Source organism: Roseibium litorale, assembly GCF_014842915.1.
GTDB lineage: Bacteria > Pseudomonadota > Alphaproteobacteria > Rhizobiales > Stappiaceae > Roseibium > Roseibium litorale.
Genome location: NZ_JACYXI010000009.1, coordinates 1 through 114662, shown reverse-complemented (window position 1 = coordinate 114662; position 114662 = coordinate 1). Strand labels below are relative to the sequence as shown.

Below are 114662 nucleotides of genomic sequence, written 5' to 3'. Positions count from 1 at the left end.
CCCAACCCTGATGCTCAAGCAGCCCTATGCCCACCGGCTGGAGTTGTCCATCGCTCCTGCTCAACTGGCGGAAATCACCCAGATTTCCAATGCTTTCGACGAGATCTTGAATCGATCTCCGAACCGCCACGCGCCCTATGTCGGTGCCAGTGCCTTCGCGACAAAGGCCGGGATCCATGCCTCCGCGATTCTGAAAGAGCCGCAGACCTATGAACATGTGCCGCCGGAGAGCGTCGGCAACCGGCGCCGGGTGCTGGTGTCCGATCAGGCGGGCAAGAGCAACCTTCTCGGCGAACTCGCCCGCCTCGGCATCTCCGTTGATAAGAGCGACCCGCGTCTCGACCGGCTGCTGGCGGAGGTGAAGCAGAAGGAAGCGGAAGGCTATGCCTATGAAGCGGCGGATGCTTCCTTCGAGTTGCTGGCCCGCCGGACGCTGGGCGAAGTGCCGCGCTTCTTCGACGTTTCGTCCTTCCGGGTGATGGTCGAGCGGCGGTTCAATGCCGTCGGTGATCTGATCACCATCTCCGAAGCGGTGGTGAAGATCGAGATCGATGGTGAGACCCGCATGTCCGTGGCAGAGGGCAATGGTCCGGTCAACGCGCTGGACATGGCCCTGCGCAAGGATCTGGGAAAATACCAGACTGCGATTGAGGGACTTGAGCTGATCGACTACAAGGTGCGTATCCTCAATGGTGGCACAGGGGCTGTGACACGGGTCCTGATCGAAAGCCACGACACCCAAACCCACCGGCGCTGGTTCACGATCGGCGTATCGAGCAACATCGTCGACGCTTCGTTCCAGGCCCTGGTGGATTCCATCAATTACGCTTTGCTTAAGGCCAATGCTGCCTGAGGCATCTGCCTTGAAAGACGGTTCAGATGGCTGACAAGAGCCAACCGGGTGCTGACGGATCCGAATTCCGCACAGGCCTTCTGTGCGCCCTTGGCGCCTATGGCATGTGGGGCTTTCTGCCTGCCTACTACAAGCTGACAGAGAGTGTTCCGGCGGATCTGGTAGTGGCACACCGGATCATCTGGTCCGTTCTGTTGCTGACGATCATTCTCGTGGTGCGCAGACGCTTTGACGAGTTCATCGCGATCCTCAAGGAACCGAAGCTGGTCGGTCTGCTGGCGGTGTCCGCCTGCCTCATTGCATCCAACTGGTTGATCTTCATCTGGGCGATCGAGCAGGAAAACGTGCTGGATGTGGCCCTCGGCTATTTCTGCAATCCGCTTGTGAATGTCATGGTCGGGCTGGTGGTGTTGCGGGAGAAGCTGACCCGCGCCCAGAGTGTTGCCGTAGGGCTCGCTGTCCTCGGCGTTGGCGTTCAGGCGGTGTTGGCCGGCGGGCTGCCCTGGATCTCCCTGGCGCTTGCGTTCTCATTTGCAGGATACGGCTATGTGCGCAAGGTGACACCTGTGCGACCGACACCGGGGCTCCTGGTGGAAACGGTGATCTTGCTGCCCCTGTCGATTGGCTACGTCCTGCTCAATCTGTCCTGGGGCGCGGATGCTCTGTCCCTTCAGCAGCCTGCCGTGCTGGCCGCGTTGGTTGGAACGGGCGTAGTCACCTCTGTGCCGCTGATCCTGTTTTCCGCCGGAGCCCGCCGCCTGCCCATGGTGATGCTCGGCCTGATGCAGTATATCGCGCCGTCGCTTCATTTCATCATGGCGGTGTTCGTCTGGAATGAGCCGTTGATGCCTGCGACGCTGATGACCTTCCTCATCGTCTGGATCGCCCTCGGCATTTTCACCGCTGACAGCTTCATCCGCTGGAAACGCGCGCCGAAGCGGGTGGTAGCCTGAGGCCGGCCGGGGCTGCGTGCAGAGATACGCGTCACATGAATGTTCGGAAAAACGTTCTTTTCCAAAGCCTTATACCGGTCTCCGGAATCGAAGACTGATCGGCTTAATCTGAATTGAAAACCGGAAGGCTTCCGTCTTCCGCGATTGCCCGCTTCCGATGCTGGTTCAGAACCGGTTGACGGTCTCAAGGATGTCTTCGGAGCAGGGAGCGTCCCCGCAGCCGAGTGTCTTCTGGAGCAGGGGAATCACGTCGTCGATTCGCTTGGCCACCAGATAGGGCACTTCCGTTTCCGGACGGATGAAGCCCTGGCTGCGCATGTGGTCGAGCAGCTCCAGCAAGGGGGACCAGAAGCCGTTCACGTCCGCCAGCACCACCGGCTTGCGATGCTGCCCGAGCTGCGCCCAGGTCATCATCTCGACGGCCTCTTCCAGCGTGCCGATACCGCCGGGCAGGGCGATGAAAGCATCGGCCTTCTGGAACATCAGCTGCTTGCGTTCATGCATGTCGCGGGTGACGATCAGTTCGTCGATGCCTTCAAGCATCTTTTCCCGCTCTTCCAGAAAATGCGGAATGATTCCTGTAACTTCGCCACCGGCTTCCTTTGCCGAACCGGCAACGGTGCCCATCAGCCCGACCGCGCCGCCGCCATAGACGAGGCGCAAGCCTTCACCGGCGATCAGCTGACCTAGACGGGTTGCCGCGGCTTCATAGGCCGCATCGGTTCCGAAGCTGGAGCCGCAATAAACACAGACGCTTTCAAGTTTTGCCATGCCAAATCTGTGGCAGCTCAGGCGGCTGCGGTCAAGCAGGCGGCGAGCGCTTTGAACGGCGGTTCCACATCCGCTTCCACCACACCGGCCCGTTTCCTTGCGGCAGCCTAAAAAGGCGTATATTCATCGTCTTAGGCAATGCGTACCCGAGGGGCGCAGGGATAAAGCCCTGAAGCGCTCACGGTTCAGATGGGATGGCCGGGCAGAGGTCTGCAGCTCGCGCAAGAAACGGGCGCCTCACCCTTGGCGGATGGGAAGACGGATGACGAAGCTTGCACTTACCCGGACTTTGGTTGTGGCCGCCCTTGTTGGCGTGGCGGCCTTGGTGACGGCCTATTTGTACCGGGACAAGGGTAATGCTCCCACCGCGCCACAGGTGGCTTCCGTTCCTGATCCGGCGAAGCCCGCTGGGGCAGGGGATGCAGCTTCTTCCTCCGGTGAAACCGCGATAGCCCGTTCCGGCACCAAGTCCGACAAGGACTCAGGCGTGACCGAGGTTCCGGCTGCGGCAAAGAAGGGGGACCTGAGCTTCGACGTGGTCAGCGTCGAGCCGACGGGCGAAACGGTTGTCGCAGGCCGCTCCGATCCGGGCGCGATCGTTGGCTTGATGGCCAATGGCAAGCTTGTCGGCAAGGCCATCGCCAATCAGGATGGCGAGTGGTCCATCATTCTGGACAAGCCGCTGAGCCCAGGCGACTACGACGTCAATCTTCAGGCTCTGGACGAAAGCGGCAACGCAGTTGGTGAAGCCTCTGGCCAGCGGCTTGCGGTTTCGGTGCCTGAAGACGGCAAGCAGCAGCCTCTCGTCGTTCTGAATTCGCCGGATGCGCCGTCGAGCGTTCTTCAGGTGCCTGCAGCGGCCAAGGAAACGGAAACCGCTGCCACTGACAAGCCCGCCACCCCTGAGGCGCCGGCTGCAGACACCAAGACAGAGACCCCCGCTGAAACCCAGGTGGCATCGGCACCTGAAGCAACCCCGCCTGCAACGGAACCCAAGCCCGAGGCGTCTGCAACGGCTGCCGGTACAGCTGATCAGACCTCTGAAACCGCGACCGCACCCGCGGCCCCAGCGGCAGAGGCAGCTACCGGCCAGACAGCTGATGCGTCCTCTCAAGCCACCGCTGAAACATCCTCTTCCGGCGCTGCTGCCACGGCTCCGGCCGAGACAGCTTTTGCCGGGGCACCGGCGCTGCCGCAAGATCAGGCCCCAGCCCAGCCCCAGAGCACAGCCCCGGCAGCAACAGCGCCTGCGGCACCGGTTTCTCCGCCCGCTGAAACAGCCTCTGCTCCCGCAACTGAGGAAGAGCTGACTGTCACCGTCGACGCGGTCGAAGCGGAAAGCGGCAAGGTCTACACGGCTGGAACGGGAGACGCTGGTTACGATGTGCGCATCTATGTCGGCGATGCCCTGCTTGGCTCCACCAGGATTGGGGACAATGGCCGCTGGCTGGTGGAGGGCGGCATGGATCTCGCCAAGGGGCCGGTTGAAGTCCGGGCGGACATGATTGGCGCTGACGGCAACACGGTGGTCGCCCGTGCCGCGGTCACCTTTGAGCGGACAGAGGAACAGGCCATTGTTCTTACCCGTGTGGAGGCGGCCGGTGAGGGTGGAACGGAAGGCGCAAATAGCTCAAGCGCCGGCAAGGCTCTGCCCAATGTGATCATCCGCAAGGGCGACAATCTCTGGAACATCTCACGCCGCCTCTATGGTGATGGCTTCCGCTACACCACGATCTATCAGGCCAACAAGGGACAGATCCGCAATCCGGATCTGATCTATCCCGGCCAGGTGTTTCTGACCCCGGAAGGGCATCTGAACTGGAAACCCGCTCAGTAATAAGCTCAAGGTCCGGTGGGACCTTGGTCTGGCTGGAATGGGTTAGGACCGGAAAAAGCGGTTGGCGCTTGAGGTTCAGAGCCAGGTCTCAGGGTTCCGGCCGCCGTGGACAATGGCAACGATAAGGATGCCATAGTCCATGGGCTCATAGATGAGTAGATAGTTTCCTTCGACCAGAAGGCGGGCTGTCGGACTGAGCTCGGGTCTCGCGGCGCCCATGTGGGGCTGTGTGGCGGCAAGGTCTGCCCGTTCCAGAAATCGTCTCAGCAGGTTATCAGCCGCGGGTTCATTCTCTAGGGCGATCTCGTTCCAGATCGCTCGAATATCCTGCTCTGCGCGCCGGCTCAGAACGTATCTAGCCACGCGATCGCGCTTCCGCCTTCAGTTCTGCCAGCAGAGTGTCTGCGTCGACAGACCGGCCCTCACCGCTCGCCAGTCCCTCTTCATAGGCGCGTTTCAGCCGCGCGAGCTCCAGCTTCCGGAGCTCCTGGCGCTGTTCCCAAAGACGCAGGGCGTCGCGGACGACTTCGCTGTTGGAGGCATAGAGGCCGGATTGGACCGCGCCCTGCAATTGCTCTACCTGATGCTCCGAAAGGGACACGGTCAGGGTCTTCATAGACGTTGTCTTCATGCGAGCGGATCCAGCAGCTAATAGAAACTAACAAGAATTATTAGGAGTTGGAGGTGAATTGGCAAGCGTGATCTCGATATCTGTGTTTGATAGAACAGTTGTCATCCTCTCCCTTGAGATTTTATAAATTCATCGTATATCTACGATGAATGAGCCGGTGAGCGCGGAATGCGTGTGATCCGGGAGGGAGACCAAAACGCCATGGGTGATGACGCTGCACAGGGCTGCCGCGTGGACAGGGCTGCTGTCTGCGATGAAACACAGGCACCTCAGCTTCAGGACAAGCTTGCCGGTCTCTACCGGGCCCTTGGTCATCCGGCCCGTCTGGCCATTCTCCGCTCCCTTTCCGAAAATCCGGGTGCCTGTTGCGGTGACATCGTCGGGCGCCTGCCTCTGGCTCAATCCACCGTGTCTCAGCATCTTCAGGTGCTGAAGGAAGCACGGCTCGTCACCTGTCAAATTCGTGGCCGCAGCTGCCACTACCAGATCGACAAGACCATCCTCGACAAGACCATTGCCGCCTCTGCCGCATTTTTGCAGGCGGTTCAGGCGGGCGTGGAGGCGCAGGACGCCTCCTCCTGCGGGGATGTGCCGTCACAAGATTGCAGCTGCAGGCCGGAAACCTCCATGGAGACCTCTTTTGACTGATCATTCCGCGCCGAGGGGCGCTGCCAAGACAACCAGTGCGGCTTCCGGACGCAAAGGCGTCAGTGCCGAAGAGGGCAAGACCCTCAAGACGCTGCTCAATCTATGGCCCTATATCTGGCCCGCGGACCGTCCCGACCTGAAGAACCGCGTGCTGCTGGCTATCGCCGCGCTGATCGTTGCCAAGGTGGTCACGGTCTTCTCGCCCTATTTCTTCGCCTGGGCGTCTGACGCCCTGACAGGCGAAGGCAGCAATCTGCCCGCCTTCCTGGTGGCACCGGTCATGCTGGTGCTGGCCTACAATGCGGCCAGGGTTCTGGCGGTGGCCTTCAACCAGCTGCGCGACGCCCTGTTTGCGCAGGTCGGGCAGCATGCGGTCCGGCAGCTGGCGAACATCACCTTCCATCACTTGCACCAGCTCTCCCTGCGCTTTCATCTGGCGCGGCGGACGGGTGGCCTCAGTCGGGTGATCGAACGAGGGGTGAAGGGCATTGAAGCCATCGTCCGCTTCACGATCCTGAACGGCATTCCGACCATTCTGGAATTCGGCATCATGGCCATTGTGATCTGGTACCAGTTCGGCCTGAGCTATCTGGCGATCATTGCGGTGATGATTGTTGCCTATGTCTGGTACACCATCAAGGCGTCCAACTGGCGTATCGCCATCCGCCGCGAGATGAATGACAGCGATACGGATGCCAATTCCAAGGCCATCGACAGCCTGCTGAACTTCGAGACCGTGAAGTATTTCGGCAATGAAAAGATGGAAGCGGCCCGGTTTGACGTCTCCATGGCCCGTTACGAGAAGGCTGCCACCAAGACCTGGACCTCTCTGGCCTGGCTCAACTTCGGCCAGACTTTCATTCTCGGGGCCGGCACAGCCGCTTGCATGATCCTGTCGGCGCTGGCGGTTCAGCGCGGCGAGCAGACCATCGGCGACTTCGTCCTGATCAACGCGCTGCTGATGCAGATCGCCATTCCGCTCAACTTCATCGGCTTCATCTACCGCGAAATCCGGCAGGGGCTGGCAGACATCGAATCCATGTTTGCGCTGCTGGACGTTCCGGCGGAGATCCAGGACGCGCCGGATGCGCAGGACCTCAAGGCCGTGGAAGGCACGATCCGCTTCGACGACGTGAAGTTCCACTATGACGTGGCCCGCCCGATCCTGAAGGGGATCAGCTTCGAGGTGCCTGCCGGGAAGACGATTGCGATTGTCGGTCCCTCCGGGGCGGGCAAGTCAACCATTTCCCGGCTGCTGTTCCGCTTCTACGACGTGACGGGCGGATCTGTGTCCATCGACGGGCAGGATCTGCGCTCAGTGACGCAGGAAAGCGTGCGCGGCGCCATCGGCATGGTTCCCCAGGACACGGTGCTCTTCAACGATACCATCGCCTACAACATCCGCTATGGCCGCCCGGATGCCACGGAAGAGGAGGTGAGGGAAGCTGCCCGCATGGCGCAGATCCACGACTTCATCGAACGGCTGCCGGAAGGCTATGCCGCGGAAGTGGGGGAACGCGGGTTGAAGCTCTCCGGCGGCGAGAAGCAGCGTGTGGCCATTGCCCGCACCATCCTCAAGGCTCCGCCGATACTGATCCTGGACGAGGCGACTTCGGCGCTGGACACCCACACGGAGCGGGAAATCCAGACGGCGCTTGATCAGGTCTCCCGCAACAGGACTACGCTCGTCATCGCGCACCGTCTGTCGACGGTCGTCAATGCGGACCAGATCATCGTGCTTCAGGCGGGTGAGATCGCCGAACGTGGCACCCACACGGAGCTGCTGGCGATGAAGGGCCTCTATGCGTCCATGTGGGACCGCCAGCGCGAAGCCGACGAGGCTGAAGAGCGCCTGCGGGCAGCCAAGGAAGCCGATAGCCTGGGCTTTGTGACCCGGGGGCCCACAGCGGACTATATTCCGGGCTGAAGTCTTTCGATCTGAAGCGCGGTGGGAGCCAACTTGCTCTCCTCCGCGCCTCCCGGACATAGCTTATTTTGAAAGGAAGCGGGAACGTTTCCCTCACGCGCAACAGCCGGACTGCCGTGGCGCAGCGATGGCAGTACCGTGAACAAGGCGGCTGCAGCGTTCTGTCTTTGACATCGGCTTTTCTCCGCCAGGGCGGAACAGAAACCGCGACAAGGCGCGTATCAGGGCGCTCAGTTCTTCGGCGCGGAGCTGACGGGCGCGGGCTTCATAGGCATCTCCAGTGTGCAACATGGCAAGTCTCCTGTGTTTGTGAGGAGACTGTCGCACTTTATTCTTTCCTGTATAATCAGGCTTGAATTGGAATGACTATGCGAAGGATTGGGATAATGCGTCTGGATGATCTTCGCTTCTTTGCCCGTGTGGCTGCCCTTGGAAACGTCTCGGCGGCAGGCCGTGAGGTTGGCCTGTCTCCTTCTGCCGCAAGCGCCAGACTGACCGGGCTGGAGCGGGAGGTAAACGCCCAGCTTTTCAACCGCACCACCCGCCGGATCGTTCTGACCGAGGCAGGGCAGGTGCTGCTGGACCATTCCTCTGCCGCGCTTCGCGAAATGGACGCAGCCTTCCAGGAGCTTGAGGAGGTGACGGATGCGCCGAAGGGCCTCTTGCGCATCTCCTCCAATGTGTTCTTCGGGCGCCATCACGTGTTGCCCTATTTGCTGGAGTTTCGCGACCTTTATCCCGATATCCGGATTTCCATGGATTTCTCGGACCGCATTGTCGATCTGATGAGCGAGGGCTTCGACCTTGCGATCCGGGCAGCTCCCTTGCCAGACTCCACTTTGAAAGCCCGCAGGCTCGGCGGCAACCAGCGGGTGCTTTGCGCGTCCCCGGACTATATCGCCCGCAAGGGCAAGCCCTGTTCCCCCGCGGATCTCGTCAATCACGATTGCATCGGCATGGAAGCCATGCCCGTGTGGTACTTCAACGGGCCCCACGGCGAGCTGACGCATCAGGTCAAGCCCTTCATCACCGGAGACAATGGCGACTATGCCTATGATGCGGCAATGTGCGGGCTGGGACTGATCGTGAAGTCGGTTGCCCATGTCTGGAAAGATCTGAGAGAGGGGCGGCTTGTCGAGCTGCTGCCGGACTATCCGATATCGCGCACGGGAGCGATCTGGGCAGTTTATCCTCCTGGACGGCATACGCCGCCGAAAATCTCGGTTTTCATTGATTTTCTGGCCGGGAAATACGGGCGTCCAGCCTATTGGGAAGCAGACTATCCGCCGGAAAAGGCCGGTTGATCCGGGAAAAAGTGCTGCCGGGCAATGTTCAAGGTTCAAACCGGCAGAAAATCCCACTAGAAACAGCATTGAACTGACGGGAGCGTAAGCTTAAACGCTCCCAACACCCACGCGTGGCGCCCCCGCCTGTCAGGATCCCGGTATCCTTTCGGCCAAGTGGATGGCAGCCCGCCAAAAGGATCTGTCATGTCCCTCGTCGATTCCGTCACCAAGGCGTTTGTTCCCATTCACCGCGAGGGCTGGCCCTTCATCGCCATTGCGCTTGCCGCCACGCTGATCATCGGCTGGTTCGTGGATCCGCTGTTCTGGATTGGCCTGATCCTGACGGCATGGGTCTGCTACTTCTTCCGCGATCCCAAACGCGTGACGCCGATTGGCGACAGCCTGGTGATCTCGCCCGCCGATGGCGTCGTCAGCCACGTCGGTCCCGTCCGTCCGCCTGCGGAACTGGAACTTGGCGACGAGCCCATGCTGCGGGTCTCCATCTTCATGAACGTCTTCAACTGCCATGTGAACCGCGCACCCTTTGGCGGACGGATCGTGCGCATTGCCTACCGGGCCGGCCGCTTTCTCAATGCGGAACTGGACAAGGCCAGCGAAGAAAACGAGCGCAATGGCCTGGTGATCGAAAAGGGCGATACCCGCATCGGTGTGGTTCAGATCGCCGGTCTCGTTGCCCGCCGCATCGTCTGCTTTGTGCGGGAGGGGGAGACCCTGAGCACGGGCGAGCGCTTCGGCCTGATCCGCTTCGGCTCGCGCCTCGACGTTTATTTCCCGCTCGGCACTCCCATCCGCGTTGCTTATGGCCAGACCATGATTGCCGGTGAAACCGTCCTTGCGGATCTCGCCGACGCGCCGGGCAAGTCCCAGCTCGTCACCCGGGTGGGCTGAGGAAACACCATGCAGGACGAAACCCGGCACGCTTCAGAAACGTCTCCGGCACAGGATGAAAAAACCGGGCGCCGGACGCCCCGGTTCCGCCAGGTGCCGATGCGTCTCATCCTGCCGAACATGGTCACCCTGCTGGCCTTGTGCTCGGGGCTGACGGCGATCCGCATGGCCTTTGAAGGCCGGTGGGAGTTTGCGATCGGGGCCGTGCTGGTGGCCGCCGTGCTGGATGCGCTGGATGGCCGGGTGGCCCGATTGCTCAAGGGCACGTCCCGCTTTGGCGCGGAGCTGGATTCGCTTGCCGATTTCGTCAATTTCGGCGTGACCCCGGCCCTGATGCTCTACATCTGGATTCTCAACGATGCAGGATCTTTCGGCTGGATTGCTGCGCTGATCTTCGCGATTTCCGGAGCCCTGCGTCTGGCCCGTTTCAATGTGGCGCTGGATGATCCGGACAAGCCTGAATGGGCGGCGCATTTCTTCACCGGTGTTCCGGCTCCTGCGGGCGCCTTGACCGTGCTGATGCCGATCTATTGGGAGTTCCTGGGCTTCCTGCCGCACTGGCCGGAGTTCGCGCCAGGCGTTGCGATCTACACGACCGTTATAGCTTTCTTGATGATCAGCCGCCTGCCGACTTATTCCGGCAAGAAGTTCGGCACGCGCATCCGCCGCGATCTGGTTCTGCCGCTGTTTCTGGTGGCCGTGCTTCTGGTGGCTCTCATTGTCAGCTATCCGTTCCAGATGCTGGCGGTTGGCTCAGCGCTCTATCTCGTGTCGATTCCCTTCGCCTGGCGCAGCCACCGCCAGTTCTTGCGCACCGACGCAACGGTCACCATGGATGACGACGGCGATTGCGCCGATACGGACCTTGACCACCTCAGCGACCGGGACAAGCACGACAGCGTTTGAGGGGAAGGGACGGACAAGCGGCTAAGATCTCCAAATGGCTCCCCATTCCACCGCGCCGTCCCGGCCTTGAGCCGGGGATCTATCCAAGTCAATGGCTTGCAGATGGGCGGGACAATCTCAAACCGGATGATATACGCAAGCGGCGCGGCGTATGCCCGTCTCCCCCCTTGCGGGGGAGATGTCAGCAGCAGCTGACAGAGGGGGGTAAGGTTTCGGCATACTCCGCAAAAGCCGCAATGTTCCGAGGGGCTTATACCCCCCTCTGCCCCCGTTCGGGGGCATCTCCCCCGCAAGGGGGGAGACGGGAGCAAGGTCAACCGCCTCGAAATCCAATGACGGCCCAAGGAAGGGTCGGTTTCCCGGCGGCTTTTTCGTGTCCGGTCCGCCCGCTATTCCGCGGCGTGGGGGAGACCGTCAAGGTCTGAGCGGCCACGAGGTGTTTCTGCCTTTGAGACAAGCTTCAGCGGAGCCGCCGCGGCGGGAGCTGGAGCTGCCGGCAAGTTGGTGTTGCTACCCTCAGCTTGCTCTTGTGTCCGCCGGCCAGTCCACAAGCGCCGGAACAACTTCGCCCACACGCTGGGGACCGCCACCATGACCGGGATCATGATCAGGGTCAAAAGGGTGGAGAAGGCCAGACCGGCAATCACCGCCGTCGACAATTGCACCCACCAGACGGCTGTGATCGAGCCGATGGAGGTAACCCGGTTGACGAAATCCAGGTTCATCTGGGTCGCCATAGGCACCAGGCCCGCAATCGTCGTGATGGTGGTCAGCATGATCGGGCGTATACGCTGTGCGGAGGTCTTCAGGATCGCGTCCACCGCCGGCATGCCGTCTTCCCGGAACCGGTTATAGGTGTCCAGCAGCACAATGGCGTTGTTCACCACGATCCCGGCGAGGGCAACCACACCCGTGCCGCTCATGATGACCGAGAACTTCTGCCCGGTGATCATCATGCCCAGCAGCACGCCCATGACCGACATGACCACCGTCGAGAGGGTCAGGAAGGTCTGGTAAAACGAGTTGAACTGGGTCAGCAGAATGATGAACATCAGGAGCAGGGACCCGACCATGGCCTTGACCAGGAACGCAAAGGATTCCTGTTGGTCCTCGTCCGAACCTCGGAACTTGAGGAAGACATTGGCAGGCCAGGTCTCACTCTTGATCCACCCATCCAGCTCCTTCACCTTTTCGTCCACCGTCAGGCCGCTGGTCTTGTCGACCGTTGCCTTGACCATCATGGAATAGAGGCCGTCGCGGCGGACGATCTCCGATACTTTCGGTGCCGGTGTGCGGGTGATGAAATTTGCCAGCGGCACGAGCCCGAGCGGTGTCTGCAGGCGCAACTGGTCGAAACGATCCAGGGTCCGTTCGCTGGCCGGAAGACGGACGCGGATGTCTACCTCGTCTTCGCTGTCACCTGGACGGTAGGTGCCGATCAGAACGCCGTTGGTGACCAGCTGGACCATGGAGCCGACAGCAGCAATGTCGGCCTTGTAGCGGCCAGCCTGTTCACGGTTGATATCGATTTGCCACTCGATACCGGGCAGGGGACGGCTGTCCTCCTGATCGAGCAGGCCCTCGGTGCCGTTCAAATGCTCACGCACGCGGGCAACGGCGGCGACCATGCTGTCATAGTCGGAAGACTTGACCTCGAGCTGAATGTCCTTGCCGGTCGGCGGGCCGCCCTCGATCTTCCGGGTCTCCACCTTGATGCCGGGCAGCTGGGCTGTCCGTTGGCGGATCTCGGCAAAGATCTGGGCTGCCTTTGGGCGGCAGCAATAGTCGGAGAGTTCGAGCATCATCTCGCCGATGACGTCGTCCGGCTTGTCCTGAACGCCGCCGACCCCGCCACCACCGGTGCTGCCGCCTGGAGCGACTGCCGTGGTAACAACGTTCTTGATGCCATGGATAGACAGGATCTGGTCCTCGACCCCTTTGACTAAGGCAAGAGATTCTGCCGTCGACATGTTTCCACGTGCCGAGACGAGCACGACAGCCTGATCCGGCTCTTCGTCGATGAAGAATTCGACCCCGGTCGGGTTGGAGGCAAAGGCAAGGAAGATCATCACGCAGCCGCCAACAACCGCGACGAAGGCCACCAGGTTTCCGACCGGGTTGCCGACCAGAAGGTTCAGGAAGCGGACATAGATGCCGGTCACGCCTCTGACTCTGGAAATGTCGAAAGTGTCAGTGGCCGAGAGCGCGGCAGCCTCGGCCCGTTCCCTTTCGGCATTGCGCTCCGCCCGTGCCTTGGACCAGGCCACGAAGGGGCGCAGGAGGAAGAACGACACCACGCCCACCGACAAGGCGGCAACAACTGCAAGCGGTGCTGCAAAGGGCGCGAGACCCGCGGACAACATCGGTCCGTTGACGATGATGCCAGCCCCTGCGACGCCGCCCAGAAGCAGAGCCAGAAGCAGGGTCGCATGCCGGCCTGCCCAGTACGAGATCCGGGCAAAGATGCCGCCCGTCACCGGAATGAAGACCATGGCCGTCAGCAGCGAGGCGCTGAGGACGATGATCACCATGATCGGCAGATAGCTCATGAACTCGCCTGCCACGCCCGGCCACAGCAGCATGGGCAGGAAGGCGGCGAGCGTCGTCGCGGTAGACGAGACGATCGGCCAGAACATCAGCTTGGCCGCGCGGATATAGGCCTCCGTATCCTCCATGCCTTCGGAGATTTTCCGGTCAGCATATTCGGTCATGACGATGGCGCCATCCACCAGCATGCCGACAGTCAGCACAAGGCCGAACATCACCATGTTGGAAACGGTGTAGCCAAGCCCCCCCAGAATGAGGAAGCCGATCATGAAGGAGGCGGGAATGGCGAGGCCGACCAGAAGCGCCGACCGCAAGCCAAGGGAGGCAACGACCAGGATCATCACGAGGAAGATCGCGGTCATGATTGAGGATTCGAGCGACCCCAGAACCTCGAAGGTCTTGGCGGACTGATCCAGAAGAATGTCGACTTTGATGGTCTCGGGCCAGTCCTTGGAGGCTTCAGCAACAACCGCCCGGACGGCCGCATTGTTCTCGATCAGGTTGGTGCCGATCCGCTTGGTGACCTGCAGGGCAATGGCAGGGCGGCCATTGACCAGCGTGTAGCTGCTGGCGTCCTTGAAGGTGCGGCGGACTTCTGCCAGATCGCCGAGGGTGACGAGACCTTCGCCGCTCTGCTTGACCGGCAGGGAGTAGACATCCTCCGCGTTCTGGACGAGGCCCGGCACCTTGACGTTGAAGCGTCCCTTGCCGCTGTCGATGAAGCCGGCCGGCACAAGCCGGTTGTTGAGTGTCAGGGTGTTCAGCAGTTCCTGCTGGCTGATCGAATAGGTTTCCAGCTTCTGCGTGTCGATCAGGACCTCAAGCAGTTCCTCCCGGTGGCCGGAGAGATCCGCGGAGCGCACCGTGTCGATGGCCTCGATCTGATCCTTCAGCCGGCGGGCGTGAGCGTAAAGCGTGCGTTCGGGCACATCACCGGAAAGCGCGATGGTGATGGTCGGGACCAGGGCGAAGTTGGTTTCGGTGATCGTCGGCTCGTCGGCCTCTGACGGAAGCTTTGACTTGGCAAGATCGACCTTGTCCCGCACGTCCGCCATCGCCTCGTCCTTGTTGAACGAGACGTCGAACTCCAGAACGAAACCGGCATGGCCTTCGGAGGCAATGGCAGTCAGCTCTTTCAAGCCGTCCAGACCGCGCAGTTCCGTTTCCATGGGCCGGACCAGAAGCCGCTCGGCGTCTTCCGGCGAAATGCCCTGCTGGGAAACGGAGACATAGAACACCGGCACGTCGATGTCCGGCGCGTCTTCCTTCGGGATCGACAGATAGGTCGCGGTGCCCGCGATGATCAGGGCGATCATCAGCACGAAGACGGTCTTGGGCCGTCTCAGGATGTCCTCAAGCATGCCGATCATTGAAAGGCCTCCGCGGTTTTCATAACCGGTTCGACCTTCTGGCCGTCAGCGACATAGTCCTGTCCAACGATAATTGCGGTAACGGTTTCGGGCAGGCCGGAGACCCATACGCCATCCTCGGCACCACCCAGAACCTTGACCGGGTGGAACTCGGTCACATTATCCGCGTTGACCGTGCGCAGGCCCACCTGCCCCTCGTCATTCAGGGTCAGAATGGCCGGGGAAATCTTGTGTGCCCGGGTGGTTCGCAAAGGAATACGGGTGAGGGCGGTGATGCCATCGCGTGCTGCGCCATCCGCGTTTGGAATTTCCACTTCAATGCGGAAGGTGCGGGTGTCACTGTCGGCTGCCGGAGCCACATAGCGCACGGTGCCGTCAAAACTCTGGCCCGTTACCAAGTCCACCTTGGCAGGCATGCCGGGCGTGATATCCCCCACATTCAGCTCGGAAACCTGGCCGATTGCCTTCATCGGATCCGTATTCACGACGGTTGCGCAAACATCGCCAGTATTCAGACGGGCCCCAACCTCCGCCATGGGGCTTTCGATGATCCCATCAATAGGAGCCCGGACCAGGGTGTGGTCAAGTTCCAGTTCGGCTTCTTCCAGCCGGGCCTTGGCCGCATCGAGGGCAGCCTGGGAGGCTGCCAGCTGGTTCTGGGCCGTGAAGCCCTTGCTGGACAGTTTCTGGGCGGCGTTGAAGTCCAGCTGGGCCTGATCGAGATTGGCCTTGGCTTCCAGCAGGCCGGCGCGGCGGGTCCCCTTGTCCAGCTCGCACAGCGCATCGCCCTTGGAGATCTTCGCCCCTTCTTGTGCCGGGCGGCTGATCACGCGGGCGGCTGTCTCTGAGCGCACTTGAACCCGTGCATTCGCCTGGGTCCGCCCGCGCACTTCAAGCACGGCTTCCCGGTCCTGAGCCTTCAGGTTTACAACCTGCACCCGGAAAAGATTGGCGTTGGCAGCGCTCGTCCGTTCGGACGGGGGAGGCGTCGCGCCAGCAGTGTCGCCCTGGCCGCCTTTGACGATGGTGCCGGTATACATCCACATGCCAATTCCTGCGGCAAGTCCGAAGGACAGCAGATAGGAGAACTTCAAAGCCATTGGTAACTCCGGAAACCGGTTTCCGCGCCTATTCGGCTGCGTTCGAAAAAAGGGCGTCCCGCCGCTGGCGGGGGCTGAGAGCGTGTTTTCTGCCGGCCAGTTCGATCAGTTCGGCTGCGTTGGCATCCAGATAGCCAAGCGCGAAGGTCTTGCATTGGATACCGTAGTCCCGGACCCAGTTGCTGGCTCCGGGTTCGGCGTCCTGCGGTATTGAGCGCAGCAGGTCGAGCTCGTCTTGAAGATGCTTGCGCCGCGTCTCGATGGCCTTTTCCAGCACCCTGGGGCCGACCAGTTCCGCATGCAGGGCCAGAAGCAGGAAAGGGGACTTGAATGTGTCGTGCGCCGGAGGCTCCAGAAGGGCCTCGACCAGTTCAAGCCGGCCCGCTTCCGTGATCGAGTAGACTTTGCGGGTGGGTTTGCCGTGCTGGCTTTCCTCCCGGACTGTTACCCGGCCCTCCGCTTCCAGCCGGGAAAGTGCCGGGTAGATGGCGCCAAAACTGGCGTCTCCGAAGTAGCTGAAACTGCCACTGGTTGTCTCCTTGCGGATCTCGTAGCCCGTTGCATCGCTAAAATTCAGGATTGCCAAACATAGGCTGCGGACACTCATCAAATGGCTCCCATCACAGCAGAATCCTGTTCCACCATCAAAAACGACCGGTTTTCCGAAGGCCCGCTTGGGAAGGGCCTATGGAAAACCGGGTGCACTATATCTGAATGGCATATATCGGCTCAATATATATTTCTGATTGTTACCGGCGCGCTGTACTGCCCTGAAAACCTTTCACAAAGTGGTGATTCAAATGCCGCATTTCAACATATTGCGGAGCAGAAGTTTTGAGCCTTAAATGAGAGAAAGAGTGCTGTCCGGTTCAGATGAGATTTCGAACGCTGCGCCGGGCAGAATATAAAGGAGTGCACGTCATGTCCCGTTCAAACCGCTCCAGCCTGGCCTGCAGATTTCTGCCGCGCAATCCGTTTTTCCGGCTTCTCGTGACCAATGGCGTGATCGGCGCCGGGGTTTCCATTCTGCTCGTCGGAGGCATCTTTGCGGCGGATATCGGACATCTGCGTATACTGGTCGCAAATGCCCAGAACCCGGTTCTGCCGGTCGTGCTCCTGGCCTGCGGTATGATGATCACGCTGACGTCTGCGGTCATAGGAACTGCGATCATGATGCTCGGGCCGGAGACTGACGGGCGCGGCGGGCGCCGGCAGCCCTCTGGTGAGCTGATCCCGGTCCGCGTTGCGGCAAGGGCCTATCCGCGCCGGTAAGGCGGGCGTCCCGGAATTACCTCTGAGCGGATTGCGCGAAAGCACCATGATTCGAAGCGTGGGGGCCTCTGTCGCCGGCATCCATGAACATCGTCATGGCTGCCGCCGTAAGCATGCAGATCAGCCCTGCTGACGACAGTTTCATCATGAACTCCTGTGTTGTTTCGTCCTTGGTTATACGGGGGCACACCTAAGGTCGCGGTAACTCTGCCTCTAAAATTTGATGCAATCAGCATTTCTACCAAGGCTGGTTTCCAGTGCCTGGATTGTAGCCTTGCAACTGCGGCAGGCATCGGCTTTTCTCATCTGAATCGATTTTCACAAGGATCTGAGTGAGATGACCGCTTCCTACCCCCGCGACATGATCGGCTATGGCCGCAACGCTCCCGACCCGCAATGGCCGGGTGGAGCGAATGTCGCCGTGCAATTCGTGATCAATTATGAAGAAGGCGGCGAAAACAACATCCTTCACGGTGATGCTGCCTCCGAAGCGTTCCTGTCCGAGATCGTCGGCGCCCAGCCCTGGCCGGGAAAGCGGCACTGGAACATGGAATCGATTTACGAATACGGCTCGCGTGCCGGGTTCTGGCGTCTGTGGCGCATGTTTACCGGCCGCAACATTCCGGTGTCCGTCTATGGTGTCGCCTCGGCCCTTGCCCGCAATCCGGACGTGGTCGCCGCGATGAAGGAAGCTGACTGGGAAATCGCTTCACATGGCCTCAAGTGGGTCGAGCATGCGGATATGCCTGAGGACGAGGAGCGCGCGCAGATCCGCGAGGCGATCCGCCTTCATGAGGAAGTGACCGGTTCCCGCCCGCTTGGCTGGTACACGGGGCGCTGCTCCATGAACACCCAGAAGCTGGTGATGGAGGAGGGGGATTTTCTCTATTCTTCGGACAGCTATGCGGATGACCTGCCTTACTGGATCGACGGCCCGCGGGGCGATCATCTTGTCATTCCCTATACGCTCGACAGCAACGACATGCGCTTTGCGGCAGCCCAGGGCTTCAACTCCGGAGACCAGTTCTTCGCCTATCTGAAGGATGCCTTCGACGTTCTTTATGCCGAAGGCGAGGCCGGAAGCCCCAAGATGCTGAATGTCGGGCTGCATTGCCGCCTGGTCGGCCGTCCGGGCCGCGCCGCCTCGCTCGCCCGGTTCCTGGACTATGTGGCTTCCCATGAAAAGGTCTGGATGCCCCGCCGGATCGACATTGCCTGGCACTGGCATGCCCATCACGCACGGGGATAAACTGGCGGTCCGATGAGTATGGGAAAGCGGTCATGACCGGCAGCACGCCTATCCCGCGGTACCATCTTTATGGCGATGGGGGAGACGTCGAGGATTTCGACTTCTTCCACATCGAGACCATCCGCGCCCGTTCCAAGCCGCTGGGCTGGTCACTGGAGCCCCATTCTCACGCGCATCTTCACCAGGTGCTGATGATCACCAAGGGGATGGGCCGTCTGATCGACGACGCGGGCGAGCGGGAAGTTCCTCCGGGAACGGCTGTCTTCAATCCGGCTGGCAGTGTGCATGGCTGGACCTTCACGCCGGATACGGAAGGCCATGTCCTGTCTTTTACCGGGGACTATCTCGGCGGGGATGACAGCAAGCGCAGTCTGGCCGAGCGGCGGGCCATGCAGGCAGGGGCAACCAGCCTCTTTGCTGCCGGGCCGGAGGACCGCCGCAGGCTCGATTTCTATCTTGCCGAGATGGCCACGGAATTCGACGGCGGTGAGCGCCGCAGGGATGTTTTCAGGCCTCTGCTTGCTCTCGTGCTGATGGTGCTCTTTTCCCAAAGCGGAGACGGGGGCAAGACCGACCGGACGCCGGGCTTTTCCCTCTTCAAGTTTCGCGCTTTGGTAGAGGAACACTTCCGGAGCGAGCGCAGCCCTGAGTTTTACGCCGGGGAAATGGGGCTCACCGTTGCGCGGCTCAACCGCTATTGCCGGTTGTTTACCGACCGCACGGCAGCCCAGTCCATCCGCGACCGGGTGGTCATTGAGGCCAAGAGGCTGCTGGCCTTCTCAGGCCTGGGTATCAGCCAGATTGCCTATGATCTCGGCTATGAGGATCCGGCATATTTTTCAAGGCTCTTCAGGAAAGAGACGGGCGAATCTCCAGCTGATTTCCGCGCCCGCCAAGGCTGACGCCAGGCATCTGAGAATTGCGGATGGAGAAGGCGTCAAAGGCCAATCTCCCGGTCCGGATCGATCTCTGGAAATTAACTAAAATTGTAATCGATTTGCAACTTCAGGGGTGCAGGTCTTGTGTCCTGTTGTTTCTGCGGCTACCACTTCTGATAGGTTAAGGATTTGTTAACGAAGTCAGGTTTGGCCAGTGAGACTCAGTTCCAGATATTTCAGCGTTTATGTGTTTGCCGCATTTGCTCTCGGCTTTTCCCTCATGGTGGGCTTGCACACGGAAGCTGCCACCAAAGGCGTCGCGCGGCTTGCCCATGACGGCCAGCTGATCGTTGCAGATGCGCAGCGCATTTCCAGGAAAGTCAGCCGCGAGTTTCATTACTCGCCGAAGGCTGTTGTGCGGCTGTTCGTCAACACGGTGGCGATGCCGAAGATGATGTTCGAGAAAATCAGCCAGGAACTCGACAAGGTTTCCCGGAGGGCTTGACCCGCTCCGGGAGATCTTTTCACAGAGTGCGTTCCGGTCAGAACGGCAGGCCGACGTAGTTCTCGGCAAGACTGATCTGTGCGGCCTTGGAATGAGCCAGATAGTCCATATCCGCCAGCTGCATGCGGGCGTTGAACGCGCCGAGCTCCGGGAATTGATGCAGCAGGGACGTCATCCACCAGGAGAACCGCTCCGCCTTCCAGATCCGGGCGAGGGCCTTTTGGGAATAATTGTCGATCCCGGCGTTTGATTTTTCACCGTAATACTCGACCAGGGCCTCTGACAGATAGTGGATGTCCGAGGCGGCCAGATTAAGACCCTTCGCGCCAGTTGGGGGAACGATGTGCCCGGCATCGCCGGCAAGCATCAAACGCCCGAAACGCAGCGGCTCAGCCACGAAGCTGCGCAGCGGGGCGATGGATTTTTCGATCGACGGACCGGTTTCCATATTCGCGGCGGCTTCCTCGCCAAGACGGATCTTAAGCTCGTCCCAGATCGCTTCATCCGACCAGTTTTCCGCCTTGTCGCTCAACGGCACCTGAATGTAGTAGCGGCTGAGCGTGTTGGAGCGCATGGAGGCCAGCGCAAAGCCCCGGGCGTGGTTGGAATAGATCAGCTCGTGATCGCAGGGCTTCACATAGGACAGGATACCCAGCCAGCCGAAGGGATAGATTTTTTCAAATTCCGTAATGGCGCTCTTAGGGACGGATGCGCGGGAGACACCGTGATAGCCATCGCAGCCGCAAATGAAGTCGCAGGCGATCTCGTGGGTGACGCCATCTTTTTGATAGGTCACGCGCGGCGAGGCGGTGTCAAAGTCATGGGGCTGAACATCGGCTGCCTCATAGATGACCTGAGCGCCGCGCGCCGTATGGGCATCCATCAGATCGCGGGTCACTTCCGTCTGGCCATAGACCATAACGTTGCTGCCGCCGGTCAGGCCCTTCAGGTCGATGCGCAGCCGGGTATCGCCGACGCTGATCGCAAAGCCGTCGTGGGGCAGGCCTTCCTTGTGCATGCGTTCGGCAACACCAGCCTGTTCCAGCATGTTGACCATGCCTTGTTCCAGAACCCCGGCCCGGATGCGCGACAGCACGTACTCGGGAGACCGTTGCTCCAGCACGAAACAGTCGATGCCCTTGAGATGCAAAAGCTGGGACAGCAGCAGCCCGGACGGGCCCGCGCCAATGATGGCGACTTGAGTACGCATGGATAGCTCCTCCAAAATCCAATGGTTGACTGGATTTTAGAAGAGCCACAGTCCGGCCTGAATGGATGAACTGCTTGTTCTGTTGGACTTTTTGGATACTGGAGGAGGAAGCCGCATGCATCCAATTTCTGAGCCTCACCCGAAGCAAGGCCTGAGGGTAAAGACAGACCTCTCCACCGCGCCTTCCCGGACGAAGCGAAGCGGAGATCCGGGATCTCTCATCCGAACATTATGTTGAAAATAATTGGCTTTTGATGTGGTCCCGGCTCAAGGCCGGGACAGCGCGGAGGAAACTCCCGCAGCCTTGGGTTCGTTAGCGGCCTGAGGCTAGATGCCTGTCTCGAAGGATGAATTGAGTGCCGCCCCCCATTGCGTCTGCCGCCCATGGTTCGAGACAGCGCTGGAGCGCCTCCTCACCATGAGGGGGAGAGGGGAAGGCTTATTGAATCAAACTGGAAAGAGATTGAATCAGAGCCTCAAGCACCTGACTCAACCTCTCAACCCGAAGACTCACTCTCTCAACATCAGCCCTTAAAATGCTGATAGGATTCAAGAACCCGGTCGATCATGGCGTCGCTTGCGCCCATGTGACGGGCGGGATCTTTTAGAGCTTCCCAGTCGACACTCGTGCCGGTTGTCTCCGATAGAACATCAAACAGGTGCCGCTTTTCCGAGACAGCGGTCTTGCAGGCCTCCTTCACCAGGGCCTGGGCCTCGGGCCGGGGCATCTGTTCGGCAAGGGCGAAGCTGGCAGCTTCCGCCAGCAGCAACCCGTTGGAGGCATCGATATTTGCGCGCATCTGGTCCGCGTTGACAGTGAGCTCGGAGATCATGGCAGCGCCATGAGCGAGGGCGGCTCCGGTTCCGATGACCATTTGCGGAAGGGTCAACCATTCCAGCGTCCAGGCCGCGCCGCTGCGCTCATGATCCTGAAGGGACGCCTGATGCATGCTGGAAATAAGCGTCGCATTCTGGCGGGCAAGGGCAACCAGCAGCTCGGCAGCCACCGGGTTGACCTTGTTGGGCATGGTGGAGGAGCCGCCACCGCTGCCGGGACGGACTTCTGCCACCTCGTTCTGGGCGAGCAGGATGATATCGGTGCCGATCTTGCCGAGGGTTCCGGTCACCAGCGCCAGCCAGTTGGCGTAATCAATCAGGCTGTCTCGCACCGTGTGCCAGGGCGCGGTTGCGCTTGCCAGCTTCAAGCGGCGGGCGAGGGCGGCTTCCACATCCATGGCCTTGCCTCCAAGGGCTGCCAGATTGCCGGAAGCCCCGCCGAATGACAGCACCAGCAGCCGCTCGCGGATCGCGGGCAGCCGGTCGAGATGGCGCAGCACGGCGCAGAGCCAGACGGCGGCCTTCAGGCCGAAGCTGGTCGGGGTTGCCTGCTGCATGCGGGTGCGGGCGGCGAGCGGTGTCTGGCGGTGGGCTTCCGCCAGTCCGGCAAGGCTGCTCGCCAACTTTCTAAGGCCCGCTTCATGAAGATCCAGCGCTTTGCGCAGGCGTAGCACCAGGCCGGTGTCGGCAATGTCCTGGCTGGTCGCGCCCCAATGGACAAACTGGCCATGAGGGTCGCCAACCGCCTTGCGCAGGGCGGCCACGAGCGCTGGCACGGGAACGCCGTCCTTCGTGGTTCCTGCGGCCAGAGCTGCTGGTTCAATCGTGGTCTTGGCCGAGGCCGCCCAGATCGCGGTACCGGCCTCTTCCGGAATGAGACCGCAATCGGCCTCCGCCAAGGCCAGTGCCCCTTCCACTTCCAGCATGGAATGGATCACCGCAGCATCCTGAAACAGGGCTGCGGTTGCCGGATCTGTCAGAAGCGGTGCGGTGATCTGGCTGTCGATAGCGGTCAGGCTCATTTGGGACCTCTTTGGTTTTGCGCAGGCAAGTGAGGGGCAGTTCCGAATGGAAGTTCTTTTAGCACGAAGGAGGCAATCAGGGTTTGCTCTGACGCAAGAACAAAGGGGACCGTGCCGTGTGTTTGTTTCCTGTTTGGGAACCCGGCGCGGCAGACGCAGGTCTTCCGCGCAAATGAGAAGGCGTCCACCCACCCACGGTCGTCATCCTCGGGTTTGAACCGGGGATCCATGCCGTTCCGTCTCTTCATGCCGAAGTGGTGCATTTCCGGGAAGGGGCACGGTATGAATGCCATGGTCGAGCCATGGCATGACGGAGGAGAGGTGGTGCCAGACTCCGGTGTTTCCTTTCTTCCAGGCCCCGCACCGCGTCAGTGAGGTTGCTTTGAAAGGGCACTTTGCCCCACCCACGGTCGTCATCCTCGGGCTTGACCCGAGGATCCATGCCGTTCCGTCTCCTCATGCCGGAGTGGTGCATTTCCGGAAGGGTCACGGCATGGATGCCATGGTCGAGCCATGGCATGACGGAGGAGAGGTGGTGCCAAACACCGGTGTTTCCTTGCGCTCCGAAGTTCAAGACCCGCACCGAAGGCGCGGGTCTCAGACTGCTGACAAAGGTAAAAACTCTGAGATAGTCATCCCATATGCAGCGGAGCGCGAGCCGGGACCGGTGAGCCAAAAGACTATCGGTTTCAGAGAGTTGCATACCGAAATACCTCGACTCACCGGTCCCGGATCTCCACTTCGCTGCGTCCGGGATGACGAGTTGAGAGGTTTGTCATCAACCTCAGACCCGCACCAATGGCACGGGTCTGAAGGAAGGGCTTTCCTCACAACGGAAGAATGCCCTCACACGTCGAAGAAGACCGTTTCCTGTTCGCCCTGGAGGTAGATGTCGAAAGTGTAGATCACTTCGCCGTTTTCCTCGGAGCGCTGTGCGATCAGGGTTTGGCGGCGCTCTTCCTGCTCCACAAAATTCAGAACCGGGTCTTTCGCGTTGGCGGCGACTTCATCGGAGAAGTAAACGCGGGTCTGAAGGCCGATGTTGATGCCGCGAGCAACGATCCAGAGGCTGATGTGGGGAGCTTGGATGGCGCCGTTGCGGCCCGGCACGGGACCCGGCTTGATGGTGTCGATGGTGTAGACGCCAGTGTCGAAGTCCGAGCAGATCCGGCCCCAGCCGAGGAAGTCTTCTTCTACGGCCTTGTCCTGGCTGTCTTCCGGGTGGTTGTACTTGCCTTCCGAATTGGCTTGCCAGCTTTCCAGCATGACATCGCGGACTGGGGTGCCTGTGCCGTCAATCACACGGCCTTTCACCTTGATGCGCTCGCCCTTGGTGTTCGGACCTGCAACGACGTTGGAGAAATTGTTCTCGAAAATGTCGAAGCCGGCATAGGCCGGGGCAAGGCCGATGTGCACATAGGGGCCTGCGGTCTGGCTGGGCGTTTCCTTGAAATAGGTCAGCGGCTGCACCATGGCTCAGTTTCCTTCCAGGCGGTTTTCAAACAGGGTCGAGCGGCGGCCGCGCAGGACGATGTCGAATTTGTAGGCGCGGCAGTCGAGAGGCACGCTGGCATTGAGATCCATCGGCGCGATCAGGCGCTTGATGGCTTCCTCATCCGGAATGGTCTTCACGATCGGGCAGATATCGATCAAGGGATCGCCCTCGAAATACATCTGGGTGATCAGGCGCTGGCTGAAGGACGGGCCGAAGATCGACAGGTGAATATGGGCCGGGCGCCAGCTGTTGATGTAGTTGCGCCAGGGATAGGGGCCCGGCTTGATGGTCCGGAAGTAATAATAGCCTTCCTCGTCCGTCAGGCAGCGGCCGCAGCCGCCGAAGTTGGGATCGATCGGCGCCAGATACGTGTCCTTCTTGTGCCGGTAGCGGCCACCGGCGTTCGCCTGCCAGGCTTCTACCAGCGTGTTTGGAATGCCCTTGCCGCTCTCGTCCATGACGCGCCCATGCACGATGATGCGCTGGCCGATCGGCTCACCGTCCTTGGCATAGTTGAGGATCATGTCGTGATCCAACTCACCAATGGCGTTGTGGTTAAAGACCGGGCCGGTCATTTCTGACAAGGACTGCTCCAGAGAGAGCAGCGCCTTCTGCGGCGAGCGTGTCACAGAGGTCTTGTAGCCCGGAGTAAATGCGGGCGGATGAATGTCCCGGTCGCGCTGGAAATATTCACCCGGCTTGCGGACCATGGCGGGCCGGTTGGGTCGTTCGATCGTCATTTGGGTTCTCTCCCGGTATCTGGATGCCGTTCACCGTCTCCGGCATCCTTTCCATGCCCCTCCAAGAGCAGTTTTGCGTTCAGATAACGCTTATTTTTCCATTCCCGCCAGGGTTTCCTTGGCGATCTTGAATGCCGTGTTGGCGGCCGGAACGCCGCCATAAATGGCGACGTGCATCAGGACTTCCTTAATGTCTTCTGCGCTGGCACCCGTATTGGCCGTGGCGCGAATATGCATCGCCAGTTCCTCATGATGGCCGAGGGCCGCAAGAAGCGCGATGGTGACCATGGAACGTTCCCGGCGGGTGAGGGCGTCGTCGGCCCAGACTGTGCCCCAGGCGCTTTCCACGATCATGGTCTGGAAGTCGGTGTCGAACGGGGTCATGTTGGCATTGGCCCGGTCCACGTGGGCATTGCCCAGAACCTGGCGGCGGGTTGCCATGCCGTCCTCGTAACGGGACCCCGGGGCGCGTTTAGACAAGAGCATTCTCCTTAAGGAAGTCGGTCAGGGCCTGGACAAGCGCGTCCGGGGCCTCAATGCAGGGAAGGTGGCCCGCGCCTTGGATTGGCACATAGCGGGCGCCCTTGATGAGTTTGGCCGTTGCTTCCACCAGTTCCGGCGGCGTTGCGCCATCTTCCGTACCGCAAAGGGCCAAAACGGGGAGGGTGAGCTTGGCGGTCTCTTCCGTGAAATCGGTGTCGCGGATGGCCGCGCAAGTGCCCAGATACCCCTGAACAGGGGTGCGGGTCAGCATCGCGCGCCAGCCTGCAAGCTCTGCAGGACGGCTGGAGCGGAACTCCGCCGAGAACCAGCGCTCCAGAATGGGCTCTGCCAGCGCGGCGATGCCGCCGGTCTCGATGGTATTCATGCGGGTCTGCCACATCTCAGCGGTGCCGATTTTGGCGGCCGTGTCGCACAGGACAAGGGCGCGCACGAGGTCGGGGCGGGAAATGGCAAGGCCCTGCGCAATCTGGCCGCCGACGGACAGGCCAACAACGATCGCCGGGCCGGTGTTCAGCTGGTCCAGCAGCGCAGCAAGATCATTTACATGATCCGCCATCTTGTAAGGTGCATCCGGTGCAGAGCTGAGGCCGTGGCCGCGCTTGTCATAGCGGATCATCCGAAAGCGACCAGCGAGGCGCTCTGCCACCCGGTCCCAGGAGCGGAAATCCGTGCCGAGCGAATTGGCAAAGACGATCACCGGCAAACCGGTTTCGCCCGTGTCCGCAGTGTGCAGCGTGACGCCATTCGCCTCGATCATATGCATCTGCAACTTCCTCCCTCATTGATTGCGGTTGAGTGTTGCCTGTTTGTAAGGTTATGTAAAATGAGAAAATGAGCCTGTAATATAACTGGATGGAATGCATATGATCGATGCCCGGGTGAAATACCGCCACATCCAGTGCTTTCTGGAAGTCGCGCGGCGGCGCAGTCTGGTCAAGGCCGCCGATGCTTTGGCGATCACCCAGCCCGCCGTCTCCAAGACGCTAAGGGAGCTGGAGGACATTCTGGAAGTGCGGCTCTTTGACCGCAGCCGCAAGGGCGTGGCGCTGACCCAGTATGGGGACGTCTTTCTTCATTACGCGGGCGCCAGCCTTGCGGCTCTCAAGCAGGGGCTCGACAGTGTCGCCCAGGCCCGCATGTCCGGCGATTCCTATTTGAATGTCGGTGTTCTGCCGTCGGTTGCCGCCCGGATCGTCCCGGACGCTGTGCAGCGCTTTCAGGCCCAGGAGATGGAAACCACGCTGGTTCTGGAAACCGGTCCGAACACCTTTCTGCTGTCACGCCTGCGCCAGGGTGATCTGGATCTGGTAGTTGGCCGCCTTGCCGATCCCGAACAGATGGCGGGGCTGTCTTTCGCGCATCTTTATTCCGAAAGCGTGTCGCTGGTGGTGCGCAAGGGCCATCCGCTTCTGACCGAACAAAGCCACGACCTCAGCCGTATCGTGGAATATCCGGTGCTCTATCCCACGCGCGAAGCCATCATCCGGCCCTATGTGGAGCGGTTGTTGATTGCTCATGGGGTGACGCGGGTTCCCAACCGGGTCGAAACCATCTCCAACACCTTTGGCCGCAGCTACACGCTGGATACGGACGCGGTCTGGATCATCTCCAGCGGCGTTGTGGCGCGCGATGTGGCCGAGGGGGCTCTGGTGGAGCTGCCACTGGAAACCGCCGGAACCACCGGTCCTGTGGGTCTCACTACCCGTGCCGATACAGCCCCGACACCCGCCCTCCTGATGCTGCAAAACGCCCTTCGCGCGGCAGCAGAGGCCCAGGCGCTGAGGCCTTGAGCTGCTGCGTTGGGTAATTGGTTTGTGCAATCAAAGATTGAAAAGGCGCTATTGAAATTGATGATCACGCTTTAATGGATAAAAGCTGATCATATTTGCGATTGAGACATTGCCGCGGTGAGGAAAAACTGACCTTGGTTTCGCCCCGATACGAAATTTGTTCTGATGGAAGTCTAATAGGGGCAGACGGCGTCCCGGTTCTGTTCAAGCTTATTGAGGATCATGTCATCCACGTTCCTCATTTATCTCCGCATGTGATCAGTTTTAAGTTGCCACGCGGGGATGTAATCGGAATCAAGGTAGTTTACTGGTCCCACTGTTGGAGCGAGAGTCATAATCCAGAAATTCATTCCAATGAAGTGATGCTGATTATGGATGGCGCTAGACCGCGCGTATTCGACCCGGTCCGGTTTCGTGAATCAATGTGCCTTCCTTCATTCCTGGCTCATCTGCCAGATCATCGGCTTTACTGGACGCCTTCTGATCGGAATTATGGCGTCTACAATGCAACGGCTCTGGTCGGCGGCGTTGCCTATACAGCGTTTTTCACGTTGCAAAAGGACCGCGGCAAGATAGGCGGAAACAGGCATAGCTTGGTCATGAGAGTGGAGAGCGCATACCACGCGTATCAGCCAAGCAAGGGTATGAAAGTCAGAGTCGCGGCGGCAATTGATGCTGCCTTAAAAGGCGGAAAACTGAGGTTTCGCTAGGGATAAAACAACCAAAGGGGCCAACTCTTTCGAGTGGCCCCTTGGCAATCTCGACACTCTCTTCAGCTTTCGCTTTATCCACCATCCCGGTTGGACTGCCTAAGCAGCGGAAGGACCCTCACAGTCGATCTGGTATCCTTATGAGGAAATAGATAGCTGATTGTAGCGAAATTTACAAGTGAAGGTGAGCCTTGGAAGCCCCCCCTCCGAACGCCGCTTTCGCCTCATTGCCAAAAAAGAGACAAAAAAACCCGTCTTTCCCGCTGCAGGAAAAAGCCGTTTGTTTCAGGCCTGTCTTAATCAGGGTAGGGTGCGCGGCAAGATCAGAATTGCCTTGCGCTGGCAGTTGGTTCCCTGAGAGGGCGGGCCCATGCCAGTCGCAGGAATGCCGGTATCTGCCGGTTCAGGGAAGACGTGAGGTTTAGCCCTATGGATATGAGTGTGCCGGGTCTTTCGGCGGAGCGATTGAGCAATTTGCGTCGTCTTGAGGCGGAGAGCATCCATATAATCAGGGAAGTTGCGGCGGAGTTCCGCAGTCCGGTGATGCTCTATTCGATCGGCAAGGATTCCAGCGTGATGCTGCATCTGGCGATGAAGGCCTTTGCGCCGTCGAAGCCGCCGTTTCCCTTGCTTCATGTGGACACGACCTGGAAGTTCCGGGAGATGATCGAGTTCCGGGATGCGACCGCCAAGCGGCTCGGTCTGGACCTTCTCGTCTATACCAATCCGGACGGGATCGAACAGGGTATCGGCCCGTTCTCCCATGGCTCTTCCGTGCACACGCACATCATGAAGACCGAAGCGCTGAAGCAGGCGCTGAACAAGTATGGCTTCGATGCGGCCTTCGGCGGTGCGCGCCGCGATGAGGAGAAGTCGCGCGCCAAGGAGCGTGTCTTCTCCTTCCGCAATTCCAGCCACGGCTGGGACCCGAAGAACCAGCGTCCGGAACTGTGGAACCTCTACAACGCCCGGGTGGCCAAGGGCGAAAGCATCCGCGCCTTCCCGCTGTCCAACTGGACCGAGCTGGACATCTGGCAGTACATCCTGACGGAGAATATCCCGATGGTGCCGCTGTATTTTGCCGCGAGGCGTCCGGTCGTCGACCGGGACGGCATGCTGATCATGGTGGATGACGAGCGCATGCCGGTCCAGCCGGGTGAACAGATCGAAGAGAAGATGGTGCGGTTCCGCACCCTTGGCTGCTACCCGCTGACGGGGGCGATCGAGTCGGATGCGGACACGCTGCCGGCCATCGTCAAGGAGATGCTGATTGCCCGCACCTCCGAGCGCTCAGGCCGCCTGATTGACCACGATGACAGCGCCTCCATGGAAAAGAAGAAGCGCGAGGGGTATTTCTGATGTCTTCCCTGGAAACCAACGCCCTTGCCACGGCCTCCGAAGAGGCCGTGACCGAGTACATCCTGGCCCAGGAAGAAAAGGACCAGCTCCGCTTCCTGACTTGCGGCTCCGTGGATGACGGCAAGTCGACCCTGATTGGCCGTCTGCTCTATGACACCAAACTGATCTTTGAGGACCAGCTGGCCGCTCTGGAGAAAGATTCGCGCCGCCACGGCACCGTAGGCGAGGACATTGACCTGGCCTTGCTGGTGGATGGTCTTGAGGCCGAGCGCGAGCAGGGCATCACCATCGATGTGGCCTACCGCTTCTTTGCCACCGACAAGCGCAAGTTCATCGTTGCCGACACGCCGGGCCACGAGCAGTACACCCGCAACATGGCCACCGGCGCTTCCACGGCGGATCTTGCCGTGCTGCTGGTCGATGCCCGTCATGGCCTGATGGTGCAGACGCGCCGCCATGCCTTCATCGCCTCGCTGCTCGGCATCCGCCACGTGGTTCTGGCGGTGAACAAGATCGACCTGGCGGACTTCTCCGAAGCGCGCTTCAACGAGATCCGCGAAACCTTCCAGCAGTTCGCCTCCGGCTTCGACTTCGAGACCCTGGTCGCGATCCCCATGTCCGCCCGCTATGGCGACAATGTCACGGGCCGCAGCGAGAACATGGGCTGGTATCAGGGCCCGACCTTGCTGGAGCATCTGGAAACGGTGCAGATCGGTGAGCATGAGCTGAACCAGCCGTTCCGTTTTCCGGTGCAGTGGGTGAACCGCCCGAACCTCGACTTCCGCGGCTATTCCGGCACGATTGCCGGCGGTGTGGTGAAGAAGGGCGACGAGCTGGTTGTCTCAGCCTCCGGCAAGACCTCAAAGGTCGCCTCGATCCTGACCCCGGTGGGTGAGGCGGACGCCGCGCGCGCGGGCGAAGCGGTGACCCTCACGCTGGAAGACGAGATCGACATCTCCCGCGGCGATCTTCTGGCCGATGCCACGGCCCGTCCGGATGTGGCGGACCAGATGGCGGCTCACCTGATCTGGATGGCGGAAGACGCCCTGCTGCCGGGCCGGTCCTATCTGATGAAGATCGGCACCCGGTCCGTGACGGCGGCGGTCACGGAGATCAAGCACAAGATCAACGTCAACACCTTCGAGCATGTGGCCGGCAAGCAGCTGGAGCTGAACGAGATCGCCTTCTGCAATCTTGCCATGTCTGCGCCGGTTGCCTTCGACCCTTATGAGGCGAACCGCTCGACCGGCTCCTTCATCCTGATCGACAGGGTGACCAATGCCACTGTGGGCGCCGGCATGGTCTGGTTTGCCCTGCGCCGGGCAACCAACATCCATTGGCAGGCTCTCGATGTGGACAAGGCCGCCCGTGCGGAAAGCCTCGGCCAGCGCCCGGCGGTTCTGTGGTTCACGGGTCTTTCCGGCTCGGGCAAGTCGACCATTGCCTCGATCGTGGAAAAGAAGCTGCATCTGGAGGGCCGCCGCACCTACACGCTGGATGGCGACAATGTGCGCCATGGCCTCAACAAGGACCTCGGCTTCACCGATGCGGACCGGGTGGAAAACATCCGCCGGGTGGGCGAAGTCTCCCGCCTCTTCGTGGACAGCGGCCTGATCACGCTGGTCTCGTTCATCTCGCCGTTCCGTGCCGAGCGTCAGATGGCCCGCGATCTGCTGAAGGATGGCGAGTTCATCGAGATCTTCGTCGATACGCCGATCGAGGAGTGCAAGAAACGCGACCCGAAAGGCCTCTACGCCAAGGCGGAAGCGGGCGAGATCAAGCACTTCACCGGCATCGACAGCCCCTATGAGATCCCTGAAAACCCGGAATTGGTGCTGAAGAACGTTGGCCGTGATCCGGAAGACGTCGCCGAGGACGTCATCCGGTACCTCCGCGATAACAACTACCTCCTGTCGCCCTCCATCGTCTCTGGCGGCGGCGGCATTTGATCAGGGCAGGTTAGAGAACGTGAAAAGGCCGGGCGATTGCCCGGTCTTTTTGGTTTCACTGGCGCTTGCGGTCTGTACGAGAACCTCTGCTTTGTCGTCCTGCTATGGCTTGACCATAGCACCCATGCCGGAAGCTCACCTCATGGAAAGGCCGTGATTTGACGAGGGGAAACTGCGTGGATTCCGGCGCAAGACCGGGGCGGCGTGGAATTGGGAAAGCTGCTGTGAAAACTCCGCAGCAATTCACCCGTGCCGCTGGATGTCGTCTTCGTCCAGATAGGTGCCGGACTGGACCTCGATCATCCGCACGGGGATCTTGCCCGGGTTGAACAGCTTGTGCCGGGCGCCCAGAGGCACATAGGCGGACTGGTTTTCCGTCAGATACTCCGCCTTGCCGTCAATCGTGACTTCCACCGTGCCGGAAACCACCACCCAATGTTCGGCCCGGTGCAGGTGGCTTTGCAGGGTCAGCCCCTTGCCGGGCTTGATCATCATGGATTGAACGGAGAAGCGGTCACCTGCATTGATCCGTTCGGTCCAGCCCCAGGGGCGGTAGCTGCGCGGGTGGGCATCGGCCTCGCGGCGGCCTTCCTTTTCAAGGGCTTCAACGATCTTCTTGACGTCCTGCGCCTTGTCCTTGTGCGCGACCAGAACACTGTCGCGGGTCGAGATCACCAGCACGTCGGAAAGGCCGATAACGGAAACGAGACCCTCGTCCGCATAGGCAAGGCAGTTTTCCGAATTGAGGAAACGGGTGTCGCCAAGGCCGCTGTTGCCGTTTTCATCTTTCGCCAGGACGCCCCAGATCGCGGACCAGGAACCAAGGTCATCCCAGCCCGGCGCCATGGGCACGCAGGCTATGCCGGTGGCCCGTTCCATGATCGCATAGTCGATTGAGATGCTGCCGATGCGGGCAAATGCCTCGGGATCCATGCGGATGAAGTCGAGATCGGCTGAGCGGGTTTCAAGGGCCGCGCGGATGTCGGCCATCAAATCCGGCTGATGGGCCTCAAAGGCCGCGATCATCGTCTTGGCGGCATAGAGGAAGATGCCTGCGTTCCAGACATAATTGCCGTCGGCCAGGAAGGCTTTCGCCCGCTCCGCGTCCGGCTTCTCGACGAAGGCGGCCACATCACGGACCGGGCCGGTGCCTTGGTCCAGGCGGATATAGCCGTAGCCGGTATTCGGCTCTTGCGGGGTGATGCCGAAGGTGACGATCCGGCCTGCTTCAGCTGCCGGAACGGCATTGGACACCGCGTCAAGGAACTGGTCTTCCCGCTCGATCATGTGATCGGAGGGCAGCAGAAGCACCAGCGCATCCGGGTTCTGTTCGGCCGCCAGCAGGGCCGCCATGGCGGCAGGGGCCGCGGTGTTGCGGCCCATGGGCTCCAGCAGGATGGCGCTGGCGCTGCGGCCAGCTTCCGCGAGCTGTTCTCCGATGAGGAAGCGGTGATCGTGATTGCCGATGACGATGGGGTCGGCAAAGGCATCTCCAGCCACCCGGTTCAGTGTTTTCTGAAACAGGCTTTCCCCGTCAAAGATCGGCAGGAACTGTTTCGGCCGGTCCTTGCGCGAAAGCGGCCAGAGCCTAGAGCCGATACCGCCGGAGAGAATGCAGGGAAAGATCATGAGACAGGCGGTCCTTGAGATTGACCAGGGGGTTGAACCAGGATCTTGCATAGGTAGCGAAAGAGCGCCGGTCTGGCCATAGGCAGAAATCCGCCGGGAGGCCAACGGTGGACAAAAGCTTCGCCGGTTTTCAAATGAAATGTTATGCTATAACGTGTCCGCAACGGGCCGTCCGGCCTGCTGCTGGAGTGCCACGGCGCGGCAGGCTTATTGGGCGGGGAACAGGTTGCTGTTATGAATGCGATGGAGAAGCCCGCATTGAGCGGGCAGGACCGGCAAGCGCCCTTGGTGCGGCTGGAACGGGCCGGGGTTTCCAGCGGCGGGCGCTGGCTGGTGCGCGGTGTGGATCTGTCCGTGTCGCCCGGCGAGATTGTCACGCTGATCGGACCCAATGGCTCGGGCAAGTCGACCTCTGCCAAGATGGCGCTGGGAATTCTGAAGCCGAGTGAAGGCAAGGCCGAGCGCAAGCCAGGGCTCAAGGTCGGATATGTGCCGCAAAAGCTTCTGGTGGACTGGACGCTGCCTTTGACCGTGCGCCGCTTCATGGCGCTGACGGTGAAGCTGCCGGATGCCCGGATCCTTGCCGCGCTGGAGCGCACGGGAGCAGCTCATCTGATGCGGGCAGAGGTGCGGCATCTTTCTGGCGGAGAGTTGCAGCGGGTTCTGCTTGCGCGTGCAATCGCTGTCTCGCCCGACCTGCTGGTTTTGGATGAGCCTGTTCAGGGCGTGGACTATTCCGGTGAAATCGCAATTTACGAGCTGATTTCCCGTCTGCGGACGGAGATTGGCTGTGGTGTCCTGATGATCTCACATGACCTGCATTTGGTTATGGCAGCCACCGATCAGGTGATCTGCCTGAATGGCCATGTCTGTTGCCGCGGCACGCCTTTGGTTGTGTCACAAAGCCCTGCATTTCTGGAGCTTTTCGGGCACAGGGCCGGTGCGGGTATCGCGGTCTATCAACACAATCATGATCATGTTCATCTGCCGGATGGCCGGGTGCGGCATGCCGATGGGACAGTGAGCGAAGACTGCGCCGGCGAACATTGCGACGCGCCTCATGATCATGCCGATCAAGCGCATGACCATTGCGCTCACCTCGATCAAGGCCATTCCCACGCTCATGGGGAGAGCTGCGGCCAAGGCCATTCCCACGATCACTCACATCATGGTCACTCACGTGATCAGTCAGGCGCACCCGTGAAGGAGACAGCGGATGCTCGATGATTTCTTCACCCGCGCCATTCTCGCTGGGCTTGGCGTTGCCATTGTGGCCGGGCCGCTCGGCTGTTTCATTGTCTGGCGGCGGATGGCCTATTTCGGCGACACCTTGTCCCACGGCGCTCTGCTGGGCGTGGCGCTATCCCTGCTGATGCAGGTAAACACGACCCTGACCGTCTTCGTCGTCAGCTCCGCCCTGGCGGTCCTGCTGCTGCTTTTGCGCCGCCAAGGCACGCTGTCATCCGACGCGCTGCTGGGTCTTTTGTCCCACTCGGCGCTTGCCATCGGTCTGGTCTGCCTGGCCTTCATGACCTGGGTGCGGATAGATCTTCTGGGGCTGCTCTTTGGCGATATCCTTGCGGTCAACCGGCAGGATCTGCTGTTGATCTATGGTGGCGGGGTTCTTGTTCTGGCCCTGCTGGCCTGGATCTGGCGGCCCTTGTTTGCAGCAACGGTCAATCCGGATCTGGCGGCTGCCGAAGGCATCAAGCCGGAGCGGGTCAATCTGGTGTTCACACTGCTTCTGGCCGGTGTCATTGCCATCGCCATGAAGGTGGTCGGGGTGCTTCTGATCACCGCGCTCCTGATCATTCCGGCAGCCAGTGCCCGGCGCTTGTCCTCGGGACCGGAAATGATGGCGGTCATTGCGTCGCTACTGGGCTGTGTTGCCGTTGTTGCCGGCTTGTTCGGATCGCTTAAGTGGGATTCGCCCTCCGGCCCGTCGATTGTCGTCGCGGCCATGGGCATTTTCATCGTCAGCCTTGCGCCCTGGGAGCGGCTTCTGGCAAAACGGGACTTCAAGCGGAGCACCAATCCATGACGGCCCACGAGCATACCCACCACGATCATGATCAGCCGACGCTGACCAAGAACCAGGCTCTGGTTTTTGGTGCGCTGGACGGGGCAGAAGGGCCGTTGACGGCCTATGCGATCCTGGATCAGCTGCGCGAAGACGGTTTCCGTGCGCCTCTGCAGGTCTACCGGGCTCTCGACAAGCTGGTCGAGTTCGGCATGGTTCACCGGCTGGAAAGCCTGAATGCTTTCGTCGCCTGCCGCCATCCTGGCTGCGTGTCCCATGAAAGTGCGGCTTTCGCCATCTGCGAAGAATGCGGAAGTGTGCAGGAGTTTTCGCCGGAAGAAGCCATGCGCGTGCTGAAAGCCTGGGCCGATGCCAAGGGCTTCACCGCCAGCAAGACCACCGTGGAACTGCGCGGCCGCTGCAAGGATTGCGCGGCAGCGGCCTGAGCCGTCTGAAGAGCGTTACTGCGTGACCGCAAGCGTCGCGAGCGCTGCCTCGATTTCAGAGGTCACTGTGCTGGAGGTCGGCTTGGTTGGCGTCGCGAACCAGGCGATGATCTGGCCGTTGGGGCCAACCAGGTACTTGTGGAAGTTCCAGTAGGGGCGGGCGGCAATGCCCATCTGACTGGCGGCCCATTGGTAGAACGGATGGGCCTCGTCCCCCTTGACGTGAACCTTCGCGGTCATCGGGAATTTCGCGCCGAACCGCACCTCGCAAAAGCCTGCCAGCTCTTCGTTGGAGCGTGGCTCCTGGCCGCCGAAGTCGTTGGAGGGAACACCAAGCACCACAAGACCCTTGTCCTTGTATTGCTCCCAGAGGGTCTGCAGATCACCGATCTGCTCTTTGAAGCCGCATTCCGTTGCCGTGTTCACCACGAGAAGCAGTTTGCCCTTGTAGGTGGACAGGGGCATGGCCTCGCCATGGGCGGTCTCAAAGGAAAAGTCATAAGCGGACTTATCCGGGCCTTCCGCTGCCGTGGCCGGAAGAAGCGGCACGATCAGCCAGGAGAGGCAGGCGACGAGATAAGAGAGATTCAGGCGCATGGTGTCAGTCCTGTCTTGCCGGATTGTTGGGGGAAGTCCCCAATCTCCGGCCGGTGCGCACTGGATACGCAGAAGCGGGCACTCCGGTTCAGTCCGGTCTGAAAACAGCTTACTGCACCTTCCGCCCGCAGGACAGAAGGTGCAGCGCGTCTTTGCCCGGAGCAGGCATTAGCGGACCCGCGTCCAGGCCCCGCCTTCATTGGACGAGCGGATGCAGGCTGCGATAAAACGCATGCCGGAGAGGCCGTCTTCGATGCCGGGATAGGTCACACCATCCGGAGCGGACCTGCCGCTGCGGGCCGCGCGGATGGCATCAGCCGCCTCCCGGTAGATGGTCGCAAAGCCTTCCAGATAGCCTTCCGGGTGCCCGGCCGGCACGCGGGTCACCCGCTCGGCGGCAAGCGTGCTGCCTGCACCGCCCCGTGTCAGCAGGCGCTTCGGCTCACCAAAGGGCGTGTACCAGAGCTGGTTCGGATTTTCCTGGTGCCATTCCAGCCCGCCCTTGTCGCCATAGACGCGCAAGGTGAGGGTGTTTTCATTGCCCGGCGCCACCTGAGAGGCCCAGAGCATGCCCTTTGCCCCGCCGTCGAAACGCAGAAGGACAGAGACATTGTCATCCACCCGGCGGCCCGGAACGAAGCTTGTCAGATCCGCCAGAACCGTGTCCGCCGTCAGACCTGAGACGAAACAGCCGAGCTGATAGGCATGGGTGCCGATGTCGCCGATACAGCCGCCAGCGCCGGATTTGGAAGGATCTGTGCGCCAGGCTGCCTGCTTGTTGCCGGTGTCTTCCAGATCTTCCGTCAGCCAGTCCTGGGCATATTCCATCTGCACCAGGCGCAGGGTGCCGAGCGTTCCCGCCGCCACCATTTCCCGGGCTTGCCGGATCATGGGATAGCCGGAGTAGTTGTGAGTCAGAACGAAAAGCTTGCCGGAGTTTTCGACAGCCTTCGCCAGCTCTTCCGCCGCTTCCAGAGTAGAGGTCAGCGGCTTGTCGCAGATCACGTGAATGCCAGCCGCCAGAAAGGCTTTGGCGACAGGGGCGTGCATGTGATTGGGCGTGACGATGGCGACCGCTTCAATGCCGTCCGCACGGGCAGCTTCCGCCGCCGCCATCTCCTGGAAGCTGGCATAACAGCGCTCCGGATCCAGCCCAAGCTCTGCGCCAGACGCCTTGGCCCGGTCTGGATCGGAGGAGAGGGCGCCGGCCACAAGCTGATAGGCCCCGTCGATCCGGGCAGCGATACGGTGAACCGCACCGATGAAAGCGCCCTGGCCACCGCCCACCATGCCGAGACGGACGGGGCCGTTCAGGTCATTGCTCATCTGAAAGCTCCTTCAGCTCAGGCCCAGCATGCGGCGGTTCTTGGCGTCGTCTGCCGCAGCCCCTGCAAAATCGTCAAAGGCATGCTCTGTGACGCGGATGATGTGATCGTTGATGAAGGGAACCGCTTCCGCTGCCCCGTCTTCCGGATGTTTCAGCGCGCATTCCCATTCCAGCACCGCCCAGCTGTCATAGTCATAGGCGGCAAGTTTGGAGAAGATCCCGGCAAAGTCGACCTGACCGTCGCCAAGCGAGCGGAACCGTCCGGCGCGGTTGACCCAGGGCTGGTAGCCTGAATAGACGCCCTGGCGGCCATCCGGATTGAACTCCGCGTCCTTGACGTGGAAGGCCTTGATCCGTTCGTGATAGATATCGATGAAGGCGAGATAATCCAGCTGCTGCAGAACGAAATGCGACGGATCATAGTTGATGCAGCAGCGGGCATGGCCACCGAGGGCATCCAGGAACATCTCGAAGGTGGCGCCATCGAAGACGTCCTCCCCCGGATGGATCTCATAGGCAACGTCGACGCCTTGCTCGTCATAGACGTCGAGGATCGGCTTCCAGCGCTTCGCCAGTTCACTGAAGGCCGTGTCGACCAGTCCTGCCGGGCGCTGGGGCCATGGGTAGACATAGGGCCACGCAAGAGCGCCGGGGAAGCTGACGCTGACATCCAGCCCGAGATGGCGGCTGGCGGTGGCGGCCTTCTTCATCTGGTCGATGGCCCATTCCGTCCGTGCCGCCGGATTGCCGTGCACGGCTTCGGGGGCAAAGGCGTCAAAGGCGTCGTTGAAGGCCGGGTGAACGGCGACAAGCTGTCCCTGAAGGTGGGTGGAAAGCTCGGTCACCTCCAGCCCTCTGTCGGCTAGAATCCCCTTCAGGTCGTCGCAGTAAGTTTTTGAGCTTGAGGCTTTTTCCAGGTCGAAAAGGCGCGCGTCAAAGGTCGGGATCTGCAAGCCCTTGTAGCCGAGATCCGCCGCCCATCCGGCAATGGCCTCAAGGGAATTGAACGGCGCGGTGTCGCCAGCGAATTGAGCCAGAAACAGACCTGGCCCTTTCATGGTTTTCATATGGTTTCGCTCCCATTTTCGTGCGCCAGGTTCTGCTGGCGGGGTCTATGGTATTTGAGATGGCTGCGCCGGCTGGGGCAGATGATCCGATTGGGTTCTGGCGATGGCCCGCCCTGAATAGACGACCGTCTGCAGGTCCTTGGCAGGCGTGCCTTCGATCAGCGCGAGGACTTTGGCGGCCAGGTCTTTGCCCGCCTCGCGGAAGTTTTCGGTGATGACATTCAGTCCAGGCCGGAACCAGGTCAGCAGATCGAAAGAGGACTGCTTTGAGACAATGTCCAGCTCGCGGCCAAGACAGAGGCCTGCCTGTTCCGCCCCAAAACACGCGCCGATGCCAGCCCCCGCGCTGCCCGCGACAATGCCATCCGGCGGGTTGGGCCCGGACATGAGCTTGCGGATCGCTTCCGCGATTTCCTGAATGCTGTTTTGAAGACTGACCGAGGTCAGCGGCACCGCGTGAAGGCTGTGATCGTTCAACCCGTTCAGGAACCCGTCCTGCATATGGCGGGTGTAGGTGAGACCGGCAGGCGGGGCGATCAGGGCTAGGCGCTTGCGTCCAAGTCCGGCAAGAAGCGACACAGCATCGCCTGCAAACGCCTCGTTGTCATAGTCGTGAAAGGCGTGGGTGATGCCCATCTGCGTCCGCCCGTGAGTGGCGAAGGGCATGCCATGCTCATCGAGATAGCGGACCCGCGGGTCGTCCGCCCTCGTCGTTGACAGGATGACCCCATCCGCAGAGCCGGTTTCCACCACATAGCGCACCGGATCCATGGGATCCTGACGTCTGGTATAGGGCGTCAGGACAAGGTGGTAGGGCGTGCCAGCCAGAGTTTCCGAAATGCCCTGAATCATCTGGCTGGTGAGGCCGATGATTTCCTCTTCCGTATCCAGGATCAGACTGATGACGTTGGTCCGTCCGGTCCGCAGACGCACGCCGGCCCGGTTAGGGCGGTAGCCGACCTGTTTGGCCACCAGCTTAACCCGCTGCTTCGTGGCCTCGCCGATGTCCGGCGCGTCCTTCAGTGCCTTGGAAACCGTGGTGATGCCGAGACCGGTCATGAAGGCAATTGTCTTCAAGGTCGGGCGCTGGTCACCTGCTCCGGCAATCTTGCGCTGAGCCTGCGGCTTGCCGGTTTCCGGCGCGGCGTCCGGAGCGCCCGGGCCTTCTGCTTGTATGTCTTTCACGGGCCTGTCCTCGCCGGAATGCTTCATGGTGTCTTTGCAGCTTTCTAAAGCGGCCCGGTGCCGCGGAAAAGGTGCCGGACGAGAATGCGGCGGTTTCAGGGTAAGAGGCAGCGCCACGCGAAAGCGGCAAGCGATCATTGCCTAAATACTAAAACGTTACAGTTATTTGGCAAGTCCCTGCGGGTAAATCAGCCGGAAATGATGCCTGACGCCTCTTTATTTTGCACGTGCTAAGGCGACCATTGCTCGCAATGGTATATATTCGAGAGGGTGAAATGAGTATGTGAAACAAGCCTTTACTCTTTATAGATAAAGGGTTTTGGAGGATGTCTCTCTGGAAGGATATGGGCTGTGAGGAGTGGTTTTCGCAGGTGCACAGTCAGATTTATTTTGAGCATTGAAATTTTGAAATTACGTCGCTAGGCTCAAACTATAACGTTGCAGTACTGGGAGGAAGTGCAATGGCACGGAAGAGCATTCTGACTGTCCTTATGACCGCGGCAGCCATGCCGTTTTGCGTAAGCGCGCAGGCGACCGATCTTGAAGTTACCCATTGGTGGACGTCGGGCGGTGAGGCTGCTGCTGTGGCTGAATTGGCCAAGGCGTTCGATGCAACCGGCAACCACTGGGTGGATGGTGCCATTGCGGGATCCGGCGGCGTTGCCCGTCCGATCATGATTTCCCGCATTACGGGCGGCGACCCGATGGGGGCGACGCAGTTCAATCATGGCCGTCAGGCTGAAGAGCTGGTGGAAGCCGGCTTGATGCGTGATCTGACCGACATTGCCGAGGCCGGAAAATGGAAAGAAGTGGTCAACCCGCCGAGCCTGCTCGACAGCTGTACGCTTGATGGCAAGATCTATTGCGTGCCGATCAATATTCACTCGCAGCAGTGGCTGTGGCTGAACAATGACGTGTTCAAGAAGGCCGGTCTCGAAGTTCCGAAGAACTGGAACGAGTTTGCCGCCGCAGCTCCCAAGCTGGAAGAGGCTGGGATCGTGCCGCTCGCCATGGGGCAGCAGCCCTGGCAGACTTCACTGGCCTTCCAGGTTCTGCTGGTCGCGGTTGCCGGTCCGGACACCTACAACAAGGTCTATGGCGACAAGGACGCTGAACTGGCCGCAAGTGACGCACTGGCGCCGGTTTTCGAAGCGGCAGTTCAGGCCCGCGACATGTCCAAGAAGTCCAATGTCCAGAACTGGAACGATGCGACCAGCATGGTCATCACCGGCAAGGCTGCCGGTCAGATCATGGGGGACTGGGCACAAGGGGAATTCCAGATCGCCGGCCAGACCGCAGGCAAGGAATACACCTGTCTTCCGGGTCTTGGCATGAACGAGGTGATACAGACCGGTGGCGACGCCTTCTACTTCCCCAAGGTCGATGACGCAGCTATCAATGAGGCACAGGGTGTTCTGGCCAATGTGATGATGTCTCCAGAGACCCAGGTGGCCTTCAACCTGAAGAAAGGGTCGCTGCCGGTGCGCGGTGACGTCGATCTGACGGCTGCCAACGACTGCATGCGCAAGGGGCTCGATATCCTCGCAAAGGGCAACATCATCCAGGCGCCCGATCAGATGATGTCCGCGGACAGCGTTCAGCAGATCAACGATCTCTTCGTTGAGTTCTTCAACGACCCTTCAATCTCGGCAAAGGACGTTCAGACCCGCTTCGCGGCCATCGTGGCTGACGCGGAATAAGACCGTTCAAAGACGCATCTGGGCCCCGTTCCCGCCGCCCTCAGTGTTTCCGGGCGCGGCGGGAAGTTCCCCTTCCGGCGAAGGTGTTTCCGCTTTTTCCGGAAGGGGGCTTGCGGACCCTTGTTTGTGAAACCGGGTTAAGAAGGCTCATCAAAGTATGGCGGTAACGGCGCGCCCCGCGAGGTGGCATAGAAATCTCAGTGCCAAGATTGCGGCAATCCCAATGATTGCAACAGCCTTGGTGGTCTTTGTCGGCGGAACGGCGTGGACGGTGGTCTACTCGTTCACCAACTCCAAGCTTCTGCCCAGGGAAAAGTTTGTCGGCCTGGACCAGTACGAGCGTCTGTGGGGAAGTGCCAAGTGGCTCATCTCCATTCAGAACCTCGCCATATATGGTGCTTTCTCACTTGTTTTTGCGCTGGTTGTGGGTTTTTTGCTGGCGGCGCTGCTGGATCAGAAGATCCGCTTTGAAGATACGTTCCGGACGATCTTTCTCTATCCTTTTGCTCTCAGTTTCATCGTGACCGGTCTTGCCTGGCAGTGGATCCTCAATCCGGATTTCGGCATTCAGGCGGTCGTGCGCGGCATGGGCTTTGAGAGCTTCACCTTCGACCCGCTCTATAATCCCGACATCGTCATCTACGGAGTTCTGATCGCCGGCCTGTGGCACGAGACGGGCTTGATCATGTGCCTCATGCTCGCGGGCTTGCGCGGTATCGATGAGGACATCTGGAAAGCTGCCCGCGTTGACGGCATCCCGATGTGGAAGACCTACCTCTACATTGTCATTCCGATGATGCGGGGCATCTTCGTGACGGCCGTCGTGCTGATCGCTTCCGGCATCATCAAGGTCTATGACCTGATTGTCGCGCAGACCGGCGGCGGGCCGGGCATCTCCTCGGAGGTTCCCGCAAAATATGTCTATGACGCGATGTTCCTGTCGCAGAACCTCGGTCAGGGCTTTGCTGCCTCAACCATGATGCTGCTGTCGGTCATCATTGTCGTCGTGCCTTGGGCCTATCTCGAATTCGGAGGCAAGGCGCGCCGTGTCTGACACTGTCACCATGAAGGGCAAGCCCCTGACGTATTCCGCTGCTGAAACAGATCCAGCAGTTCCCCGGCATGCCGGATCAGCTGTTGCCGTTGGCCCGAGTGGCAGCAAGCCGCAGAAGAAACTCTCCAGGCGCAACATCGTTCTTTATGGGGTTCTGATCCTCGCAGCGCTCTATTACCTCCTGCCGCTCTACGTGATGGTCATCACGTCCGTGAAAGGCATGCCGGAGATCCGGCTGGGAAATATCTTTTCACCGCCGGTGGAGGTTACCTTCGCGCCCTGGGTGAAGGCCTGGAGCGAGGCCTGTACGGGCCTCAACTGCGACGGTCTCTCCCGGGGCTTCTTGAATTCGGTTCAGATCCTGGTGCCATCGGTGATCCTGTCGATCATCATCGCTTCGGTGAACGGCTACGCGCTGGCCAATTGGAAATTCAAGGGCGGCGAGGTGTTCTTCACGATCCTGATCGTCGGCGCCTTCATCCCCTATCAGGTGATGATCTATCCGATCGTCATCCTTCTGCGGGAGGTCGGTCTCTATGGCAGCCTGACCGGTCTGATCATCGTTCATACGATCTTCGGCATGCCGATCCTGACGCTTCTGTTCCGCAACTACTTCGCCTCGATGCCCGAGGAACTGTTTAAGGCGGCCCGCGTGGATGGGGCAGGGTTCTGGCAGATCTACTTCCGGATCATGCTGCCCATGAGCCTGCCGATCTTTGTCGTTGCCATCATTCTGCAGGTGACCGGCATCTGGAACGACTTCCTTTTCGGCGTGATCTTCACCAAGCCGGACCTCTACCCGATGACCGTCCAGCTCAACAACATCGTCAACTCGACCCAGGGCGTGATCGAATACAACGTCAATATGGCGGCCACGATCCTGACCGGCCTGGTTCCCCTCTGTGTCTATTTCGTCTCCGGAAAACTGTTCGTGCGCGGCATCGCGGCCGGCGCTGTGAAGGGATAAAGCCATGACAAGCGTATCTGTCCGTGATCTCTCCCTGAAGTTCGGCTCCCTCGAGGTTCTGCGCACGCTGAACCTTGATATTGACCAGGGCGAATTCCTCGTGCTGCTCGGGCCGTCCGGCTGCGGCAAGTCCACGCTGCTGAATTGCATCGCGGGTCTGCTGGACATTTCCGATGGCCAGATCTTCATCTCTGGCAAGAATGTCACCTGGGAAGAACCGAAAGACCGCGGCATCGGCATGGTGTTCCAGTCCTATGCGCTCTATCCGCAGATGACAGTCGAGAAAAACCTCTCCTTCGGTCTGCAGATTGCAGGCATGCCCAAGGACGAAATCAGCCGCCGTATCGAAAGAGCTGCTGAAATCCTCCAGATCCAGCCGCTGCTCAAGCGCAAGCCGGCCCAGCTGTCCGGTGGCCAGCGCCAGCGCGTTGCCATCGGCCGTGCCCTGGTGCGGGATGTGGATGTGTTTCTGTTCGACGAGCCCTTGTCGAACCTGGATGCCAAGCTGCGGGCCGAGCTTCGGGTGGAGCTGAAGCGCCTGCACCAGAACCTCAAGAACACCATGATCTACGTCACCCATGACCAGATCGAGGCCTTAACCCTGGCGGACCGCATTGCGGTGATGAAGGGGGGCATCATCCAGCAGCTCGACGCGCCGCTGACGATTTACAACCGGCCGGTCAATCTGTTCGTGGCAGGGTTCATCGGGTCTCCGTCGATGAACTTCCTGCCGGGGCGCATCGAGGGAAGAGGTGATCAGGTCCGTGTCGTGCTCGGAAGCGGGTTGAGTGTTCCCCTGGACGGGTATGAGGCCGGTGAGCCTCTCCGGGACTCTCTTGAGGTGGTCTTCGGCGTCCGGCCTGAGCATTTGACGGTCAGCAGGGAGCCGACTTCCGGCCCCTCGCTTCCTGCGGAAGTGGAATTGGTCGAGCCGATGGGCGCTGACAGCCTGGTCTGGCTCCGGCTTGGAACAAACTCCATGTCGGTGCGTACGGAAAGCACGGCGGGCTTCCTGCCGGAGGACGCCGTCCACGTGACCTTCGATCTTGCGCATGCCTCTCTCTTCGATGCATCCACCGAAGAGCGGATCTGAGGCCATCATGACCACCACTGCCATGCAAACCCTGCAGCCTCAGTTGCGGGATCAGGGTCTTGATCTGGCCGGAACATGGGACCTGTGCGATAGCACCGGCTCCTTTGCAGCGCGCATGAAACTGCCGGGAGACGTGATCACTGGTCTGGAGCAGGCTGGTCTGATTCCTGATCCTTATACCGGCCGGGCAGAATATGACCTGCGCTGGATCGCGGAGCGGGATTGGACCGTGTCGCGCAGCTTTGATCTTGCCGATCCGGCAGCGTCTCCCCATGGCTGGGTGCTGGAACTGGAGGAGCTCGACACGGTTGCGGAGGTTTTCGTCAACGGCGCGAGCGTGCTCAAGGCGGCCAATGCTTTCCGCCGCCATCGGGCTGACGTAACTGAGCATCTGAGACCGGGACACAACGGGATCGAGATCCGCTTTGTCTCCAATATTGATGCTGCCGCCAGGCTTCAGCAGGCGCAGCCGTTCTTTGTGCCCTATCATGATGGCAATTGCCCGATCCCCAACGGCAATATGCTGCGCAAGGCCCAGTGCCACTTCGGCTGGGACTGGAACATCGCGCTGGCGCCTTTCGGACTTTACGGCGCTATCCGCCTGGAACCGAAACCAGTGCACAGGATCGGCCGCCTGTCGGTCAGCCAGATCCACCGGGGCAGCACGGTTGATCTGATCCTGCGCATGAATGTCGAGGCTGTAGCGGCTGGTCCCGTTTATCTTCAGGCCTCGGTTGCGGGGGCGTCTTTCAAGGAGGAGGTCGTTCTTTCCGCCGGGACAACACGGCTCGAGTGCCGTTTGAGCGTCGAAAACCCGGACCTGTGGTGGCCTGCCGGACATGGACCGCAAACGCTTCATGAGCTCGAAGTCATGGCTGGAGACGCCGTGGTCCGCAAGGCCATTGGATTCCGCGACCTTCAACTCGACACATCGAAGGACGGCAAGGGCAACCGCTTTTGTCTGACGGTCAATGGGCGGGAGATCTTCTGCCGGGGTGCCAACTGGATTCCCGCCGACGCGCTTCCAGGCCGGGTTACCCGTGAAAAAACGGAAGCGCTGCTGGCATCCGCGCTGGCCGCGAACATGAACATGATCAGGGTCTGGGGTGGCGGTCAGTATGAACCGGATTGGTTCTATGACTACTGTGACGCCAAAGGCTTGCTCGTGTGGCAGGACTTCATGTTCTCCTGCAATCTCTATCCCTCGACGCCAGAGTTTCTCGGGGAGGTGACAGAAGAGGTGCGCGAACAGGCCGCCCATCTCTCGGCGCACCCTTCCATCGCGCTTTGGTGCGGGGACAATGAGCTGATCGGCGCACTGACCTGGTTTGATGCGTCTATCAGGAACCGGGACCGCTATCTGGTCTCCTATGACCGGCTTAACCGGACGATTGAGGCCGGTTTGAAGGCAGAGCTGCCGGAGGCGGTCTGGTGGCCGTCCAGTCCGTCCCCAGGCCCCATGTCCTTCGGCGATGCGTGGCATGACGACAGTTCCGGCGACATGCACTTCTGGTCGGTCTGGCACGAAGGCAAGGACTTTGCCCACTACCGGGACATTGCACCCCGGTTCTGCTCCGAATTCGGTTTCCAGTCCTTTCCGTCGATGCATGTGATCCGGGAGTTCGCGGGAGAGGACGATCTGAACATTGCCTCACCGGTTATGGAAGCGCACCAGAAGAATGCCGGTGGCAACGCCCGGATCGCGGAGACGATGTTCCGCTATTTCCGCTTTCCCAGGGACTTTGAGAACTTTGTCTATCTGTCCCAGGTCCAGCAGGGACTGGCGATCCGCACTGCCGTGGAATACTGGCGCTCGCTGAAGCCCCATTGCATGGGCGCGCTCTACTGGCAGCTCAACGACACCTGGCCGGTCGCCTCCTGGTCCAGCCTCGATTATGGCGGCGGCTGGAAGGCCTTGCATTTTATGGCCAAACGCTTCTTCGAGCCGGTTCAGGTCTTTGCGCTGCCGGATGAGGACGGAACCTTAAGCCTTTGTGCCGTGAACGATATGCTGGAGCCGGTGCAGCTCACCTGTGCCGTGGAGCGCTGGAACCTGCAAGGAGGCTGTGAGACCCTGTTCGAGGTTCAAGCCGATGTTCCGGCCGATAAGGCCGTTCGGCCCGGCCACCCGGTTCTTCGCGAGGCCGGAGCCGGCGAGCTGCTGGTACTGCGCTGGCGCTCGGCCTGCGGGCGTTCCGGCTGCGATCATGTCATGCCGAAAGCCTATAAGGGACTGGCACTGGCTCGTCCGGCGATCGCGATGTCCCTTGAACCTGTTGATCCGGATGGGGCTGGGAACGTTGTGGCCGCGGTTACCCTGACCACGGATAAGCCGGCCCTGTTCGTGGCACTGGAGGCTGACCGGCAACTGGTTCTCTCCGATAACTTCTTCACCCTTCTGCCCGGTGTGCCGGTGACGGTCACCGTAACCGGCACACCCGGTGCCTTGCAGACCGGACAAGACGGCCTTTCGGGCCTCCGCGTCCGCACTCTCTATTCCAGTTCAAGGGACTGACACGGTTCAGCACCCTGATGACGATCCAAGAGGAGCAACTTGAAATGACTGCTTTTTCCTTTCAGCTGTACAGTGCCCGGGAATTTCCGCCGCTCGAAGGCACCTTGAAGACGGTGGCTGATGCCGGTTATGCCCAGGTTGAGGGCTACGGGCCTGTTTATGACGATGCTGCGGCCACCCGGGCCGCGATTGACGCCGTGGGCCTGACGATGCCCACCGGCCATTTCTCGCTCGATCTTCTGGAAAACAACGAAGAGAAGGTGCTCGACATCGCGCGGACGCTGGGCATGAAGGCGATCTATTGCCCCTATATCATGCCGGATGACCGCCCGTCGGACAGCGCGGGCTGGGCGGCCTTTGCCAAGCGTCTGGAAGCGCTCTACGTGCGCTATTCGGCACGTGGCTATGATTTCGGCTGGCATAACCATGACTTCGAATTTGCAGCTCTACCGGATGGCAAGGTGCCGATGGAGATCATCCTCGACAATGCGCCCTCGATCAGCTGGGAAGCGGACATTGCGTGGATCGTGCGCGGCGGGGCCGATCCGCTCGACTGGATCAAGCGCTATGGTTCGCGGATCACGGCGGTTCACGTCAAGGACATCGCTCCTGAGGGCGAGAACAAGGATGAGGATGGCTGGGCAGACGTCGGCCACGGCACCATGGACTGGAAGGGCATTATGGCGGCTCTGAAAGGCACCAAGGCGTCCGTCTTCGTGATGGAACACGACAAGCCCAATGACTGCGGCCGCTTCGCGGCCCGATCCATCTCCACCACCAAGGCCTGGTAAGGTTCAGCATCATGAGTAAGACACTTGGCGTCGGCATTATCGGATGCGGCAATATCTCGACGACCTATTTCAAATACGCGCCCTTGTTCAAGGGTGTCGAGATTCGCGGCTGCGCGGATCTCAACCGGGGCGCCGCTCAGACCAGGGGCGAAGAGTTCGGCGTCCGGGCGATGACGGTCCATGATCTTCTAAAGGCCGATGACATTGATGTGGTGGTCAACCTGACCATTCCGGATGCCCACTGGCCGGTTTCCAGGGAAATCCTGTCAGCAGGCAAGCATGTCTATTCGGAAAAGCCGCTGGTCCTCAATCTGGAAGAGGGCAGGGCCATGCAGGCTTTGGCAGCCGAAAAGGGCTTGAAGGTCGGGTCTGCCCCGGACACGTTCCTGGGCGGTGCGCATCAGCGTGCCCGCAAGGCCATCGATGAGGGACGGGTTGGCAGGATCACGGCCGGCACCTGCCACGTCATGAGCCACGGCATGGAGCATTGGCATCCGAACCCGGATTTCTTCTTCCTCCCGGGCGGCGGTCCGATCCTGGACCTCGGGCCTTACTACATCGCCAATCTGGTCAATCTGGTCGGGCCGGTGAAGCGCGTGGCGGCTCTGACCTCCATGGCAACCCCGACACGGACGATTTCCAGCCAGCCGAGGGCCGGGGAGAAGATTCCGGTCAAGACGCCGACCAACATTCATGCGCTGCTGGAGTTCGTGAACGGTGCCACAATCACGCTTTCCGCCAGCTGGGACGTGTGGGCGCACAAGCACCAGAATATGGAGCTCTATGGCACGGAAGGCTCGCTCTATGTGCCCGATCCGAACTTCTTCGGCGGGGATGTGGTCCTAACCGGACGGGACGGCAAAGAAGAAACGCTGGCGGACGACGGCCATCCCTTCGGCATCGCCAACCAGGAGCACAACGGCCGCCACTTTGCCAACTACCGGGCCGCAGGTCTGGCGGACATGGTGCAGTCTATCGCGACCGGCAGCGACTACCGCTGCTCTCTCGACCGGGCTCTTCATGCGGTGGATGTAATGTGCTCGATCCTGAGGTCCGGAGAAACCGGCTCCTTCATTGACATCGAGACGCCATGCGAGCGTCCTGCGGCTCTGCCGAAAGAACAAGCTGAAGCGATGCTCCGCTGAGCTTGAGGCGCGTAGGCTCACCCGGATCTTCAGGTCCGGGTGAGGGCAGCCCTCTTGTTCTCAGACATTGCGGCGCAGGGTGCTTTCGGCGGGGCCGGTGTAGCGGATGCCAAGCTTGTCTTCCGTTCGCCAGACAACTTCGACTGGCCGCCGCGTGCTTTCATTGTCGATGTAGAGCAGGAAGGCGCTGGGTACGCCCATTGTGCTGGGGAGAGTTAGAAGCGCGCCGCCATCGCTCGTGTTCCGGATGGTGCAGTTGAAGACCTGCGACAGGCCGCCAAAAACGATCCGTCCGGATTTCAGCGTTCTGCGCCGTTCACTGCCTCTGCGTTCGTCTTCCATCGTAACCACTATTCCTTTGCCCACATGCATTTGCGCGGAGTGACCGGGTCAGAACGCGCCCAACGTTCCCCGGAAAACCCGTGCCTTGATCTCTGCCAAGCCGTTCTCTGATTTGGAAGTATCAGACAATACAAGTGCTTGGTTTGGCACTCTTGCCTCTTCTCCTGCCTGGTGCCTCAGGATCGAACCGGCTCATTCATAAGCCGATTTTATTTCAGATCCAAGGCGGAATGGAACTGCATAAAGCAAAAGCTGCAAAGCCGAACATTGCTACCGCTTGAGAGGTGGCGGCTGGAACTGTGGAAGCTCGGCTGGCTGGTTGAGGTGCCAGAAGCCCGTTCGTCTGTGTGATTCTTGCCTGACTTGCGGGAAAAATGGGCTTCCGGGGCCGCTTTGGAGAGCTTGTCTTCCCTGTAGCCTTGCCGTAAGCAACACTCGGCTGGCCTGAAGGCTCAGGGAAACCGCGCTGCTGCCTCACTTGTGCCATTAAACCATTGAAGAGAGGCTTACCTGGGCGTTTGCCACCCGCCGGGTGAGACGGTATTGTGGCGCCCGCCTAAAAGGTGTGGCCCAGAGCAAAAGCGCAGAAGCAGGAACAAGACACGCATGTCCGATATTTTTCGTGAAGTCGATGAAGACATCCGCCAGGAGAAGTACCGTCGGCTTTGGGATCGTCTTGGCCCCTGGGTTATCGCGCTCGCCGTTTTGATCGTTGTCGGCACCGGTGGTTACCGCGGCTGGATCTACTGGCAGAAGGGCAAGTCCGAGGCTGCGGGTGACGTCTTCTTCGAAGCGGTCCGTCTTTCCGAAACCGGGGACAGTGCCGCCGCTCAGGCCAAGCTCAACGAGCTGTCGCAAAGCACTGGCGGCTATCCGGTTCTTGCCCGCATGCGTGAGGCCAGCGAATTGGCCCTCAACGGCAAGAAAGCCGAGGCAATTGAAGCGTTTGATGCGATCTCCAAGGACGGTTCGGTTGAAAACGCCTTGCAGGACATTGCAAGGTTGCGGGCTGGTTTCCTGGCCGTGGATACAGAAGACTATGCCGCCGTTTCTGCCCGTCTTGAGCCGATGAGCGGAACCGGCGAGCCGTTCCGTGCTGGCGCGCGCGAGATCCTGGCGCTTGCTGCCTGGAAGGCGGGTGACACTGAGGCTGCCCGCAGGTGGATCGGCATGATCGAAGAAGACACGGGCACCCCATCCGATATTTCCCGCCGGGTCACCATCTTGAGCGACGTCATCACCGCAGATAACGGCAGTGCCGGTGAAACAGCAGATTCATCTGAAGGAACAAAGCAGTGAGCAACATCCATAAAGAACGCAGCTGGTCGTCCATCTGTGGTGTGCTCACCCTGTCTTTGATGGTGAGCGCCTGTGGAGGCGTGTCCGAGTTTACCGACTCCATCAACCCCTTCTCAAAGGAAAAGATCCTACAGGGCGAACGCCAGCCGGTCTTTGACGGCGCGGACCCGGCAGCTGTCGCTCAGGCCCGCCCGGCCAAGATCGGCGCGGCCTCCGGCGGCCAATCCTGGCCGACCGCTGGTGGCGGTCTCACCAACGACCCGGGCAACGTCGCAGTCAGCATCTCTGGCGGCCGCGTCTGGCGGGCCTCTATTGGCGCTTCCGGCGGCAGCTTCACTTCGAGCGCGCTGCGTACCTCCGCCCGTCCTGTTAGCGACGGCAGCCGGATCTATGTCTATAAGCCGAATGGAGACGTCATCGCCCTAAGCACCGGTGGTGCCCGCCTCTGGACCCGGTCCCTGCGCCCTGAAGGTGAGAAGGATGTGGCACCCGGGGGCGGCGTGACCGTTTCCGGCAATCGTGTCTATGTTTCCACCGGTTACAGCCAGGTGGTCGCTCTCGATGCGTCTTCCGGTCAGGTTGTGTGGACTGGCGCGCTTGGAACGCCCGCACGTGGCGCTCCTGTTGCCAGCAACGGGCTGGTCTTTGCTGTGACCGATTCCAACGAGGTCTATGCCCTGAACGAATCCGACGGCACCGAAGCCTGGAATTATGCTGGTATCAGCGAGACGGCTGGCGTACTCAGCGCGGCCAGCCCCGCCGTGTCCGGTGGCCGGGTGATCGTCCCGACTTCCGCTGGCGAAGTCATGGCGCTTGACGTCAAGAAGGGTGAGCCGGTTTGGATCGACGCGGTCGCCCGCGGCTTCCGCACCTTTGCCGTCTCTGGTCTCTCCGATGTATCAGCAAGCCCGGTTGTGGCGGACGGCACGGTCTATGCGACCGGTGTTGCCGGCCGCACGATCGCGACCTCCCTCAAGACCGGACAGCGGATTTGGGAGAAGGATCTGGGCGCGGTGCACACGCCGGTCGTCTCCGGCTCGTCCCTGTTCCTGGTCGATCTTGACGACCGGATGGTCGCTCTGGACCGTAAAACTGGCGATACTTTGTGGTCTACACAGCTGCCAAAACCGGAAAAAAAGAAGAAGCGGCGTAATTGGGCCGGTCCGGTCCTTGCGAACGGAGTGCTTATCGCTGTATCCAGCGACGGACGGCTTGCGAAGATCGATGCTGCTTCCGGCCAGATCATGAACACCAGCGACGTGAAGACCGATGTCTACGTGACGCCGATTATCGCCGGCGGCCGTATGATTGTGTTGGACGGATCGGACGCCGTCGCCGCCTTCAACTGACCGGACAGCCGGTCAGCGCGGCCTGTCAGGAGTACTCACCGTGGGCGCAACCGTCGCCATTATCGGACGGCCGAATGTCGGCAAGTCCACTCTTTTCAATCGTCTCGTCGGCAAGCGCCTCGCGCTGGTCGACGATACGCCGGGCGTGACCCGCGACCGCCGGCCTGGCGAGGCGCGTCTTGGCGACCTGCGCTTCACCATCATCGACACCGCTGGTCTTGAAGATGCGGACTCCGCATCGCTCGAAGGCCGCATGCGCAAGCAGACGGAAGAAGCGATCAGCGAGGCGGACGCCGTTCTCTTCGTGATCGATGCCCGTGCAGGCGTGACGCCGCTCGACTCTCATTTTGCCGCTGTTGCCCGCAAGACGACGACGCCGGTCATCCTTCTGGCCAACAAGGCCGAGGGCAAGGCTGGCATGTCCGGGCTTTACGAGGCCTTTTCCCTGGGCCTTGGCGAACCGATTGCCATTTCCGCCGAGCATGGCGAAGGTCTGGCCGACCTTTATGACGCTCTGCTGCCTCATGTGGAGCGGGTGGAAGAGGAAGAGCAGGCGGCAACCGAAGAAGCCAAGACCGATCTGGATGTGGACGAGGACGGCGAACTGCTGGACGAAGACGAGCCGGTGGGCACGCTGAAGCGTCCGCTCCGGGTTGCCATCGTTGGCCGCCCGAATGCTGGCAAGTCGACCCTGATCAACACGCTGCTCGGCGAAGACCGCATGCTGACCGGCCCGGAGGCCGGGATCACGCGCGACTCCATTTCCGTCGACTGGGAGTGGCGCGAGCATCACATCAAGCTGTTTGATACCGCCGGGATCCGCCGCAAGGCGCGCGTGCAGGAGAAGCTGGAAAAGCTGTCTGTTGCAGATGCCCTGCGGGCGATCAAGTTTGCAGAAGTCGTGGTCGTCACGCTCGATGCGACCAATGCGTTCGAGAAGCAGGATCTGCAGATCATCGATCTGGTGGCCCGCGAAGGCCGCGCTCTGGTCATTGCGATTAACAAGTGGGACCTGATCGAAGACCGGGAAGCTGCCTGGAAGCTGATCAAGGACGCAAACGAGCGCTACCTGAACCAGATTCGCGGCGTACAGATCGTGACCCTGTCGGGTATTCAGGGGCAGGGTGTGGACCGGATGCTGGAAAGCGTGTTCACCGCCTATGAGGCCTGGAACAGCCGCGTTTCCACCGCCAAGCTGAACCGCTGGCTGGAAAAGGTCACCGTCAACCATGCGCCGCCAGCCGTTGCAGGCCGCCGCGTGCGTCTTCGTTACATGACCCAGGCCAAGACCCGTCCGCCGCATTTCGTGGCCTTTGCCTCGCGTCCGGAACAGCTGCCTGAGAGCTACACCCGCTATCTGGTCAACTCGCTGCGCCAGACCTTCAACATTCATGGCACGCCCATCCGCTTCTCCTACCGCAAGGGTGACAACCCTTACGCGGTGAAGAAAAAGCGGAAGATCCAGTAGGGGCGGGCGTTGCCCGTTTAAATGAGGAGCTGCCGGATCCCGGTCAGCTCCTCAACTTTGTAAAGCCGCTGATTGCCTGACAGGAGCACCAAATGTCTACAGACCGGTACGAGTTCGCCATTGCCCTTGCCAAGAAGGCCGGTGAACTTGGCGTGAGCTATTTCCGCCGCCTCGAGACGCTGACGGTGACCTCCAAGGGTCATCAGGACATGGTGTCCGAGGCCGACCGGGACGTTGAAGCCCTGGTGCGCGACGAGCTGGCGAAGGTCTATCCGGACGACGGCATTCTCGGCGAAGAGCATGGCCGCATCGCAGGCACGAGCGGCTACACCTGGGTCATTGATCCCATCGACGGCACAGCCAATTTTGTTGCCAGTATCCCGCAATGGTGCGTGATCATCGCCTGCATCTATGAAGGCGAAACGGTCATCGGTGTTATCCATGATCCGGTGGCGGGCGAAACTTTCCATGCCATGCGCGGCAAGGGCGCGTTCCTGGGCGACCGTCCGATCAGTGTGTCCGATAGCGACAGCCTCTCCCGCGGATCGCTGGGCGTCGGCTTCAACGGCCGCACCAAGCCGGCGGATGTGGTCGAATGCGTTTCCCAGCTTCTGGCGGCCGGTGGTGTTTTCTTCCGCAATGCCTCTGGCGGGCTGATGCTCGCCTACACAGCAGCCGGACGCCTGATCGGCTATATCGAGCCCCACATGAACGCCTGGGACTGCCTGGCAGGCCTCCTGATGATCGAGGAGGCCGGCGGCAAGGTCGAGCCCTTCGATGTGGACAAGTCCCTCGACGCGGGTACCCGCATCGTCTGCGGCGGCCCTGGCATCTATGACGCTGCCAAGGCGATTGCCGACGCGTCGTTTTCGTGAGGGTTAAGATCCGGCTACGGGAACCCGTCCACCGCGCCGTCCCGGACGGAGCGTAGCGCTGATCCGGGACCTATTCGCTGTTCATGCTGTTGAAAATGGCAGGTCCCGGCTCAAGGCCGGGACGGCGCGGAGAAAGTTCGTGGCGTCGTGGGTCTGCAAAACAAAAAAACGCCCACGAGCAACGCGGGCGCCTGAGGTTGATGAAAAAGCCTCCCCACCCTTAAGACCTCTATGATCTTGGGAGTAAACGGCTGTCTTCCCCGCGAAGGCGGGGATCCAGTAGCCAATTGAGATAGCTATTTTTTCCTGAAAACGTGAGCCACGGGCTGGATCCCGGTCTTGGCGCTCACACGCCAAACCGGGATGACATCGAAAGGTTTTTACCTTTGTCAGCAGTCTGAGGCGATCCTCTCTCAGAACGCCCTGAACGCGCCGGTTTCCCGCTCATAGAGCATGCCTGTCTCCGTCAGAGCGGGAGAGAGCAGCTTCAGGATGTCCGCAACCACCTCGGAGGGGTGGGGCAGCTTGGAGGCGTCTTCGCCCGGCATGGCCTTGGCGCGGAAGCCGGTGCGGACCGGGCCCGGGTCGAACAGGTTCACCCTCAGGGGACTGTTCTGCATCTCATGGGCATAGGTTCGCGCCAGAGCCTCTAGACCGGCCTTGGAGACCGACTGAAGCCCCCAGAACGGGGTGCAGTCGCGCACATGCGAGGTGGTCATGAACACCACGCGCGGCGCATCAGACTGGCGCAGCAAGGGATCGAGCGAGCGGATCAGGCGCCAGTTGGCCGTGACTGCCGTCGACAGAACCTTGTCGAAGTCCTTGATGCCGATATGGCCGAGCGGCGACAACGTGCCGAACTGGGCGGCATTGCCGACCAGTATGTCCAGCTTCTTCCAGCGCTCGAAAATAGCGGCGCCAAGCCGGTCCAGGGCGTCGTAGTCGGTGATGTCCAGCGGAACCAGGGTGGCCTGACCGCCTGCAGCCTGGATCTCGTCGTCAAGCTCTTCAAGCGCGCCGACGGTGCGGCCAACGGCGATCACGTGGGCGCCGCGCGCCGCCAGTTCCTTGGCCAGCTGATAACCGATGCCACGGGGCGCACCTGTGACCAGAGCGACCCGTCCTTCCAGTTCCTTGTTCATGCTGCTTGGCCCTTACCGTACTTCCACCAGACGCGGGATCCGGGCCAGTTCCTGATCTTCGGACAGGTCCGTCAGCGGCGTCGGATAATCGCCGGTGAAGCAATGGTCGGTGAACTGCGGATTGGCGTTGTCACGGCCGTCATAGCCCATGGCCTTGTAGATGCCATCGACGGAGACGAAGGCGAGGCTGTCGGCGCCGATATAGGTGCGCATTTCCTCAAGGCTGTACTTGGCAGCCAGCAGCTTCTCGCGCACCGGCGTGTCGATGCCGTAATAGTCGGAGAAACGGATCGGCGGGGAGGCGAGGCGGAAGTGGACTTCCGTGGCGCCCGCATCGCGGATCATCTGCACGATCTTCACCGAGGTGGTGCCGCGCACGAGGCTGTCGTCGATCAGGGTAACGCGCTTGCCCTGGATGATCGCCTTGTTCGCGGAGTGCTTCAGCTTCACGCCGAGGGTCCGGATCTGCTGGGTCGGCTCGATGAAGGTCCGGCCCACATAGTGGTTGCGGATGATGCCCAGCTCGAAGGGAACGCCGCTTTCCTGGCTGTAGCCGATGGCAGCCGGCACGCCGCTGTCCGGAACCGGAACGATCACGTCACTGTCCGCATGGGATTCGCGGGCCAGCTGGCGGCCCATCTCGCGGCGCACGTCATAGACGCTGCGGCCGCCGACGATGGAGTCCGGACGGGCGAAGTAGATATACTCGAAAATGCACGGACGGGCCGGTTTGCGGCCGAACGGGAAGAAGGATTCAATCCCGCTCGGGGTGCAGACGATGACTTCGCCGTTCTCGATCTCGCGGATGAAGGTTGCGCCGATAATGTCGAGGGCACAGGTTTCGGAAGCGAGGATCGGAGCGCCGTTCAGGTCACCCAGGACCAGCGGGCGGATGCCGAGCGGATCGCGGGCACCAATCAGCTTCTTGTTGGTCAGCGCGACCAGTGCATAAGCGCCTTCCATCTGGCGGATGGCGTCGATGAAGCGGTCGACGATCTTCTTCTCGCGCGAGCGGGCAACCAGCTGCAGAACCACTTCGGAGTCCGACGTGGACTGGCAGATCGCACCGTCTTCGATCAGCTGCTTGCGCAGGGTCAGCGCGTTGGTGAAGTTGCCGTTGTGGCAGATCGCAAAACCGCCGCCGGAGAGCTCCGCAAACAGCGGCTGAACGTTGCGCAGCGCCGGTTCGCCGGTGGTGGAGTAACGCACGTGGCCGACAGCGGCCATGCCCGGCAGACGGGAGATCGTGTCCGCGTTGGAGAAGTGGTCGCCGACCAGACCAAGGTGCCGTTCAGCCCGGAACTGATCCTTGTCCAGCGTCACGATGCCGGCGGCTTCCTGTCCGCGGTGCTGCAGGGCATGAAGGCCAAGAGCCGTCAGCGCGCTTGCATCCTCGTGGCCGAGAACGCCGAAAACACCGCATTCTTCACGGAGCCGGTCCGCATAGGGATCAAATGGCTCGAACATGTCGGTCTCGCCGGTCATGGCGAAGCTCCTTAGTTTTGAGAGACCCGCCAGTTTGGCGGGCAAATATCTCAGTTGCCGCCTGAGTTCGTGAGCTGATCGATGCCGCTGCGCTCGGAAGCGCTGTAGCCGGTATCGTCGGCTTCACCTGCCTGGTTGCCGCTGGCGGCCTTCTTGGCGCGCAGCCGGTCGAGGATTTCCTTTTCCGGATCCTCGGGAAGTACAGATACGATCTTTTCGCCAACAGAAATCAGCAGATCACGCGATTTTGCTTGCAGGATCCAGTTCGGCTGCTGTTCCGGCGTCACGAACCAGTTGAAGAACATCATGGCGACGACGACCAGCAGCATGCCGCGGGCCGCGCCGAAGACAAAGCCGAGCGTGCGGTCGAGGGCACCGATGCGGCTGTCCAGGATGAAATCCGAAAAGCGCATGGTGATGTAGCTGACGATCAGCAGCGTGATCAGGAAGACACCGGCAACAGACACGCCGAGAGCGACCAGCGGATGGTCAATGTACATCTTCGCGTAAGGCAGAACCTTGCCATACAGGAAGAAAGCGGCAGCGGCGGCGGCGATCCAGGAGGCGATGGACAGCACTTCGCGGACGAAGCCGCGGATCATGGCAAGACCCGCCGAAATGAGCATGATGACGAGCAGGATTCCGTCGAGCAGCGTGATCGGCATCTTAACCTTTGGTCCTTCGTCCTGGCAGGGTGCCCGTGCAATCAATGGCCGGGCCGTGTCCTGTCATCAGTCCGGTCCGCCTCTGGCCCTGTCCCGGGTGGCGGTTCCGGCAGTAATTTTGGCGATCAGCTCTCCCAGCTCGGACAGACCCGTCGCCGCGAATTCCGGTTTGCTTCCATCCTTCAGGTTGCCCTGGGGACAGAATGCCTTGTCGAAGCCCAGTTTCTGCGCTTCTTTCAGCCTGGATTGCGCCTGCGCAACCGGCCGGACCGCCCCTGACAGGCTGACCTCGCCGAAATAGACGCAATTGGCCGGAAGGGCAAGCCCGCTGAGTGATGAGACGAGGGCCGCCGCGACGGCAAGATCGGCGCCCGGCTCGTTGATCTTCAGCCCGCCCGCCACATTCAGATAGACATCGTGCTGGGAAAAGCGCACACCGCAGCGCGCTTCCAGCACGGCAAGGATCATCGACAGACGCGCCGAATCCCAGCCGATCACGGCCCGGCGGGGCGTGCCGAGCGTGGAGGGAGCCACCAGCGCCTGGATCTCGATCAGCAGAGGGCGCGAGCCTTCAAGTCCCGCAAAGACGGCAGCGCCTGGAGAATTGGCGGCCCGCTCGCCCAGGAACAGCGCTGACGGGTTGGCGACTTCCGCAAGCCCAAGACCGGTCATCTCGAAGACGCCGATCTCATCCGTCGCACCAAAGCGGTTCTTGACCGAGCGCAGGATCCGGTACTGATGCGCGCCGTCGCCTTCGAAATAGAGCACAGCGTCGACCATATGCTCGACGACGCGGGGACCGGCAATCTGGCCGTCCTTCGTGACGTGGCCGACCAGCACCAGCGTGGTGCCGTATTTCTTGGCATAGCGGACCATGGCCTGCGCCGAAGCGCGGACCTGTGTCACTGTGCCAGGGGGGCTCTCTACCTGATCGGTCCAGAGCGTCTGGATCGAATCGAGAATGAGCAGAGCAGGGGGTTGGCCCGCTTCCAGCGTAGCCAGGATATCCTCGACGCTGGTTTCCGCCGCCAGCGCCACAGGCGCCTGGGAAAGACCGAGGCGCTCGGCCCGCAGACGCACCTGGCCGATGGCTTCTTCGCCCGAGATATAGACGGCGGAGTGACCAAGCCTTGCCAGTGCCGCAGAGGCCTGAATGAGCAGGGTAGACTTGCCGATGCCCGGATCGCCGCCAACCAGCAGCGCGGAGCCGCGCACGAAACCGCCGCCGGTCACCCGGTCGAGTTCGGCAACGCCGCTCTGGATGCGCTGGGGCTCCTTGGCATCGCCCTCAAGGCCGACAAGCTGGATCACACGGCCGCGGCTGGGTTTGGCCTTGCCCGGTCCGCCGCCGACACCGCCGCCGGATTGCTCTTCAACGATGGAGTTCCACTCGCCGCAGGATTCGCAGCGTCCCGCCCACTTGGCATAGACCGCCCCGCAGGACTGGCAGACGAAACTGGTGGATCTGCGTGCCATGTCGGCGGGCTCCGGTCGTGTCAGACGTAAGTGAGGTCAGGCAAGGACTGCGGCATGTGCCGCAGGGTCTGCATCCGGCAAGGCCTGGTAGCGTCGGTGATAGCGCCGCCCGAGCCCTGTCAGATACTCGTAATCGATGGTCTCGGCATAGGCTGCCAGGTCCGAGGCCGCAACATTGGGACCGAGCATTTCCACAAACGAGCCACGCTCAATCAGGCCTTCGGGGGTGTTTGTGATGTCGAGGGCGAGCATGTCCATGGAAATCCGCCCGATCAGCGGCAGGCGGTGGCCAGACGCCCAGGCAAAGCCGCCGGGACGCTCGTCAGATGAGCTGGCGCGCCGGTGCAGGCCGTCCGCATAGCCCGCAGCCACCATCGCGACACGGCGGGGGCGCTCCTTGGCGGTTTCCGTGCAGCCGTAGCCGACGGTTTCGCCGGAAGGAACCGTACGCACCTGCATCACCCGCGCTTCGATCATCGCGACCGGGCGCATCGGGTTCGGCTGCGTGTCTATGGCCTTGCCGCCATAGAGCGAAATGCCGGGGCGGGCGAGGTCGAAGTGATACTCCGGCCCGAGGAACACGCCGGCGGAATTGGCCATGGAGCGCGGTATGTGTTTGAACGGATCGGTCGCGCCCCGGAAGATCTCCAGCTGCCGCCGGTTGGCCGGGTGATCCGGATCGGAGCCGCAGGCAAGGTGGGTGATGAGGAGGGAGGCAGTGATGGGACCGGTCAGGTCCCGGTCGCGCAGGAGGCTTGAGAACTCATCCGGGCGGAACCCGAGCCGGTTCATGCCCGTATCCACATGAAGGCCTGTCTCGAGCGCCTGCCCATGGGCTTTGCAGAACGCTGACCATTCCGCCAGCTCCGGTGCCGATCCGATCATGGGACGCAGGTTTGCGCTCGCATAAGTCTCTGCGCAGCCCGGAAACAATCCGCCGAGAATATAGATCACCGCATCAGGAAGAACCTTGCGGACCTCGACACCCTCCGCGGGTAGGGCAACGAAGAAGGTCTTGCAGCCCGCCTCCGCCAGACGTTTTGCCGTGCCTGCCGCACCCGTGCCGTAGGCATCCGCCTTGATGGTAGCCGCGCATTCCGTGCCAGCCGTCAGCCGTCCGCCCAGATAGGCCCAGTTGGCTGCAATCGCATCCCGGTCAATGGTCAGCCTGCCGCCGCACAGGTCTTCCGGAGCCTGATCGGCCCCCTGAGGTTCCGGAGAAGAAACGGGTACGGTCACGGGAAAGCCTTCTGCCTGTCGATAGGGAAATGCCCAAGAGGCGAATCGGCGTTCGCAAACGCCGACTATCGGCAGGATAGCGGCAGCATCCCGGCTTAGCTATGCAGCCGTCGCATGGCAGCCACACCTCAGCCTTTTGCGGCCGCAGACAGGGTATTTCAGATCACTCGTGACGCTCTGGCATGTATTCGTCCTGGGCCAGATCCGAGAAGCGGGTGTACTGGCCTTCGAAGTGCAGGTTGACCGTGCCGGTGGGGCCGTGACGCTGCTTGGCGATGATGACTTCCGCCTTGCCCTTCACGCGTTCCAGCTTGTCGCGCCAGACTTCATGTTCCGGCGTGCCTTCTTCCGGCTCGGTCTTGGAGAGGTAATATTCGTCACGGTAGACGAACATCACCACGTCGGCGTCCTGCTCGATCGAACCCGACTCACGAAGGTCAGAAAGCTGCGGGCGCTTGTCATCGCGCGATTCCACCTGACGGGAGAGCTGTGAAAGCGCGATGACCGGAACGTTGAGTTCCTTCGCCAGCGCCTTCAGGCCCGTGGTGATTTCGGTGATTTCCTGCACGCGGTTGCCGCTGTTCTTGGAAGAGCCGGACAGCAGCTGAATATAGTCGACGATGATCAGGTCGAGGCCGCGCTGGCGCTTTAGACGGCGGGCACGGGCCACCAGGGACGCGATGGAGATACCACCGGTCTGGTCGACGTGCAGCGGCACGGTCTGCATGTGCTGGGCGGCTGCGGCAAGACGCTCGAATTCCTGCTCCGTGATGTCGCCGCGGCGGATCTTGGAGGAGGAGATTTCCGCCTGCTCGGAAATGATACGGGTGGCGAGCTGCTCAGCGGACATTTCGAGAGAGAAGAAGCCGACCACGCCGCCATTCTTCGTCTTCAGGCTGCCGTCCGGCTGCTCTTCCGCCATATAGGCCTCGGCCACATTATAGGCGATGTTGGTCACCAGCGAGGTCTTGCCCATGGCAGGACGTCCGGCCAGAACGATCAAATCCGAATGCTGCAGACCGCCCATCAGCCGGTCCAGATCCCGGAGCCCTGAAGAAATGCCCGAGAGGGCGCCTTCACGGTTCCAGGCGGCATGGGCCATTTCGATGGTCTGGGTCAGCGCGTCGCCGAAGCTGACGAAGCCGCCTTCACGCTTGCCTGTCTCCGCCAGTTCGAACAAGCGCCGTTCCGCATCGTCGATCTGCTGGGCCGGGGGCACGTCGATCGGCGCGTCATAGGCGATGTTGACCATGTCCTCGCCGATCCGGATCAGATTCCGGCGGATGGCGAGGTCATAGATGGTCCGGCCATAGTCTTCCGCGTTGATGATCGAGGCGGCATCGGCGGCAAGACGCAGAAGGAACTGCGTCGCGCTCAGATCCGCGATCTTGGCATCTGCCGGATAAAAGGTCTTGAGGGTGATCGGAGAAGCGGTCTTGCCCGCCCGTATCAGCTGGCCAACCTTCTCATAGATCTCCTGGTGCTGAGGCACGAAGAAATGATGGGGCTCCAGAAAGTCGGAGACCCGGTAGTAGGTTTCATTGTTGACCAGAATCGCACCGAGGAGCTGACGCTCGGCTTCTGCATTATGTGGTGCCAGACGAAGTGCTGCTTCTTCTGTTTCGACTGACTGCAGTTTGCCTTTCATGGAGACCCCCGTTGTCCGCTTGCCAGATGGTCTAGTCTCATCCGTGGCCCGTCTTCAAGGAAACAATAAAGCTATCATCGATTCCCCCAGCGACAGGGATTCATAGGGAAAAAAAGCAGCAAGAGCTTGACGCAGAAGGCGGAAACGGACTCACACGGGCCCCTCTCTTAGGGCTTGAAAAAGTTAATGAAAATTAATGCATTCATTTTTTGCCAAGGACGGCTGCCTGGCACCGAAGGCGTGAAAAAACCACCTCTGCGGCTTATTGAACAAGTAAGCCGGAAAACCACCGGTCAAGACTTGAATTTCAGGAAAATGGCGAGGCGGGGTCCGCAAGGGCCGGTAAGCGGGCAGGGGAGCCTGTTTCCGTCGCGCCCTTGCTCATCATGTCAGAGCCGGGGGGCGGAACGGGGCCTGCCGGTCAGAAGAATGACCCGGTACAAACAAAAACGGCGCCCCGAGGGACGCCGTTTTCAGAAAGCGGGAAGGACCCGGAAGAGGCTTACTCTTCGGTTTCTTCCTGAGCTTCGGTTTCTTCGCCTTCTTCTTCATCGGCTTCGAATTCGAAGATGTCCTGTTCCGGAGCGGTGAGGTCTTCACCGGCTGCCTGGCGGGCAGCTTCGTCTTCGGAGCGCGCGACGTTGACGGTCACGGTCACTTCGACTTCCGGGTGCAGGGAGATGGCAACCGAATGCAGACCAATGGTCTTGATCGGGGTGCGCAGGTCAACCTGGCTGCGGACGATGGTGAAGCCAGCTGCGGTCAGGCCGTCAGCGATGTCACGGGTCGCAACGGAGCCGTAGAGCTGGCCGGTTTCACCAGCAGAACGGATAACGGTCAGGCTCTGACCATCCATCTTGGCGGCAACAGCTTCAGCTTCCTGGCGGCGTTCCAGGTTGCGGGCTTCGAGCTGAGCGCGTTCAGCTTCGAACTTGGCCAGGTTTGCCTTGTTGGCGCGCAGCGCCTTGCCCTGCGGCAGAAGGAAGTTACGGGCAAAGCCGTCGCGGACGCGGACGGTGTCGCCCATCTGGCCGAGCTTGGCGATACGCTCGAGAAGGATAACTTGCATGGGAATAACTCCTGCGGTCTGTCCCGCCGCCCGGTTTTCCGGGGAGTGGCGGTTAGAGGCCGATCACTTGGATCCGGCCGGCCCCAATCCGGGAGCCCGGGGCGTGCCCCGGGCTGAAACTAAACCGGTTACGGCTTAGCTGATGACGAACGGCAGCAGGCCGAGCAGGCGGGCGCGCTTGATCGCACGGGCCAGTTCACGCTGCTTCTTCGCGGAAACCGCAGTGATGCGGCTCGGAACGATCTTGCCGCGCTCGGAGATGTAGCGCTGCAGGAGACGGATGTCCTTGTAATCGATCTTCGGTGCGTTCGCGCCGGAGAACGGGCAGGTCTTCCGGCGGCGGAAGAACGGACGACGGCTCGGGATCTGTGCGATATCAACCATGGTCTCTTACTCCGCTTCTGCCCGGCGCGGAGCGCGGTCGCCCCGGTCGCCGCCCCGGTCACCGCGCGGTGCGCGGTCACCACGATCGCCACCGCCGAAGCGGCCGCCACGATCGCCACCGCGCTCACCGCCACGGCGGTCGTCACGGTCACGCTTCTGCATCATTGCAGACGGCTCTTCATCATGCTCTTCGACCTTGAAGGTCATGAAGCGCAGGATGTCTTCGCTGAGGCCCATCTGACGTTCCATTTCGGCAACTGCCGGATGCGGAGCGTTGATGTTCATCAGGATGTAGTGAGCCTTGCGGTTCTTCTTCACGCGGTAGGCGAGGGAGCGCAGGCCCCAGTTTTCGACCTTACCGACCGAACCGCCTTCAGCTTCGATGAGACCCTTGTACTGTTCGACAAGAGCTTCGACCTGCTGGGTCGAGATGTCCTGGCGCGCCAGGAACACATGCTCATAAAGAGGCATGGATATAGCCTTTCCTTGTTTTCACAACGGGAACTGGCGCAAAGCCTCCTCGTGACCCCGGAAAGGTACGAGAATTCTAAACGAGAGCGGAGACACGGGAAGTCGGGTTTTTTACCGCCCTGGTGCCTAAGCACCCTTCCGTTCAGCCCCCGGCCAAGTTCCCAGATGAGAGCGGCTGTATAGACGATCTCTGGCCGATTGCAAGGTGAATTGGCCCGGATGCCCGGGAAAAGTGCGCTGGCCAAGTACGGTTGCGCCGTTCGAAAGCCGGGCTGGAGCCTACACACGACATTTCATATGGAGGCTAGTTGGGTGTCTTACATTTGTCCATGCTGGGGGAATCTGGTCTTTAGAGAGGGCAAATCACAGCGAAACGTCTCTCTGGCGCACAGGTAATCCGTATATTGACCAATGGGGCAGGCTTGACAGGGTAGCTTGCTCTGTCCCATAGGCTCGCGCCCAGACGTTGCCGGTATTGGTGGTTCCGGTTGCGTTTTTTACCGGAAGGCTTTGAAATGCCGCGCCGGGCGCATACATCCCGGCAACCGGCAGGCAACGATCCCGCCTGATGCTGGCAACCGGAGGCAGAGACAAATGGTCTGCCTGCGGATAAGAAAGACAAGATCAACAGGTGACGGAGGGACGTCCCGCATGAGCATCGCATTCACATTCCCCGGTCAGGGCAGCCAGGCTGTGGGCATGGGCAAGGTTCTCGCAGACACCTACGCGGAAGCCCGCGCAGTGTTTGAGGAAGTCGATGAGGCACTCGGCCAGAAGCTGTCCGATGTCATGTGGAATGGACCGGATACGGATCTGACCTTGACCGCCAACGCCCAGCCGGCGCTGATGGCCGTTAGCCTTGCCACCATGCGGGTTCTGGAAGCCAAGGGCCTGGATTTGGCCAAGAGCGTTTCCTTCGTGGCTGGCCATTCTCTCGGCGAATACTCCGCTCTGGCTGCTGCCGGTTCCCTGGACATCGCAACGGCTGCCCGCCTCCTGCGCGTGCGCGGCGATGCCATGCAGAATGCCGTGCCGGTCGGGCAGGGTGCCATGGCGGCTCTCCTGGGGCTCGACTTTGAAGCCGCTCAGGCGATTGCCGAAGAGGCAGCTCAAGGCGAAGTCTGTCAGGCTGCAAATGACAACGCGCCGGGCCAGGTCGTTGTTTCCGGCCATCTGGCCGCTGTCGAGCGCGCGATTGAAGTTGCCAAGGGCAAGGGCGCCCGCCGGGCTGTCATGCTGCCGGTCAGCGCACCGTTCCATTGTGCCCTGATGCAGCCCGCGGCTGATGCGATGGCGGAAGCCTTGGCTGGTGCCGAGATCCGCGCGCCGAAAGTGCCGCTGGTTGCCAATGTGCTGGCTGCTCCCATCACGGACCCGGATGAAATCCGCCGCCGCCTGGTCGAGCAGGTCACGGGCACCGTCCGCTGGCGCGAATCCATCTCCTGGCTGGCCGGAGAGGGCGTCACCACCTTTGTCGAAATCGGCGCAGGCAAGGTTCTGAGCGGCATGGTCAAGCGCATCGCCGATGGTGCTGCGGGCCAGGCCATCAACACGCCGGACGATATCGACGCCCTGATCGCCAAGCTGAACGGCTAAGGCCGGCTTCAGCCATCGAGTGAAATTCACAGGAAGGAAACCGACATGTTCAACCTTGAGGGCAAAGCCGCTCTTGTGACCGGTGCGACCGGCGGGATTGGCGAAGCCATCGCCCGCGCGCTGCATGCGCAGGGCGCAACCGTTGCCTTGTCCGGCACCCGTGCAGAAAAGCTGGAAGCGCTGGCCAATGATCTGGGCGAACGCGTTTTTGTCACCCCGGCAAACCTCTCCGACCGGGAAGCTGTCGATGCCCTGGTTCCGGCTGCGGAAGCAGCCATGGGCAAGCTGGACATTCTGGTCAACAATGCCGGTATCACCCGCGACAACATCTTCATGCGCATGAAGGATGAAGAGTGGGAGCAGGTGATCGAGGTCAACCTGACCTCCAACTTCCGCATCTGCCGGTCGGCGATCAAGGGCATGATGAAGCGCCGCGCTGGCCGCATCATCGGCATCACCTCCGTGGTGGGCGTGACCGGCAACCCAGGCCAGGTGAACTACGCGGCGGCCAAGGCCGGCATGATCGGCATGTACAAGTCGCTTGCGCGTGAAGTTGCCAGCCGCAATATCACGGCGAACACGATTGCTCCCGGTTTCATCGAAACCGCGATGACGGATGCCCTGAACGAAAAGCAGAAGGAATCGATTCTGGTCAGCGTTCCGGCAGGCCGTTTGGGCACTGCTGCGGAAATCGCGTCCGCCGCCGTCTACCTTGCCAGTGACGAGGCTGCCTACGTCACCGGGCAGACCATTCACGTCAATGGCGGTATGGCAATGATTTAAAACGCTGTTTTCATTTGCAGCGCAAAAAATTCCGGACCGCGCAAGCGCGTTCCGGACTGGCTGGTCAAGGTGTGTAAAGTGTGTTACCAACCCGCCGATTGTTCGCTGGGGTAGGGTGACAGGCTGGTTTTCAGATTTGACCCGTCCAGAACGTCTTCAGGATCACGGGGTCCCGGCATTGCCGAAATGTGGTCCCCCTGAGGTTTGGCAGACTGAAATTCGGGTTTCGGCCGTATCCGGCTTGAACCGGAAGCTCGGCAGAGACAGTAAACTCAAGGAAGTATGAAAATGAGCGATATCGCTGATCGGGTTAAGAAAATCGTCATCGAGCACCTCGGTGTGGACGCTGAAAAGGTAACCGACAACGCCTCCTTCATCGATGATCTGGGCGCAGACAGCCTTGACACCGTTGAACTCGTCATGGCGTTCGAAGAAGAATTCGGCGTGGAAATCCCGGACGATGCAGCAGAAACCATCCTGACGGTTGGCGATGCCGTGAAGTTCCTGGAAAAGAACGCCGGCTAATTCGCTGGCACTACGGTTGGATCAGCGGGCAGTCCGGTTTCGAATGAACCGGGCTGCCCGGAATCAAGTGCGGGTTGCATGAGGCGAGTTGTCATCACAGGTCTGGGTATGGTGTCTCCGCTTGGCGGAAACGTTGATACCTCTTGGAAAAACATTCTCGAAGGAAAGAGCGGGGCCTCCAAGGTCAGCAATTTCCAGGTAGATGATCTGGCGTGCCAGATCGCTTGCCAGATCCCGCGCGATCCATCGGTCGCAGGGCATTATAGTCCCGACGACTGGATGGAGCCTAAAGAGCAGCGCAAGGTGGACGAGTTCATCGTCTATGCTGTGGCCGCTGCCGATCAGGCCCTTTCAGACAGTGGCTTCAAGGCCGAAACCTACGAGCAGCAGATCCGTGCCGGTGTTCTCATCGGGTCCGGTATCGGTGGTCTCCAGGGGATCGAGGAAGCCGCGCACACGCTGGCCGACAAGGGGCCGCGCAGAATTTCCCCCTTCTTCATTCCCGGCCGCCTGATCAATCTTGCCGGCGGGTATGTGTCCATCCGTCATGGTCTCAAGGGCCCGAACCACGCTGTGGTCACGGCCTGCTCGACCGGCTCGCACGCCATTGGCGATGCGTCCCGTCTGATCGCGTTCGGCGATGCGGATGTGATGGTGGCCGGTGGTACCGAATCTCCGGTGTGCCGTCTGTCGCTCGCAGGCTTTGCCGCCTGCAAGGCGCTGTCCACCAGCTACAATGATACGCCGGAAAAGGCGTCCCGCCCTTATGACGCCGACCGTGACGGTTTCGTCATGGGTGAGGGCGCCGGTGTCGTCGTTCTGGAAGAATACGAGCACGCCAAGGCGCGCGGCGCGAAGATCTATGCCGAAGTGATCGGCTACGGTCTGTCTGGCGATGCCTTCCACATCACGGCTCCGTCGCCTGAGGGCGATGGCGCGTTCCGCTGCATGAGCGCGGCGCTGGCCCGTGCCGGCATTTCCCCGGCGGATGTGGATTACATCAACGCCCATGGGACCTCGACCATGGCCGACACGATCGAGCTGGGCGCTGTCGAGCGTCTGGTCGGCGATGCGGCCGGCAAGATTGCCATGTCTTCCACCAAGTCCTGCATTGGCCACCTGCTTGGCGCTGCCGGGGCCGTGGAAGCGATCTTCTCGGTTCTCGCGATTCGCGATGGCATTGCGCCTCCGACGATCAACCTCGACACACCGTCTGTCGAAACGAAGATCGATCTGGTCCCGCACAAGGCCAAGAAGATGAACATCGATGTGGCCCTGTCCAACTCCTTCGGATTTGGCGGCACCAATGCCTCGCTCGTCTTCCGCAAAGTGGCAGACTGAAGGCTGAGGTCATAAAATTGCCCGCCGCCGCAGGGATTGTCCTTCGTGGCGGCGGACTTTTCCCAGCCGCGCTATGAGTTGCATCAAGGGCATCGCCTGGTTCCAGGCCGAGGTCTGAAGGAAAAAGGGCGATTATATGCGCATCAAGCCGAAAAGTCCGCGTGAGGCGATCCAGCCGGAGCTGCCGCCCGGACCGCCGCCGCGCTCACGCCATGTGCGCAATCCCGTCGTCATTCTGATCAATCTGATTATTTCGCTCGCTGTTTTCGTCGTCGTTGGCGCAGGCGCCGCGCTCTATTTCGGCAAGCAGATTTTTGACGAACCCGGCCCGTCGACCAAGCCGAGCACCGTCATCATCACGGCCGGTTCCGGTCTGTCCGGTATTACAGACCGTCTGTCCGCGGAAAACGTTATCAGTGATAGCCTGATCGACGAGCTGGTGTTCAACGCCGGTGTCCGTTTCTACAAGAACCAGAGCCGCCTGAAAGCTGGCGAATATGCGTTCGCGCCCGGCGTTTCCATGCGCAAGGTCATGCAGGATCTTGTCGATGGCAATGCTGTGACCCACGCCGTTACGATCCCCGAAGGCTGGTCGACGGCGCAGATCCTGCAGCGCGTGCGCGGCAACACGGTGCTGACCGGCGAGATCGAATCAGTTCCTGCGGAAGGCGAGTTGCTGCCGGAAACCTATACGTTCACGCGCGGCACTACGCGCCAGCAGATCATTGATCAGATGAAGAACGCTCAGGCCAAGCTGCTGGCCGGGATCTGGGAACGCCGCAGCGAAGGCCTGCCGGTGAAGACGCCAGAAGAGCTGGTGATCCTGGCCTCCATCGTGGAGAAGGAAACGGCCAAGGCCGATGAGCGCCCGCGCGTGGCTGGTGTCTTTGTCAACCGCCTGAACAAGAACATGCGCCTGCAGTCGGATCCGACGATCCTTTATGGCCTGCATGGCGGTGAAGCGTGGCTTGAGGACCGTTCCGCGATCACGCAGTCGGAGCTCAAGAAGGAAAATCCGTACAACACGTACCAGATCAACGGCCTGCCGCCGGGACCGATCGGCAATCCGGGCCGGGCGGCCATGGAAGCGGTTGCCAATCCGTCGCGCACGAAGGATCTCTATTTCGTCGCGGACGGCACTGGCGGGCACGTGTTCTCGGAAACCTACGAGCAGCACCAGGAGAATGTCCGCAAATGGCGCAAGGTCGAGCGGGAGATCCGCTCCAATGCCGAGGCCGCCAAGGATGCTGCCCCTGCAGCGGATGACGCCGCGCCCGCCGAAGGCGATGGCACAAAACAGAACTGAGCGTTTGCGGCCTCCGGGCCGCAAATCATTTGCCACGCAGCGGGCGCCTGAGACACGGAGATCCTGATGACCCTTGCCAGCATGACCGGTTTTGCCCGGGTTCAGGGAGAGGCGGGTGTGGTCCGCTGGACATGGGAGCTGCGGTCGGTCAACGGCAAGAACCTGGATATGCGCCTGCGCCTGCCAGCTGGCCTTGAGGAGCTGGAGCCGCGCATCCGCGAGCGCTGTGCCAAGGTGCTCCAGCGCGGCAATGTCTCCATTGGTCTTTTCATGCAGCGTGATCAGGGCGAAGCGGTCCTGACCATCAACCAAACCGCTCTGGATGCGGTTCTGGCGGCGGTCGGCCTGCTGCGCCAGCGCCTTCCCGATGTTGCTCCGCCGACGCTCGATGGCATCCTGGCGCAGAAGGGCGTCGTCGAGCTGAAGGAGCCGGAAGAGGACCCCGCCGTCCGGGAGGCGCTTCTCGCCACGCTTCTGTCGACGCTGGACGAAGCTCTTGGGGCGCTGGTAGGCATGCGCCGGTCCGAAGGCCATGCCATCCGGGACATAATCCTGGGGCAGGTGGATCGCGTCGCGGGACTGACCGCCCGCGCCGAAAGACTGCCAGCGCGCCAGCCTGAAGCGATCCGTGCCCGTCTTGCCGCTCTCGTGGCCGAACTGATGGACGCGTCCGCCGGAGCGCTCGACAGCCAGCGGCTTCATCAGGAAGCAGCTATCCTGGCAACCAAGGCAGATATCCGCGAAGAGCTGGACCGTCTGCACGCGCATGTCACTGCCGTGCGCGAGCTTCTGGCCGCGGGCGGGGCCATCGGGCGCCGCCTGGATTTCCTGGCGCAGGAATTCAACCGCGAGACCAATACTCTCTGCTCCAAGTCGAATGATGTCGAGCTGACGACGATCGGGCTTGACCTGAAGGCCGTGATCGATCAGATGCGCGAGCAGATCCAAAACCTGGAGTGATCCGAATGTCCGATGCGACGTCCAATGGCCGGCAAGGCATCACGGTGAGTGCCGATGCGGCGGAAGAGTCCCGCCGTGGCCTTATGCTTGTGCTGTCGTCTCCCTCAGGAGCCGGCAAGTCGACCATTGCCCGGCTGCTTCTGGAAAAGGAAGACAATCTGGCTCTGTCCATTTCCGTTACGACCCGCCCGCGCCGGTCGAGCGAAGTGGATGGCGTGCATTACAGGTTCATCGATGCCAAGACCTTCGAGCACATGAAGGAAGATGGCGAGCTGCTGGAATGGGCGGAAGTTCACGGCAACTATTACGCTACGCCGCGCGGCCCGGTAGAAAATGCCATCGAGAACGGCAAGGACATCCTGTTCGACATCGATATCCAGGGCACGTTCCAGCTCTATGAGAAGATGCGCGAAGATGTGGTCTCGATCTTCATCCTGCCGCCGTCCATCGCCGAAATGAAGTCGCGCCTGCGCCGCCGTGCGGAAGACAGCGAGGAAGTGATTCTCCGCCGCCTGAAGACCGCCGTTGGTGAAATGCGTCACTGGTCTAAATATGACTATGTGGTCGTCAATGACGACCTCGAACGCGCTTACGAGAACGTCCGCGCGATCCTCAAGGCCGAACGTCTGAAACAGTCCCGCTCGCCCGCGATTGGTCCGTTGATCGACGGCATGGTGGGGGATCTGGAAGAGGCGCTTAAGGACCTCGATTGAGGTCTCTTAAGGCCTGGTTTGAAAAGAGCGTTGGCCAGCCGCGCCCTCGTCCGCCGTCAGCCGTAGCTGCCGATATCGGTTTTGATCGAGAAGTGCAGCCGGGCCTGATCTGCGCGGTAAAGAGCGGAGAAATACTCCAGATAGACGCCGCTCTTGATGCTGGAGCGCGATTCGATCCGCAGCAGGGCTGTGCCTGGCTCAACGTCCAGAAGCTGAGCTTCTTCCTCGCTTGCATTGGCCGCTTCCACCCAGCGTTCGGCGCCTGTGAAGACTATGCCATAGTGGCTTTCCAGCATGCCATAGAGCGATTTGTAGTTTTCGCAGACCTCCAGAAAGCCGGGAACCTTGTCGTCGGCCAAGCTGCTTTCGACGAGAATGCGGGGAACGCCATCCACACTCATGACGCGGTTCAGGAAGACGGTCTCCTGATCTTCACCGAGTTCCAGAAGCTTGCGGACTTTGGGGCAGGGCTTGCGGCGTCCCGATGACAGAATCCGCCGCGTCACTTGCCGGTTGCGCATGTCGTGATCGCCGGAGAAGCCGATAACGCGGCCCACGAACTCGGTTTCGTCACGCGGCTGGGAGACGAAAGCGCCGCGTCCCTGCTGACGGTAAATCAGCCCCTCGCCGACAAGCCGGCTCATGGCCTGGCGCACGACGATGCGTGATACGCCATAAATGTTGCAGAACTCGGCTTCGCTCGGCAGCTTGTCGCCGGGATTGAGGCCCTCTGCCGAGATCATTTCAACGATTGCAGCCTTTACCTGGACCCATAGCGGGATCTTCAGGCCATGCCTGTCTTCTGACTGTGCTTGCAACAAGTCTTCCCGCACACTCTGTCTCCTCCGCGAGCATTGTCAGAAACTCAGCCGCCACTCTTATCTGATACAGCGCGGGCAAAGCTTGAGGTTCAATAAACTTCTATCCTCTGTGCTTCGAGATGCTCAGAATTTCAAGCCGTGCCTGGCAGGATAGACGTTTAAATGGCTACGCATTTGCGTAAGCTTCTGCAAAAGCTTGGCAAAACCGCGGAGACTTTGCGCAGAGCCGCGAACGCAATGCACATCCATCCGCATGCCGGCATGGATATCATGGGGCGGCAAAAAGGTGCATGGGGCCGGGTGCAGGCGGGCCCCGCTTCGAGCTTTCATGTCATGTCCTCCCAATCCGGCGCTCTTGGGCAGCCGGCCTGAAACTTTCGATTGGCGTCCTGTCTGCGGATCTGATTTTGTGACCCTAATCCTTATTGACAGCCTTCCCGAAGTCTCATAGCTTCAACTTATTATAACAACCTTGCATCAAGCAAGGGGAAGGGCGGAGATAATATCCGTCAAGAGGGGGAGGCTGATGCGCAAGAGGAGCTGCATCAGGGGTCAGGAGGATATTTCCATGCGATCAAGCTATGCTTGTGATGGCATATGGGGCGTCAGATCCGACGTCACATAACTGAAATCGTCTTCTAAGTAACTTGTATGTTAGTTGTCAGTTGGGCTCTTTTTCTTTCTGGCTTCTGAGCGTACGTGCGGCTGTGCTTCGGTGAGTTCAGTCGCCGCATATATGATGAATATGTCAGATCCGGTGGAACCGGAGCCTTTGGGAGGAGGAGCGGCATGCTGGAATTGCGAAATGTCAGCCGCGCAGTCGGTGGGGCTGATCATATCCGCAACGTATCTCTGGCGCTGGAGCGGGGCACGCTCAACGTGCTGCTGGGGCCGACCCTTGCTGGTAAGACTTCCTTGATGCGGCTGATGGCCGGTCTCGATGAGCCGACCTCCGGAACAGTTCATTTCGATGGCGCCGATGTCACCGGCCAGCCGGTTCAACGCCGCAATGTGGCGATGGTTTACCAGCAGTTCATCAACTATCCGGCGCTCACGGTTTATGAAAACATCGCATCTCCCCTGCGGATCCAGGGGCGGGACAGTGCAACCATCGACCGTGAGGTGAAGCGGGCGGCAGAATTGATGCGCCTGACACCTTACCTCGACCGCACACCGCTGAACCTGTCTGGCGGCCAGCAGCAGCGCACCGCACTGGCGCGCGCCATGGTCAAGAACGCCAGCCTTGTGCTGCTCGACGAGCCGCTCGCGAACCTCGACTACAAGCTGCGCGAGGAGCTTCGCGAAGAATTGCCGAAGATCTTCGCCGAATCCGGAGCCATTTTCGTCTATGCGACAACCGAACCGCAGGAAGCGCTGCTTCTTGGCGGCAACACGGCGGTGCTGAGCGAGGGGCAGATGGTCCAGTTCGGCCCGACGGTCGATGTCTTCCGCCGTCCGGTGAGCCTGATCAGCGCCCGCACCTTTGCGGACCCGCCGCTGAACACGCTCAGCGTTGAAAAGAAAAACGGGCGGATCTCGCACGGCGAAGCGGTCACGTTTCCTGTCCCTGCTCATCTCCAGCATTTGCCGGACGGAGCCTACACGATCGGGATTCAGCCCCACCATCTGACGACCCGTGCCACTACCCCGCACACCGTCTCCATTCACGCCCGCGCCATCATTACAGAAATCACCGGGTCCGAGAGCTTCGTCCATTTCACCTTCGCCGGAACGGACTGGATCATGCTGACCCCTGGCGTTCTGGAACTCGATCCGGACGACGCGGTGGAAGTGCTCTTCGAGCCCACGAACCTACTGGTCTTCGATATGGAAGGCCGGGCGGTCGAATATGAATTCCACACGGCGGCCTGAAGGAGACGCTCATGGCAGAGATTACCTTCGATGGCATCCGGCACTCCTACTATCCGGACCCGCAGAAGCCCGAGGATTTCGCGCTGCGCGAAATCAACCACACGTTTGAGGATGGCGGCGCCTACGCGCTGCTGGGGCCTTCGGGCTGCGGCAAGACCACCTTGCTGAACATCATTTCCGGCCTGCTGCATCCCTCGCACGGACGGCTGCTTTTCGGATCAACGGACGTGACGGACCTGTCCACCCAGGAGCGGAACATCGCCCAGGTGTTCCAGTTTCCGGTGGTCTACGACACCATGAGTGTCTACGACAATCTGGCCTTTCCGCTGCGCAACCGGAATGTGCCCAAGGACGCGGTCGACGCCAAGGTCAAGGAAACCCTGGAGATGATCGGGCTTTCCGAAGGGGCACACCGCAAGGCTCAGGGTCTGACGGCTGACCAGAAGCAGAAGATTTCCCTTGGGCGCGGTCTCGTCCGGTCGGACGTCAACGCGATCCTCTTCGATGAGCCGCTGACGGTTATCGATCCGCACATGAAGTGGGAACTGCGGTCCCAGCTCAAGAAGCTGCACCGCCGTTTCGGCTACACCATGATCTACGTGACCCACGACCAGACCGAGGCACTGACCTTCGCGGATCAGGTCGTGGTCATGTACGAAGGGCAGGTGGTGCAGATCGGAACGCCGGCTGAACTGTTTGAGCGTCCGATGCATACATTTGTCGGCTATTTCATCGGTTCGCCGGGCATGAATCTTCTGCCGGTCCGCACGGAAGGCCGCACCGCCCGTATCGGAGATCAGTCGGTGGAACTGCCGGGCGCTGCTCCCGATCTTCAGGGCTGCCGGATCGATCTCGGCGTCCGGCCGGAATTCACCCGCATCAGCACCACCGGTCTGCCGGTGCAAATCCGCAAGGTCGAGGATGTCGGCCGCTACAAGATCGTCCGCGCCGTTCTGGAAGGGCAGGAGATCGCAGCGCTTGCTGGTGAGGACGAGGCCCTGCCTGCCGATCCGCATGTGCAGTTCGATCCTGCGGGAATAAACCTTTATGCCGATTCCTGGCGCGTTGATCTGGGGGCCTGAGTGATGAACAAGACCTGGAACAACAAAGCCTGGTTCATGGTTCTGCCCGTGCTGGTTCTGGTCGCCTTCTCGGCGGTGATCCCGCTTATGACGGTGGTGAACTATTCGGTTCAGGATACGTTCGGCAACAACCAGTTCTTCTGGGCCGGCACCGACTGGTTCATTGAACTTCTGGAGTCGGACCGGTTCTGGGAGGCTCTGGGCCGGAACCTGATCTTCTCGGTGATCATCCTGCTGATCGAAGTGCCTCTCGGCATCTTCATCGCGCTGAACATGCCGAAGAAGGGCCTCGGTGTTCCCTTCTGCCTGGTCTTCATGTCGCTGCCACTGCTTATTCCGTGGAACGTGGTCGGGACCATCTGGCAGGTGTTCGGTCGTGTAGACATCGGCCTGCTCGGCTACACGCTCTTTTCGATGGGCGTCGACTACAACTACGTCAGCAACGTTTCAGACGCCTGGATCACCTTGATCGTCATGGACATCTGGCATTGGACGAGCCTTGTTGTCCTGCTGTGCTATGCCGGTCTGGTGTCCATTCCCGACGCCTATTTCCAGGCGGCCAAGATTGACGGCGCCTCGCGCTGGTCGGTGTTCCGCTACATCCAGCTGCCCAAGATGAAGCGGGTGCTGCTGATCGCCGTGCTGCTGCGCTTCATGGACAGCTTCATGATCTATACAGAACCCTTCGTCGTCACGGGCGGCGGTCCTGGCAACTCGACCACCTTCCTGTCGATCGACCTCGTCAAGATGGCGATCGGACAGTTCGACCTTGGTCCGGCTGCCGCCATGTCGCTCGTCTATTTCCTGATCATCCTGCTGTTTTCCTGGGTCTTCTACACGGTCATGACCAGCCATGACGGCGAGACCGGGAAGGGAGGTGAACAATGACCGCGCAAGCCAAACAGACGCAGGGGCGGAGCTTCGCCTGGCTCGTTCCCGCGCTCTACATCTTTTTCCTGCTCCTGCCGATCTACTGGCTGGTCAACATGAGCTTCAAGACCAATACGGAGATCACGGGCACCTTCTCGCTCTATCCACACGAGCCGACGCTGCGCAACTACGCGGTGATCTTCACCGATCCGTCCTGGTACAGTGGCTATATCAACTCCATCATCTATGTGGTGATGAACACGGTGATCTCCGTGGCGGCAGCGCTGCCGGCAGCCTATGCCTTTTCCCGCTACCGGTTCCTTGGTGACAAGCATCTGTTCTTCTGGCTGCTGACGAACCGGATGGCTCCGCCTGCGGTCTTCGCCCTGCCGTTCTTTCAGCTCTATTCCGCGTTTGGGCTGATCGATACGCATATCGCCGTGGCCCTGGCCCATTGCCTGTTCAACGTACCGCTGGCGGTCTGGATCCTGGAAGGCTTCATGTCCGGCGTGCCGAAGGAAATCGATGAAACCGCCTATATCGACGGCTATTCGTTCCCCCGGTTCTTCATCAAGATCTTCACGCCGCTGATTGCCAGCGGGATCGGTGTGGCAGCTTTCTTCTGCTTCATGTTCTCGTGGGTCGAGCTCTTGATCGCCCGCACGCTGACCACGACCGATGCAAAGCCGATCGCCGCGATCATGACGCGCACGGTCTCCGCCTCCGGCATGGATTGGGGCGTTCTGGCAGCCGCTGGCGTGCTGACGATCATTCCGGGCGCCATCGTGATCTACTTTGTCCGTAACTACATCGCCAAGGGCTTTGCCCTGGGCCGCGTCTGACGGGAGGACCTCATATGGACTTTTCATGGATGGCCTGGACGCTGCCGACGGCGCTGTTCTTCCTGACTATTCTTGCTCTGCTGACCGGAATGGCGGTGTGGGAGTATTTCTCCCCGGGGGGCAATCCCCGCTACGGCATCCTCAGATTTGAGACGACACGGGGGGACCGCCTGTTCATCTCCCTGCTCGGAGCAGCTTTCATACATCTCGCTTGGCTGGGTCTTGGAGGCCCCAGCCTGTGGTGGGCGCTTGGCCTGTCGGTGGTCTACGCGATCGGCGTCTTCCGCTTCGTCTGAGGCAAGCGCAATAGGGCCGGCGGCAAGGAGGCCGCGGCCGGAATGGCAAGTGAATGCAATCGCAACCTTGGGAGGAATATATGCGACGGCACCTACTTATGACATCGGCGGCGATGCTGCTGGTCTATTCCAGTTCCGCATTTGCGGGGATGGAAGATGCAAAGAAGTTCCTGGATACCGAGATCGGTGATCTCTCCGCGCTGGACCGCGGTGCGCAAGAAGCGGAAATGCAGTGGTTCATCGATGCCGCCAAGCCCTTCGCAGGCATGGAAATCAAGGTGGTTTCTGAAACCATCACCACGCATGAATACGAATCGAAGGTTCTTGCGCCGGCCTTTACCGCCATTACCGGCATCAAGATCACCCATGACCTGATTGGCGAAGGCGATGTCGTCGAGAAGCTGCAGACACAGATGCAGTCGGGTGAAAACATCTATGATGCCTATATCAACGACTCCGACCTGATCGGGACCCACTGGCGCTACCAGCAGGCCCGTTCGCTGACCGACTTCATGGCCGGCGAAGGCAAGGACGTCACCAACCCGAACCTCGACATCGATGACTTCATCGGCAAGTCCTTCACCACGGCCCCGGACGGCAAGCTCTACCAGCTTCCCGACCAGCAGTTCGCGAACCTTTATTTCTTCCGCTACGACTGGTTCAACGACGAAAAGAACAAGGCAGACTTCAAGGCGAAATACGGCTATGAGCTCGGGGTTCCGGTCAACTGGTCGGCCTATGAGGACATTGCGGAGTTCTTCACCGGCCGTGAGATCGACGGCAAGAAAGTCTATGGCCACATGGACTACGGCAAGAAGGATCCGTCGCTCGGCTGGCGCTTCACCGATGCGTGGCTCTCCATGGCTGGCAACGGCGACAAGGGCATTCCGAATGGTCTGCCGGTCGACGAGTGGGGCATCAAGGTCGACGAAAACTCCCGCCCGGTTGGCTCTTGCGTCGCCCGGGGCGGTGACACCAACGGCCCGGCTTCTGTCTACGCCATCGAGAAGTATCTCGAGTGGATGAAGAAATATGCTCCGGCTGCGGCTCAGGGCATGACCTTCTCGGAATCCGGTCCGGTGCCCTCGCAGGGTGAAATCGCCCAGCAGATGTTCACTTACACCGCCTTCACGGCCGACTTCGTCAAGCCGGGCCTGCCGGTGGTCAACGAGGACGGCACGCCGAAGTGGCGCTTTGCTCCGAGCCCGCATGGTGTCTACTGGAAGGACGGCATGAAGCTCGGCTATCAGGACGCCGGGTCCTGGACGCTGATGAAGTCCACGCCGGATGACCGTGCGAAAGCCGCCTGGCTCTACGCGCAGTTCGTCACTTCCAAGACCGTCGACGTGAAAAAGAGCCATACCGGTCTGACCTTCATCCGCCAGTCGACGCTGGATCACCCGTCCTTCACCGAACGGGCGCCGAAGCTGGGCGGTCTGATCGAGTTCTACCGCTCGCCGGCCCGCCTGCAGTGGTCACCGACCGGTACCAACGTTCCGGACTATCCGAAGCTGGCACAGCTGTGGTGGCAGGCGATCGGTGACGCATCCTCCGGTGCGAAGACCGCTCAGGAAGCCATGAACTCGCTCTGTGAAGAGCAGGAAAAGGTCATGGCCCGTATCGAACGCTCCGGCATCCAGGGCGACATCGGTCCGAAGCTGGCCGAGGAACACGATCTTGCCTACTGGAACGCTGACGCGGTCGCCAAGGGCAACCTTGCCCCGCAGCTGAAGATCGAGAACGAAAAAGAAAAGCCAATGACCGTCAACTATGACGAGCTCGTCAAGAGCTGGCAGAAGTAACGGCTGATCTTGATCAGACCAGAAAAGAGCAGGCCCGCCGGAAGGCGGGCCTCAGACTGCTGACAAACCTCACCACCGCGCTTTCCCGGACGTAGCGAAGCGAAGATCCGGGATCTCTTATCTATTTATTCTATTGAAAGAAATAGGGTTTTTGGGCAGGTCCCGGCTCAAGGCCGGGACGGCGCGGAGAAAAATCCTGAAGACTTGGGTTTGCCAGCACCCTCAGGCCCGGCGGAAACGCCGGGCCTGTTTGGGTTTATGCGGTTGTGGCTTCGCCCAGTTCCAGCTCAACGACATTCAGCCAGTAAGCAACCCCATAGGGGATGAGGGCGTCGTTGAAGTTGAACATCGGCGTATGGACCATGGCAGCCTCAGGGCCATCGCCGTTGCCGATCATGACATAGGCCCCTGGAACCTTTTCCAGCATGAAGGAAAAGTCCTCGCTGCCGCCAAGTGGCGGAGCCTTGGGGTCGACCATCTTCTCGCCAAAGGCATTGGAGGCGGCCTGGACTGCAATCGCCGTGTTTTCCGGCGTATTGATTAGCGGCGGATAGCGGCGGGTGTAAATGACCGCTGCCTCCACATCCTGTGCTTTCGCGCAGCTGCAGGCCAGCTTCTGGATCTTGGTTTCCAGAATATCGCGGACTTCAGGCCGGTAGCTGCGCGCGGTGCCGCGGATGGTGACTTCAGCCGGAATAATGTTCGGGCTGTTGTAGTCACCGCCGCTGATGTGACCCACAGAAATGACAGCTGCGTCGTTAGAGGGCACCTTGCGGGAAAGCAGCGACCCAATGGACGCGATAAACTGTCCGGCGGCAATGGTCGGGTCAGTGCCAAGGTGCGGCATGGCGCCGTGGCCACCTGTGCCCTTGAAACGCACTTCCCAGGTGTCGCCCGCTGCCATGTACGGCCCAGGACGCGTGCTGGTAAAGCCCAGTGGCTCTTTCGGCGCATTGTGAACGCCATAGACCGCATCACAAGGGAATTGCTCGAACAGGCCATCCTGGATCATCACCCTTGCACCCCCGACGCCTTCCTCGGCAGGTTGGAAGATGAAGTGGATTGTCCCGGCAAAGTCCGGATTGCTGGCGAGCTTTTCCGCAGCACCGAGCAGCATGGTGGTGTGGCCGTCATGACCGCAGGCATGCATCTTTCCCGGAACGCTTGAGGCGTAGTCGAGGCCGGTCTTTTCTTCGATGAACAGGGCGTCCATGTCTGCTCGGAGACCGATGACACGCTGTCCCGGCCGTTTGCCCTTCAAGGTGCCGATGACGCCTGTCTTGCCGAGACCGCGATTGACCTCCATGCCGAGGGAGGTCAGAAATGCTGCAACAATGTTGCCGGTTCGCACTTCCTCGAAAGCTGTTTCCGGATGCTGGTGAATATCCTGGCGGATCGCGGTCAGACGCTGAAGAAACTCTGTGTCTTGCTGAAGGGACGCGAGGTCTGGCTTGGTCATGGGATGCTGTGATCTTTATTGTTTGCTGGTCGTGAGCGTGCTGGCCATATGGGCCAGGCCATGCAGAAAAATGGCGCTGATGAAGACCGGCACGGTGATGGCGATGAAAATGAGCGGCATATCAAAGGATTCCGCCATCGTGTTCAGGTTCCGCATCAGGAAGGAGCGGGAGGTATTCATGCCGGGGCCGAAAATCGAGTACCAGAGGATTGGCGCGAGGAAGATGAAAACACTCGCTCCGCGGAAGAAACTGGTGATCAAGTTCAAGGCCGGGGAGAGCTTGCGGGGCAGTTTAACAAGGGCCGGGTCGAACCCGATCTTGTAGGAAACGCTTGCCCCCAGAAGGCCCACCCAGACCATGCAGTAGCGGGCCACTTCCTCAGTCCAGGCGGGCGGGGCCGAAAAGCCGTAGCGGGCTAGAACCTGCAGGCAGATGGCCCCAACCATGATGGCCAGAAAGACAATGGCGGTTCCCCGTAGAAGCTCGTCGACGGCGTCGCTAGCGACCATCAGGGCTTTTGCTATGGATTTCATGACTTTTTCCTACGGGGCTTCGCTCAATTTGCGGCTGGCTTGATGAAGTCGATCGTTTCCTGGGGCACGGTTTTCGCCCAGACGGACTTGGTGGCCTCAACGAACTTCTGGCGTTCGCCTTCCTCAAGCGGCGTGATTTTGATGCCGCCGTCGACGATTGCCTTCTCGAAATAGGCGGCCTGTTCCTGCGCCCATGCGCGGTTGGCGGCGATGCCGTCTGCCGTCGCCTGATCGACCCAGCCCTTTTCCTCGTCGCTCAGGGACTGGTACCAATCGTCGGAGATCATCGCGACTTTTGGGACCGGACCTGCGTCCAGCGGGGTGAAGTACTTGAGCAGCTCGACCTGACCGGCTGCAACGACGGTCGAAGGCGGATTGAGGTGGCCGACGGCAACGCCCGTCTGAAGCGCATTCGGGGTTTCTGCCCAGCTGACAACAGTCGGACGCGCGCCCCAGCTTTCGAAGAACTGCAGCTGATCACCGTTCTGGGCGCGCAGCCGCATGTCCTTGACGTCTTCGAATTTCGTGACCGGCTTCTCGTTGTTAAAGAGGCCGAGCGTGCCGCCACGCATGGGGAAACCGACGATCCGCACGCCGTGAGACGCCGCTTCCTCGTTGATCTTGCCGAGAACATTGGACTGTTCGACCGTCTGGTCGAAGTCTGCCTCGTCGGACATCAGGAACAGGATGAACAGACCACGCGCGGTGTCGGACACCTTGAACAGGCTGCCGCCATTGCCGACGTTGACGTTGATCAGGCCTTGCGAGGTCTGGTCGAGGCGGTCCGATTCCTTGCCCATGGAATTTGCAGGATGGATTTCGGTCTCGACACCATGCTTGGCAAGGCTTTCTGCAAAGCCATTGATGAAGACATACTCGGCATCGTTCTTGAGATCTTCATTGCCAGCGAAGGCAATAACGACCGGATCCATTGCGAAGGCCGGGGCGGTCAGAGCCATCAGGCTCACGGTGGCGGCCATGATCATTCTTTTCATTGGTTTTCTCCTCTTGGAAGGGTTAGCCCAGAAGGCCCAGATAGCGCGGCAGGGCCAGCGAGATTTCGGGGATGAAGATCAGAGCGCCAAGCAGGAAGAGCTCGACGATCAGGAAGGGCAGCGTCGCCCGCACAAGGCGCCAGTAGCCGATGTCAACCACCGTCGTCAGGATCAGCAGCACGCCGCCCAGTGGGGGGGTCAGAAGGCCGACGGTCAGGTTGAAGCCGACCAGAATGCCCATATGCACCGGGTCGACACCCATTGCGATCGCGGGCGGGATCAGAAGCGGACCGAGCAGGGCAACGGCGGCTTTCACGTCCATGATCATTCCGGCCAGGAGCAGGATCAGGTTCAGTACCAGCATGTATTCGACCGGGCCGAGACCGAGACCGGAAATAAACTCCGCAAGCTTCTGCGGCAGATGCTCCAGAGAGGTCAGGTAGCCGAAGGTGGCGATGGCAACCAGCAGGATGAAAACGGCGCCAGACAGGATCACTGTCCGGTTACAGGCTTCGTAAACATCCTTGAGCGTCAAACGCTTATAGATCAGGCCGACGGCAAGAGCGGCCACGCAGGCAACGCCCGCAGCTTCCGCCGGTGTCATCCAGCCGAAGAGAACGCCACTCAGGATGATAACGGGCAGCGAGAGGGCCGGGAGGGCCGCGATCAGAGAGCCGAAGAAGGGCGGGATATCCGCCTTGTTACCACCTGGATGACCTTCGCGATGGGCGATGATGCCGTTGACGGCCATGAGCACGGCGGCCAGCAGCAGGCCCGGAACGACACCCGCAGCAAAGAGCGCGACGACGGAGGTGTTCAGGAGGGCTCCGTAGAAGATCAGGATGATCGACGGTGGAATGATCGGTCCGATGATCGAGGAGGCCGCAGTGATGGCCGTGGCATATTCCCGGCTGTAGCCCTGCTTTTCCATGGTGGGAACGAGCGTGTTGCCAAGGGCTGCAGCATCCGCAGTAGCGGAACCGGAAATGCCTGCGAAGAACACAGAGGTCAGGATGTTTACATGCCCGAGGCCGCCTTTGAACCGTCCCATGATCGACATGGAAAAGCGGATCAGGGCATCGGTGACACCGCCCCGGTTCATAAGCTCGCCGGTCAGGATGAAGAGCGGCATGGCCAGAAACGCAAAAAGGTCGAGCTGGCTCATTGCCCGCTGGGGCAACGCTGCCAGGTAGCGGGTCTTTTCCAGGGAGATGAATGCGAGGATTGATGCGCCCCCGACAAAATATGCGATTGCCGCTCCGGAGAAGAGCGCTGCGAAGAGAAACGTGAACGGCAAAATGGGCATGTCGAACTCCTTTGATTGAAGTCAAAAGAATTTCGGACTTGCGCACAACGCAATAAATTTACGTGGTCCATTCATATCAGCTATGACATGAATTGATTTTATGAGGGTATTTTTCATATGAGCCTCTCAAATTGGCGGAACTGCCTTAAAAATGAACATTTGAAGGCATCGGAAATGGCGAACAGCGTGTACAGGTCAGGCCGCTACGCAATTCTCTAGGCAGGGGAGTGCCGCTTTGGACAAGATCAACCTGCACCGGCTGCAGATCTTCCGGACTGTTTTTGAAACGCTCAGCGTGACCGAAGCTGCGCGCAAGCTGAAGCTTTCCCAGCCGACCGTGAGCCGGCATCTGGCTCTGTTCGAAAAAGAGCTGGAGCTGAACCTTTTCGACAATGTGCGCGGGCGGCTGGAGCCCACGTGGGAGGCGCACCGCCTCTATGACGACAGCAACGGGCTTTTCGAACGGCTCCAGACTGTTGGGTCCAGCGTCGAGTCCATTCGCCGCGGTTCTGGGGAAGCGCTTAGGATCATGGCGTCAAACGCCTTGTGCATGTCCATTCTGCCCACAGCGGTGGGCCGTCTCTACCACGAGATCCCCGATCTGGACATTCTGGTGGAGGGGGGAGGCTTGCGGGCGCAGCTGGAGGCGCTTCGGGAGGGAACCATTGACGTCGGGCTTGGCGGCACGGTAGCAAGTTCGGCGGATCTCAGGCAGACCATTATCGGGCGCCTGCCTTTGGTGGCCGTGGTGCCGCTCACTCATGCTCTTGCCCACCGGACGGTCTTTGATCTCCGTGAGCTGGAGAACCATGAAAGCGTGATGCACAATCCGAATGCCCCGATGGGCTCGATGATAGAAGAGAGCCTTGAGCAGCGCGGCATTCAGCCGAGGCGGGCGCTGTCCTCGTTCACGATCCCCTTTGCGATCGGTCTTGCCCGCCACAGCCGCCTGATCACGATGGTGGACTGCATGACGGCATCATTCTTTGCGGGGGAGGACATGAAGATCATCCCCTTGTCCAAGCCGCTCCATGTGGATCTTGCGATGCTGGAGCTGTCCCGCAAGCCATCGAGACGAAGCGCTATCCTTTTCAGGGATGCTTTGGCCGATGCCTATCGCAAGGCCTCAAAGGCCTTCGTGTATTGAGTTGACGAGAGAGACGGGCAGTGCCCAGCCGGCTCAGGGAGCCAGCAGGGTCTGTCCGGCAAGGTCAGCATCCTCTCTGGAGAGGACGACCTTGTGACCTGAAACGGAGGCCGCGCCGCTGGCGACAAGGGCCAGGGCTCTCGGATAGATCTTGTGTTCGACGGTCAGCACGCGCGCACCGAGGCTCTCGGGCGTATCGCTGTCGAGAACAGGGACAGCCCCCTGGATGATGATCGGGCCGTCATCCATTTCGGCGGAGACGAAATGCACCGTTGCCCCATGGAGTCGGACGCCGGTCTCCAATGCCCGCTCATGGGTGTGCAGCCCTTTGAAGGAGGGCAGCAGGGCGGGGTGGATGTTGATCATCCGGTTCTTCCAGGCATTGACCAGGAAGGGGGTGAGCAGGCGCATGAAACCGGCAAGGGCGATCAACTCGATTCCACGGGAACGCAGGAGTGCATCCATGTCCCGCTCAAAGGCTTCCCGGTTTCCCTTGTAGTTACGATGGTCGAGGACCGCGGTTTCAATGCCGAAACCGGCAGCGCGCTCAAGGCCGCCAGCATCCGGATTGTTGGAAACGACAAGAGCGATTTCGGCAGGAAAGGCAGGGTCTTGAGCTGCGGAAATCAGGGACAGCATGTTGCTGCCCCGGCCGGAGATCAGAACGGCGACCTTCTTGCGCTGGGTCATGCGGAAAAGCCCAGCGAGCCTTCGAACGCCACGCGTGCTTCGCCCGCCTTGGTCATGGTGCCGATGCGGAACACGGTTTCACCTTCCCCGGTCAGGATCTCAGCGACCTTATCGGCTTCTTCGGCCGCGACGACAACAACCATACCGACGCCGCAGTTGAAGGTTCTGAGCATTTCCTTTTCGGCCACGCCGCCAGCCTGAGCCAGCCACTTGAAGACGGCAGGGGCCTTGATGGTGTTGAGGTCGATACGGGCGGAGCAGTCATCCGGAAGCACGCGCGGCAGGTTCTCCGGCAGGCCGCCGCCGGTGATGTGGGCCAGCGCCTTGATGCCGGTGGTTGCCTTGATGGCAGCCAGAAGCGGCTTCACGTAGATCCGGGTCGGGGTCATCAGCGCTTCGCCGAGGCTCTTGCCCGGCTCGAAGGGCGCATCTGCTTCGAAGGACAGGCCCGACAGCTCGACGATCTTGCGCACCAGCGAATAACCGTTGGAGTGAACGCCGGAGGAGGAGAGGCCGAGAAGGACGTCGCCTTCGCCAATATCCCGGCGCGGCAGGATTTCTCCGCGCTCGACAGCACCGACGGAGAAACCGCCGAGGTCGTAGTCTTCCTTGGCATACATGCCCGGCATCTCTGCCGTTTCGCCGCCGATCAGGGCGCAGCCTGCCAGCTTGCAGCCATCGGCAATACCGGCGACCACATCGGTCGCGGTGTCCACGTCCAGCGCGCCACAGGCGAAATAATCGAGGAAGAAGAGCGGCTCGGCGCCCTGAACCACCAGATCGTTCACGCACATGGCAACGAGGTCGATGCCGACCGTGCGGTGCTGCTTGGTGTCGATGGCGATCTTCAGCTTGGTGCCGACGCCGTCATTGGCTGCGACCAGGATCGGATCCTTGAAACCAGCGCCCTTGAGATCAAACAGGCCGCCGAAACCGCCGATGTCGCTGTCTGCGCCCGGACGGCGGGTCGCCTTGACCAGCGGCTTGATCCGTTGGACCAGTTCGTTGCCTGCGTCAATGTCGACGCCTGCGGCAGCGTAGGTCAGACCATTTTGTCCCGAGGGCGTGGATTGGCTCATGGCGGCTCTCCGGTTGCCGTGCATCTGTCTGTGTGCCCGCGCATACAGGCTGGCGCTCCGGAAAACAAGAGGGAGGCCCGCTTTCAGCGCGCTTTGGACACGTCTTTAAGCAGGGGTTTGCTAGCCTTTTTCCGCAAACCGCTGTCAGTGGGTGCGGACGGGGCGGACAGGCGAAGCAGCGCCGAGCATGCCTTGCGGGCTTGACCTTCCCCCCGGGGTCTCCCTAAGTGCAGAGGGAGAGGGGCGGCCGTCCGCCCCGGATGTCGAACCGGAGCTCCGAGCCTGTCATGACCCTACGCCGCCAGCTGCAGTTCTGGGCCATTTCGCTGATCGCATTCATTGCGTTTTTGATGGTCTTTTCACAGGTCCTGCTGCCTTTCGTGGCCGGGATGGCCGTGGCCTATCTGCTGGACCCTGTCTGTGACCGGTTGGAGAAGTTCGGCATGAGCCGTCTTTGGGCGACGCTCACGATCCTGCTGGTATTTGTCGCGCTGCTGGTCTTGTTCTTCATTCTGCTGCTGCCGGTTCTGGGCAATCAGCTGTCCGGCTTCCTGCAGAAGCTGCCGGAGTTGGTAAACAAGCTGCAGGGGCTGCTGTCCAGCAACATCGGCGAACGGATTTCGCACCTGACGGGTTTCCAGATCGGCGATCTCCAGTCTTCGATGGGCGATATCATCAAGCAGGGTGCGTCCTGGATCGGGGAGCTGATGCAGTCGGTCTGGAGCGGCGGACAGGCACTGGTCTCGGCGCTCTCCCTTCTCGTCGTGACCCCCGTGGTCGCGTTTTATCTGCTGCTCGACTGGGACAACATGGTCGCCCGCATCGACAGCTGGCTGCCCCGCCCGCATGTGAACCAGATCCGGGAACTGGCTCGCGAGATGGATGGGGCTGTCGCCGGGTTTGTTCGCGGGCAGGTGTCAGTCTGCTTTCTGCTTGGGCTTTTCTACGCCATTGGCCTTGCGCTCACCGGCTTGAATTTCGGTCTGCTGATCGGCATTGGCGCAGGCCTCGTCAGTTTTATCCCATTTGTCGGGGCCAGCCTTGGATTTATCGTGTCCATGGGCGTCGCACTGGTGCAGTTCTGGCCGGATTGGACCATGATTGCGGCGGTCGCACTGGTCTTTGCGGTTGGCCAGTTCCTGGAAGGCAATGTGTTCCAGCCGAAGCTGGTGGGCGAAAGCACGGGCCTTCACCCGGTGGTTCTCATGTTCGCGCTGTTTGCCTTTGGATATCTCTTTGGATTTGTGGGGATGTTGATCGCCGTTCCCGCAGCCGCCATGATCGGCGTGCTTGCACGCTTTGCCCTAAGGCAGTACCTAGCGAGCTCGTTGTACACCGGAACAGGCCGCATTTCGGCGGCCCCTGAGGAATAGGCGCGTATCATGGCGGAGACACCTCGCCAGTTGCCTCTGGACCTGCCGCATGAGCAGGCGCTGGGACGGGAAGATTATCTGGTCGGCAGATCCAACCGGGCGGCCTACGAGCTGCTTGAGCGCTGGCCCGATTGGCCATCCCCCGTCATCATGCTGGCTGGGCCTGTGGGCTCCGGCAAGAGCCATCTGGTCGAAGCCTGGCGGCAGGACACGGGCGCCGCGGTCATCGCGGCAGCCGATCTGACCGAAGGCTATGTCGAAGCTCTCGTCGCTGCGGGGGCCGTTGCGGTTGAGGATGCCCACAACGGTATCAACGAGACAGCCTTGTTTCATCTCCTGAATGCTGCCCGCCAGGCGGATGTCCGCGTGCTGATCACGAGCCGCACCTGGCCTGCCTCCTGGAACCTCCGCCTGCCGGACCTGATGTCGCGCCTGAGAGCGGCGACGCCGGTGGAGATTGAGGAGCCTGATGACGATCTCCTGCGCCAGGTGCTGGTGAAGCTCTTTGCCGACCGGCAGCTGGCGGTGGAGCCTTCCGTGGTGGAGTATCTGGTGGTGCGCATGGAGCGCTCGCTTGGCGTTGCCTGCCAGGTGGTGGAGCGGCTTGACCGGGAAGCGCTGGCTGGACGTGTCAAGATCACCCGTCCGTTGGCCGGGCGGGTATTGGAAACAGTGTATAACTGACCGGCGCGTGCCATTCGGTGGCGCCTGGCTTCTGGGCCTTGCCGCTCCGGCGCGCTAGAACGAAGGTCCAGACGGACAAACGGCCTTAAGGCCGCCTGCCACTGAGGAGACCGGGGTGAACGAGAACGTCGATCTGTCCCAGCCTGTGGAGACTTCCAACGGAACCTCCGCAGCTCTTGCGCCGGAAGTGATCCCAAGCGCCGAAGGGTTGATGGAGTCTCCGGCCCGGTTCATCAACCGGGAAGTCTCATGGCTTCAGTTCAATCACCGGGTTCTTGAAGAGGCGATGAACTACAACCATCCGATCCTGGAGCGGTTGCGGTTCCTGTCCATCTCGGCCAACAACCTCGATGAATTCTTCATGGTGCGCGTGGCGGGCCTTCGCGGCCAGCAGCGTGCGGAAGTGACGAACCTTTCCGACGACGGCCTGACGCCGACCGAGCAGCTGGAAAAGGTTTCGGAAGCGGTCCGCCGCCTGCAAGCCTCCCAGCAGTCGATCTGGCGCGAACTGCGCGGCGAAATTTCCGACAAGGGCATCAATATCCTCGACGCCAAGGCCTTGACGCCGGAAGACCTGAACTGGCTCGAAGACCATTTCCTTTCCTATATCTTCCCGGTTCTGACGCCCCTGGCCATTGATCCGGCCCATCCGTTCCCCTTCATTCCCAACCTCGGCTTCTCGATCGTTTTCGATCTGGCGCCTGTCGCTGGCGGGCGGGGTATGATCGCGCTTTTGAGAATTCCCGGTCAGGTGGAACGGTTTGTCCGGCTGCCGGACAGCGCGGAAGGCGCGACCCGCTTTATCGCCATCGAACGGGTGGTGAGCCTGTTCATCGGGCGCCTGTTCCCAGGCTATGAAATTAGAGGCAAGGGCGCGTTCCGCGTTATCCGCGACAGCGATCTGGAAATTGAGGAAGAAGCCGAAGACCTGGTCCGCCTGTTCGAAAGCGCGCTGAAGCGGCGGCGGCGGGGCTCCGTGATCCGTCTCGAGATTCAGGACACGACACCGCCGTCCCTGCTGGAGTTCGTGGCTCAGGCGCTGGCGGTGCGGGACAAGGAAATCTTCCTGGCCGATGGCCTTCTGGCGCTCAACAACCTGTCGCAGCTGGTGGATCTGGAGCGCAGCGATCTGAAGTTCGAGCCTTATACCGCTCGCTTCCCGGAGCGTATCCGCGAGCATGGCGGGGATTGCTTCGCGGCCATCCGGCAGAAGGACATTGTCGTTCATCACCCCTATGAATCCTTTGACGTGGTGGTGCAGTACCTGCGCCAGGCCGCTCAGGATCCAGATGTGGTGGCGATCAAGCAGACGCTTTACCGTACGTCCAACAATTCGCCCATCGTTAAGGCCCTGGCCGAGGCCGCCGAAGCCGGCAAGTCCGTGACCGCCCTTGTGGAACTGAAGGCCCGGTTCGACGAGGCTGCTAACATCATGTGGGCGCGGGATCTGGAGCGGGCAGGGGTGCAGGTCGTCTTCGGCTTCATCGAGCTGAAGACCCATTCCAAGCTCTCTATGGTGGTCCGCCGCGAGCATGGTGAGCTGAAGACCTATTGCCACATCGGAACGGGCAACTATCACCCGATCACGGCGCGCATCTATGAGGATCTGTCCTTCTTCACGGATGATCCGGGCATTGCCCAGGAAGCCGCGCGCATCTTCAACTACATCACAGGCTATGCCCGTCCGGGCGAGTTGAAGCAGCTGGCCGTGTCGCCCGTGAACCTGCGATCGCGCATGCTGGAGCTGACGGAAGCCGAGATCGCCCATGCCAAGGCCGGGCGCCCGGCGCAGATCTGGATGAAGATGAACTCGCTGGTTGACCAGCAGATCATCGACAGCCTTTACCGGGCCAGCCAGGCCGGCGTGCAGGTGGATCTGATCATCCGCGGCATCTGCTGCCTGCGTCCGGGTATTCCGGGTCTGTCGGAGAACATCCGGGTCAAGTCCATCGTCGGCCGGTTCCTGGAGCACAGCCGCATTTTCTGTTTCGGCAATGGCCACGGTCTTCCGTCTCCCGAAGCCCATGTCTATATCGGCTCCGCCGACATGATGCCGCGCAACATCGACCGGCGTGTGGAAGTGCTGGTGCCGCTTCTGACGCCGACCGTGCATGAGCAGGTGCTGGATCAGATCATGGTCGCGAACCTGAAGGACAACCAGCAGAGCTGGAGGATCCTGTCCGACGGCAGCCATCAGCGTGTTTCGCCGGCTGCCAATGAAGAACCCTTCAATGCCCATCAGTACTTCATGACAAATCCCTCACTCTCCGGACGCGGCAAATCCCTCAAGAGCAGCCGCCCGCGGCCCTTCGTTCAGCGGCCGGGATCGGCCTGATGGGAGGAAAGCTTCCCCCCGCCCGCGGCCGTCTGAATGGCTCTGGTCCCATCGCCGTCATCGACATCGGTTCCAACTCCGTCCGTCTTGTGGTCTATGAGCGCCGCTCGCGCACGCCGACAACCCTGTTCAACGAGAAGGTTCTCGCCGGGCTGGGCCGGGGTGTTGCCGCAACCGGCAAGCTGGCGGAAGCTTCGGTCGCCATGGCGCTGACGGCTCTGAGACGGTTCCGCTCCCTCTGCGATCACATCGGCATCGAGAGCCTTTATGTGATTGCAACGGCGGCGGCACGCGACGCCTCCAACGGCCCCCAGTTTGTACGTGAGGTCGAGGCGATCCTGGATGTGCCGGTGCGCATTCTGGACGGCGGTGAGGAAGCCTATTATTCGGCGCTCGGGGTGATTGCCGGCGTTTGGAAGCCGAGCGGCATTGTCGGCGACATGGGCGGCGGCAGCCTCGAACTGGTCAAGGTGGACAGCCAGACGCCCCATGGCGGCCAGACCTTTCCCCTCGGTGGCCTGAGGCTTCAGGAAGAGTCCGACGGCAAGGTTCTGAAGGCGCGGAAGATCGCCGAAGACAGCCTGGCCAATTACGCCTGGCCGGAGCTGGAACCCGGACAACGGAATTTCTACGCCGTCGGCGGAACCTGGCGCTCGCTGGCCCGCATGCACATGACCATGCATGGCTATCCGATGCATGTGATGCACAATTACGAGATGCCAGCCTCCGAAGCGCTGGATTTTTGCCGCCTCCTTATGGAGCGCGGCGTGGACAGCCTGGAATTTGCCAATGCCATTTCCAAGCAGCGCCGCCCCTTGCTGCCCTTCGGGGCGGTGGTCATGGATGCGGTTCTGCGCGGTATGAACGCGGACAAGGTGGTGCTGTCGGCTGCCGGTGTGCGCGAAGGTTTGCTGCACGAGAACCTGCCGCCGGAAATCCAGAACCAGGACCCGGTGGTGGAAGCTGCCCGTGAACTGGCAATTCTGCGCGCCCGCTCACCGGAGCATGCCGAGGAGCTGATTGCCTGGACCGACAGCATCTTCCGCGAGCTGAAGATTGACGAGACGGACGGAGAGCGGCGCCTGCGCCATGCGGCCTGTCTTCTGTCGGATCTCGGCTGGCGCGCCCATCCCGATTACCGGGGCGAGCAGAGCCTGAACATCATCGCCAACGCCACATTTGTCGGCGTCGATCACCCGGGCCGCGCCTATCTGGCAGCTGCCGTTTTCTACCGCCACCAGGGCCTGGGCGAAGGGGCACTGTCCCCTGCGATCCGGGCGCTTTCGACGGACCGGCTGCGTGAGCGCGCGCGGATTCTGGGCGCAGCCCTCAGGGTCGCCTCGGTCCTCAGCGCCTCGATTGCCGGTGTCCTGCCGCAGACATCGGTGCTGGCAGATGACGAGGTGGTTCTCCTGCGCCTTCCTGCCAGCCTTGCGCCGCTCGACGGCGAACGGATCCGCAAACGTTTCGCCCAACTGGCGAAACTCCTCGGCACCAAAGGCATGATCGCCATTCTGCCGGCGTGAGGGGGCGGCAATCAAGGGCGAATTGTAACCTTAGTTGGTCAACCAGCGAAACGCCCGGCGTAGAAACGCTTGTCCGTCATAAGTGATAGGCGGGCCGTGTGCTATGATCACCTTTTCCGCAGGCCACGCGAAAATATGCCTGAGAGATTTTCGCGCAGCGTGGCGGTCGGTGAAGGCGACCCGGAATTTTCGTGGCACCGTAGGTTCTGCTGCTGTCATCAGGTCCAGCCAGGCCACAACCGCCCGCCAGCCTTTGAACCACCCGCGCGGGAATTGTTGTATCAAATCAGTGAAAATCGCGGTCCTGCTCTGGCGGTGAAAGAAGGCGACTTCGGTTGTGATCCGATTGCCCCACATGACCGCGTGGTCAATCTCTCCTGCCCAAGCTGCGATCGGACTATCGCCGAATTGGCCGTCAAACCTGATATCCTTGCGTATTTCTGGCAATCCAGGCGGAGCGTAGACCTTGGCGTCAGGATATGCGTGCACCCAATCGCCAAGGAATGTGTGATGGAGGGAATTGGGAGGAACCAGATAGTGCACTTTGCCCAGCATCTCGACTTCGGTGCGTAGACCGCCCGTAAGCGCGGTTGGCGACCAGATAACCAGATCGTTGTTGGTCAACCTGACAACGGCCATGCGGGTTGGGTAGTGAAATCCGGCAGCTGCCGCGATCGTTGGCCCGTCCGTAATCCATATATTCGGGCCGAACTCTTTTAGCATTCCGGTCACCCATAAATATTTACATATGTATAAATTTATACAATTGTGTAGATATGGCAATCCTGAAGCGAACGGAAAGATCCCGAATTCTCATCCTCAACGCTGCCGATGCGGCGTTCCGGGAGAAGGGAATTGCTGCGACCTCGGTTGAGGAGATTGCGATGCGTGCGGGACTGACCCGCAAAACGGTTTACAACTTGTTCGCCTCAAAGGACGAAATCGCCCTGCAGCTCATCGCCCGCACGGAGGCAAACGACGCGCCCTATCGCGATCGCATAGCGGCTGGCGAGGATATCTCTCTTTTGCTCGAAGACGTCTTTCTCGACAGCGCACGCTGGTGCATGGCAAACCCCTCGCTTGCGAAGCTGGAGCTTGCCCCGCTTGAACGGCCATCCCTCGAACCGCCTCCAAACCGGCCATCATTCCAGCGTCTTGTCAGTGATATTCTGATCCTTGGCCAACAGCAGGGTGTCATTCGCAAGGATGATGACCCTAATTTTATGGCGCTCGTTCTTCTGGGGATCTACGGGCAGGCGATGCTCTCATTCCTCGCCAGAGGGCAGCTGAATGAAGACGAAATCAGGCACATCATCCGCATTGTTGTCGAAGGAATAGGAGAGCGTTCATTGAGGTGATGCGCTTCGTCACACGAGGCTGTGACTGTAGGGAAAAATCACCAGTAATGAACTCTCAGAGTTGTTTCCACCGCAGAAGTCATTTGCATGAGCCTAGTAGCTTGGGCCGCATACGCTTACGGTATACGGGCGGCGGCTTTCTGCCGGTTTAAAGGTGTGAAGCAGGGGGTACGTATCGCGCTATGCTTGGCGATGTCTCCCTTGGTTCACTTAGGCTTTCCCGCAAGCAAGCAAAGCCAGATGGACGAGCCGGCCTCTCCACGCGGTCATCCCCGGCTCGACCGGGGATCCAATGCCTGTCTCCTAGGATGGGAAGACAGATGCACCTGAAAGGGATCTCCAGACGAAAAAACAGCCCTCTGGCCGCTGCCCGACTGTGGAATGGATCCCGCGTCAAGCGCGGGATGACGGCGGGGGAAAGGCCGGGTTCCTGATCCAACGCCCTTGAGAACAGGGATAATGACGGCCGGTGCGTTTGAACCTTGAACCGCGCCATTCAAGCGGTTGAGAACCTGATTTGTAATCAGGGGGTTGAAGCCCACACAATGTGCCAAAAGCCACTTATCATCACCTTCATTTATAGCCTGACCTTGCCCACATATCTTGAGGTCTTCTAATGCCCTAATTAGCCGTTTGTCATGCCAGATGCCCCCAGTAAGCGGATTTTTTTATGTTAGCGCTTGCAAAAAAGAATGAACGGGAAAGCAGGTGATGCCAATGCTATGGCTGGCTCGTGAAACAGTACTTTCTAAGGGGGCTTGAATGGTGCCGTTGGCTGGCTTGGTTTTTCTTTTGGGGTTCATTCTGCTGGCCAGTGCCAATGCCATGTTTGTCCCGCTCAATCCGAACATACCTTGCGCGACCGTAAGCTGCGTTTTGGTTCGGACCTTTAGTGAATATCAGACATTATTCGGTGCAGGCTTGGCGGTTCTCGCAGCTTTTGTCGCGGCACGACCTGCGTGGCTGCAACTTCAAAAAATGAAGTTACAGCAGGACATTACCGCTCGTGATGCAATTCTCCAGAGGTTGAAAGGTATTGAAGCTCGCGCCAAATACCAGGACGATAAGGTTCAGTCTCTGCTTCAGGGAATACTGAGAACTATCTATCTATATCCAGAAGATGAAAATTATGACCCTTCAACTGTGGATGTTCATTGGGCATTCAATAAGATGCATGAATGCCAGGATATTACATTAAAGCTGAAGTCTTTTCAGGCAAGTATGCGCGATACGCACAGTATTGAGGAGGCTAGGCAAAACGTTATCCACTCGCTTGAGCAGTTGGGCGCTTGTTTTTGTGACATATCAGCGCCTGCCGCACTCACGGGAGATCCCGAAGTTTCTTCGGAGGATGAAGAGAGAATGAGGTATGCCGAGGCTGTCGCGCTGGAGCAACTTCCTCAAAAAGTGGATGACCTCGCCAATGCGATGGGTGATTTTTCGTTAATAATCCTCGAAGAAAAACAATTTGTTCGTCGTCGCTTGCGTCAGATTGACGATGATATGCTTGGCGATGCTTAGCTAAAGTGGAGAGTTTTTGATCTACGTTTTAGAGGGTATTGGCTACGCTTTTCGAACAAAGGCTATTGACATCGTTTGTTGCCCTTTGCCTCTTGTCAGCTCGAATATACGCTTAGCTGGGTTACTTGTTGACAAGCCGTCGGCCCCGTTCCGATTGAAGCAGGCTTCTGTTTCCCAACATTAGAACCTCTGCGTGTTTCTTGCCTGAAACCCACAAAAAAAGGCGTCAGGAATCAAAAAAGCGCCCGTTGAGGCGCTTTATTGATTGCGTCTAACCTGGGCAGCCAGCGTTATTCCGCAGCCTGAGCGTTCTGGCTGTCCTGGTCAATCGCGACGATCTGGCGGTCGCGGAAGGCGAGGGCGACTTCGCCGCGCTTCAGCCGCAGGGCCGTTTCGCCGAAGAGCTCCCGGCGCCAGCCTTCGAGGGCGGGCACATCCGCCCGGTCGTCGGCGGCGATCTTTTCCAGGTCCTCGACGGTGGCGATCACCTTGGAGGCGACGCCATGGGCTTCGCTGACGAGCTTCAGAAGAACCTTCAAAAGGTCGACGGCAGCCGCTGACCCATCCGGTGCCTGACGGCCCTTGGGCAGCTTCGGCAGCTTTTCCTTCGGGATGCTCATCGCCTTGCGCACGGCCTTGAGAATTTCCTCGGCCGGCTTGGACCGCTCGAAGCCGCGCGGAATGGTTCTGAGGCGTCCGAGCGATTCGACATTCTGCGGCTGCTGGGCGGCGATCTCGTAGATGGCGTCGTCTTTGAGAACCCGGCTGCGCGGCACATCGCGGCCCTGGGCCTCTGCTTCGCGCCAGGCGGCCACTTCCATCAGCACGGCCAGCTCCACCGGCTTGCGCACGCGCATCTTCAGGCGCTGCCAGGCGTTGTGCGGCTCGGTGTGATAGGTGCCTTCCGACGTCAGGACACGCATTTCGTCCTGCACCCAATGGCTGCGGTTCTGTTCGGCCAGATTGGCCTTCAGGAAGCGGTAGACGTCGCGCAGATGGGTCACATCCGCCAGCGCATAGTCGAGCTGCTTCTGGGTCAGCGGACGGCGGGCCCAGTCGGTGAAGCGCGAGGACTTGTCGATATGGGCGCCGGTGACCTTGTAGACGAGCTGGTCGTAGGAGATGGAATCGCCAAAGCCGCAGACCATTGCCGCCACCTGGGTGTCGAACAGGGGCGAGGGGATCAGGCCGCCGAGATGGAAGACGATCTCGATGTCCTGCCGGGCGGCGTGGAACACCTTGGTCACCTTTTCGTCGCGCATCAGCGCGAAGAACGGAGAAAGGTCCAGCCCGTCGGCAAGAGCGTCAACGATCACGGCATCGTCCGGACCTGCCATCTGGATAACACAGAGCTTCGGCCAGAAAGTCGTTTCCCGAAGAAACTCGGTGTCGACCGTAACATAGTCGTGGGCGGAGAGGCGTTCACAGGCCTCGGCAAGATCTTGAGTATTTGTAATTAGATGCATGGTGGACATCCTATACCGCAGTCTGGCCTTTTTGTCGTCACGAAATACTCGTTTTCGGCCACAGGAATTAAGCCGGATTACTCCCTGATTGGCCCTTTCCTGATCTATTGTGGTCTGACGGTCACAGGAATCGGTCACAGATCGCAGGTCAAACGCCCGATGGCGGGCTCGATCTCAAGACGGCGGCCCTGCTGGGGCTGGCCGGATCTGCAAGGAAGAGGTGAGGATGAAAACGATTCTGGTGGTGAATTCCAAGGGCGGTGCAGGCAAGACGACCATTGCCACGTCCCTGGCGGCCTATTTTGCCGGCCGGGGCGAAGACACCGGGCTTGCGGATGCGGACCGTCAGAAATCGTCCCTGTCCTGGCTGAAACGGCGCGATGCCAGTCTGCCTGCGATTGTCCGGCTGGACTGGAGCAAGGAAACCACGCCGACCGAAGAGGATCTGGATTATCTGGTCGTCGATGCGCCCGGCGGGTTGCGCGGCGAGCGGATGAAGGATCTGGTGGGGGAGGCGGATCATGTGGTGGTGCCGGTGCTGCCGTCCGTGTTCGACCTGGATGCCAGCCTGAAGTTTCTGACCAAGCTTGAAGAGCTGAAGCGGATCCGTAAGGGCAAGGCGGGCATTCTGGTGGTTGCCAACCGGGTCAACCGGTCTGCGGGTACGCTGAACAGCCTCGAAGCGAAGCTATCAGAGGCTGGCTACCCGGTTCTGTGCCGGATTGCAGACCGGATCGTCTATGCGCGCGAGGCCGAACAGGGCGCCAGCATCTTTGACCGGCGCGACGCGTCCGTACGCGAGATTCGCAGCCAGTGGACGCCGCTTCTACAGGCATTGGATTGAGGACGGGGAGGGGCTGTCCAGTTGCAGGCGCCAGGGTTTGACACGCAGTGTCACCCCGGCCAAGCGCAGCGCGAGCCGGGGCCTACTCGCAGATCCTCCTGCTGAAGCGGTACCATCAAGGACAACGGCACTCCCTCTGCGAATGAGTGGGCCCCGGCTCGCGCTGCGCTTGGCCGGGGTGACGGTTTGAGTGCGCATGGCTTTGCAACGAAATGGAACTAGGGTGTAGAGCGAGACGCGAGGCCATGACCCCTCCCGGAATTTGTACAGATCCCTGTCTCTCCTTCTTTTGCTCAGTTCTATCCCGTTCTGCCGCCTCTACCGGTCGATAAGGCGCTTTGCCATGGCGCGATCCCTTGACTTTGGCCTGCCGGAGTGGTTTTTCCGGCCAACGCGGCCTGCTGTGAGCGGGCGGCACCCCTATTCTGTTTGCATTCGAACGTATCGAGGACACCATGCACCGCTACCGTAGCCACACGTGCGGCGATCTGCGCGCCACCCATGTCGGCGAAACCGTTCGCCTGTCCGGCTGGGTTCATCGCGTCCGCGATCACGGTGGCCTGCTGTTCATTGACCTTCGCGACCATTACGGCATGACCCAGTGCGTGGTCGATCCGGACAGCGCCGCGTTCAAGCTGGCCGAAACGGTCCGCTCCGAATGGTGCATCCGCATCGACGGCGAAGTGAAGGCCCGTACGCCTGAGACCGTGAATGCTGGCTTGCCAACCGGCGAGATCGAGCTGTTCATCCGCGAGATCGAGGTTCTGGGCGCGTCCAAGGAGCTGCCGCTGCCGGTTTTCGGCGAGCAGGAATATCCGGAAGACATCCGTCTGACCTACCGTTTCCTGGACCTGCGCCGCGAGACGCTGCACAAGAACATCGTCAAGCGCACCCAGGTGATCGCCGCCATGCGCCGCGAGATGACCAAGACCGGCTTCACCGAATATTCGACGCCGATCCTGACCGCCTCTTCCCCGGAAGGCGCGCGCGATTTCCTGGTACCGAGCCGCATTCACGCCGGCACGTTCTACGCGCTGCCGCAGGCGCCGCAGCAGTACAAGCAGCTTCTGATGATGGCCGGTTTCGACCGCTACTTCCAGATCGCGCCGTGCTTCCGCGATGAAGATCCGCGCGCAGACCGTCTGCCGGGCGAATTCTACCAGCTCGACCTGGAAATGAGCTTCGTGACCCAGGAAGACGTCTGGACCACCATGGAACCGGTGATCCGCGGCATCTTCGAAGAGTTTGCCGAAGGCAAACCGGTGACGCAGGAGTTCCCGCGGATTGCCTATGATGACGCGATCCGCATGTACGGCTCCGACAAGCCGGATCTGCGCAATCCGATCGTGATGCAGGACGTTTCCGAGCACTTCAAAGGCTCGGGCTTCAAGATATTTGCCCGCATGCTGGAAGAAGACAAGAACCAGGTCTGGGCTATTCCGGCCAAGACCGGCGGTTCCCGTGCCTTCTGCGACCGCATGAACTCCTGGGCGCAGAGCCAGGGCCAGCCGGGTCTCGGCTACATCTTCTGGCGCAAGGAAGGTGACACGCTGGAGGGCGCAGGCCCGATCGCCAAGAACATTGGCGAGGAGCGCACCGAAGCCCTGCGTCAGCAGCTGGGTCTGGAAGACGGCGATGCCGCCTTCTTCGTCGCCGGTGATCCGTCCAAGTTCTATAAGTTCGCAGGCGAAGCCCGCACCCGGGCTGGTGAAGACCTGGATCTGGTCGACCGGGACCGGTTCGAGCTGTGCTGGATCGTGGATTTCCCGTTCTACGAATGGAACGAGGACGAGAAGAAGGTCGACTTCGCACACAACCCGTTCTCCATGCCGCAGGGCGGGATGGAGGCCCTGGAAAACCAGGATCCGCTGACGCTCAAGGCCTACCAGTACGATATGGTCTGTAACGGCTTCGAAATCGCCTCTGGCTCGATCCGTAATCAGTCTCCGGAGCTGATGGTCAAGGCCTTCGAAAAGGTTGGTCTCAGTGCCCAGGACGTGGAAGAGCGCTTCGGCGGCCTCTACCGTGCGTTCCAGTATGGCGCTCCGCCCCATGGCGGCATGGCTGCCGGTGTGGACCGCATCATCATGCTGCTGGTCGGCGCAAAGAACCTGCGTGAAATTTCGCTGTTCCCGATGAACCAGCAGGCGCAGGACCTTCTGATGGGCGCTCCGACCCCGCCGACCCAGGCTCAGCTGCGCGAGTTGCACCTGCGCCTGAACCTGCCGGCCAACTGAGGCTTGCAAATCGCTCCGTGTGTTCCGGCATTCGGAGCGGATTGATGCCGATTGAAGTGATGTTATCAGTGAAGGGCCGGGCAACCGGCCCTTCCGCATGAAAGGGCGCCGACGTGCTCAACCCTCGCAAATGGGCGTTTGTTACCGATCCTGACGGATCGTTCCAGTTGATCCGCCGTCTCTTCCTTGAGAATGCCAGGGCCTATGTCCGCCGATATGTGATCGCCTTCATCTTCATGGGCCTTGTGGCCGGCTCGACCGCAGCCAGCGCCTGGATCATGAAGGACGTGATCAATCAGGTCTTCATCAACCGCGATCCCTGGATGATCTATTCGGTCGCCGCAGCCGTGATGGTGATCTTCACCGTCAAGGGCGTTGCGACCTACGGCCAGACCGTGGTGCTGAGCCGGATCGGCAATGCCATCGTTGCTGACTGTCAGCGGCGTCTGTTCGCGCGGGTTCTGGAGCAGGACCTGTCCTATTTCGACCGCACCCCACTCGGCGAACTGAGCACCCGCATCCAGCACAACACGGGCGCGGCCCGCTCGGTCATCGATATGCTTGTTGTGACAGTGGGCCGTGACGTGCTGACCATCATCGGCCTTGTGTCCGTGATGATCATTCAGGACCCGCTGCTGTCCTTGCTGTCCCTCACCATCATGCCGCCCGCCGTCTTTGGTGTAACACTGCTGGTCAAGCGTGTGCGCAAACATGCCAAGTCCCAGTTCGTATCGACCTCGCGTATTCTCTCCGTGGTGCAGGAAACGGCGCTCGGCGTGCGCATCGTCAAGGCCTTCGGCATCGAGCCGCGTATGCAGCACGAGATGGACACGGCGATCGCGGATGTCGAGAAGCAGTCCAACAAGATCGCCTCCCTGACTGCCCGGACCTCGCCGCTGATGGAAACCCTCGGCGGCTTCGCCATCGCTCTGGTGATCCTCTATGGCGGCTATTCGGTGGTGAACCGGGGGCAGGATCCCGGTGCCTTCTTTGCCTTCATCACCGCGCTTCTGCTGGCCTATGATCCGGCCAAGCGCTTGGCGCGTCTGCATGTGAACCTCAACAACGGCCTTGTCGGCGTGAAGCTGATGTATGAGCTGATCGACGATGTTCCAGCGCTGCGCGATGCGCCGGGCGCGGCGGAGCTTAATGTCAGCCGCGGAGAGGTCCGCTACACGGACGTTCACTTCGCCTATGGCGAGCGGCCTGCGCTGCATGGCCTGACCCTTACGGCTCAGGCTGGCAAGATGACCGCATTGGTCGGGTCTTCTGGAGCGGGCAAGTCGACGCTCTTCTCGCTGGTTGAGCGGTTCTACGATCCTCAGTCCGGCTCCATTGAGATTGATGGGCAGGACATTTCAAAGGTCACAGTCGCATCTCTGCGCCGGAACATCGCCATGGTCACCCAGGACACGATCCTGTTTGACATGACCATCCGCGAGAACATTGCTCTTGGACGCCCGGAGGCGAGCGAAGAAGACATCCTGCAGGCTGCACAGGATGCCAACGCCCACGAGTTCATCATCGCCCAGCCGGGTGGCTATGATGCCATGGCTGGTGAGGGCGGCAGCCGCCTTTCTGGTGGCCAGCGCCAGCGCATCGCCATTGCCCGCGCCATGCTGCGCAACGCACCGATCCTGCTTCTGGATGAGGCGACATCTGCTCTCGATGCCGAATCCGAGGCAAAGGTCCAGTCTGCCCTGACGCGCCTGATGCAGGGCCGCACGACGCTGGTGATCGCCCACCGGCTGGCCACGGTGCGCGATGCGGACGAGATCCACGTCATGGACCGGGGACGGCTTGCCGAAAGCGGCAACCACGCGGAACTCTATGCCGCCGACGGCATCTACCGCCGCCTCTGCGACCTTCAGTTCCGCGAGCCGGATCAGGCGAAGGTTTGAGAGCGAAGTTGTCCTTCTGCATGTCACCCCGGGCGAGTGAAGCGAGACCCGGGGCCTACTCTAGGCCTGGCAGAAAACGGGTTCTATTGGAAATTGAGCACCCATTGCCACATTGGCTGATCGATCCAGGCAAGCCTGGATTCTCCCCCGGCATGAACGCTCTGCAAATGAGTTGGCCCCGGATCTCCGGCTTCGCCTTTGTCCGGGGTGACGAAGTGGGGGCTGAGCGAGGAAACTGGACAGGCGTGCCCTGCCTCTTGAGACGTTCCCTCCATCACCATCCTGCCATTGCTTGACCATGGCATCCATGCCGCTCCGCCTCCTAAAATCATCGCCTATCAGAGAGGAAAGGTGAGCGAAGGGTCTGTAGGATCAAGCCCTGCAAGGACGGGAGTGCAGCGGTATCGGTAGGTCCGCGACGGGTTTTCCCGGCTTCCCAATAGTCCTGCCGCCAATCAGCAAGTTTCGGGCTCACCCACGCTTCTGCGCGGCCTCAAAGCCATTCGCCAATCTGACGAAGCCCGAAATGTCGATCTCTTCGGCGCGGGCGGTTGGCAGGAGGCCTGCCTCCTCGATCACGGCTTCCGTGGGGCCGCCAAGGGACTTCAGGCTGGCGCGCAGCATCTTGCGGCGCTGGCCGAAGGCGGCCGCCGTCACCCGCTCCAGCGCCTTCTGGGAACAGGGCTCAGGCTCCTTGCGGGGCAGAAGATGCACGACAGTCGACGTGACTTTCGGCGGCGGCGTGAAGGCTTTGGGATTGAGGTCGAACAGCATGCTCGCCTCGGTGCGCCATCCCGCCAGAACGCCAAGGCGTCCGTAAGCCTTGGAGCCGGGCCGGGCAACGATGCGCTCACCGACTTCCTTCTGGAACATCAGCGTCAGTGAGTCCCAGAACGGTGGCCACTCCGGCGTGGTGATCCAGTTGAGAAGCAACTGGGTGCCGACATTATAGGGCAGGTTGGCGACGATCTTGATCCGGTCACCGCCTGCGATCTTTAACGGATCGATCTTCAGCGCATCACCCTCAATGACCTCCAGCCTGCCGTCATAGTGGGCCGAAACTTCCGCGAGAGCCGGAAGGCAGCGTGTGTCCTTCTCGATCGCCACGACACGCTTGGCACCCGCCGCCAGCAGGGCACGGGTCAGTCCGCCGGGGCCAGGTCCGACTTCCAGCACGGTGCAATCGTCCAGAGGCGCGGCTGCGCGGGCGATGCGGGAGGTCAGGTTCAGGTCGAGCAGGAAGTTCTGGCCAAGGGACTTCTTTGCATCCAGCCCATGCTGCGCAATGACATCGCGCAGGGGCGGCAGGCCGTCAATCTGAGCCATCAGAGCGCTCCGGGATTTGAAAGGGCAGCTGCCATGCGCAGGGCGGCAGCGAAACTGTCAGGACGGGCCTTGCCAGTGCCCGCCAGGGAATAAGCCGTGCCGTGATCCGGAGAGGTGCGCACGAAGGGCAGACCAAGTGTGACATTGACCGCATCATCGAAGCCGATTGTCTTGGCCGGAACGAGAACCTGATCGTGATACATGCCGAGCGCCACATCAAAGGTTTCGCGGGCACGCGGATGGAACATCGTATCGGCGGGAAGAGGACCGAGAGCATCAATCCCTTCAGCGCGCAGGATTTCGAGTGCTGGCGTGATGACTGTGATCTCTTCCTGGCCCATGGCTCCATTCTCGCCCGCGTGCGGGTTTAGTCCGCAAAAGGCGAGCCGGGGCGATTGGATACCGAAGCGGGTCTTCAGGTCTGCCGCCGTAATCCGTGCCGTCTCGAGGATCAGCTCCTGCGTGAGCGCAGCCGGCACGTCGGCAATCGCGATGTGAATGGTGATGGGCACGACCATCAGGCTGGGGCCGGCAATCATCATGACCGGTGTTGCAGGTGCTCCAGGCCAATGGCGGCTGGCCAGATGGCCAAGAAATTCGGTGTGCCCTGGATAGGTGAACCCCGCCCCATAAAGCGCGGCCTTGTTGATCGGATTGGTGACCACGGCAGACGCCCTGCCTTCGGCAACATCCTTGACGCTGGCTTCGATCGAGGCAATGACGCTGGAAGCTGAGGCGGGGGCCTCGATGCCCGGCGTGTCTTCCAGGCCGGAGCCCGTGGGCACAATCGGTAGGCTCCTGGCAAAGACGGACGTGGCATCCTCAGGCTCAACAGCCAGGATCGGTACATCGAGACCGAGCCGCTTGGCGCGGCGGGCGATGAAGCCGGGATCTGCCCTCAGGTAGAAAGACGGCAGTCCAAGGGCCTTGCGGGCGCTCCAGGCAAGCAGGGCAATGTCCGGGCCAATGCCCGCGGGCTCGCCGCAGGTGACCGCAAGAGAGATCTTGTCACGGGCCATGATCAGCGTTCGATAATGGTTGCCCGGCTGCGCAACTCCATCAGGTAGCGGCGGGACATTGCTTCGCCTTCCTTGGCGCGAAGCTCGTTTTCAACCTCTGTGCGGGCGGCAATGTCCGACTGAAGCTCGCGCTTCGAACAAACGGCGATCATCTCATAGCCCTTGCCGGTCTGCTGCGGCTTGGTCAGGCGGCCCGGTTCGGTCTTCTCTATGTCGTCCTTCAGGTTGCCCGGCAACTCGGTCTCCAGTCGGCGGCCGACCGGCTTCATGACGACTTCGCTGTACTTCGCCAGGACCGGCCCGGCAGCGTCACAGCCATTGAAGGCCTTGCGGATCTGGTCGCTCTCGCTCTTGCGCTTGGACTTGAAACTGCCCGACGCCTTGGCGGGCACAACGACGATGACCTGGCGCAGGTCATATTCCATGCTGGTGGCCTGATCGGCCTTGTCCGATTTCCTCAGTGCCGCAATGACATCGCTTTCATTGATGTGCACATCGGCCTGGAAGCGCCGGCGAACGGTCTGGACCCAGGCGAGCTGAGCGCGCAATCGGTCCTTCAAGGTGTCTGCCTTCACGCCGCTCTGGCCGAGCGCCTGAGCAAGCTGGGACGGGGAGAGCTTCACGCTCCTGGCAATGTTTGCGAACGCGCCATCCACTTCGGCCTGAGACACACGCACGCCCACACGGGTAGCTTCGGCCAGCTGCAGCACTTCGTTGACGAGCTCTTCCTCGGCAAGCTTCTTCGCAAGAACGCCGCCCTTGCGCTGGGTCAAGGTGATCAGGCGGGCCCGCTGCTGGATCTCATAGGTCGTGATGGCCTTGTCGTTGACGACGACTTCAATCGTCGCAGCCCTTGCTGTGGCAACAGTGCCTGCCAGAGGGCTGGCCGCAGCAATTGCCAGAGCCAGACTAAGGGTCGAAAGGGAGATGCGCATCGAAACCTTTTCCAATCAATCCTGAAATATATGCGGGAACGGTTTCTGCCGTACCGGCACTTTAAGTCCTGTTTCTCTGATTTTGCACAACCGGCAGGCAATTTCAAAGGGTGCTGGGCATCCAATGGCGATTTCTTCCAGTCACCAGGCACCCACAAAGGCCATTGCTGCGGCGGAATGATGGCGCCGCCGCGATTCGTCACGGCGGCCAGCGCTTCTGGGTTGCCGGATAATGTTAATTCAGCGAGCCGGAAGAGACTTGCGTGCTGCCAATCGTTCTCAGGCCGAGGCGGAGATAGAACATCCGGTCGACATCACTGCCATTGTTCCGGCTCCGGTCTTCCGCGTAGGAGACCGACATGGAAAAGCCCTCGTCGTCATAACCGACGCCAAGACCATTCTGCACCACGTCCTTGTTCTGAATGTCGTAGCGCATGGACCCGAAGATCCGCCAATTCTCTTCCAGCCGCAGGCTTGCCGAGCCGACGATTTCTTCGCGAGGGTCATTGATGCCGAGGTCCGGCTGACTTCCGAGGAAGGCGTAAGCAAGAGACGACACAACTGGACCATAGGTGCCGGTGGCCTGTGCCTGGAACCTGCGGACGCTGAAGTCCTTGTCGTCAAGGCGGGCCTGTGCACCCAGCTTCACGCCGTAGTAGGTGTCCAGATACATGCTGCCGACATAATCGGACTTGCCCGTGGCTAGGCCGGAGTTGAGGCTGGTGCCGACAATATCAGGTTTGGCGAACGAGTTCTCGCCGTCGATCTGGTAGGAGCGGCCGAAGAGCGTGCTCAGGTAATAGCCTTCGTCCAGCTGCAGCTTGTAGCTCAGGCCGACATTGAGCCGCGAGCCGCCTTCAGCCCGGTCGAAACCGGAGAACTTGTCCGTGTCGAACAGGGTTGTGGCATCAAAGACCAGGCTTTGCGCGTCTTCGTTCGGAAGTTCGCCGATCCGCTGCTCATTCGGACGCACGATGACTTGGGCGATCGGTTCCAGAATCTGGTTGCCGCCGTCGAAGGTCGCGATGAACGGGTAGCGGTATTCCAGACCAGCTGCCGGCATCGCACGCCCAACGAAGGTTTCGTCGGTGAGGGCGGTGACGTTTTTGTCCGCAGAAGCCAGGAAGAACAGGTCGCCGCGGACATAGGCGAAGGGCGTGAACACCTGTCCGATCGGATCGATGAACGTGCGGCGCCACTCCGACTTCACGCTGAAGCGGGAGAAAGTGCCATCAACACCGCGGAAGCGGTCCGTGGTCGAACCCTGCGGGCGGAAGGCGTCCGTTTCGCTGCGCGTCAGTGAGGTGAAGTTGCTGCTTAAGGAAAGCTCACCACCTGCGATCGGGTCGTCGAAAACATAGTCGTAGTCAATGACGGGAGCGACAATCGGCTGCTTTTCCTGCAGAGACTGGCCGATCGGCGAGAAGGCTGCACTCGGGTTGCTGGTGGTCTGAGTGTAATCTTCCTGCGACAGGGAGAACGCGTATCCGCGGATGCTCAGCCCGTTGCGGAGCGTGTTGCCGGAAAGATAGACCTCGCTCGTCTCATCATTGTCGTCGAAGCTGACGAACGAGTAGTCATTGAAGAACGAGCGGTCGCTCTTGTAGGTGATGTCCCAGCCGTATTTCCAGTTCTCGGACAACTGGAAGGAACCGGTGGTGTTGATCGCGCCGCGGAAGCGCCGGTCACCGCTGGTGCCTTCAAACTCCCCCGGACGGGACTGGATCAGACCTGCGGCGCTGACCGTGTACATGCCATTCGACAGCCGGTGCCGGAAGGCCGCATCGCCCAGCACGCCCTGCGTGCTCATGGGCGAGACGGTGGTCGTCAGATCGTAGTTCGGGCTGAGGGCCCAGTAATACGGAATGGTGACGCCAACGCCCAGCTTGTTGGACGTCACGCCACCTGGAATCAAGAAGCCCGACTTGCGCTTGACCGTCGGGTCCGGCATCGAGAAATAGGGCAGGTAGGCAACGGACGCGCCAAAAAACTCGAACGAGGCATCCTCGTATTCGATGGTCTTTTCCTGCTGGTTGTGAATGATCTTGGCGGCACGGATGCGCCAGAGCGGCGGTTTGTCCGGCGGATTGGTAGGCCGGGTATAAACCGTATAGATGCCGTTCTCGAATGTTGTGACGTTGCCATCGGTCCTGTTCGCGCGCTCTGCAAGGAAGCGCGTGCGCTGCGGCGTATCGATCTGCAGCGTTTCGGCAAAGACGTTCGCAAAGTCTTCGGACAGGGCGAGCTCCTGGCTCTGCACCACGTTTCCGTCCGGCTCGGTCATGATGACGTTGCCGCGTGCGGACATCTTGCCATTCTTGCGGTCATAGACGATGCGGTCGGCTTCGACCGTATAGCCGTCATAGAAGATCTGCACCTTGCCGCTGGCGACAATCAGGTCACGGTCGAAATCATAGGTGATCTGACGGGATTCCAGCAGCATCTGCGCATCAGCGCGCACCTTGCCGCCAAGTTGCTGGGCAAGCGCGTCCTGCGCCCGGGCGGACGGAGCGGCAGCAATCAGGGTCAGCGCGGAGACGGACAGGCCAAGGCAAAACAGAAGGGTTCGCGCGGCCGCAACAGACCTGCACGATGCAAATCCCTTATCCAGGGCCAGGACCATGGAAGAAGCACTAGTCACTCGATCTTCACCCATCTTCCTGATTCAGCAGGATTGTAAGCCCCATGAGCACTCCAAAGACCCCTGGAGCCCAAGCGGCGACGAAAGGCGGCACAATCCCCGCTCCGCCAAAGTCCCTCGCGAGCTCCGATAGAACGTAAAGCACGAAGCCGGAAAGGATTCCACCCAGAATCATCCGGCCCAGCCCTCCGAAGCGTGAAACTTTAAGGGAAACCGCTGCAGCAATCAGGATCATGGCCACCAAAAGCAGGGGACGAGCCAGAAGCGTCTGATATTGCAAGGCATATCGGTAGGCTGGCAGACCTGCGTTACTGGCCAGCTCGATAAAACGGGGCAGATTCCAGAAGGAAATCGATTCGGGAGAGCCGATGCTCTCGCGAATTTCTGTCGGGGTGAGGTACGTGCTGACTGAATAGGATCCATAGTGTTGCGGATCGGCATCGGTTGTGTAGACCGTCACGTCCTTCAAGTTCCAAAGCTGACGGCCCAGCACGGCTTCCTTGGCCTCAATCCGCTCCTGGAATGTGCCGCTGTGGTCGAAGGTGAAGATGGTCACGTTCAGAAGACGTGCACCGCCATCCAGGAGCTGTGTGGCCCTAAGCACGGATTCCCCGTCCAGGCCATCCTGGCGCACCCACACATCCCCGGTGGTGCTCAACAGCATGCCCTGATCCGAACCGAAGAGGCCCGAGGCATATTCGTCGGACTTCTGCTGCAGCCAGACAGCCGCCGGATTGTAGGCTGTGACGGACAGCCCGCCCAGAAGCAGGCCAACCAGAACGGCGGGGAGGGTGAATTGCCAAACGGAGATCCCGGCAGCGCGGGTCACGACCAGCTCAAGCGCGCGACTGAGGGCAACGAAGCCTGCAATCGACCCGAAAAGAACGGCAAAGGGGATAACCTGTTCCAGCAGCAGGGGGACGCGCAGCAGAGAGATGAGTGCCACCCGGAGAACTGAAAAGCCTTCCCGGTCACTGGCACGGCGCACCAGTTCCAGAACATCGAACAGGTAGATGAGAACCGCGGCAAGCAGGAACAGGCCCAAAATGGCCTTCAGGAATTTGCCGGAAAAATAGAGAGTGAGTGTCCGTCCGAGTATCATGGGTTCACGATACCCCGTTGGCGCGGCCGTTGATCCGGTCTGCCATCCGCTCGATCCACTCGCCGATCACCTCGAGCCATGCGTTTGCCCATTTGGGCGGCGACAGGCGCTCATCCCTGAGGATGGTCCAGGTTGAAAGGATGACGCCGAGAAGCGGAACCAGGTAAAGCAGGACCGTCGTCAGGGCGCCGTCTCCCGCAACGGCGGTGACGCCGAAACCGGCAGTTCTGAGACCAACGCAGCAAACGATGGCACCGAGCACCGCCATGTTGCGGTTCTGGCGCGTGGTCCGGACACGGCCAAGGAACGCGAATACGATCAGCGCGAAAGCCACGGGATAGAGCGGCTGGCTGAAACGGTCATGCAGTTCCTGGCGGAGCCTGTCCGGGTGCAGATTCGCGTAAGTGTCATCCGGCGAGGGGGCGATAAGGTCTCCGGTCGTCCGCTCGCTGGCCTTGTAGACCGGTGTGGAGGCTTGCGGGATCAGGCTCGACAGGTCGAATGCATAGGACTGGAACCGGACAATGGAAATATCGCCTTCCGCCTGTGGCTTGCGCTGGATTGTGCCGTTCTGCATGACAAGCAGCGTACGGTTCTGCATCTCGACGATGTGGCCGGTTTCTGCCTGATAGGTGAAGGCGGAGTCGGGCTCGCGGGTGTCATGCATGAGAAGCCCTTCCAGTGTCCCATTGCCGGAACGGTTCCGGATATGGAAGGTCAGTCCCTTCTCGACGGTGATGAAGCGCCCCGGTTGAACGATGTTGGCAACAAGATCTGCCCGGACCCGCGTGATTTCCTCGCGTAGTTGATAAAGACCGAGCGGGGCGACATAGAGAGACAGCGTTGCGCAGAGTGCCATGACGGCCAGGGCGAAGATCAGCACGGGCTTCAGGACCAGAAAGCGGGATCCGCCCGTCGCATTGATCACAATCAGCTCGCTATCCCCAGACAGGGCGTTTAGCACCAGCACCAGGGCGATCATCAGCGCGAAAGGGGCGACAATCACGACCAGAAAAGGCATGGCGAGCATGGTGATGGAGATGAACTGGATGAGGGTCTGGCCCTTGGACGTCACCAGATCGAGCTGGCGCAGAGCCTGGGTTGCCCAGACCACGCCGGTCATGGCCGCAAGTGTCATGGCAAAAACCATGAAGGCACGGCGGATGATATAGCGCTCGAGGATTTTCATGCCGCTGAGTATGACAACCTTCTGGGCCGGTCAAGCCGCCGGCATTCCCCTTGCAATAACATGGTTTTTGGTGAAGGGGATCTCAACAAGCTTGGTTAACGGCAATTAATTTTTGCCGCACTTGATGGAACCTGTCCGGCGGGTGCATGATCGCGGCGCAGTTTTGTGCCAGCCGGCGGAAATGTCCGTCTGAGCGGGCATCCGGATTTTGAAAGGCATAAGTGAGCTGACATGAGCAAGCTGACGAAAATTTCATTCACGAAGGGGGAAACGCCGCAAGACGGTGTCGTGGCCGTGCTGGCGGGCGAGGGGCTGGCCTTGGGCAAGGCCGCAGCAGAGCTCGTGTCGCAGTTGACCGGCGGCCTGGAGCGGCCTGCTGGTGTTGCAGGTTTCAAGGGCAAGAAAGGCAGTTCGCTGGATCTGATCGCCCCGGCAGGACTGGCGCTTGACCGCCTCTTCGTTTTCGGCACCGGAGACGTCGCAGCCTATACGGAAGACGACTGGCTGAAGCTTGGCGGATCCATTCAGGCAAGCGCTGCCGCGGCCAAGGCTTCCCGTGTGACTGTGGTGTTCGATCTCGCGGGCGAAGAGGCCGTTCCGGCGGACAAGGCAGCGCTCGTGGCCATGGGCGCTGTTTTGCGCTCCTATGTTTTCGATGCCTACAAAACGCCCAAAACCGGTGACGAGGCTCCGGTCAATGTGAAGATCGAGTTTGCCGTCGAGGATGCCAAGGCCGCCAAGAAGGCCTGGAGCCGGTACGAGGCCGTGACCGGTGGCGTCTGCCTTGCCCGCGACCTCGTCAATCTGCCGCCGAATGATCTTGGCACCGAGGAATTTGCCGGCAAGGCAAAGGAGCTGGAGCAGCTCGGCGTCGAGGTGGAGATTCTCGGCGAAAAGGAAATGAAGAAGCTCAAGATGGGCGCGCTTCTTGGCGTGGCTCAGGGGTCTTCGCGTCCGCCGCGCCTTGCCATCATGCGCTGGAACGGCGGCAAGAAAGACGAGGCCCCGCTAGCCTTTGTCGGCAAGGGCGTTGTCTTCGACAGCGGCGGCATTTCGATCAAGCCGGGCGCCGGCATGGACGAAATGAAGGGCGACATGGGCGGGGCCGCTGCAGTGACCGGCCTCATGCATGCGCTGGCGGGCCGCAAGGCCAAGGTCAACGCCATTGGCGTCATCGGCCTTGTCGAAAACATGCCGGATGCGGGTGCCTACCGTCCGGGAGACATCCTGACCGCCATGTCGGGCACCACCATCGAGATCCTGAACACGGATGCCGAGGGGCGCCTCGTTCTGGCCGACGCGCTCTGGTATACTCAGGACCGCTTCAAGCCTGCGCTGATGATAGATCTTGCAACCTTGACCGGCGCGGTTCTTGTGGCACTCGGCAACGAGAACGCTGGCATGTACTCCAACAACGACGAGCTGGCAGAGCGTCTGACCGCCGCGGGCACCGCGTCCGGGGAAACTGTGTGGCGCATGCCGCTGTCCAAGGCCTATGATAAGCTGATCGATACGCCGAATGCCGATGTGAAGAACACCGGCGGGCGCACGGGCGGTTCGATCACCGCGGCCCAGTTCCTGCAGCGCTTCACCAATGATGTGACATGGGCGCATCTGGACATCGCAGGCACCGCGTTCGGCCCGGCCAAGCACGAGTACAATCAAAGCTGGGCAACCGGCTATGGCGTGCGCCTGCTGGACCGCCTGGTCGCGGATTTCTACGAAGGATGAGGCGGCTGACAGGCTTGGGCCTTTCAGCTTTCTCCCGCGCCGCCCCGGCCTTCTAGCCGGGGACTGCTGGCGTCTCTCTACAGGCGTCATGAAGAGGTCCCGGATCTGCGCTTCGCTGCGTCCGGGACAGCTTGGTGCCGGTCCGTGTGTTCAGAAAAACAAACAAAAAACCCGCCAGAAACGGCGGGTTTTTAAATTCACTCACTGCTTCGCTGCAAAGGCTTGGTTAGCAAGCCTTGTAGGCATGACAGGCCGTTGCCTCTTCGGTCACGATGAGCCCCATGCCGGCCGTTGCGCCAGCCATGGCGAAGACGAGAGCAAAAAACACCAATACGCGTGCGATCATAAAAACCCCCAAGAACACCGGACACAACCTTAACCACTGCCCGATGCGGAAACCGTGACGCGCGTCACGGACTATCCCCGGCTAGAAATTCCTAGCCAATCGACATTTGCGAAGGGTTAATGATACGACTCGTTTGTCCTGTCCATGGCGGAACCTAGGCCTGATGCAAACCTCTTCAAGGTGTTGCAACGCGGCATCACATGGGGCAGGTGAGAAAAGGGCCGTGCGAACACGGCCAATCCTGTGATGTCTGGCTGCACGGTTCTTGTATGAGTGTCGACGTTCTTTTCTATCATTTGCTCCATCAGCCACTGGAATCCGCGCTTCCAAAACTTCTGTTGAAATGTCTGGAGCGGGACTGGAAGGTGGTGGTGCAGACCGGAACGCCGGAGCGCTGCGCTGCTCTCGACGCCCACTTGTGGACATTCTCAGGCGACAGTTTTCTCCCGCATGGCACGCGCGAGGATGGCTATGCCGAATTGCAGCCGGTCTATCTGACAGACGGACCAGACAACCCCAATGGTGCGGAAGTGCGTTTCCTGATTGACCGCGCCACGCCGCCACCGCTTCAGGGCTATCAGCGGGCGGTCTATATGTTTGACGGCAATGACCCGGATGCACTTGCAGATGCCAGGGCCTTGTGGAAAACGGTCAAGGCGGAGGGGTTCAATCTGACCTATTGGCAACAGACTGACAGCGGGGGCTGGGAGCGCAAGGCCTGAGCAGGTCTGGCCAAAGCTTGAGACCGGCGGCAGGGCTGGTGCAGAAGCATAAAGAGGGGAGACGGCGATGACAGGTTTGAAAGTGTCCTCCGCGGAGCTTGTGAAGCAGGCAAAGGCGCGGATTCGCGAAATCGGTACCCTGGCAGCCTTCGACATGCTGACCGATCCGGATGTGGTCATCGTTGATTTGCGTGACATCCGGGAGCGGGAGCGCTCCGGTTTCATTCCTGGCAGCTTCCACTGTCCGCGCGGCATGGCCGAATTTTGGGTCGATCCTCAAAGCCCCTATTTCAAGCCTATCTTTGCCGAGCAGAAGACCTTCGTCTTCCATTGCGCCTCCGGCTGGCGCTCGGCACTGACAGTTGCAACACTGAATGACATGGGTTTTGCCTGCGCGCACCTCAAGGATGGCTTTAATGACTGGGCCGCCAAGGGCGGGCCTGTCGAAAAGCCTGAGGAAGATTGAACGTGACAACCGCACCCACACTGGAAACGGACCGCTTGCTCCTCCGGCCCATGACCATGGTGGACTGGCCGGACTACGCCGCGCTGATGCAGTCGGACCGCGCCCGCTATATGGGTGGCCCCCACGACGAGGCCGCGGCTTGGGGCCTGTTTTGTCATGACGTGGCCCTCTGGCCGCTCTTTGGTCACGGCTCACTCATGATCGAGGAAAAGGCCGGAGGCGTCTGCCTTGGACAGGTGAGCATCAATCACGGTCCGCTGTTTCCGGAAAAGGAGCTCGGCTGGCTGGTCTATCCGCAGGCTGAGGGCAAGGGGTTTGCCTATGAAGCGGCCTCTGCCTTCCGCGCCTGGGCCTTTGAAACCCTCGGTCTGGAAACGCTGGTCAGTTACATCGACCCGGACAATGACCGCTCGCGCAAACTGGCCGAGCATCGTTCGGGGAGGGGTGTGAAAAACTTAGTCTGCTTCCTATATATGTAAGGCAATATTATTCAGGGAGTAGAAGATGATTTTTGGTGATGACGTTGATGCAGAAAAGTTGACGGCTGGCACTGTTGAAACAATCAATAATGCTTCTGAAACGCTCAAGAGTGCTGCGGAGCAGATCGGGAAAGCGGATCGGCGATACAGCGATGATCAGCTCTGTGAAATGAGAGCTGCGGCAGAAAATCTTCAGAAGATTATTGATTCAAATCTAATCAGTATGATCGCCTTAAAGACGTCTATCGCATCGCGGGGGAAATAGCATTGTGTTACGGGCACTTTGCATTTTTTTGCAAAGTGCCCGGACAAAGTTGGAGCAGAAAATGAGCAGAACAATCGAGTGTTTTGGTTATGAGAATGATGAGATTTCCGGGGTCTCGTTTGTTCCTCTACGTGGGCGTTTCGGGTCAAGCTGCCTGTCAACTGACGAGGTTGACGCGCAAGTCAAGCTAATCAAGGCGGACCTGGATCGTGTGGCCAGCTTGATGAAAAAGGCTATCTCTAAACGCAGTAAGGACTTACCATTCTAGGGGCCCCATCTTAATTTCTGGGTAGCCCAAAACAATGGGGGCGGTCCCTATCCAAGTCCCTACGAAGTCTGTCGGCAGTTAACTCGGTTTCGAGCCTCGCGGCGTATCACTATGAGGGTGTAGAAAACAAAGCGGCTGGCTGTCCTGAAATTCGGATGTGACTCGGTAGGAGCGTCTGGGAGCTGTTATCGACCCGCAGGCCCCGCGCCACGAGCCGCAGGATCTGGTCTACCGGCATCCGCGGCCTTGAACGGCTGCTCTGACGCCTCTGTCAGGACCACATACCGTTCTGCCCCAGCCTTGTCAGCAGCTCGGGCAGCTTGCCGATATGGTCGAGCCGGTGGAACCGGTCATGTGCTGACGGGGCTTCGGCCTGCTCCAGTCCCCAAGTGATCGCGTAGGGCACGTGGACGCCGATAGATCCAGCCTCCAATGCGGGCAGGATGTCCGACTTGACCGAATTTCCCGTCATCAGGGCCTCTTCAGGACCGGTTCCATGACGGGAGAACAGGGTCTTGTAGGTCTCCGCCGATTTCTCCGACACGATCTCGATGGCATCGAAGCAATCCGCCAAACCGGATTCTGCCACCTTGCGCTCCTGATCGAAGAGATCGCCCTTGGTGATCAGCACCAGCCGGTAGTCGTCCTTCAGGGCGGTCAGCGTTCCGGCAACATGGGGCAGGGGCTCGACCGGATGGGTCATCATGTCCCGCCCGGCCTCCAGGATCTCGGAGATCACGGCGCCCGGCGCCTTGCCCTCCGTCACCTCCAGTGCTGTTTCGATCATGGAGAGCACGAAGCCCTTGATGCCGTAACCATAATGCCGGAGGTTCCGCCGCTCCGCTGCCAGCAAGCGTTCCTTCAGATGATCCTTGTCCGCATAGGCCGCAAGCAGCTGCGCAAAGCGCTCTTCGGTCAGATGAAACACCGTCTCATTGTGCCAGAGCGTGTCATCGGCATCAAAGCCAAGGGTGGTGAGGGGCATGGCGGGCTCGTGGGTGACTGCAACCGGATTCGGACCTGATGCTACAATAGATATGCTTTCCGTAGGCAAGCAAAGCCGGATGTACGAGCAAGCCCCTCCGTTCGTCATCAACTCTGTTTTGCGATGTCCTCTCTGATTCTGGCATTGAGGATGACGATGATCTTGCGCATGAGAGCCGAGATGGCAACGATTGGCTTTTTGCCGTTCTGTATAAGCCG

Annotated in this window: 101 protein-coding genes and 1 pseudogene (1 of these 102 running past the window's edge); 57 read left to right on the top strand and 45 right to left on the bottom strand. The window is 60.5% G+C overall.

Annotated elements, in window-relative coordinates; genetic code table 11:
• Positions 1–853, top strand: partial view of a citramalate synthase gene (gene cimA, locus IG616_RS14740; protein WP_192148920.1) — the 3' portion only. Its footprint begins 743 nt before the window's first position; 853 of the gene's 1596 nt are visible here — the last part of the coding sequence; its start codon lies off the left edge, out of view; the stop codon is at positions 851–853.
• Positions 854–879: 26 nt separating this feature from the next.
• A complete protein-coding gene (rarD, locus tag IG616_RS14735) occupies positions 880–1806 on the top strand; it encodes an EamA family transporter RarD (protein WP_192148919.1) in 927 nt (308 codons plus the stop codon).
• 165 nt (positions 1807–1971) lie between these two features.
• Here the strand turns inward: rarD and IG616_RS14730 are convergent, their stop codons facing one another.
• Positions 1972–2577 carry an LOG family protein gene (locus tag IG616_RS14730; protein ID WP_192148918.1) on the bottom strand — a complete coding sequence of 202 codons (606 nt, stop codon included), beginning with the start codon at positions 2575–2577 and terminating at the stop codon, positions 1972–1974.
• A 262-nt stretch (positions 2578–2839) separates the two neighbouring features.
• Here IG616_RS14730 and IG616_RS14725 point away from each other — a divergent pair, with 262 nt between their 5' ends.
• Positions 2840–4414: a LysM peptidoglycan-binding domain-containing protein gene (locus IG616_RS14725; RefSeq protein ID WP_192148917.1), complete on the top strand. Its 1575-nt coding sequence runs from the start codon at positions 2840–2842 to the stop codon at positions 4412–4414.
• A gap of 75 nt (positions 4415–4489) precedes the next feature.
• On the opposite strand, the gene IG616_RS14720 is transcribed toward IG616_RS14725, so the two are convergent.
• The gene (locus IG616_RS14720) at positions 4490–4777 is read right to left on the bottom strand and encodes a type II toxin-antitoxin system RelE/ParE family toxin (protein WP_192148916.1); all 288 of its coding nucleotides are present in this window, start codon (positions 4775–4777) and stop codon (positions 4490–4492) included.
• Positions 4770–5045, bottom strand: coding sequence for a type II toxin-antitoxin system ParD family antitoxin (locus tag IG616_RS14715; RefSeq protein WP_425504191.1), 276 nt, complete (start codon positions 5043–5045; stop codon positions 4770–4772). Before IG616_RS14715 ends, IG616_RS14720 begins: the two co-directional genes overlap by 8 nt.
• 201 nt (positions 5046–5246) lie before the next feature.
• Between IG616_RS14715 and IG616_RS14710 the strand changes: the two genes are divergently transcribed.
• Together IG616_RS14710 and IG616_RS14705 are read left to right on the top strand one after the other, a co-directional pair.
• Positions 5247–5693, top strand: coding sequence for an ArsR/SmtB family transcription factor (locus IG616_RS14710; RefSeq protein ID WP_192148915.1), 447 nt, complete (start codon positions 5247–5249; stop codon positions 5691–5693).
• Positions 5686–7620 carry an ABCB family ABC transporter ATP-binding protein/permease gene (locus IG616_RS14705; RefSeq protein WP_281393106.1) on the top strand — a complete coding sequence of 645 codons (1935 nt, stop codon included), beginning with the start codon at positions 5686–5688 and terminating at the stop codon, positions 7618–7620. Before IG616_RS14710 ends, IG616_RS14705 begins: the two co-directional genes overlap by 8 nt.
• A gap of 93 nt (positions 7621–7713) precedes the next feature.
• Here IG616_RS14705 and IG616_RS14700 read toward each other — a convergent pair whose 3' ends face one another.
• The gene (locus IG616_RS14700; RefSeq protein ID WP_192148913.1) at positions 7714–7911 is read right to left on the bottom strand and encodes an RSP_7527 family protein; all 198 of its coding nucleotides are present in this window, start codon (positions 7909–7911) and stop codon (positions 7714–7716) included.
• 95 nt (positions 7912–8006) lie between these two features.
• On the opposite strand from IG616_RS14700, the gene IG616_RS14695 reads away from it, so the two are divergent.
• The 3 genes from IG616_RS14695 (at position 8007) to IG616_RS14685 (ending at position 10721) form a co-directional block, all read left to right on the top strand.
• Entirely contained in the window at positions 8007–8924 is a 918-nt protein-coding gene (locus IG616_RS14695) for a LysR family transcriptional regulator (protein ID WP_192148912.1), read from the top strand.
• Positions 8925–9110: 186 nt separating this feature from the next.
• On the top strand, positions 9111–9815 hold the full coding sequence (locus IG616_RS14690; protein ID WP_192148911.1) for a phosphatidylserine decarboxylase: 705 nt from the start codon (positions 9111–9113) through the stop codon (positions 9813–9815).
• A gap of 9 nt (positions 9816–9824) precedes the next feature.
• The gene (locus tag IG616_RS14685; protein WP_192148910.1) at positions 9825–10721 is read left to right on the top strand and encodes a CDP-alcohol phosphatidyltransferase family protein; all 897 of its coding nucleotides are present in this window, start codon (positions 9825–9827) and stop codon (positions 10719–10721) included.
• A gap of 389 nt (positions 10722–11110) precedes the next feature.
• Here the strand turns inward: IG616_RS14685 and IG616_RS22920 are convergent, their stop codons facing one another.
• The 3 genes from IG616_RS22920 to IG616_RS14670 are packed head-to-tail and all read right to left on the bottom strand — an operon-like array spanning position 11111 to position 16345.
• The gene (locus IG616_RS22920; protein WP_192148909.1) at positions 11111–14638 is read right to left on the bottom strand and encodes an efflux RND transporter permease subunit; all 3528 of its coding nucleotides are present in this window, start codon (positions 14636–14638) and stop codon (positions 11111–11113) included.
• Positions 14635–15738, bottom strand: a complete 1104-nt coding sequence (locus tag IG616_RS14675) for an efflux RND transporter periplasmic adaptor subunit (protein WP_192148908.1) — start codon at positions 15736–15738, stop codon at positions 14635–14637. Before IG616_RS14675 ends, IG616_RS22920 begins: the two co-directional genes overlap by 4 nt.
• 28 nt (positions 15739–15766) lie before the next feature.
• A complete protein-coding gene (locus IG616_RS14670; RefSeq protein WP_192148907.1) occupies positions 15767–16345 on the bottom strand; it encodes a PadR family transcriptional regulator in 579 nt (192 codons plus the stop codon).
• Between the two features lie 314 nt (positions 16346–16659).
• Here IG616_RS14670 and IG616_RS14665 point away from each other — a divergent pair, with 314 nt between their 5' ends.
• The 4 genes from IG616_RS14665 to IG616_RS14650 all read left to right on the top strand — a co-directional run bounded on the left by IG616_RS14665 (position 16660) and on the right by IG616_RS14650 (position 19642).
• A complete protein-coding gene (locus IG616_RS14665; RefSeq protein WP_192148906.1) occupies positions 16660–17010 on the top strand; it encodes a hypothetical protein in 351 nt (116 codons plus the stop codon).
• A 337-nt stretch (positions 17011–17347) separates the two neighbouring features.
• Positions 17348–18259, top strand: coding sequence for an allantoinase PuuE (puuE, locus tag IG616_RS14660; RefSeq protein ID WP_192148905.1), 912 nt, complete (start codon positions 17348–17350; stop codon positions 18257–18259).
• Between the two features lie 32 nt (positions 18260–18291).
• A complete protein-coding gene (locus tag IG616_RS14655) occupies positions 18292–19161 on the top strand; it encodes a helix-turn-helix domain-containing protein (RefSeq protein WP_192148904.1) in 870 nt (289 codons plus the stop codon).
• Between the two features lie 190 nt (positions 19162–19351).
• Positions 19352–19642, top strand: a complete 291-nt coding sequence (locus tag IG616_RS14650; RefSeq protein WP_192148903.1) for a hypothetical protein — start codon at positions 19352–19354, stop codon at positions 19640–19642.
• Positions 19643–19679: 37 nt separating this feature from the next.
• On the opposite strand, the gene pobA is transcribed toward IG616_RS14650, so the two are convergent.
• The 6 genes from pobA to pcaD form a co-directional block, all read right to left on the bottom strand.
• On the bottom strand, positions 19680–20852 hold the full coding sequence (pobA, locus tag IG616_RS14645) for a 4-hydroxybenzoate 3-monooxygenase (RefSeq protein WP_192148902.1): 1173 nt from the start codon (positions 20850–20852) through the stop codon (positions 19680–19682).
• Positions 20853–21376: 524 nt separating this feature from the next.
• Positions 21377–22711 (bottom strand): 3-carboxy-cis,cis-muconate cycloisomerase, encoded by a 1335-nt coding sequence (gene pcaB, locus IG616_RS14640; RefSeq protein WP_192148901.1) that lies wholly within the window; start codon positions 22709–22711, stop codon positions 21377–21379.
• Positions 22712–23557: 846 nt separating this feature from the next.
• A complete protein-coding gene (gene pcaG / locus IG616_RS14635) occupies positions 23558–24184 on the bottom strand; it encodes a protocatechuate 3,4-dioxygenase subunit alpha (protein ID WP_192148900.1) in 627 nt (208 codons plus the stop codon).
• Between the two features lie 3 nt (positions 24185–24187).
• Entirely contained in the window at positions 24188–24946 is a 759-nt protein-coding gene (gene pcaH / locus IG616_RS14630; protein ID WP_209007522.1) for a protocatechuate 3,4-dioxygenase subunit beta, read from the bottom strand.
• A gap of 90 nt (positions 24947–25036) precedes the next feature.
• The gene (gene pcaC / locus IG616_RS14625; RefSeq protein WP_425504190.1) at positions 25037–25426 is read right to left on the bottom strand and encodes a 4-carboxymuconolactone decarboxylase; all 390 of its coding nucleotides are present in this window, start codon (positions 25424–25426) and stop codon (positions 25037–25039) included.
• Complete coding sequence (pcaD, locus tag IG616_RS14620) at positions 25419–26213, bottom strand: 3-oxoadipate enol-lactonase (RefSeq protein WP_192148899.1); 795 nt, start codon at positions 26211–26213, stop codon at positions 25419–25421. The genes pcaC and pcaD overlap by 8 nt, the downstream gene beginning before the upstream one ends.
• A 100-nt stretch (positions 26214–26313) precedes the next feature.
• Here pcaD and pcaQ point away from each other — a divergent pair, with 100 nt between their 5' ends.
• From pcaQ to cysN, 3 genes are all read left to right on the top strand, one after another.
• A complete protein-coding gene (gene pcaQ / locus IG616_RS14615; protein WP_192148898.1) occupies positions 26314–27240 on the top strand; it encodes a pca operon transcription factor PcaQ in 927 nt (308 codons plus the stop codon).
• A gap of 1145 nt (positions 27241–28385) precedes the next feature.
• Positions 28386–29309: a sulfate adenylyltransferase subunit CysD gene (cysD, locus tag IG616_RS14610; protein WP_192149001.1), complete on the top strand. Its 924-nt coding sequence runs from the start codon at positions 28386–28388 to the stop codon at positions 29307–29309.
• Positions 29309–31258 (top strand): sulfate adenylyltransferase subunit CysN, encoded by a 1950-nt coding sequence (gene cysN, locus IG616_RS14605; protein ID WP_192148897.1) that lies wholly within the window; start codon positions 29309–29311, stop codon positions 31256–31258. Before cysD ends, cysN begins: the two co-directional genes overlap by 1 nt.
• Positions 31259–31501: 243 nt before the next feature.
• Here the strand turns inward: cysN and IG616_RS14600 are convergent, their stop codons facing one another.
• Positions 31502–32887: a mannose-1-phosphate guanylyltransferase/mannose-6-phosphate isomerase gene (locus IG616_RS14600; RefSeq protein WP_192148896.1), complete on the bottom strand. Its 1386-nt coding sequence runs from the start codon at positions 32885–32887 to the stop codon at positions 31502–31504.
• A 234-nt stretch (positions 32888–33121) separates the two neighbouring features.
• On the opposite strand from IG616_RS14600, the gene znuC reads away from it, so the two are divergent.
• The 3 genes from znuC to IG616_RS14585 are packed head-to-tail and all read left to right on the top strand — an operon-like array spanning position 33122 to position 35353.
• A complete protein-coding gene (znuC, locus tag IG616_RS14595; RefSeq protein ID WP_281393105.1) occupies positions 33122–34114 on the top strand; it encodes a zinc ABC transporter ATP-binding protein ZnuC in 993 nt (330 codons plus the stop codon).
• Positions 34104–34928 carry a metal ABC transporter permease gene (locus IG616_RS14590; RefSeq protein ID WP_192148895.1) on the top strand — a complete coding sequence of 275 codons (825 nt, stop codon included), beginning with the start codon at positions 34104–34106 and terminating at the stop codon, positions 34926–34928. Before znuC ends, IG616_RS14590 begins: the two co-directional genes overlap by 11 nt.
• A complete protein-coding gene (locus IG616_RS14585) occupies positions 34925–35353 on the top strand; it encodes a Fur family transcriptional regulator (RefSeq protein WP_192148894.1) in 429 nt (142 codons plus the stop codon). Before IG616_RS14590 ends, IG616_RS14585 begins: the two co-directional genes overlap by 4 nt.
• Positions 35354–35368: 15 nt before the next feature.
• Here IG616_RS14585 and IG616_RS14580 read toward each other — a convergent pair whose 3' ends face one another.
• The 4 genes from IG616_RS14580 to IG616_RS14565 form a co-directional block, all read right to left on the bottom strand.
• Positions 35369–35950 (bottom strand): glutathione peroxidase, encoded by a 582-nt coding sequence (locus IG616_RS14580; RefSeq protein ID WP_192148893.1) that lies wholly within the window; start codon positions 35948–35950, stop codon positions 35369–35371.
• A 168-nt stretch (positions 35951–36118) separates the two neighbouring features.
• Positions 36119–37276, bottom strand: a complete 1158-nt coding sequence (locus tag IG616_RS14575) for a Gfo/Idh/MocA family protein (protein WP_192148892.1) — start codon at positions 37274–37276, stop codon at positions 36119–36121.
• Positions 37277–37288: 12 nt separating this feature from the next.
• Positions 37289–38344 (bottom strand): sugar phosphate isomerase/epimerase family protein, encoded by a 1056-nt coding sequence (locus tag IG616_RS14570; RefSeq protein ID WP_246476250.1) that lies wholly within the window; start codon positions 38342–38344, stop codon positions 37289–37291.
• 45 nt (positions 38345–38389) lie between these two features.
• Positions 38390–39529: a LacI family transcriptional regulator gene (locus IG616_RS14565; protein ID WP_343072379.1), complete on the bottom strand. Its 1140-nt coding sequence runs from the start codon at positions 39527–39529 to the stop codon at positions 38390–38392.
• Positions 39530–40020: 491 nt separating this feature from the next.
• Here IG616_RS14565 and IG616_RS14560 point away from each other — a divergent pair, with 491 nt between their 5' ends.
• From IG616_RS14560 to IG616_RS14530, 7 genes are all read left to right on the top strand, one after another.
• Positions 40021–41229, top strand: coding sequence for an ABC transporter substrate-binding protein (locus IG616_RS14560; RefSeq protein ID WP_425504194.1), 1209 nt, complete (start codon positions 40021–40023; stop codon positions 41227–41229).
• Positions 41230–41386: 157 nt separating this feature from the next.
• Entirely contained in the window at positions 41387–42283 is an 897-nt protein-coding gene (locus tag IG616_RS14555) for a carbohydrate ABC transporter permease (protein WP_192148889.1), read from the top strand.
• A gap of 10 nt (positions 42284–42293) precedes the next feature.
• On the top strand, positions 42294–43250 hold the full coding sequence (locus tag IG616_RS14550) for a carbohydrate ABC transporter permease (RefSeq protein WP_192148998.1): 957 nt from the start codon (positions 42294–42296) through the stop codon (positions 43248–43250).
• 4 nt (positions 43251–43254) lie between these two features.
• A complete protein-coding gene (locus IG616_RS14545) occupies positions 43255–44343 on the top strand; it encodes an ABC transporter ATP-binding protein (protein WP_192148888.1) in 1089 nt (362 codons plus the stop codon).
• Between the two features lie 7 nt (positions 44344–44350).
• A complete protein-coding gene (locus IG616_RS14540; protein WP_192148887.1) occupies positions 44351–46858 on the top strand; it encodes a glycoside hydrolase family 2 protein in 2508 nt (835 codons plus the stop codon).
• Between the two features lie 44 nt (positions 46859–46902).
• Complete coding sequence (locus IG616_RS14535; protein WP_192148886.1) at positions 46903–47649, top strand: sugar phosphate isomerase/epimerase family protein; 747 nt, start codon at positions 46903–46905, stop codon at positions 47647–47649.
• A gap of 11 nt (positions 47650–47660) precedes the next feature.
• A complete protein-coding gene (locus IG616_RS14530; protein ID WP_192148885.1) occupies positions 47661–48794 on the top strand; it encodes a Gfo/Idh/MocA family protein in 1134 nt (377 codons plus the stop codon).
• Between the two features lie 60 nt (positions 48795–48854).
• On the opposite strand, the gene IG616_RS14525 is transcribed toward IG616_RS14530, so the two are convergent.
• Positions 48855–49136, bottom strand: coding sequence for a PilZ domain-containing protein (locus tag IG616_RS14525; RefSeq protein WP_192148884.1), 282 nt, complete (start codon positions 49134–49136; stop codon positions 48855–48857).
• Positions 49137–49742: 606 nt separating this feature from the next.
• Here IG616_RS14525 and IG616_RS14520 point away from each other — a divergent pair.
• The 4 genes from IG616_RS14520 to IG616_RS14505 all read left to right on the top strand — a co-directional run bounded on the left by IG616_RS14520 (position 49743) and on the right by IG616_RS14505 (position 54127).
• Positions 49743–50435 (top strand): tetratricopeptide repeat protein, encoded by a 693-nt coding sequence (locus tag IG616_RS14520; protein WP_192148883.1) that lies wholly within the window; start codon positions 49743–49745, stop codon positions 50433–50435.
• Positions 50432–51784, top strand: coding sequence for an outer membrane protein assembly factor BamB family protein (locus IG616_RS14515; protein ID WP_343072377.1), 1353 nt, complete (start codon positions 50432–50434; stop codon positions 51782–51784). Before IG616_RS14520 ends, IG616_RS14515 begins: the two co-directional genes overlap by 4 nt.
• Before the next feature lie 40 nt (positions 51785–51824).
• On the top strand, positions 51825–53252 hold the full coding sequence (gene der / locus IG616_RS14510; RefSeq protein ID WP_192148882.1) for a ribosome biogenesis GTPase Der: 1428 nt from the start codon (positions 51825–51827) through the stop codon (positions 53250–53252).
• Between the two features lie 92 nt (positions 53253–53344).
• The gene (locus IG616_RS14505; protein ID WP_192148881.1) at positions 53345–54127 is read left to right on the top strand and encodes an inositol monophosphatase family protein; all 783 of its coding nucleotides are present in this window, start codon (positions 53345–53347) and stop codon (positions 54125–54127) included.
• Positions 54128–54540: 413 nt separating this feature from the next.
• Here the strand turns inward: IG616_RS14505 and IG616_RS14500 are convergent, their stop codons facing one another.
• The 9 genes from IG616_RS14500 to rpsF all read right to left on the bottom strand — a co-directional run bounded on the left by IG616_RS14500 (position 54541) and on the right by rpsF (position 63706).
• Positions 54541–55269, bottom strand: a complete 729-nt coding sequence (locus IG616_RS14500) for an SDR family NAD(P)-dependent oxidoreductase (RefSeq protein ID WP_192148880.1) — start codon at positions 55267–55269, stop codon at positions 54541–54543.
• Positions 55270–55281: 12 nt separating this feature from the next.
• Positions 55282–56754, bottom strand: a complete 1473-nt coding sequence (gene purF, locus IG616_RS14495) for an amidophosphoribosyltransferase (protein ID WP_192148879.1) — start codon at positions 56752–56754, stop codon at positions 55282–55284.
• A 50-nt stretch (positions 56755–56804) separates the two neighbouring features.
• Complete coding sequence (locus IG616_RS14490) at positions 56805–57419, bottom strand: CvpA family protein (RefSeq protein ID WP_192148878.1); 615 nt, start codon at positions 57417–57419, stop codon at positions 56805–56807.
• A gap of 66 nt (positions 57420–57485) precedes the next feature.
• Complete coding sequence (gene radA / locus IG616_RS14485) at positions 57486–58895, bottom strand: DNA repair protein RadA (RefSeq protein ID WP_192148877.1); 1410 nt, start codon at positions 58893–58895, stop codon at positions 57486–57488.
• Positions 58896–58931: 36 nt separating this feature from the next.
• On the bottom strand, positions 58932–60134 hold the full coding sequence (gene alr / locus IG616_RS14480) for an alanine racemase (RefSeq protein ID WP_192148876.1): 1203 nt from the start codon (positions 60132–60134) through the stop codon (positions 58932–58934).
• A 163-nt stretch (positions 60135–60297) separates the two neighbouring features.
• The gene (locus IG616_RS14475; protein ID WP_192148875.1) at positions 60298–61782 is read right to left on the bottom strand and encodes a replicative DNA helicase; all 1485 of its coding nucleotides are present in this window, start codon (positions 61780–61782) and stop codon (positions 60298–60300) included.
• A 502-nt stretch (positions 61783–62284) separates the two neighbouring features.
• Positions 62285–62851 (bottom strand): 50S ribosomal protein L9, encoded by a 567-nt coding sequence (rplI, locus tag IG616_RS14470; protein ID WP_192148874.1) that lies wholly within the window; start codon positions 62849–62851, stop codon positions 62285–62287.
• Between the two features lie 135 nt (positions 62852–62986).
• A complete protein-coding gene (gene rpsR / locus IG616_RS14465) occupies positions 62987–63235 on the bottom strand; it encodes a 30S ribosomal protein S18 (RefSeq protein ID WP_192148873.1) in 249 nt (82 codons plus the stop codon).
• A gap of 6 nt (positions 63236–63241) precedes the next feature.
• Positions 63242–63706, bottom strand: a complete 465-nt coding sequence (gene rpsF, locus IG616_RS14460) for a 30S ribosomal protein S6 (protein WP_192148872.1) — start codon at positions 63704–63706, stop codon at positions 63242–63244.
• A 651-nt stretch (positions 63707–64357) separates the two neighbouring features.
• Here rpsF and fabD point away from each other — a divergent pair.
• From fabD to gmk, 7 genes are all read left to right on the top strand, one after another.
• On the top strand, positions 64358–65302 hold the full coding sequence (fabD, locus tag IG616_RS14455; RefSeq protein WP_192148871.1) for an ACP S-malonyltransferase: 945 nt from the start codon (positions 64358–64360) through the stop codon (positions 65300–65302).
• A gap of 45 nt (positions 65303–65347) precedes the next feature.
• On the top strand, positions 65348–66085 hold the full coding sequence (gene fabG, locus IG616_RS14450; protein ID WP_192148870.1) for a 3-oxoacyl-[acyl-carrier-protein] reductase: 738 nt from the start codon (positions 65348–65350) through the stop codon (positions 66083–66085).
• Between the two features lie 288 nt (positions 66086–66373).
• A complete protein-coding gene (locus IG616_RS14445) occupies positions 66374–66610 on the top strand; it encodes an acyl carrier protein (protein ID WP_073014292.1) in 237 nt (78 codons plus the stop codon).
• 78 nt (positions 66611–66688) lie between these two features.
• Positions 66689–67951 carry a beta-ketoacyl-ACP synthase II gene (fabF, locus tag IG616_RS14440; RefSeq protein ID WP_192148869.1) on the top strand — a complete coding sequence of 421 codons (1263 nt, stop codon included), beginning with the start codon at positions 66689–66691 and terminating at the stop codon, positions 67949–67951.
• Between the two features lie 136 nt (positions 67952–68087).
• Positions 68088–69257 carry an endolytic transglycosylase MltG gene (gene mltG, locus IG616_RS14435; RefSeq protein WP_192148868.1) on the top strand — a complete coding sequence of 390 codons (1170 nt, stop codon included), beginning with the start codon at positions 68088–68090 and terminating at the stop codon, positions 69255–69257.
• A gap of 66 nt (positions 69258–69323) precedes the next feature.
• Positions 69324–70217, top strand: coding sequence for a YicC/YloC family endoribonuclease (locus IG616_RS14430; protein WP_192148867.1), 894 nt, complete (start codon positions 69324–69326; stop codon positions 70215–70217).
• A 5-nt stretch (positions 70218–70222) separates the two neighbouring features.
• Complete coding sequence (gene gmk / locus IG616_RS14425) at positions 70223–70930, top strand: guanylate kinase (RefSeq protein WP_192148866.1); 708 nt, start codon at positions 70223–70225, stop codon at positions 70928–70930.
• A 56-nt stretch (positions 70931–70986) separates the two neighbouring features.
• On the opposite strand, the gene IG616_RS14420 is transcribed toward gmk, so the two are convergent.
• Positions 70987–71748, bottom strand: coding sequence for a GntR family transcriptional regulator (locus IG616_RS14420; RefSeq protein WP_192148865.1), 762 nt, complete (start codon positions 71746–71748; stop codon positions 70987–70989).
• A 792-nt stretch (positions 71749–72540) separates the two neighbouring features.
• Here IG616_RS14420 and IG616_RS14415 point away from each other — a divergent pair.
• The 6 genes from IG616_RS14415 (at position 72541) to IG616_RS14390 (ending at position 78515) form a co-directional block, all read left to right on the top strand.
• Complete coding sequence (locus IG616_RS14415) at positions 72541–73623, top strand: ABC transporter ATP-binding protein (RefSeq protein WP_192148864.1); 1083 nt, start codon at positions 72541–72543, stop codon at positions 73621–73623.
• Between the two features lie 11 nt (positions 73624–73634).
• On the top strand, positions 73635–74705 hold the full coding sequence (locus IG616_RS14410; protein WP_192148863.1) for an ABC transporter ATP-binding protein: 1071 nt from the start codon (positions 73635–73637) through the stop codon (positions 74703–74705).
• 3 nt (positions 74706–74708) lie between these two features.
• Complete coding sequence (locus tag IG616_RS14405) at positions 74709–75593, top strand: carbohydrate ABC transporter permease (protein ID WP_192148862.1); 885 nt, start codon at positions 74709–74711, stop codon at positions 75591–75593.
• Positions 75590–76417, top strand: a complete 828-nt coding sequence (locus IG616_RS14400; RefSeq protein ID WP_192148861.1) for a carbohydrate ABC transporter permease — start codon at positions 75590–75592, stop codon at positions 76415–76417. The genes IG616_RS14405 and IG616_RS14400 overlap by 4 nt, the downstream gene beginning before the upstream one ends.
• Positions 76418–76431: 14 nt before the next feature.
• The gene (locus IG616_RS14395; RefSeq protein ID WP_192148860.1) at positions 76432–76713 is read left to right on the top strand and encodes a DUF2160 domain-containing protein; all 282 of its coding nucleotides are present in this window, start codon (positions 76432–76434) and stop codon (positions 76711–76713) included.
• A gap of 80 nt (positions 76714–76793) precedes the next feature.
• On the top strand, positions 76794–78515 hold the full coding sequence (locus IG616_RS14390; protein WP_192148859.1) for an ABC transporter substrate-binding protein: 1722 nt from the start codon (positions 76794–76796) through the stop codon (positions 78513–78515).
• A gap of 256 nt (positions 78516–78771) precedes the next feature.
• Here IG616_RS14390 and IG616_RS14385 read toward each other — a convergent pair whose 3' ends face one another.
• The 4 genes from IG616_RS14385 to IG616_RS14370 are packed head-to-tail and all read right to left on the bottom strand — an operon-like array spanning position 78772 to position 82809.
• Entirely contained in the window at positions 78772–79974 is a 1203-nt protein-coding gene (locus IG616_RS14385; protein WP_192148858.1) for a M20 aminoacylase family protein, read from the bottom strand.
• Between the two features lie 15 nt (positions 79975–79989).
• Positions 79990–80508, bottom strand: a complete 519-nt coding sequence (locus IG616_RS14380) for a TRAP transporter small permease (RefSeq protein ID WP_192148857.1) — start codon at positions 80506–80508, stop codon at positions 79990–79992.
• A 23-nt stretch (positions 80509–80531) separates the two neighbouring features.
• Positions 80532–81503, bottom strand: a complete 972-nt coding sequence (locus IG616_RS14375; RefSeq protein ID WP_192148856.1) for a TRAP transporter substrate-binding protein — start codon at positions 81501–81503, stop codon at positions 80532–80534.
• Between the two features lie 22 nt (positions 81504–81525).
• Positions 81526–82809 carry a TRAP transporter large permease gene (locus IG616_RS14370; protein ID WP_192148855.1) on the bottom strand — a complete coding sequence of 428 codons (1284 nt, stop codon included), beginning with the start codon at positions 82807–82809 and terminating at the stop codon, positions 81526–81528.
• Between the two features lie 235 nt (positions 82810–83044).
• Between IG616_RS14370 and IG616_RS14365 the strand changes: the two genes are divergently transcribed.
• Entirely contained in the window at positions 83045–83956 is a 912-nt protein-coding gene (locus IG616_RS14365; RefSeq protein WP_192148854.1) for a LysR family transcriptional regulator, read from the top strand.
• Between the two features lie 33 nt (positions 83957–83989).
• Here IG616_RS14365 and purN read toward each other — a convergent pair whose 3' ends face one another.
• Positions 83990–84646, bottom strand: a complete 657-nt coding sequence (purN, locus tag IG616_RS14360; RefSeq protein ID WP_192148853.1) for a phosphoribosylglycinamide formyltransferase — start codon at positions 84644–84646, stop codon at positions 83990–83992.
• Positions 84643–85725 carry a phosphoribosylformylglycinamidine cyclo-ligase gene (gene purM / locus IG616_RS14355; protein WP_192148852.1) on the bottom strand — a complete coding sequence of 361 codons (1083 nt, stop codon included), beginning with the start codon at positions 85723–85725 and terminating at the stop codon, positions 84643–84645. The genes purN and purM overlap by 4 nt, the downstream gene beginning before the upstream one ends.
• Positions 85726–86012: 287 nt before the next feature.
• On the opposite strand from purM, the gene IG616_RS23155 reads away from it, so the two are divergent.
• The 4 genes from IG616_RS23155 (at position 86013) to IG616_RS14340 (ending at position 91643) form a co-directional block, all read left to right on the top strand.
• Positions 86013–87098, top strand: a complete 1086-nt coding sequence (locus IG616_RS23155; protein WP_246476249.1) for an AI-2E family transporter — start codon at positions 86013–86015, stop codon at positions 87096–87098.
• A gap of 9 nt (positions 87099–87107) precedes the next feature.
• Positions 87108–87782 (top strand): HdaA/DnaA family protein, encoded by a 675-nt coding sequence (locus tag IG616_RS23150; RefSeq protein WP_246476248.1) that lies wholly within the window; start codon positions 87108–87110, stop codon positions 87780–87782.
• A 211-nt stretch (positions 87783–87993) separates the two neighbouring features.
• Positions 87994–90117: an RNA degradosome polyphosphate kinase gene (locus IG616_RS14345; RefSeq protein WP_192148996.1), complete on the top strand. Its 2124-nt coding sequence runs from the start codon at positions 87994–87996 to the stop codon at positions 90115–90117.
• Complete coding sequence (locus tag IG616_RS14340) at positions 90117–91643, top strand: Ppx/GppA phosphatase family protein (protein ID WP_192148851.1); 1527 nt, start codon at positions 90117–90119, stop codon at positions 91641–91643. Before IG616_RS14345 ends, IG616_RS14340 begins: the two co-directional genes overlap by 1 nt.
• 30 nt (positions 91644–91673) lie before the next feature.
• Here the strand turns inward: IG616_RS14340 and IG616_RS14335 are convergent, their stop codons facing one another.
• Complete coding sequence (locus tag IG616_RS14335) at positions 91674–92366, bottom strand: DUF4336 domain-containing protein (RefSeq protein WP_192148850.1); 693 nt, start codon at positions 92364–92366, stop codon at positions 91674–91676.
• A gap of 53 nt (positions 92367–92419) precedes the next feature.
• On the opposite strand from IG616_RS14335, the gene IG616_RS14330 reads away from it, so the two are divergent.
• Together IG616_RS14330 and IG616_RS14325 are read left to right on the top strand one after the other, a co-directional pair.
• Positions 92420–93001 carry a TetR/AcrR family transcriptional regulator gene (locus tag IG616_RS14330; RefSeq protein WP_192148849.1) on the top strand — a complete coding sequence of 194 codons (582 nt, stop codon included), beginning with the start codon at positions 92420–92422 and terminating at the stop codon, positions 92999–93001.
• A gap of 762 nt (positions 93002–93763) precedes the next feature.
• The gene (locus tag IG616_RS14325; RefSeq protein ID WP_192148848.1) at positions 93764–94522 is read left to right on the top strand and encodes a hypothetical protein; all 759 of its coding nucleotides are present in this window, start codon (positions 93764–93766) and stop codon (positions 94520–94522) included.
• 290 nt (positions 94523–94812) lie between these two features.
• Here IG616_RS14325 and rnd read toward each other — a convergent pair whose 3' ends face one another.
• A complete protein-coding gene (gene rnd / locus IG616_RS14320; RefSeq protein ID WP_192148847.1) occupies positions 94813–95988 on the bottom strand; it encodes a ribonuclease D in 1176 nt (391 codons plus the stop codon).
• 226 nt (positions 95989–96214) lie between these two features.
• Between rnd and IG616_RS14315 the strand changes: the two genes are divergently transcribed.
• From IG616_RS14315 to IG616_RS14305, 3 genes are all read left to right on the top strand, one after another.
• Positions 96215–96832, top strand: a complete 618-nt coding sequence (locus IG616_RS14315) for a ParA family protein (RefSeq protein WP_192148846.1) — start codon at positions 96215–96217, stop codon at positions 96830–96832.
• Between the two features lie 455 nt (positions 96833–97287).
• Positions 97288–99069 (top strand): aspartate--tRNA ligase, encoded by a 1782-nt coding sequence (gene aspS / locus IG616_RS14310; protein WP_192148845.1) that lies wholly within the window; start codon positions 97288–97290, stop codon positions 99067–99069.
• A gap of 113 nt (positions 99070–99182) precedes the next feature.
• Positions 99183–100970, top strand: coding sequence for an ABC transporter ATP-binding protein (locus IG616_RS14305; protein WP_343072376.1), 1788 nt, complete (start codon positions 99183–99185; stop codon positions 100968–100970).
• A gap of 471 nt (positions 100971–101441) precedes the next feature.
• On the opposite strand, the gene rsmA is transcribed toward IG616_RS14305, so the two are convergent.
• From rsmA to lptF, 6 genes are all read right to left on the bottom strand, one after another.
• On the bottom strand, positions 101442–102296 hold the full coding sequence (rsmA, locus tag IG616_RS14300) for a 16S rRNA (adenine(1518)-N(6)/adenine(1519)-N(6))-dimethyltransferase RsmA (RefSeq protein WP_192148844.1): 855 nt from the start codon (positions 102294–102296) through the stop codon (positions 101442–101444).
• Positions 102296–103315, bottom strand: a complete 1020-nt coding sequence (gene pdxA, locus IG616_RS14295; RefSeq protein ID WP_192148843.1) for a 4-hydroxythreonine-4-phosphate dehydrogenase PdxA — start codon at positions 103313–103315, stop codon at positions 102296–102298. The genes rsmA and pdxA overlap by 1 nt, the downstream gene beginning before the upstream one ends.
• Positions 103316–103317: 2 nt before the next feature.
• Positions 103318–104250: a SurA N-terminal domain-containing protein gene (locus IG616_RS14290; RefSeq protein WP_192148842.1), complete on the bottom strand. Its 933-nt coding sequence runs from the start codon at positions 104248–104250 to the stop codon at positions 103318–103320.
• A gap of 235 nt (positions 104251–104485) precedes the next feature.
• A complete protein-coding gene (locus IG616_RS14285; protein ID WP_209007518.1) occupies positions 104486–106891 on the bottom strand; it encodes an LPS-assembly protein LptD in 2406 nt (801 codons plus the stop codon).
• Between the two features lie 7 nt (positions 106892–106898).
• Positions 106899–107993 (bottom strand): LPS export ABC transporter permease LptG, encoded by a 1095-nt coding sequence (gene lptG, locus IG616_RS14280; protein ID WP_192148841.1) that lies wholly within the window; start codon positions 107991–107993, stop codon positions 106899–106901.
• 4 nt (positions 107994–107997) lie between these two features.
• Positions 107998–109182 (bottom strand): LPS export ABC transporter permease LptF, encoded by a 1185-nt coding sequence (lptF, locus tag IG616_RS14275; protein WP_192148840.1) that lies wholly within the window; start codon positions 109180–109182, stop codon positions 107998–108000.
• Between the two features lie 231 nt (positions 109183–109413).
• Here lptF and IG616_RS14270 point away from each other — a divergent pair, with 231 nt between their 5' ends.
• The 5 genes from IG616_RS14270 (at position 109414) to IG616_RS14250 (ending at position 113191) form a co-directional block, all read left to right on the top strand.
• Positions 109414–110913 carry a leucyl aminopeptidase gene (locus tag IG616_RS14270; protein WP_192148839.1) on the top strand — a complete coding sequence of 500 codons (1500 nt, stop codon included), beginning with the start codon at positions 109414–109416 and terminating at the stop codon, positions 110911–110913.
• A gap of 615 nt (positions 110914–111528) precedes the next feature.
• A complete protein-coding gene (locus IG616_RS14265; protein ID WP_192148838.1) occupies positions 111529–111981 on the top strand; it encodes a DNA polymerase III subunit chi in 453 nt (150 codons plus the stop codon).
• Between the two features lie 67 nt (positions 111982–112048).
• Entirely contained in the window at positions 112049–112447 is a 399-nt protein-coding gene (locus IG616_RS14260) for a rhodanese-like domain-containing protein (RefSeq protein WP_192148837.1), read from the top strand.
• 2 nt (positions 112448–112449) lie between these two features.
• On the top strand, positions 112450–112926 hold the full coding sequence (locus tag IG616_RS14255; protein WP_192148836.1) for a GNAT family N-acetyltransferase: 477 nt from the start codon (positions 112450–112452) through the stop codon (positions 112924–112926).
• Positions 112927–112951: 25 nt separating this feature from the next.
• Entirely contained in the window at positions 112952–113191 is a 240-nt protein-coding gene (locus IG616_RS14250) for a hypothetical protein (protein WP_192148835.1), read from the top strand.
• A gap of 539 nt (positions 113192–113730) precedes the next feature.
• Here the strand turns inward: IG616_RS14250 and IG616_RS14245 are convergent.
• Positions 113731–114444, bottom strand: coding sequence for an HAD family hydrolase (locus IG616_RS14245; RefSeq protein WP_192148834.1), 714 nt, complete (start codon positions 114442–114444; stop codon positions 113731–113733).
• Positions 114445–114551: 107 nt separating this feature from the next.
• Positions 114552–114662 (bottom strand): annotated as a pseudogene (locus IG616_RS23145) (IS110 family transposase); the annotation flags it as partial.

What these genes read in the sequence shown, in the direction of transcription:
- rarD (WP_192148919.1), top strand. Translation starts at nt 880, where the DNA reads ATGGCTGACAAGAGCCAACCGGGTGCTGACGGATCCGAATTCCGCACA.
- IG616_RS14730 (WP_192148918.1), bottom strand. Translation starts at nt 2,577, where the DNA reads ATGGCAAAACTTGAAAGCGTCTGTGTTTATTGCGGCTCCAGCTTCGGA.
- IG616_RS14725 (WP_192148917.1), top strand. Translation starts at nt 2,840, where the DNA reads ATGACGAAGCTTGCACTTACCCGGACTTTGGTTGTGGCCGCCCTTGTT.
- IG616_RS14715 (WP_425504191.1), bottom strand. Translation starts at nt 5,045, where the DNA reads ATGAAGACAACGTCTATGAAGACCCTGACCGTGTCCCTTTCGGAGCAT.
- IG616_RS14710 (WP_192148915.1), top strand. Translation starts at nt 5,247, where the DNA reads ATGGGTGATGACGCTGCACAGGGCTGCCGCGTGGACAGGGCTGCTGTC.
- IG616_RS14700 (WP_192148913.1), bottom strand. Translation starts at nt 7,911, where the DNA reads ATGTTGCACACTGGAGATGCCTATGAAGCCCGCGCCCGTCAGCTCCGC.
- IG616_RS14695 (WP_192148912.1), top strand. Translation starts at nt 8,007, where the DNA reads ATGCGTCTGGATGATCTTCGCTTCTTTGCCCGTGTGGCTGCCCTTGGA.
- IG616_RS14690 (WP_192148911.1), top strand. Translation starts at nt 9,111, where the DNA reads ATGTCCCTCGTCGATTCCGTCACCAAGGCGTTTGTTCCCATTCACCGC.
- IG616_RS14685 (WP_192148910.1), top strand. Translation starts at nt 9,825, where the DNA reads ATGCAGGACGAAACCCGGCACGCTTCAGAAACGTCTCCGGCACAGGAT.
- IG616_RS22920 (WP_192148909.1), bottom strand. Translation starts at nt 14,638, where the DNA reads ATGATCGGCATGCTTGAGGACATCCTGAGACGGCCCAAGACCGTCTTC.
- IG616_RS14675 (WP_192148908.1), bottom strand. Translation starts at nt 15,738, where the DNA reads ATGGCTTTGAAGTTCTCCTATCTGCTGTCCTTCGGACTTGCCGCAGGA.
- IG616_RS14670 (WP_192148907.1), bottom strand. Translation starts at nt 16,345, where the DNA reads ATGAGTGTCCGCAGCCTATGTTTGGCAATCCTGAATTTTAGCGATGCA.
- IG616_RS14665 (WP_192148906.1), top strand. Translation starts at nt 16,660, where the DNA reads ATGTCCCGTTCAAACCGCTCCAGCCTGGCCTGCAGATTTCTGCCGCGC.
- puuE (WP_192148905.1), top strand. Translation starts at nt 17,348, where the DNA reads ATGACCGCTTCCTACCCCCGCGACATGATCGGCTATGGCCGCAACGCT.
- IG616_RS14655 (WP_192148904.1), top strand. Translation starts at nt 18,292, where the DNA reads ATGACCGGCAGCACGCCTATCCCGCGGTACCATCTTTATGGCGATGGG.
- pobA (WP_192148902.1), bottom strand. Translation starts at nt 20,852, where the DNA reads ATGCGTACTCAAGTCGCCATCATTGGCGCGGGCCCGTCCGGGCTGCTG.
- pcaB (WP_192148901.1), bottom strand. Translation starts at nt 22,711, where the DNA reads ATGAGCCTGACCGCTATCGACAGCCAGATCACCGCACCGCTTCTGACA.
- pcaG (WP_192148900.1), bottom strand. Translation starts at nt 24,184, where the DNA reads ATGGTGCAGCCGCTGACCTATTTCAAGGAAACGCCCAGCCAGACCGCA.
- pcaH (WP_209007522.1), bottom strand. Translation starts at nt 24,946, where the DNA reads ATGACGATCGAACGACCCAACCGGCCCGCCATGGTCCGCAAGCCGGGT.
- pcaD (WP_192148899.1), bottom strand. Translation starts at nt 26,213, where the DNA reads ATGCATATGATCGAGGCGAATGGCGTCACGCTGCACACTGCGGACACG.
- pcaQ (WP_192148898.1), top strand. Translation starts at nt 26,314, where the DNA reads ATGATCGATGCCCGGGTGAAATACCGCCACATCCAGTGCTTTCTGGAA.
- cysD (WP_192149001.1), top strand. Translation starts at nt 28,386, where the DNA reads ATGAGTGTGCCGGGTCTTTCGGCGGAGCGATTGAGCAATTTGCGTCGT.
- cysN (WP_192148897.1), top strand. Translation starts at nt 29,309, where the DNA reads ATGTCTTCCCTGGAAACCAACGCCCTTGCCACGGCCTCCGAAGAGGCC.
- IG616_RS14600 (WP_192148896.1), bottom strand. Translation starts at nt 32,887, where the DNA reads ATGATCTTTCCCTGCATTCTCTCCGGCGGTATCGGCTCTAGGCTCTGG.
- znuC (WP_281393105.1), top strand. Translation starts at nt 33,122, where the DNA reads ATGAATGCGATGGAGAAGCCCGCATTGAGCGGGCAGGACCGGCAAGCG.
- IG616_RS14590 (WP_192148895.1), top strand. Translation starts at nt 34,104, where the DNA reads ATGCTCGATGATTTCTTCACCCGCGCCATTCTCGCTGGGCTTGGCGTT.
- IG616_RS14585 (WP_192148894.1), top strand. Translation starts at nt 34,925, where the DNA reads ATGACGGCCCACGAGCATACCCACCACGATCATGATCAGCCGACGCTG.
- IG616_RS14580 (WP_192148893.1), bottom strand. Translation starts at nt 35,950, where the DNA reads ATGCGCCTGAATCTCTCTTATCTCGTCGCCTGCCTCTCCTGGCTGATC.
- IG616_RS14575 (WP_192148892.1), bottom strand. Translation starts at nt 37,276, where the DNA reads ATGAGCAATGACCTGAACGGCCCCGTCCGTCTCGGCATGGTGGGCGGT.
- IG616_RS14570 (WP_246476250.1), bottom strand. Translation starts at nt 38,344, where the DNA reads ATGAAAACCATGAAAGGGCCAGGTCTGTTTCTGGCTCAATTCGCTGGC.
- IG616_RS14560 (WP_425504194.1), top strand. Translation starts at nt 40,021, where the DNA reads ATGACCGCGGCAGCCATGCCGTTTTGCGTAAGCGCGCAGGCGACCGAT.
- IG616_RS14555 (WP_192148889.1), top strand. Translation starts at nt 41,387, where the DNA reads ATGGCGGTAACGGCGCGCCCCGCGAGGTGGCATAGAAATCTCAGTGCC.
- IG616_RS14550 (WP_192148998.1), top strand. Translation starts at nt 42,294, where the DNA reads ATGAAGGGCAAGCCCCTGACGTATTCCGCTGCTGAAACAGATCCAGCA.
- IG616_RS14545 (WP_192148888.1), top strand. Translation starts at nt 43,255, where the DNA reads ATGACAAGCGTATCTGTCCGTGATCTCTCCCTGAAGTTCGGCTCCCTC.
- IG616_RS14540 (WP_192148887.1), top strand. Translation starts at nt 44,351, where the DNA reads ATGACCACCACTGCCATGCAAACCCTGCAGCCTCAGTTGCGGGATCAG.
- IG616_RS14535 (WP_192148886.1), top strand. Translation starts at nt 46,903, where the DNA reads ATGACTGCTTTTTCCTTTCAGCTGTACAGTGCCCGGGAATTTCCGCCG.
- IG616_RS14530 (WP_192148885.1), top strand. Translation starts at nt 47,661, where the DNA reads ATGAGTAAGACACTTGGCGTCGGCATTATCGGATGCGGCAATATCTCG.
- IG616_RS14525 (WP_192148884.1), bottom strand. Translation starts at nt 49,136, where the DNA reads ATGGAAGACGAACGCAGAGGCAGTGAACGGCGCAGAACGCTGAAATCC.
- IG616_RS14520 (WP_192148883.1), top strand. Translation starts at nt 49,743, where the DNA reads ATGTCCGATATTTTTCGTGAAGTCGATGAAGACATCCGCCAGGAGAAG.
- IG616_RS14505 (WP_192148881.1), top strand. Translation starts at nt 53,345, where the DNA reads ATGTCTACAGACCGGTACGAGTTCGCCATTGCCCTTGCCAAGAAGGCC.
- IG616_RS14500 (WP_192148880.1), bottom strand. Translation starts at nt 55,269, where the DNA reads ATGAACAAGGAACTGGAAGGACGGGTCGCTCTGGTCACAGGTGCGCCC.
- purF (WP_192148879.1), bottom strand. Translation starts at nt 56,754, where the DNA reads ATGACCGGCGAGACCGACATGTTCGAGCCATTTGATCCCTATGCGGAC.
- IG616_RS14490 (WP_192148878.1), bottom strand. Translation starts at nt 57,419, where the DNA reads ATGCCGATCACGCTGCTCGACGGAATCCTGCTCGTCATCATGCTCATT.
- radA (WP_192148877.1), bottom strand. Translation starts at nt 58,895, where the DNA reads ATGGCACGCAGATCCACCAGTTTCGTCTGCCAGTCCTGCGGGGCGGTC.
- IG616_RS14475 (WP_192148875.1), bottom strand. Translation starts at nt 61,782, where the DNA reads ATGAAAGGCAAACTGCAGTCAGTCGAAACAGAAGAAGCAGCACTTCGT.
- rplI (WP_192148874.1), bottom strand. Translation starts at nt 62,851, where the DNA reads ATGCAAGTTATCCTTCTCGAGCGTATCGCCAAGCTCGGCCAGATGGGC.
- rpsR (WP_192148873.1), bottom strand. Translation starts at nt 63,235, where the DNA reads ATGGTTGATATCGCACAGATCCCGAGCCGTCGTCCGTTCTTCCGCCGC.
- rpsF (WP_192148872.1), bottom strand. Translation starts at nt 63,706, where the DNA reads ATGCCTCTTTATGAGCATGTGTTCCTGGCGCGCCAGGACATCTCGACC.
- fabD (WP_192148871.1), top strand. Translation starts at nt 64,358, where the DNA reads ATGAGCATCGCATTCACATTCCCCGGTCAGGGCAGCCAGGCTGTGGGC.
- fabG (WP_192148870.1), top strand. Translation starts at nt 65,348, where the DNA reads ATGTTCAACCTTGAGGGCAAAGCCGCTCTTGTGACCGGTGCGACCGGC.
- IG616_RS14445 (WP_073014292.1), top strand. Translation starts at nt 66,374, where the DNA reads ATGAGCGATATCGCTGATCGGGTTAAGAAAATCGTCATCGAGCACCTC.
- fabF (WP_192148869.1), top strand. Translation starts at nt 66,689, where the DNA reads ATGAGGCGAGTTGTCATCACAGGTCTGGGTATGGTGTCTCCGCTTGGC.
- mltG (WP_192148868.1), top strand. Translation starts at nt 68,088, where the DNA reads ATGCGCATCAAGCCGAAAAGTCCGCGTGAGGCGATCCAGCCGGAGCTG.
- IG616_RS14430 (WP_192148867.1), top strand. Translation starts at nt 69,324, where the DNA reads ATGACCCTTGCCAGCATGACCGGTTTTGCCCGGGTTCAGGGAGAGGCG.
- gmk (WP_192148866.1), top strand. Translation starts at nt 70,223, where the DNA reads ATGTCCGATGCGACGTCCAATGGCCGGCAAGGCATCACGGTGAGTGCC.
- IG616_RS14415 (WP_192148864.1), top strand. Translation starts at nt 72,541, where the DNA reads ATGCTGGAATTGCGAAATGTCAGCCGCGCAGTCGGTGGGGCTGATCAT.
- IG616_RS14410 (WP_192148863.1), top strand. Translation starts at nt 73,635, where the DNA reads ATGGCAGAGATTACCTTCGATGGCATCCGGCACTCCTACTATCCGGAC.
- IG616_RS14405 (WP_192148862.1), top strand. Translation starts at nt 74,709, where the DNA reads ATGAACAAGACCTGGAACAACAAAGCCTGGTTCATGGTTCTGCCCGTG.
- IG616_RS14400 (WP_192148861.1), top strand. Translation starts at nt 75,590, where the DNA reads ATGACCGCGCAAGCCAAACAGACGCAGGGGCGGAGCTTCGCCTGGCTC.
- IG616_RS14395 (WP_192148860.1), top strand. Translation starts at nt 76,432, where the DNA reads ATGGACTTTTCATGGATGGCCTGGACGCTGCCGACGGCGCTGTTCTTC.
- IG616_RS14390 (WP_192148859.1), top strand. Translation starts at nt 76,794, where the DNA reads ATGCGACGGCACCTACTTATGACATCGGCGGCGATGCTGCTGGTCTAT.
- IG616_RS14385 (WP_192148858.1), bottom strand. Translation starts at nt 79,974, where the DNA reads ATGACCAAGCCAGACCTCGCGTCCCTTCAGCAAGACACAGAGTTTCTT.
- IG616_RS14380 (WP_192148857.1), bottom strand. Translation starts at nt 80,508, where the DNA reads ATGAAATCCATAGCAAAAGCCCTGATGGTCGCTAGCGACGCCGTCGAC.
- IG616_RS14375 (WP_192148856.1), bottom strand. Translation starts at nt 81,503, where the DNA reads ATGAAAAGAATGATCATGGCCGCCACCGTGAGCCTGATGGCTCTGACC.
- IG616_RS14370 (WP_192148855.1), bottom strand. Translation starts at nt 82,809, where the DNA reads ATGCCCATTTTGCCGTTCACGTTTCTCTTCGCAGCGCTCTTCTCCGGA.
- purN (WP_192148853.1), bottom strand. Translation starts at nt 84,646, where the DNA reads ATGACCCAGCGCAAGAAGGTCGCCGTTCTGATCTCCGGCCGGGGCAGC.
- purM (WP_192148852.1), bottom strand. Translation starts at nt 85,725, where the DNA reads ATGAGCCAATCCACGCCCTCGGGACAAAATGGTCTGACCTACGCTGCC.
- IG616_RS23155 (WP_246476249.1), top strand. Translation starts at nt 86,013, where the DNA reads ATGACCCTACGCCGCCAGCTGCAGTTCTGGGCCATTTCGCTGATCGCA.
- IG616_RS23150 (WP_246476248.1), top strand. Translation starts at nt 87,108, where the DNA reads ATGGCGGAGACACCTCGCCAGTTGCCTCTGGACCTGCCGCATGAGCAG.
- IG616_RS14345 (WP_192148996.1), top strand. Translation starts at nt 87,994, where the DNA reads ATGGAGTCTCCGGCCCGGTTCATCAACCGGGAAGTCTCATGGCTTCAG.
- IG616_RS14340 (WP_192148851.1), top strand. Translation starts at nt 90,117, where the DNA reads ATGGGAGGAAAGCTTCCCCCCGCCCGCGGCCGTCTGAATGGCTCTGGT.
- IG616_RS14335 (WP_192148850.1), bottom strand. Translation starts at nt 92,366, where the DNA reads ATGCTAAAAGAGTTCGGCCCGAATATATGGATTACGGACGGGCCAACG.
- IG616_RS14330 (WP_192148849.1), top strand. Translation starts at nt 92,420, where the DNA reads ATGGCAATCCTGAAGCGAACGGAAAGATCCCGAATTCTCATCCTCAAC.
- IG616_RS14325 (WP_192148848.1), top strand. Translation starts at nt 93,764, where the DNA reads ATGGTGCCGTTGGCTGGCTTGGTTTTTCTTTTGGGGTTCATTCTGCTG.
- rnd (WP_192148847.1), bottom strand. Translation starts at nt 95,988, where the DNA reads ATGCATCTAATTACAAATACTCAAGATCTTGCCGAGGCCTGTGAACGC.
- IG616_RS14315 (WP_192148846.1), top strand. Translation starts at nt 96,215, where the DNA reads ATGAAAACGATTCTGGTGGTGAATTCCAAGGGCGGTGCAGGCAAGACG.
- aspS (WP_192148845.1), top strand. Translation starts at nt 97,288, where the DNA reads ATGCACCGCTACCGTAGCCACACGTGCGGCGATCTGCGCGCCACCCAT.
- rsmA (WP_192148844.1), bottom strand. Translation starts at nt 102,296, where the DNA reads ATGGCTCAGATTGACGGCCTGCCGCCCCTGCGCGATGTCATTGCGCAG.
- pdxA (WP_192148843.1), bottom strand. Translation starts at nt 103,315, where the DNA reads ATGGCCCGTGACAAGATCTCTCTTGCGGTCACCTGCGGCGAGCCCGCG.
- IG616_RS14290 (WP_192148842.1), bottom strand. Translation starts at nt 104,250, where the DNA reads ATGCGCATCTCCCTTTCGACCCTTAGTCTGGCTCTGGCAATTGCTGCG.
- lptG (WP_192148841.1), bottom strand. Translation starts at nt 107,993, where the DNA reads ATGATACTCGGACGGACACTCACTCTCTATTTTTCCGGCAAATTCCTG.
- lptF (WP_192148840.1), bottom strand. Translation starts at nt 109,182, where the DNA reads ATGAAAATCCTCGAGCGCTATATCATCCGCCGTGCCTTCATGGTTTTT.
- IG616_RS14270 (WP_192148839.1), top strand. Translation starts at nt 109,414, where the DNA reads ATGAGCAAGCTGACGAAAATTTCATTCACGAAGGGGGAAACGCCGCAA.
- IG616_RS14265 (WP_192148838.1), top strand. Translation starts at nt 111,529, where the DNA reads ATGAGTGTCGACGTTCTTTTCTATCATTTGCTCCATCAGCCACTGGAA.
- IG616_RS14260 (WP_192148837.1), top strand. Translation starts at nt 112,049, where the DNA reads ATGACAGGTTTGAAAGTGTCCTCCGCGGAGCTTGTGAAGCAGGCAAAG.
- IG616_RS14250 (WP_192148835.1), top strand. Translation starts at nt 112,952, where the DNA reads ATGATTTTTGGTGATGACGTTGATGCAGAAAAGTTGACGGCTGGCACT.
- IG616_RS14245 (WP_192148834.1), bottom strand. Translation starts at nt 114,444, where the DNA reads ATGCCCCTCACCACCCTTGGCTTTGATGCCGATGACACGCTCTGGCAC.